The sequence below is a fragment of the Paenibacillus nanchangensis genome, from assembly GCF_046543445.1.
GTDB lineage: Bacteria > Bacillota > Bacilli > Paenibacillales > Paenibacillaceae > Paenibacillus_AQ > Paenibacillus_AQ nanchangensis.
On the sequence record NZ_JBHOFD010000004.1, the window covers coordinates 115,344 to 230,686 of the forward strand.

Sequence of the window (115,343 nt, forward strand, 5' to 3'; positions counted from 1 at the left end):
CCCGCCGGGCCGCGTACGCCTTGATGGTCTCTCCATCCGGATTCAGATGCAGCTCCCCGCTGTCTCCGTCGAGAATCATAAAATCACCGGTCTGGATCGGCGCCGTCAGCTTGTTCTCCAGTCCCGCCACAAGTGGAATGCCCAGTGCCCGGGCCATAATCGAGGAATGGGACGTTTTGCCGCCCATCATCGTGGCGATGCCGAGCACATACGTAGGATTCAAATGCGCAAGCTGGGAAGGCGACAGTTCTTTCGCCACCAGGATATAAGGCTGGGTGTCTAGCGGCAGCGTGACTTCAGGCGCGCCCAGCAGATGCTTCAGCAGCCGGTTGCCGACATCCTTGATGTCCACTGCCCGCTCCTTCATATATTCATCGTCAAGCAGATCAAACATCGCTACAAAATGGTCGATCGCCTCTTTGACCGCGACCTCCGCCGCTTTATACTGGCGTTCGATAATGCCCCGGATTTCACTCATAAACACCGGATCGTCGAGGATAGCCAGATGCGCGTCAAAAATACTGGATTCCTCCGGGCCGACAACCTCACGGAACTCCTGCTTGATATATTCGATTTCGTTTTTGGAGGTACGGATCCCTTCATACAGCCGTTCAAATTCCTTGGCCAAATCCACCGGATTGATTTCATGGTCCGGCAGGCTCCACTCCCAGTTCGGCAAGACAAAGGCCTTCCCGATCGCTACTCCTGCTGCTGCGCCTATGCCTTGAATCATGATTCAACCCCTCCAACATTGCTTTCGTGTAAAACAACCGACATGACTGAAGTTTGCCCTTTTTTCACATGTTTGAACGGTGCATAACTCCAGGACCGCACGCGCTCCGGATTCGTTATGACCATCGGCGTTGCCAGCGACGAGGCATGCTCGCGCAGATAAGCAAGGTCGAATTTGACCAAAAGCGTACCCGGCTCAACGCTGTCCCCTTCTTTAACGACAGCTTCAAACGGCCCTTTAAGCTGTGAAGTGTCGATCCCGATATGCATCAGCACTTCGAGCCCTTCCGGCGTGGAAATCCCGATGGCGTGCATCGTCGGATAAATGTGCATCACCTTTCCGAATACCGGCGAGACCAGCTCGCCTTTTTCCGGAATAAAAGCGACCCCGTCGCCCACCAGCTTCGCTGCAAAAATCTGGTCAGGCACCTCGTCGATCGGCAGCATACGTCCCTGCATCGGCGCACTGAACAGCACCTGCGGCAGATCCCGCAGCAGCAGCTTGTTGATTTCTTCCCGGATGAGCTCGGAGTACGTCCCGAACACGACCTGTACGTTGCCGCCGCCCAGCTTGATAATGCCGGCGGAGCCCAGCCCTTTGAGCGCGGCCGTATCGACATACCGGTCATTGTGCACGGTCAGCCGCAGCCGCGTAATGCAGGCCTGAACCTGGACGATGTTCTCCTTGCCGCCAAGCGCCTCCAGGATAAGCGGAGCCTGATACGGGATATTTCCGGCCCAGTCGCCCAGCTCCGATCCTTCCTCGCGGCCCGGGGTCGGAATCCGGAACCGCCGGATCGCCCAGCGGAACAGATGGTAATAAACTATAAAGTAGCCGATCCCGATTGGAATCAGCAGCCACGCCCGCTGCGACAAATGCAGGTTCAGGAAAAAGTCGATCGCTCCCGCCGAATAAGAGAAGCCGTGATGAATCCCGAGCCAATAAGTGAGCGCCATGGCGAAACCCGACATAACCGTATGGATGATAAACAGATAAGGCGACGCAAACAGGAACGCGAATTCAATCTGCTCCGACACTCCGGTCAAAAAACAGACAAGCGCCGCGCGCACAAACGTCTTGCGCACCTTCGGCTTCAGGTCTTCTCTCGCTTCCTGGATAATCGCAAACGCAATGGCCGGCAGCGCAAACATCATAATCGGAAACAGACCGGCCATGAAACTGCCTGCGGTTGGATCACCCATAAAAAAGCGCGGCAGATCGCCGTTAATGATGGCGCCGTCCGGCGTCGTATAGCTGCCGAGCTGAAACCAGAATACATTATTCAGTATATGATGCAGCCCAAATGCGGTCAGCACCCGGTACAATACGCCGTATAAAAACAAACCATAACCTCCGGCGTGCCCGATCAGTATAAACAACTGTTCAAGCCCGTACTGCAGCCACGGCGCGACGGCAAGCATCGACCAGGCAAAGACGGCCGAAAACAGCCCCATAAACAGCAAAACAAAACGCGACCCTCCAAAAAACTGGATCGCTTCCGGCAGCTTGATATTTTTAAACCGGTTGTGGACCACACCCGCGACAATTCCGAGCAAAATACCGATCAGGGTCGCCGGGCGCACGTCGCCGTCGCCCATGTAAAAGGCAATCCGGTCGTAAGTGAACATGCCCGCCAAAGCGGCAAGTCCGGCAGGACCCGCCTGATTGGACAATCCCCAGGCCACGCCAACCGCGAACAGGTAAGGCATATAATAAAAAATACTTTGTCCCGCATATGTCGCCACTTCGGATACCGAAGGCAGCCCCCAGGCGTCCCACGGCAGACTGCCCAGGCTCAGCAAAATGGCCGCAGCCGGCAGCACCATAGTGGGAAGCATGATGGCTCTGCCGAGTTGCTGCAGCGATCCGAGCCAATTCAAAGCGACCCTCTCCTTTCTGTCTATATAGATGGTACGTGCTGCAACCGTTTTTGTCAAAGCAATCCGTGCGGTGCTTGCCTTAGAATTCCTTTGAAAAGAGGGGCCTGCCAGCAGCTCGCCGTCCGGCCTGACAACCCAAAAAGCCCCTTGCTCGCCATAGCGATAGCAAGAGGCTTATAGCTTGCGCAGTTTTCCTGTTCCCGGCATAAATCGGATCGGCCCGCCTGCCGCCTTCAGAGTAGTCAGGCATCAGCGAAGACTGCTTCCAACATGGGGCGGGGGTATGGGTCAGCTCCCGGCGAAGCTGTCACTTGGCCGGTAGGTCAAGCCCGTATTAGCGGGTTTTGCTCTCGTCAGCCCCGCTGCCGTCCGTGCATCGTGATCGCTTCCTCCACCTTGATGCAGCGGTCCATAATTACGGTCATTCCTGCCGCTTCGGCAATGTCGGCGGCTTCCTGGCTCACTACGCCCTGCTGCAGCCACAGCACTTTGGCGCCAATTTGCACCGCCTCCCGGGCCACCTCGGCGCAGTATTCGCTCCGGCGGAAGACGTTGACGATGTCCACCGGCTCCGGGATGCCGCTTAATGAAGCATAACAGCGCTCACCCAAAATTGTGCCTTCCACAGCCGGATTCACCGGAATGATCCGGTATCCCCGGGCCTGCATTGCTCCCGCGACCATATAAGAGGTTCGGTCCGTTTTGTCCGACAGTCCGACGACGGCGATATTGCCCGCGCCCGCCAAAATGTCCCCGATGTGCTCACGCGGCGGATTCTCAAAGGCCATCTCTTATTCCTTCTTTCTAAAGAGAGTAAGGCGGCGCTGCTGCCGCCGCCGTTTTCTGCTTTATTGTACCCACTCCACTTTGGCTCCAAGCGCGCGGAGATGGTCGAAATACTGCGGGTAAGACTTAGCGACATGATGCGCATCCGAGATGACAATCGGCTGCCTTGCCCGAAGTCCTACCACCGTCAGCGCCATAATTACCCGGTGATCGTAATGTGCATTGATGGTGACGCCGCCTTCGACGCCTTCCGGTTTGCCGTGAACGATAATTTCGTCCCTGCCCTCTTCGACATCCGCTCCGGCCTTGCGCAGCTCGGCGAGATAATCGGTGATCCGGTCGCATTCCTTGTATCTCAGATTCTCTACATTATAAAACCGGGACGTGCCCTCCGCAAAAACCGCGGCCGCTACCATCGCCAGCACGGCATCGGTCGCCGCGTCGCCATCGAACTCCACGGCTTTCAACCTGCCGTTGCCCTGCACGTGAACGACGCCATTTTCGTGGGTCAGCGGCACCTCCATCATCCGCAGCACATCGACGATTGCCCGTTCGCCCTGTTTGCTGTGCTCAGCCAGCCGGGCAATCTTCACGTCAGAGCGGGTAACCGCCGCAGCGGCAAGCACAGCCGCCGAGCCGGGATAATCGCCCTGTACCGTGTAGGTTTTGGCTTCGTATTTCTGGCGTCCCGGCACACGGAACGACATGTAATCGTCCGCCGCGTATACTTTGATTCCCGCCTGTTCCAGCACCTCCAGGGTCTGGCCGACAACGACTTTGGATTTCAGGTCGCCCGTCACCGTGATTTCGCTGTCCTCGTCAAGCAGCGGGGTCAGGAACAGCAGCGCACTCAAATATTGCGAGCTGACCGATCCGGAGACCGAAATCCGGCCGCCTTTGGGTTTGCCGCCGCGAACGGTTATCGGCAGCCGGCCTTCCCGGTGCTCCACTTCCACGCCCAGCTGTCCCAGCGCATCAATCAGATCGTCGTGCGGCCGTTTGCCCAGCGAATCGGGATAAGTATTAACAAAGGTGACTTCCGGACACAACGCGGCCACGGCCATCAGAAACCGGAGCACTGCACCGGCGTTCCCCACATTCAGTTCTTTTACGTCTCTCGGATGGCGGCCGAAGCCGCGAATCACGATTTTTTCGTCATCCTCTGTCAGTTCGGCGCCAAGATCCTGAATGCAGCGGCGGATAGCGTCGCTGTCTTCGCTGTGCGCGGGATAATAAACCGTGCTTGTTCCTTCGGATAATGCCGCGACAAGCAGGTAACGGGTCGTGTAATTTTTGGATGAGAGGGCTCCGATCTCGCCCCGCAGTTCCGGCGTAGGCCTAACGATTGCGTCCATAAGTTTATTCAGGCTCCTTTGGTCAGTATTTAGGCAGCGGACGGGTTTGACAGGCCTTTCCGCGCCTGTGTATCATAAAAGCATTCTTCGACAGGAAAAGGGGTTGTCCGATGTACAGCATTCCACAGATTACCGTCCACGAATTGAACCGCCGGCTGGAAGCGGGCGAACAGCCGCTGATGATTGATGTAAGAGAAGATGAAGAAGTCGCCTATGGCATGATCGCTGGCGCAAAACATCTTCCGATGGGCGATATTCCTTACCGGATTGATGAAATTCCGGCAGACCGGGAGGTCATCTTTATCTGCCGTTCCGGTTCCCGCAGCCAGCGGGTCTGCGAATTTTTGGCCGCTCAAGGTTTCGAATCCGTCGTGAATATGCAGGGCGGCATGATTGAATGGTATGAACAATCCGAATAACCGCGCAGGCGGCGGACAAGCAGCGCTTTAGACGCTCGTCCGCCGCTTTTTGTTATCTTCTCTTACCGCATGTACGAGCTGCTCCGCCACCTGCTCCGCCGTTAAGCCGGTTGTATCGACCGTCACATCGGCGAACCGGTAAGCGTCCTTGCGCGCCTCCATAATGGTCTTTACCCGTTCTTCCGCATTCCCCGCCAACAGCGGCCGGTTTGCGTCACCGGCCACCCGGGAGACGATTTCCGCAAGCGTCGCTGTCAGCGCTGCAACCAGACCGCCCTGACGCATCAGCCGGACGTTGGCCGGGTCCAGCACGGCGCCGCCGCCGGTGGCGACAACTTGTCTTTCCCCCTGCAGCACCGCTTCGAGTGCCCTGCTCTCCGCACGTCTGAAATAAGCTTCTCCCTGCTCGGCGAACAGCTCGGGAATGCTGCGGCCCTCCAGGCGGACGATTTCGGCGTCAAGATCTACCAGGGTGTACCCCAGCGCCTGTGCCGCCAGCGCCCCGGCGGTCGTCTTGCCCGTCCCCATCATCCCGATTAGGATCAGGTTGTTTTTCTGCTCGGAAGACGGTTCTTTCGCGTATGTATGATCGTTCATAAGTGCCCTCCCGCGACATTTGTCATATCATAACACAGGGTGAAAAGTTTAGACAATGCTTTGGAGCCACAACGCTTCGACGCATTGAAGTTAGAGCCTCCATACAGCAAAAAACCCGAAGGCCGCTTGCGCGGTCTCCGGGCGGATAAGCTGGTGACTATTCTTCAAGCCATTCGTTGTGGAAGACGCCTTCCTTGTCCACACGCTGGAAGGTATGCGCGCCGAAATAGTCGCGCTGAGCCTGCAGCAGGTTCGCTGGCAGACGCTCCGAACGGTAGCTGTCGTAATAAGCAAGCGCACTGGAGAAACCAGGTACCGGAATACCGCGGGTAACGGCTTCGGCTACAACTTTTCTCCAAGCGTCCTGGTAGGAGGTCATAACATCCTTGAAGAACGGATCAAGCAGCAGGTTCTTCAGTTCCGGATTGGTTTCGTACGCATCCGTAATATTCTGGAGGAAACGGGAACGGATGATGCAGCCGCCGCGCCAGATTTTGGCGAGGTTGCCGAACTGCAGGTTCCAGTTGTATTCCTCGGAAGCTACACGGAGCTGGGCGAAGCCCTGTGCGTAAGATACGATTTTACTTGCAAACAGCGCTCTGCGCACGTTCTCGATAAATTCCGCCTTGTCGCCTGCGAACGGCTGGGAGGCCGGTCCGCTCAGCACTTTGCTGGCAGCCACGCGCTCTTCCTTCATGGCCGACAGGAAGCGGGAGAATACGGATTCGGTAATCATGGACAGCGGCACGCCAAGATCCAGCGAGCTTTGGCTTGTCCATTTGCCGGTGCCTTTTTGGCCGGCTGCGTCGAGGATCACATCAACCATCGGCTTGCCGGTTTCTGCATCGTATTTGGAGAAAATATCCGTCGTGATCTCGATCAGATAGCTGTCGAGTTCGCCGCTGTTCCATTCTTTGAAGGTTGCGTGCAGTTCTTTTTCGTCCAGACCGACAACATCCTTGAGCAGCTGGTAAGCTTCGCAGATCAGCTGCATGTCGCCGTATTCGATACCGTTGTGGACCATCTTCACATAGTGTCCGGCCCCGTCCGGTCCGATATATGTACAGCAGGGTTCGCCGTTAACCTTGGCCGAAATCGCCGTCAGAATCGGCTCTACAAGCTTATAGGCGCTTTCTTGTCCGCCCGGCATGATCGAAGGCCCTTTAAGCGCGCCTTCTTCGCCGCCGGAAACACCGGTGCCGATGAAGCGGAAACCGCGTTCTTCCAGCTCTTTGCTGCGGCGGACCGTGTCCGGGAAGTAGGCGTTGCCGCCGTCGATAATGATGTCGCCCTGGTCAAGATACGGCAGCAGCGATTCGATCGTTGCGTCGGTAGCTTTGCCAGCTTGTACCATGATCAAAATTTTGCGGGGCGTTTCCAGCGAATTTACGAACTCTTCGATGGAAAAGGTGCCTGTCAGATTTTTGCCTGCAGCCTCGCTGAGAAGGTCATGCGTCTTCTCGGGAGAGCGGTTGAACACGGAGACGGTAAAACCTCTGCTCTCGATGTTCAGAGCCAAATTTTTGCCCATGACAGCCAGGCCGATGACGCCGATTTGTTGTTTTGCCATTTGGTCCTCCACCCTTTGCATCTATTTTTTTGAGGAGATCAATTTCATTGACAAACCCCTGATTGATCAGAAATTGATTCACAATGTAACCATTTTACCGTTTTTGTCGGCAGAAGTGAACCCCTTCCCGCCAAACTTGGACCAAAGCGCCGTGCGCAGCCGAAGACACTCCGGATTCGGAGTGCCTGAAGGTTGCTTTGCTGTTCTATCTTTACCATTCCAGTTTGGTTAATTCCTGCGCCAAAAATTCAAGTTTTTTTCGGCTCCGCTTCGCCTTCGCCGCATCGCCCGCGGTCAGGGCCGCATGCAGCCGCTCCAGCTCTTCATCGACTTCAAGCCTGCGCCGGCGGATCCGTTCTTCGCCTTCGTTGGAATAAAACAGCTTGGTGATTTCGTGGTCGGACAGCAAAGGCCCCTTTTGGTAGACCACCCGCTGCTGATAGCCGGAGATCTCCACCATCCGGATCACCTCGCCAAACAAAATGTTCTCGATCAGAATCTGGCGGTCCTTGAAACGCTTGACGACTGCATGCCCGCGCCGGTCGCCGATCAGCTTCTCAATCCACTCGCTCAGACGCGCATCGCGGATCATGTAGTCGCCCACCAGCTTGTATCCGTTTTTGATCCGCTGAAACCGCAGCTTGACCAGCTTGCGGCCCGTGCGGACCGAAATCACAAACAGGTTGTCGTTTTCGCTCCAGTACAGGGAATACCCCTCCTGGATTAAATCCCGGATCAGATTCTGGATTTCCTGACGGTCAAACCGGAGCTCCAGATTGCAGTACTCAACCTCTTCATTTTTGTTCACGGCACTCCCCCCTAAAGTTTGGCTTCGCCCTTGTGTTGACTCGCTATCCTGGTTCGGGTGGCGGCTTTAGGCGTTTGCCATCAGCCGGCGGGGTCTGCTGGAGCCGGCCGGGCGGCCGGGTCCTGAAGGTGTAGCTGACGTTTGCGGTATGATTTTGCGTTCGTCTTACTCTTATTTTATACTTCATTTTATGTAGCGGTAACTTGGTTTATTGACTATTTTTACCCGCATCGTCCAAGCTCCAAACGTTAGATGGCAGCCGGGACGCAACATTATTACGCCGTTAGATGAAGGAGACCTTATGAAGTTCAAAGGATTTGACGCAAACGATTTCGACGTATTCGGCATTCCCGGGCTGGAGCCCCGGATGGAAGCCCTGATTGCCCGCATCCGTCCCAAACTGGAGGCGTTGGGCGGAGAGCTGGCTCCATACCTGTCCGCGCTGTGCGGACAAGAGATGTACCCGCATGTCGCCAAACACGCCCGCCGGACGGTACATCCGCCTGGAGACACCTGGGTAGCATGGGGACCTAACCGCAGAGGCTACAAGGCGCTGCCCCATTTCCAGGTCGGCTTGTTCGGCACGCATCTGTTTGCGGTGTTCGCCATTATCTATGAAAGCCCGAACAAAACGGTTTTCGCCGAAAACCTGACCCGGCAAGGCAGCGGACTGACGGGATCGCTGCCCGCCAACTTTTTTTGGTCGACAGACCATCTGGACCCGAAAGGAACGGCACAGTCGGACATGTCGGATGCGGCGTTTGAGACGCTGGCCCGCCGGCTGAAGGAGGTCAAGAAGGCCGAAGTTACCTGCGGACTGCGGATCGATAGAGAGGATCCGCTGCTGAGTGACGGAGAAGCGCTGGAACAGACGGTCAAGCAGACGTTCGAAACGCTGCTGCCTCTGTACCGGAGTTCTTTTTAAAGCGGACGAAACTTAAATAACACCGCAGCAAAAGCCCAGGCTCTAATGAGCTTGGGCTTTTGCGTGCGTCCGGCGCACGATCAGCAGATGAAGCACAAACAGCAATACCATAACGCAGGCGCTGGCGACAAATGGCGCGGCATGGGCAACCTTGTCCCACAGTCTGCCCGAAATTATCGGGCCGGCAACCATTCCCGAGCCCTGCAGTGTAAGGAACAAGCCCCATACGGTTCCCCGCTCGCCTTTTGGGACCTGCTTCGCCAGAAAGGCGTTCCAGGCAGGCAGGATCAAAGCGTAGCTCACACCCACAAGCGCGCCCGCTGCGAAGGCCAGCGGCAGCCACCGTACAAGCGAAAACATCAGCAGCGCGCCGGCTGCAAGCAGAAATCCGGTGTTCAGAAACAGGCCCGTACCAATCCGGTCGACCAGCCGGCCGGCCGGAATAAGCGCCAGCACCGTAATCCCCCCGCCCGCGACCAGCAGCAGGCTGAACTGGTTGGGTGTCACATGAAGGTCCGACCGTGCATATAGCGTAACGACGGGCGTCATGAGGCCGATCGCAAACGCCTGAAGGAACAGCGCCGGATACAGCAGCCGGCTGACATGCAGCGTGGTGCGGATTTTGGTAAAGGTGCGGCGGAGGCTGCGCAGCAGACGGCCTGCAGCAAATGCACGGCCCGTCACAGGCTCCGGCGGCGGGGTTTCAGCCGCGGCCTCCACTCCAAGCTCGTCCGCATGATGAATGCGCTTGGGGAGCAGGAGTGCCGCGCAGACGATCGCTGCCGCGCACCCCAGCAGCACAAGAAACGCCAACCGGTAATTCTGATGCCCGTGGTCGATAATAAAGTTAACGACAATCGGACCGACGCCTGTGCCGGCAAGCGAAGCCATCTCGACCGCTCCCATCGCCGCCCCGCTGCCGCCGCTTTCGGTCCCGGCCGCGAGCTCCGAAATGCCGGTCATCACACACGGCCAAAGCGGCGAGGTACCGATGCCGAGTATGAGGCAGGCGGCCGACAGCAGCCAGGCATCCTTGGCGTAAATGATGAGTCCGACGGCAATCAGCACAAGCAGCAGCGCGCCGGTCATCGTCCATTTAAAGCCGACCCGCTCCGTCACCCAGCCTGACGGCCCACGGAACAAATTGTCGCCAAGATACTGCAGCGCAAAAGCGATGCCGACCACCGTCACGGAGAGCCCGAGGATATTTTCCATATATACCGGGAGCAGCGCCACCAATAGCGATCCCTTGACGAACTCCACCAGGAAGATGATAACCCACATCTCAAGGATGAACGGGGAAGTCAGCTTGATATGCTTCCGCCGCGGAGTATTTCCATGCACAAAATCACATCCTAGTATTATGGTGATGGTTCTGATATACTCATCCTGTTTGCATTTTAACTTGAGAAAGGTTGTGACAGCATAAAATGAATCAACACCGCACACCGCTATTTTCGGCGCTGAAGAAACATGCCGCCGCCAATCCGGTGCAGTTTCACATTCCGGGACACAAAAAAGGAATTGGAGCCGACACGGAATTCCGCGAATTCGTCGGAGACAATGTCCTATCCATAGATCTGATCAACATCGCGCCGCTCGATGATCTGCATCAGCCGAAAGGAGTCATTGAGGAAGCGCAGCAGCTGGCCGCCGAAGTATTCGGCGCGGACTATACGTTTTTTAGCGTACAGGGAACCAGCGGTGCCATCATGACCATGATCATGTCGATCTGCTCCCCCGGCGACAAAATCATCGTACCGCGCAATGTGCATAAATCCGTAATGTCCGCCATTATTTTTTCGGGCGCAAAGCCGGTGTTTGTCTCCCCGGCCCAGGATGAGAATCTGGGGATCGATCACGGCATTACGACAAGCTCGCTCAAGCGGGCGCTGAGCATCCACCCTGACGCCAAAGCCGTTCTTGTCATCAACCCGACCTACTTCGGCGTCTGCGCGGACCTGCGGTCGATCGTCGAGCTGTCCCATGAGCACGGCATCCCCGTATTGGTGGATGAAGCGCACGGCGTGCTGATCCATTTCCACAAGGATCTGCCGATGTCGGCGATGGAAGCCGGCGCGGATATGGCCGCTACCAGCGTCCATAAGCTGGGCGGTTCCATGACGCAGAGCTCGGTGCTGAACGTGAATGTGAAGAACGGTCTGGTGAATCCGAAGCGGGTGCAAACGATTCTGAGTATGCTGACAACGACTTCCACTTCTTACCCTCTTCTTGCCTCGCTTGACACGGCAAGAAGAAATCTTGCGCTGAACGGACATGCCATGGCGGAGCAGACGATCGCACTGGCCCGGTATGCCCGCGACGCCGTAAATGCCATCCCGGGACTGTACAGCTTCGGCCAGGACATCCTTGGGAGCGAAGCTGCCTACGACCATGATCCAACCAAATTAAACGTGCACGTCCGCCATCTCGGCGTTACCGGATACGAAACCGAGAACTGGCTGCGCGAGCATTACAATATTGAAGTTGAATTAAGCGACATGTATAACATTCTTTGCCTGATTACGCCTGGCGATACCCAGGATTCGGTCGATACGCTGATCCGGGCGCTGACCGAGCTGTCCGACCTGCACATCCGCACCGCCCAAGCGAACGAGCTGATCGTTCAGGTGCCGGAGATTCCGCAGCTGGCATTGCTTCCGCGCGACGCATTCTACGGGGACACCGAACTGATTCCCTTCCGGGAATCGGCGGACCGCATCATTGCGGAGTTTATTTACGTCTACCCGCCGGGCATCCCGATTCTGCTGCCGGGCGAGGTCATTTCGCAGGACAACATCGATTATATTATCGACCATTTAGAAGTTGGACTGCCGGTCAAAGGGCCGGAAGACCGCACGCTGGAATATATCAAAGTCATCGTGGAAGCCGATCCGATTTTCTAATCCGGCCTGCCGCACAAAAGCCCGATACCTTCCCAGGTACCGGGCTTTTGATTATGCCGGACAAGGTTGTCCGGCATAGCTGAGGGCGAAGGTTAGTCCTGCTGGGAGGCTACCAGTTCGTTGTAAGCCTCTTCAACCGCTTTCCACTCGTCTTCGTCTTCGATATTGTAAAGCACCATTTCTTCGTCTTCCTCTTCCATCCGAAGAATGATGCCGTCCGCTTCCGGATTTTCGCGTTCCAGCAGCAGAGCGTACAGCTTCTCGCCTACGTCAAACGTCTCCACCAGAACCATTTCCACGTCTTCGCCTTGCTCGTTCGTCAAGGTCAGCACAAACTCTTCATGCTCATGGTCGTGATCATGTCCGCAGCCGCATGCTTCTCCATGCTCATGGCCATGTTCATGTTTGTGATCGCTCATTGAAATACCTCGCTTTGAGTTGATTTATCCTTCATTTGGTATCGTACCACGTAAGCGGGGGCAGGTCAATTTGCGGGAATCCGGGCCGTTTTTAGTTCTGGGCGCTGATGATTTTTTCCGAAACCAGGGTATAATCCGCGTTTTTGGAAGGCTTGATGTAGTAGCCCACACGGTATTTGCCGGTGTCCTTGAATTCATAGGTAATTTCCTTCGTGGTCCACCAGAAATCTTCTTTCAGACTGCCGGACACATCCTGTTCGTCAATGTCCTTGACATTACCTGCCGGGTCCATAATCGTCACTTTGACCGAGGCGATCTCACTTGTAAGGTTATCTACCTGCGTAAATACTTTAAATTTCACTTTACCCGGCTTTACGTTCCCGAAGACCGTATCTCCCTTAAACATAAACATATGAACATTGGGTTTGATGATCGTAACTTTGCCCGAATCGTCCCAAAGCACGACGCCCCCGGCTTCCCTCGCCGGAATATAGGTTTTCCCGTCAATTAAATATCCGCCGTCCGCAATCTCTTTCCCGTTGCTCCACACGCGAATCTTCTGCGTAACCGAGTCGGCGAACATCATCGAACCGCCCATTAAAGAAAAGACAGCCACGCACACCGCCACTTTTCTCCACCTCATAGCCGCACCCTCCAAACTGTATCATGCTGTCCACATTTTGCATAAATCCCCGGGAGCGACTTGCAGCAAAAATCATATAGAACAAAACCGTTTAATTGGTCTATATGGTATACCCTGAACCGGTGACCCTATGGAATTATGCAAAACCATACTGATAATATATACTTCCGCTCAACCGGCAAGTTGCGGTAACTGCGGACAAAATTTCCGGCGGACGATAAGCCCCGCCGAATCGGGTACAATAACCAAAACGGGAGGTGGCGCCAGGTGAGCGTAAAACTGCGGATGCTCGGCACAGGAGATGCGTTCTCAACGTGTTACATGAATAATAACGCTTTATGGTCGGACGGCACGTTCAATCTGCTGGTCGATTGCGGCAGAACAGCCCCGGCCGCGCTGAAAAAGCTGGGTATACGCTTCGGGAAAATCGATGCCGTATTGATTACCCATCTCCATAAGGATCATACGGGCGGCCTGGCCGCTCTTGTCAAACAGCGCAAGGCGGACGGTCTGCCGCCCATGCCTTTATTGGTCCCGCCTATACTGTCCCGGCAGCTGTGGGACGAGGTGCTTGCTCCCGAGCTTACACCCGAAGACGGCACCGGTTTGGGTGAAGTGTTTGAAGTCAGGATCGTAGAGCCGGGGGCGGTGTACCGCCTTTCCGGCGGGCTGGCCATTGAGCTGCTGCGGACAAACCATGTCCCTGGCAAACCAAGTTTTTCGCTGCTGGTGAACGGGTTCATTTTTTACAGTGCCGATATGGTGTTCGATCCTGGACTCTTAACAAGGCTTGTCGGCGACCGGGGCGTCCGCGTCATTTTACACGAATGCCAGCTGAGCGGCAAAGGAGCAGTTCACACTGAACTAAGCCAGCTGCTTTCGCTTCCCGAAGCGATCAGGCGGCGGATTCTGCTGATGCATTACGGTGACGAGCAGCCGGAATTCGAAGGACGGACAGGGGAAATGCAGTTTTTGCGCCAGCACACGGAGTATGAATGGCAAGAGCCGCTATCTTAAGCAGGATTTTGCCTAGATCTCTCCCGCTCTGCCGTTTACCGCGCAGCCGGTTACGTTTCAGCTCGTTATGCGCCAACTGGCTACGGGCATCCGATTATCGGGCATCCGGTTACTGTTAGGCATGCAGGGCGGTTTGGGGGGAATCAAAAAACCGGCCTCCCATTGGAGACCGGCCTGTCTTTGCGCCGCATTCAGAACGCGGGCAGATTGTCCAGATTGTTGGCCGGATCGCCGTCCGCGTCGCCCCGGATATGGGGTGCGCCGTCTTTTCCTTTAAAAATGTTGACTCCGGCAATATGGCCCAGCTGGATTTCCTCCATCGCCTGATCGTAAGTCAGCACCCGTCCTCCCGACGTGCGGAAGGCGGTCAAGTTGCCTTCACCGTTTTTTCTAACCGCCGCAATGCTCTCACGGTTGATGTCGCCCGGCATACACGCTCCTCCTTTCACGGTTGCACCAAAAGTTCGCCTTTTATAGGCTTTCCTAGTGTAACCCCATAGCAGAACGGTAATGCGAGACGCAGCCGATCGGCAGAATTAAAGTGTCTTGCGCATCCGGACATGCTCAATACCGGCATCGAGGAACGGTTCCTCGGATATCACTTCATACCCCAGCTTGCTGTAAAATGCCTCCGCCTGGCACTGCGCGTCCAGGATTGAATAGGTAAGGCCCAGCTCCCGGGCAAGCTCCTCCATCGCCAGCAGCAGCACCCGTCCGTAACCTTTGGAACGGTGGGGCATACGGACCGCAATCCGCTGCATTTTGGCCGTGTCGGCCTTATAGTAAATCAGCCGTCCGGTCGCAGCCGGCTCGGTCCCCTCCATCAGCAGCAGATGATGCACGTTGGGGTTGATCCGGTCGAATTCGTCGATCTCGATGTCAGCGGGCACCTTTTGTTCCTCAACAAATACTTCCCTGCGGATATTCAGCGCTTGTTGCAGTTCTTCTTCCTTTGTCACGCGGACGATTTCTGCCGCCATCTAACAGCACTCCCCTTTTGCAAAAAATACCGTGTATATACGTTGTCCGCAAAAAATGCAGAGGACGCCGCAGGCTTATGCCGGATATCGGCCGCCGGGCTGCCAACCTATACAGCAATTTTAGTATTATACCTTGTTTTGCTCTTCCCGTGTACTTGGGGTTGTCCCGGAATCAGCACGTGAGGCTGTCGTCCGCATTGTTATCGCCCGCAGGCGAACCCAGGGGGCAAGAAACCGCACAACAGAAAAAGGCCTATCCGTCCTTAAGGGGACGAATACACCTCTTCTTGTACAGACCGGTCATAGACGTCCTGCAGCACCGGAGCAAGCGTCGGTTCGCCGCCCAGCCCGTCGTCAATCCCGTCGTCAAGCGGCGCTCCGGTTGTCACTTCAGCCTCCCGCGCTCCGGTTGTCACCTCGGCCTCCCGCAGCAGCGCGGAGACGAAACAGCCGGAGAGGACCGCCAGCAGAATGGCCGCCAGGACCGTTTGCAGCATACGTTTCATTGCCGGCTCCCTTCTGACATGCTGTCCTTTCTGGTACCAGCATGCCCTGGAAGGAGCGGTTTCAGACGCTTTTTTTTCGATTAGACACCGATATTACCTATAACATGTACCAGATACATCATCCCCGCCAAATAGGACGCCAGCCCGGCGTACCCGAGGCCAAACCGCCAGCGGGAAGCCCGGGGAACCTCATAATAATGGGCGTTTTCGAATTCGCTGTACTGAACCTGGCAGTAAAGCCGCAGATGCGGCCCGCTGTCCAGCTCCAGCCGCTCCGCACGCACCAGTCTGGCGTGATGCACCATTCCTTGGACCGGCAGGGCAACCTTGGTTTCAAAGCCGATGCTTTCCCACCGCATGACCACAATCTGCTGCCTCTCATTAAGGGTAGAATACGTAGTGAAAGACAACTCACGGGTATGCTCGGGGCCGGGGACCGGCTGGCCTGCGTCAATGAGAGGCTGCAGCGGCATCAGATGCGCGGTCTCTTCAACCAGATCGTTATCCCGTAGGTTCTTCTTGCGTTTCACAAATTTTTGGTAGAGATCATACGCAAACATTGCCCATATAATGAAAAAAAGGACAGAACGCAGATGGAACACGATCAGATACAGCCCGCCAACCAGTCCAACGAGCCACAGCCAGCGCGTCACCGCCGTGGCGATCCGCCCGCCGTCCAGCGGGTGAATCGGCAGCAGGTTGATCAGGTTCAGGAAAAAGCCGACATAGGCCAGTGAATACAGCAGCGGACTGTCCATCAGATAAGCGGCGGCAAATACCGCCGTCGCGCCAATCGTGCCGAGCAGCGGCCCGCCGAATGCCAGGTAAGCCTCTGTACGCGCATCCTGCGGATGCCGCTTTAGAGTGATCAGCGCGCCGACGAAGGGCAGGAACAGCGGAGCGCTGACAGGCAGTCCTTTGCGCCGGGCCGCAAGCACATGGCCCATTTCGTGCACCAGCAGCAGGGCGACAAACCCGACGGAAAACGCCCATGGATAAATGAGTGCATAGGCCCAGATGGATACCGCCATCGACAGAACGGGACCCAACATTTTGCCCAGCTTGAGCACCGAGATCAGCGACTTGCCCTTTGCCAGCAAAAAGGCGGCCGCCGCACCCCATTTCAGCCATCCGCTCTGCGGTTTACTCTCTTGTTTTTCCGGCAAAACCGTCGTCCTCCTTAAGGCTGAGGAGACCCAATCATTGAAACGACAAGGCTCCTTTTACTCCAGTTTACCATATGACGGCCGATCGTTCAGGTCCCCAGGTTATCAGCGCCGGTTGTCATGCAGCATTCTTAACGCGTTGGGCCAGCAGTTTGTTTCAAACCCGTAAAGAACGGCTATTAATCAGCAACACGCCCAATCTCCAATCCTTCCATTTCCTTTAACGAAAGGAGAAGTGAATGAAGATGCGAAAAAAACCGCTTATGCGCAATCCCTGGTTCTGGACCGTCATTGTGCTGCTGCTGGCGGCCTTGCTCTGGAACACGCTGGGAGGTGTGCAGCGTGAAGCTCAGGCCCCGGAGGCCGGCGACGCTTCACCGTCCCCGGCTGTCCCGTCCTCATCCGCTGCTGCCCCGCCAGCATCGGGACCGGCCGCTCCAACACCAGGCAGTACGGGGCAGACTGAAGCGTCCGCCGTTCCATCCGCCATGCCAGCCCCCTCGTCCGGGCTTCCCGGAACGGCAACGGATGGCTCCGGCGGTCCTGCAGCTTCACCCCCCGTGTCCGGAGCAGACCAGATTCCGCTTCCCAAGCAGGAAGTGGAGCAGTATATCCGCGGACTGGAAGGCGCCTCTTTTATCCAGGATATCGAAGTCGGAACGGATAACATTACGATCGCTTATTTTGCAAACTATGACGCCTACAAACAAGCCCTTCCGGACAGCCAAACGACGGCAGAAGCGTATACCTCGTATTTTGCCGGCGGAGATCAGATTTATCAAATCATGATGGAACTGCCCGTCCGGCTGTTCCGGCAGTTCCCGGGCACGGCGCTCGTCGACCTGCGGCTGCCGTTTGAGCAAAACACCTATTCCGTTAGCCTGACTCAAGGGGAAGCGGAGCAGTTTTTTGGTACGGATCTGAATGAAATCCGTTCGGACGAGGACTGGGACAGCCGGATCGCCAACCAGTTCACGGAGCAGCGGCGCAAGGAATATGCGGACCGTTTTGTAAAAGTGGAGATCAACCCCTGAACTGCCGCGCCCCAAAGATGCAAAGATCCTAGAGAGACTAATAGAGCCGGCAGCAGCGCATATTTCCGGTGGACTGGCAAGTCGGGCGGACAGATGGAATAGACATCACTATCAAACCTAATGAGGTGATGTTTTGTTTTTTCATATTAAGGAACTCCAATACCATGCCAAGCCGGAACGTCCCGATCCGGTCTACGCACGCAAGCTCCAGGAAGCGTTGGGCGGGCAATTTGGAGAAATTACCGTGGCGATGCAGTATCTGTTTCAGGGCTGGAATACACGGGGGGACGGAAAATACCGCGATTTGCTGATGGATACGGCGACGGAGGAGCTTGCGCATGTGGAAATGCTGGCGACGATGATTGCCCGCCTGCTTGATAACGCGCCGCTGGATACGCTGGAGGAGGCTGCCAAGGACCCGATGGTCGCGGCCATTCTCGGTGGCTCAAATCCGCAGCATATGATCGTATCGGGTCTGGGAGCCATGCCATCCGACAGCGAAGGGTATCCATGGAATGCGAAATATACGATTGCAAGCGGGAACCTGCTTGCCGACTTCCGGGCCAATCTGAATGCCGAGTCGCAGGGCAGACTTCAGGTTGCCCGGCTGTACGAAATGACAACCGATCGCGGGGTACGCGACATGCTGTCCTGGCTGCTTGCCCGGGATACGATGCACCAGAACCAGTGGATCGCGGCTATCCGGGAACTGGAATGCAAGGAAGGGGTAGTCGTGCCTTCGAACTTCCCGCCGGAATGTCAAAAGCAGGAGGTGTCCCATGTGCTCTTTAATTTCTCACGCGGTCAAGCCAGCGCAGAAGGCCCATGGGCGCACGGCATCGCCCCAGACGGATGCACCTTCGAATATGTGCCTGATCCGCAGCCCCTGGCGCCCGCGCCGCATCTGCCGCCCGCCCCGCTGTATGTGTATAACACGCTGCCGCAGTTGATGCGCGAACAAGGCCCCTCTGCGCCGCCTATGTAAATAACACAGCTTTCGCAGAGCGAAAATCAGCTGAGCTCCGGTCCTGGCGCGGATTTAACCGCAATCAAGGAATCGTCTTGAAAAAATAGAAAAATACCGCTTCGCCCGCGGCGAACGCACGCTCGGCGTGCTATTTTATTTTCTGTGCGATGAAGGTAACCCTAGACTGGGCAGTTGCCTTGGTGAAACTCATAGAACTGCAGAACGAAATTGCGACTCAGGTTGGGAAGAAATGCTCCACCCTAATTCAAAGTCAACTCCAGCCCTGGATCTCCGGTTTGCCCATTTATCTCGAGGCGTATCTGCGCCGATCTCAGGCTTTGGAACGAATCCTCTCCTGTGACATACCACGCCCGCAGCGGATTACCACAGCACGCGATACGCAGGTCTTTGCGGACCCAGCGGACGTTATTTCTGAAATTCTAGGGCTTTGGTATGCCTGACGGACTCCAGATCCGTTATTCGTGCCGAAAACATACAAACTATGGACTCTCCGCGTAAATAGGTGCATCTGAGTCCGCAACTTTGTCAAAACACGGAATAATTAGCAAATTAGGTCTCCTGTGTCCGGAAGAAAGTTATAGGGGAGGACAATGCGGAGCTGCTTCAAAATACCCAGTATTTTCGAGTATATTGACTTCTTCTACAACACCCGGCGCATCCATTCTTCCATTGATTACTATCCCCCTCGGAGTATGAATGACTTTGCTTTAACCGAGCTGCCTAAAAATCTGTGTCTACTATCTGGATAGAGGTCCAGAAGGGTCTAAGCCATTTTTCCAGCTGTGAAAGTTGAGTAAATAACACAACAAGCACCTACACAGGCGATTTCCCTGCGAGGTGCTTGTCATGGATTGGCTTTTGGTGAGACAGGTGGTTTTGTAGGTCAGGTGGTTTTGTAGGGAAGCAGCTCGTCCAGTTCCAGGGTTTCGTGTACGCCCAATTGTTGTCTGGTCATGGTTCTCCCTCCTTTCCTGCGTTGTTATCTCCGGGCGTTATTTGAAATTTTCGGGCTGGAACATCCGTTCTTATAGGCAAAAACTTCCTCCCTGCCGATAATAGAAATAGCGCCCCGCGGGAAAGGAGGATACAGCATGGAAAAAGCTCTTATACATAAGCTGATTGATGAAGTAACCCAGGACGTATTCGCTAAAAACAAAGAAGCTCTGGAGGCGGCGGGCAACTCGGCCGGCGACCTGCAGGCTGCCGTTCGTCTGTCGGCCATGACCACCGTCAAAATTTTGGAGAAGCTGGAATTGATCTAATTTTTGAATCAGAAGTGGAAGCGGCGGAAACACAAGAAAAAACCGTGTGTGCTCTTTGTTGAGCCGCACGGTTTTTCGTCTTCGATAACGGGTTATTCCTGTTGTCCGCCCTGGTACCGGGTTTCGTCCTGTTTTACGTTCGCGCCCCTAGCTTTGGCCAGCTCCAGCAGCTCCGCCGCGTCATCCAGCGGCTTATAGCCGATCAGGGATTCGAGATAGCCGATATCGTAATAATTGTCGGTATTGGCCGAGGTTCCATATACGTTCAGATACTTCATCTCATCCGGGGCTTCAATACAGCAAACGGCCAATTGCAGCATATCCCGCTCCGAAATCCAAATATGGGCGGCTCGCTCCGTATGCGGCCGGTCGTCTTCCGGAAAGTTGCCGATCCGGATATTAATTGAGGACAACTTCCCTTGGTCGGCATACAGGCGTCCCAGCAGCTCAATATAACATTTGCTTAATCCGTAAAAGCTGTCAGGCCGGTAGGGGTCGTCCACGTCAATGTCTTCTCCTACCTTATAATACCCTGTCGCATGATTGGAGCTGGCGAACACAACCCGGCGGACGCCATTGCGGGCAGCGGCTTCAAACAGATGATACGCCCCCGCCACGTTGCCCTGAAGCACCTTGCCCAAAAAATCGTCTTCATCCTTGATCCAGGCAAAATGGAGGACCGTATCCACACCCCGGGTCAGCTCCTCAAGCCGGGCGGCGTCCGTAATATCCAGCTCCTCGATCCCCGCCTGTTCATCCGCTTGCACATCGGCGCCGATTACCTCGTATCGTTCGTCCGCTTTCAATCCCTCGAACAGCGTGTTTCCAATTCTTCCGGCTGCACCGGTCACCAGCAGCTTGCGTTTCATCGGTCGGCTACCCCTTTCTGAAAAGGCTTTATTATGGTATTACCCGATTGGAGGGCTTTCTTGCAGGAAAGTCCGCTATAAGCAGGTAATTCAAACGGGAGCCTTACGGGAGTCAAAAGCAGCCTGGAAGCGGGTTAGCGTTCTTATTGGAGTCCAAACAGCCTGGGAAGCGGCTTAGCGACCCAAAGCAGGTGCGGGTGTATGCGCGCCGCAGACCGGACAATTAGCTATACAATGGTCCATCATTAATGGCACTGGCCTGGCACTTAGCCTAACAGCCGTTTATTGGCGGGCGTTGGCTCCACGGCGGATAGTTAGCCGTAAGACAGTTCTCCTCAGCCTTGTCCCGGCGGTTAGCCGTACAGCGGTCCATACGCTGCGCAGGCCCGGTAATCCGCACCCTCCGGATCTTTGGTTCCAAAAGCAGCCCAGGCGCTGGGACGGAAAATCCGCTGCAGTTCCACATTATGCATATTAACCGGAATACGCAGTATGCTGGCCAGCGTAATCAAATCGGCGCCGATATGCCCGTAGCTGACCGCGCAGTGATTCGAGCCCCAGGCCTCCATCACCGTATACGCCTCGCCGAAAACCGGGTCTCCCGGAATCCGGTTCGGAACGAACCAGGTAGTCGGCCAGGCAGGCGTTGTCCGCTGGTCCAGTGCATCATGGACCGTCTCGGGCAGCTCGATGGTATACCCTTCGGCCAGCTGAAGCACCGGGCCTACACCCTCCACCAGATTGAGCCTGGACATCGTGACAGGCATGCTGCCGCGGGTCTGGAAATCCGTGGAGTATCCGCCTCCCGCGAACTGGTCCATATAGGTAGGCCGCCACTTTGTCGCTGCCAAACACGCCGCAGCCTCGTTTTCTTCGATTTCCCAATGGGGCTTCATGACGGGTTTGCCGTCCCGCTGCTGCTCCCCGGTGCCGTCCAGAGCGGCCGGACCCGAATTGATCAGATGAATGAATCCGTCTTCCGCCGCGCCATCGGCCTGCCAGCCGGTAACCCGCTCTACTGCCTCAGGACTCCAGAAAGCGCGGACATCGGCAAAAATCTGGGCTGTGTGGGACAAATAGTGATTAAACAGCATGGTAACGGCGTTCAGATTGTCGTTTTCCGTGGCTACCGTATACGGCTCCCGGATTCCGTTCCAGTCAAACGAGCTGCACAAAACAGCTTCCAGAAAATCCGCACTCGGATAATGGTCCGTCCACTCCCTTTGGCCTTGGAAACCTGAAGCGATCGCATCGTACCCATACGCTTCCTCTTCGTACCCCATTTTCCGGAGCTGCAGGTTGCCGGTCATCAGATCGCGGACGATCATCGCCATTTTGACTGATGCCGCCCAGTTCTCCTGTTTACGCGCAGGATCGATTCGTTCACGCTCCGGGTTCGGGTCCTCCCCTTCTATACAGTAACGCTCAACCCACTGCATGGCCCGGCCGAATTCCTCACGGTCGTAGATGCCTTTATCGATTCTCCGTGCTACTTCGGTCATATCCACATAAGCGTTTTTCATCCCGAGATACCGGCGGTAAAAGGCTTCATCGACCAGGCAGCCCGCAATTCCCATCGAAACGGAACCGATGGAGAGATAGGTGCGTCCGCGCAGCAGCGCCGCTGCCAGGCCGGCCCGCGCAAACCGCACCAGTTTATCACGGACATCCTCCGGCACTTCGCGGTCATCCTGGTCCTGGATATGCCGGCCGTAAATTTTGAAGACCGGCAGCCCTTTCTGGTTATGCGCGGCGTGCAGGGCTGCCAGGTAAACGGCGCCGGGACGCTCCGTACCGTTAAATCCCCATACGGCGTGCGGCAGCGCCGGGTCCGTCTCCATCGTCTCCAGCGGATAACACCAGCCGCTGGCCACAGTGACGATGACGCCTACTCCTTTTCGGCGGAATTCCTCCGCACAGCGGGCCGCTTCGGGATGTCCCGAAATGCAGGTGTCATAGACAACCACCTGCGCCGGGGAACCGTCGGGATTGCGGACGGAGGCGGTCAAAATCTCCGCCGCCTTGCCGGCAAGCTCCATCGTTATTTCCTGAAGCGCCGCTTTGACCTGCTTGCGGCGGTCAACAATCGGGCGGATGCCGATCACTGGAAATCCGCCCGGATATCGCTGGCTGCTATCACTCATCGGATGCTCCTCCTTGTTCTTTTGTTGTTCCGGCATGATACTGGGGTTAACCGCTTAACTTACGCTTGGTTATTAACTGACGGCCCCGCATGGCGAGCCCGGATCGGCCCATCCTACCCCGGATAATGGCGATGCCCTCCTTCACCAAAGGCGTCTCCGCTTGGCGCCAGCTTCCGCCATAACCAGGTATTCATGTTGTCTGTCATATCGGCGAACGACTCCAGCGCGGCGTATCCGTCATTGTTCTGTTCACCCAGCGCCTGGAAAATACCGTCCGGCCCCGTGACCGCGCTCAGTCAACAAGCCTGCTTTTCGCTCCTTCAAATCGAAAATATAGCCAACCCGGCTGCTCCGCTAGACAACAAATTGGTGATCCCCCGGTCCAACTGAGATGACGCCGGCGTCCTCCTTCTCCTTCTGCCGCGGGTTCCCGGGAAGGATGATTTCGGCTCCGGTACACGGCGGGACAGTAACGTTCAGCTCCAGCCGCCCGCCATCCTTGCGCCAAGCGGACCTTATCCGCCCGCTGATGGTATCCATCGACACTTCGGCCCACTCCAGTTCCCGCGGGATGCAGGGCTGAATCCGAAAGCGGCGGTAACCGGGTTCAAGCGGCCGGATTCCTCCAATTCGTGTATAAAAAGAGGCTCCGATCCCCCCGAACATGGCATGATTATGTGAATGCATGGCCCCTTTCTCGCTCCACTGCTCCCAGAGTGTCGTAGCTCCCTTCGCAATCTGATCGCCAAAACCCGGGTACTCCTTGCGGGTTATCATTGCATAGGCAAGATCGATCTGCCCGTGATCCGCCAGTACATCCATCAGGTATCTCGTACCGTATATTCCGGTATCCAGCCGGTTGCCCAGCGCCCCGATAGCGGCCAGCAGCCTGTCAAAAACGGCCTGCTCCTCATGGGGTTCCGCCATGCCAAAAGCAAGCGGCAGCAGCTGAGCCGTCTGCGATCCGCTTCCAAACAAACCGCCGCCCCGGCCGAACCGCCTGTGAAAAGCAGACCGGACCGAATCGGCAAGCTCCGCATAATACGTGCGGTCCGTTTCCCGTCCAAGTACGCCGGCCGCCTGCGAGAGGATTGCTGCCTGGCGGTAATAAAGCGAGGTGTTTACGATCTCCACTTCGCGGAAGTAATGCTCCCACCCGTCGCTGTTCGGCGCGCACCAGTCTCCAAAGCCTTCCGTCACAATACCGTCCGGCCATTTGCCGGTTATAAAATCCACATAATCCTTCATCGCGCCGTAGTGTCTCAGCAGCACTTCCCCGTCCCCGTAATACCAGTACAGATGCCAGGGGAGAGTGACGAGATCCCCGCTCCAGTCAGGATTGGTCCGGCTGTCTTCGATGTCCCCCAGCCATTTGCGGTAGTACTGGCGCATGCCGAAATTGTGAATGGCCGCTTCTTCAACCACGGCCGAATCCATCAGACACGGGGTCCGTTCATCGCGCTGGCAGCAGTCCGTCGGAATGCTGACCAGATTATTCAGAATCGACCAGCGAAGGTTGCTCTGAATCCGGCCAAGCAGGTCATCGGAGCTGCGGAATATTCCTGTCTCCGGAACGTCCGCATGCACCGGCACCGCCCGTATGGCCTCAATCACCGCCGTGCCAGTGACTTCGGCTTCGACATAGCGAAAGCCGTGATACGTAAAACGCGGTTCATAGGTTTCCGTTTGTCCTCCGCGCAAAATATAGAGGTCCGCCGCCCGGGCATTCCGGTTCGTCCAGGAGTCCAACCGTCCTTCCGCATCGGTCAGCTCGCTATAGCGGAGCCTTATCCGGCTGCCGGGTTCGCCTTTCACCTGGAGGCGCACCCAGCCGGCTAGGTTTTGTCCGAAATCGTAGACCTCGGTGCGGGTGTCCACCCGGATCGTCTGAACCGGTTCCAGCGGCGTCCATGTCCGCACAGGCGGCTGCCCGTTTGCTTCCAGACTACCGGCCGGCGGCTCCGCCAAGACGGCAGGCTGCCAGTTCTTTTCTTGCGAAAATCCGGCCTGATCCCAGCCATCCGGAACAAGCCGGCCATCGTAAACTTCGCCGTCGTAAATATCGTTTGCCAGCAGCGGCCCCGGCCCGGTCTTCCATGATTCGTCAGAGACGACGCGGATTTGTTCGCCGCTTGTCAGTTCGATATCCAGCTGGAGGATAAACGCTTTATCCCGGTTCCATTTCCAGCCCCAGCGCGAGTAGTTAGGGCCGTATCCGTTGCCGAGCCAAACTGCCAGGGTATTCGTTCCCTTATCGAGCAAGCCGCTTATTTCGTAGCTATCATACAGCAGCCTGCGCCCGTACGGTGTATTGGCGGGTGCCAGTACCCGGTCGTCGGCTTTGCTCCCGTTCACCCGGAGCTCGTACCAGCCTATCGCATATACGCTTAGGTGCGCGCTGACGGCGCCTTCCGGGAGCTCAAAAGTCCTGCGGAACAGCGGGCTGTCGGCGGGCACAGGCGATCCGCACAGAGATACGGTGTGTCCGGTAAGCCGGAGACCGCTGCCGGAGCCGTCGATTTCGCCGGCTGAAAAAGGATGCGCCGCAGGATCGTAAAACCGGCTGGATGCAAGCATTCTTCCCGCGTCCGGGCCGGACAGGCGAAAATCACGGTATACGGCGGTCCCGTCCGCCTCTGTCAGGAACCCGATCCTGCCAGTCCCGGCCTTCATGCTGTTGCGGATCACTTCCCGGCCGTTCACCTGAAGCTCTACGTCATCCGGACAGATGACAAGCCTGAGGTGCAGCTCCGCGGGAAGACGCTCCAGTTCCGTAAGATAAACCCGGGCGGCAACCTGCCGCTCCCCCTGCTCCACCCGGAACAATATGACACTCCGTTCCTCCGCATCCAGCATGCAGCCGCAGTGCCGGTCCGCCCCCGTATAGGCAAACAACAGTCCGGCGGCACCCTGCTCAAGTGTGAGCTGGACCTCGGCGGTCAGCTCCGGCCGGTCCCAAATCCCTGGCGGTTCCCGGGTGATCCAGCATGCGTTCCATTCTTCGGGATGAATTGCCAAGTCCATCGACACGATATTTTCCCTCCTTTGTCTGCGGTTCCCCGCGTTCCGGCTCCATGCCTCAATTTACACAGTCCGGTCCGATGCTGCGGTTGCCGCCGCTTACGGCAGGCTGTACGGATGCGGCATTCCACGCACTGACTTCAAGACAGCTAAGCCAGCCGGTCTTGTTGGCGGATTCCCAGCTGATTTCCTTTTCATCTCCCGGGCGGAGTCCAAAGCCGTTATCGTCCAGATAACTGCCCCAATCTTCGGGAAACCCTTTAATGGTGACAAAAAGTGCCGGCACCTCGCCCGTGTTCCGGACAAGCAGCGTCCCTGTTTGCCCCCGGACTTCCAGCGTGCATTCCAGTTCAGCCTGCGGCAGGGCGCGCAGCGGGGCCCCCGGGAGACCGGCATACAGCTGAAACGCCTTGGCCGCTTCGTCTCCGGTGTACTCGTTGGCTTCCTGCCTATGGCTGCGCTCGAACTCCAACAGCTCCGGCGTCTTGGCACGGGCGTTAAACGCATACCATTGTTCGGATAACAGCCGGCCGTCCCTCGCACGGAGAGCTGTCGCCAGCACAAAAGGCCGGTCCGACGTTCCCGGCGGAAGCTGCTGTGTAACACGGTCCACCAGTAGGGCCTGCCCTCCCGGCAGTTCCAGGCCTTCGTATGTTTTGGACCACAGTTTTTTTAAGTCAGCGCCGTACAATGCGGCATCCAGCGATCCCCCGGACAGTCCCTCCCGGGTATCGCTGACGGCCATCAAATCGGCGGAAAAGTGCTCCCCCGTTTTCCAGCTGTCCGCGCGTTCAAACAAGGCAAACGCATAATCCGACTTACAAGCCTGCGCCGCCAAATAATAAGACAGCTTCGGCGTCCCGTAAAAATCGACTACCGCCCAAGAGTGGCCGGGGAACAGGTCCGTAAACTTGTAGTACCAGAACCCTGTCCTCTCGCTTCCCGTCCCGGCCCGCTGCCGGTCGGCGACAAGCCGGATCGCCTCTCCTTGCGCAATCTGGGAATACAGAATGTAATCCTCCCAGGAACGGATCGGCCCATAAGCGCCGTAACGCATCACTTTGATAATGTCCTTTAGCCCGAACTGGTGGAAATGCGACAGCCATCCCCGGCTCGTCTCGGACGGCGGATAGTCGGACAACGCCTTTTCAGGCAAGAAACGCCTGATGCTGGACGTTCCGGGCATGCTTGGAATCCCGTATTCTCCGTAAAACACGGACGGCATGGCGAGCACCGCCGCGTCCAGCGGCTCGCCTCCGTGGTAGACATTCCAGTTATGAACGCTCCCGCCCCACGGATCGGTCCGGTGGAACGGCCGGGAAGGATCCAGGCCGCGGCAGCGGCGGCCAACCAGAAACAAGCCTTCATCGGCCCCCCCGTGCTCTCCGTTTTCGTTACCGCCGCCCCACATGACAAGCGAGGGGTGGTTGCGGAGCTGTTTAACCGTACGGCTCACCTGCCGGTCCAGTACGCCAAGATCCGTGTAAGGGGCATCGGGTGGCCCCCAGCAGAGCGGGAATTCCTGATAGACCATAATTCCTTTGGCATCACACAGCCGATAAAATTCCTGGCCTTCGATCAGGCCGCCGCCCCAGGCGCGCAGCATCTGCACATTTCCCCGGCGGGCGAGTTCCAGCATCCGTTCATACAGCGCAGGGTCCTGCTGCAGCATCGGATCGGGCCAGCACCAGTTGGCCCCTTTGATGAACAGGGGGACACCGTTGACGACAAACTGCCAGCGGTAATCCGTCTCCGGCCGCGCTTCGGCTGCAGGCCGCATCTCCAGCGTGCGGATACCGAATACCGTACTAACCCCGCCTTCCTGTTCGGACTGCCCAGACAAAAGGGTCAAAACCAGCTCATACAGCGGCTGTCCGCCATAACCGGCGGGCCACCAGAGCGCGGGGTTCGGTACAGTTACTTCAGTCCGAAACCGGTTGGCCCCGTAAGAGGCCTCGGCGCTGCACCTGAATCGGAGCGGATGGCTGTCCTCAGCGAATTCCCCATTCCCTGGAGATGCCGATACCGATGCCGATGCCGGTGGAGCCATTAAGCGGATTTCACCTTCCACGCTGACCCGCACGGGGTCCGGCAGCAGACTGACCACCGAATATTCAATCTGAAGCAGCGCTTCGTCCGGCGAAATAGACCGGGTAACTACATAAGGATCGGCTGCCTTTAGATCAGGCTCGGCTTCAATCCATACCTCTCTCCAGATACCCAGCGAAATGAGATGCCCGTAATGCCAGCCGAAGCCTGGACTGCCTTTCAGTATCCCGTTCCAGGACTGCGGAGCCGGGTCCAGCCGTACTACCAGTTCATTGGGCTGGCCGTATTTCGCAAGTCCGCTGATGTCGAGATCGGGTCCGCCGAACATCCCGGCATGGTGACCGAGTGAGCAGCCGTTTACAAATACGGTAGCGGCATAATCGATTCCGCCGAAGCGCAGCGTCAGCTTCCGGCCCTGCCAGCGGCCGGGCAGCGTAAATGCCGTGGCGAACCACCATTCCTGACACTCTGCCCGGGTTCTGCGAAACCAGACGGGTGTCTCCTGAGGTGCGCCGAAAAGCTCCAGTTCATCCAGTGTATTGGTATCCCAATAGGGATCGGGAAGCCGCCCAAGCTGGACAAGCGCATGCTGCACCGTGGTCGGCACCCGGACTTCATCCCATCCGCTGCGGTCGGTTCCCTCGGCATACCATCGGCCTTCCATCCCCGGACTTGCGGAGGCCTTGCGGCCGAACCACCCGGTAGCCGGCGGCGGATCGCCGGGATCCGAAGGGGGGCAGCCTTTCATTTTCCAGACACCCGATAAGAAAAGAGTATCGCTTTGATCTAAGCAAATATATTCGTTGTTATATGAAATAACCTGTTCAGCAGAGACCTCCCTGACAGGCCTCTGTGCTTCCGTCTCTACCCATGCGTCCCCATGCAGCGAGGAACGTTCATAGGCTTCATCCTGAATCTCATCTAGATAGTTGACGCCTTCCGCGTTAGAGCTCCAGCCGATTTTTGCCATAGAAACCCTCCTTGTTCTGTATGCTGCGGATATTTGGCATCTGATGAATAAATCTCCTGTGCACCGCTACTCCCACGGCAAAAGAATAAGTTCAGCACGATAGCCTTCCGGGGCCGCCAGCTCAATCTGGACGGTCTCTGGCGCACGGACCTCCAACCGAAACACAGGGTCGGACGAATCACCGGTAATTTCCCAAGCCGCATCAATGTTCCCCCCGGACGGCAGAGGCACCGAACCTCTCGCCCAGCGCAGGTCCCCGGGCTGGGGAGCGACGCGCACAGCTGTCCACCCGTCACTGAGCGGGCGGATGCCCAGCACCCATGCGCCAAGCGAATAACCGGGAGCAGCGGACCAGGCGTGACAGTGGCTGCGGGTAAGAAGTTTCGGGTTCGGCCGGTTTTCACCGTACATGGGATACATTTCCCAGCAGGCAGTTGCCCCATGGCGCAGCATGGCTCCATAATTCCGCCGCATATCCTCCAGCATAAGCCTGTATTCTCCCATTCCGGCCAGCGCTTCATAATAAAAGAAAGACATAAACGGGCTCCCAATTCCGACAAATTCCGCCAGTGGATTCGTCAAGTATCCCCGGATGGCGGCTTTTCGTCCGCCCTCGGCCACCCCGCAAAGCAGGGCCATCACCTGCGTCTGCATACTGATCGTTTCCGACCGGCGGCCGTCCGCATGAATACAGTCGATATAAGCATGGTGTTGTTCACTCCAAAGATGGAGGTTGATGTTCTCCGCCAGCCGTTTCGACTGGCTGCGGTAAATCCCGGCCTCCTCCTGCTTTCCGGCCCGTTCCGCCAGCTCTGCGGCGTCGGATAACGATCGGACCAACACGGCATTCTGATGCGTGACGACACCGTCATTCGGCTGGTCGAGCGGCGCCCAGTCGAGCAGATTCCAGCTGTGGATATGCAGCAGCCCGCGCTCGTCGATATGACGCAGGTAATGATCAAGCGTCAGCTTCACCTGGGGCCATAGGTCTTTTGCAAACTCCCAATTTCCGGTCCGGCGCACATATTCGAGACAGGCAGTGACCCAGAAAAACGTCCAGTTCGGGATGACGCTGTTCCACCCGCTTGGCACCTGATCCGCATACAGCGGCGTTAACGCCGCGGAGCCCGGGACCAGTCTCAGGCAGCGTTCCACCAATTCCTCCGCGCCGAACAAATAATAACAAACAAGCGCTTCGTTGCGGCTGTCGCCGACCCAGAACACCTGCTCATAAGCGGGACAATCGACAAATGTATCCTCCATGCACAGACGAGTCGTATGCCTGCTGATTTCCCAGATTTCATTCAGCAGCGAATCCGATGACCGGAACGAACCGGTCTCCGCCACCGGATAGTGGCTTTGCAGCACCTGTACTCCGTACAGTCTAAGCGGGCGCGAGGCCCCCCGAACCGTCAGCATCAAATAACGAAAACCGCGGCGGACCAGGGAGACGTAGGTTTGTCTGCCCTCCCGGCAAATGTAGCGGAGCGTATTGTCCAGCCCAAACGTATCCTGCCGGATCCCGTTTTCCAGATGCTCAAATCCGTAGGCGTCAATCACCGCGCCTTCCGGCGCATGGACTTCAAAGCGCAGGTAACCCGACCGTTCTTTGCCAAAATCTATAATCAGCTCAGTATCTCCGTCAGCAAACACGGGCACGATTCCCGGCACCGCGTTTGCGGCTACTGCTTGCTGCAGCTTCGGCGGTACCGGCAGCCTGGAGCCGGGGGCTGCGCTCACGCATGCCGCAAATACGGATACAGGCGCATAACAGTCGGTGAGAAAAGGTTGAACCGGCGTGCCGGCGGACAGCAGCCCGGAAATTGAAGCAGCGCTCAGGCACCGCACATAGCCCGCGTAATCCGGAAAAGCGCCTGCGTCCAACGCTTTGGAACCGCCAAACCCCTCGTAGGCGGAAAACGAACCGCCATCCGGCTGATGGTCAATCCGCTCCCGGACAAAAAACGGGCCGATCAGCGCATAAGGGCAGCGCTGCTCCTCTCCCTCTCCGGGCAGCGGCGAAACAAAAACCAGCGGCTCGGCACAATCCAAAGCGTAATGCAGGCCTCCGCCATGATCGGTTCCCGCCAGCTCCAGCAGCAGGAAGTTATCCCCTTGCTTAAGCTGGAGCCGCTGCTCTTTGACCGGAGCTTCTCCCGCCATTTCTTTGGCGGGGTACCGGATCCCGTTCAGAACGATTCCCCGCAAGGCGGGAAAAGGACTGACGAAGCGGAGCACCGCCGTTGTTTCGGCGGGCGCTTGAATAAGGGTTGCCGCCGCCGCGGCAAACGAAACGGGGTTCGCATGCTCCCGGATAGCCGGGTCCATCGCCCCCCTTACGTCCAGGAAGCCGGTAATCGCCGGCGGGATAACGGTGCGCAGCGACTCGACACGCGAAGGCCAAACCGTTTCCTCCGTCAGTTGGGGGATGCCGCTTCGTCTAAGCGTCGTCCACGGCGCAACTCCTGGGCGGCCGATCATGCGTGCAGGCTGCCATTCTGCTCCGCCGCGGCCCGCAGTCCGGACCTGCTGCCCCAGCATCCAGCCGGTGTCCCATCGCCGTCCGTCCACCTGTTCGGCGTAGCCGAGCTGGCACGACATACGTGGAGCCTGCCTGGCGTAACCCGCATGAACCGCGGTCAGCCAGCTTCCATCCGTCGCAGCCAGCAGCTTTCGGTCCGTGACCGCCGGCTGCATTTCATCCGGAGCCGCCTGTGAACCCGCTGGGTCACTGACAGCGGGGACACTTGGGGCATCCGGGGACTTGAGGGTATCCAGGGTATCCAGGGTATCCGGAGACTCCGATACATCCAGGGACTCCGGAGACTCCAGGGACTCCGAGCACTCTGAGACATCCGGGGACTCCGGGGCATCCAGCGACTCCGCGTACTCCGCGGTGCACTGCGTATGCCGGCTCTCCGGAATACCGGCACCGGCGTTAGGCTGTACTGCTTCCAGCTGCGCGAGCAGCCCGCCTCTGCCCGGGATATAGGCGAAGGTAGCGACGCCGAAGCTGATGACCAGGACGGCGATCGTATTGACGCCCTGCTGAAGCAGATGGCCAACCTCATACACCTCGTAACACTGCTCGAACGGCCAGCTGCGGCCGGGTCCCCTGCCCACCAGGACGCCGTTCAGATACAACACATATCTGGCGTCTGCTGTAATGGAAAGTTCGGCTTCGCCGCCCGGCCAGTCGGGCAGCTCCATCTTTTTCAAAAAACAGCGCCATTCATTCCGGGGCAAAGCTTCGCCGTCTCCCCATATCCAGTGTGCTTTCCATATCCCCTGTCCCGTTTGCTCCTGCGGTTCCTCTGTACGGATTGCGTTGTCCGCTTTTTCCGTCATGCTCTCCCTCCTTTGCCGCGCTCGGCTGGAGCACACCATCTGCTTTTTCGTCAGATAATTACATTCCCCGCTACCGTTGCCGCGCCCTTTCCTCCAAACCGCCAGGCAAAACAGCCCGGATCTCCTGCTCCTCTGGCCGGTACACGGCCGTTATGCGGCCGGTGCGGTCCGCAGCGAACAACACAGCCGTCTCGGCGGAAATCCGGAAACTGTATTCCGCGCCGCTATCCGGGTCGGCCGCTTCGATCTCCGCGTCCTCCGACATTTCGGACACAAAGATACAGAGAGAACCCGCAGCGTAGGACAAGCGCCGCCCGTATATACCGGGCAGCTCTCCGCCGCGCTTCCACTTCAATCCGCTTTCGCAGCCCGCCCGCTCCGCCGCATAGGCATACAGCTTCGCCACCGTGTCCGGCCGGTCGCTCAGCTCCACGGGAAGCGGACACCAAAGCAGCCGCCCGGCTCCGAGCGCAAACTCCATCAGGCGGTCCGGTCCGCCTCCCGCAGCCCCCTGCTTCAGAACCTGGGCGATCCTGGACCCGCCGAATGAAACCGGGAGCTGCTCCCCGCCAATCCACAGCGTTTCTTCCCGCCGGACATTCGCCGGCTCAGCCGTCTGCACAACTCCCTTAAGCCGGGAGGAGGGCTGCCAGTAGGCATTCAGCGTCAGCGGCCCGGTAACGAGCAGCGTTGTTCCATAGGTCTGCACAAACCTAAGCAGTTCATCAAACGCCTCGTCATCAAAGTTATGGGCGCTCGGCAAAATCAGCAGCTTGGGAGGTGCGGATTCCAGCGCCCCGACGTTGTACTCCCCGGCCGCCCGGAACGGCAGCTTCAGGCCGTAAGACAGCACCCGCGAGGCCCTTGTTGTTGCATCAAAAGCCATACTGCGGTTGGAAAAATCATTCGAGTACGGGTAGACGACGGCTATATCCTCCAGCTTCCGCCCTTCAAACAGATCGCGGATTTTTTCCATAAACGATCCGAAGGCATAAGACACTTCCGCTTCCGGCTTTTCCGTCCCGTCCGCACGGAGTGCGCCGATATGCGACTCATTGGCATTGTTCATATAAAAATTGGTATTCCAGATCCAATGAATCGCTCCCGCCCCGCCGGTCGCAAAGGCATACGCATATTTCCGCTCCAGCAGCGCCCGAAGCTCGTTTTCCGACCTTTTAGCTCGCCCGTCTGCATTCTCCAGGTACATGATGCCGGTTTCCTGGATCAAATTCGGTTTGGCAGGAGTTTTCGCAAAAACACCATCCCAAATTAAATGATCGTTCAGCCACCAGGTATGTACCGTGGTGTAATCGACCGCTTGTTCATAAAACAGCGGCGAAGGCCGTTTGGCGCCCAGCCCCTCATCCTGGCCTACGGTCACTAAATGACCGGGACACAGGTCCTTGATCGTTTCGCGCAGTTCCGCGGCCCACCGGTTATGCATTTCCATAGAAAACAGCACATAATCCAGCCAGTGCGTGCCCTGCTTTCCTTTTTTCATGTCATGGATATCAAAATTAATGTCATCCGGACTCGGCAGACCGGCTTCGCTGAAACCGGGCAGCTGTTCCGGCGTCATTCCCCAGCGCTCCTGCCAGCATTCAGCTGTCCCATGACGCTCTTCAAGCCATATCCGGAACGCTTCCCGCTCATACCGGTCTCCAGCCGAACGCGGCCCGTCAGAGAAAATCCGCTCCGGATCAAACATAGACGGCTCATTTATCAGGTCCCAGTCCACATGGGTGGAATCCCGATGGCGGGAGACGATGGACCGGATAAACCGTTTTTGCGCTTCCCGGCTGCGCGGATCGAGGTAAGGATTGACGCCTTCCCACAACTCTGGTGTAAAAGAAAAAAACGTAAAAGTCACCTGCAGACCATGGCGCTTCGCTGTCAGCATGAACGCATCGACTGCCCGCAGCACTTCCTCGGATGCGTGGCCGTCCACCTGCATGATGCCGCGGTAAGCAGTCCAGATCCCGGTCCGGATCCAGTTAATACCCGCGCGGCGCATGCGGGCCATATCCCGGTCCCACAGCGACGCGTTCGGGAGAAACAGAAATTTGCGCGCCACATCGGAGGTCATATAGGTCATGCCCACTACAGGCAGCGGACGTCCGTCTTTTACAAAATAATCACGGCCCGCCGCGACAGGACTTCCTTCGCACAGCAGCGGACGGTCCATCCCCCAGAAGCCCTGCACAAGTAGTCTTGCCTCCCCGCTTCGGGATTCGGCCTGACAGGTTAACGTGTACAGTCCCGGCTCAATCGGCACCGGAATAATCAGACGATGCAGCTGGAGTTCCGGGGACTCCGCAAGCTCTGCTTCTCCAGCCCAGACGGCACGTTCCTGCGCATCCCGAAGTGTAAGGGTGAACGTCCATTTTTCCTGCGGCTGCGGAGCGGGGTATGCGGCCAGCCGCTGCGCCTGCAGCGTCAGCATCGCCTGTTCACCCGGCTCGTAGGCGGCATAGTTTGGCTTCACCCACAGCCGGGTGACACCCTGCGCGCAGAATCCGGCAAGGTGTTGGAACAGCTCCAGTCCCCGGGCAGAGCGGAGGAGTTCCCCCGGCGGCCGGCTGACAAAGATCCACCGGCCTCCTTGGTAATCACCGCCGTCATGCTCCCACAGCACCGCAGGCGCGGCTGTCTCCCTTCCGTCTGGCGATACGCCCTTTAACAGCGCGTAAATTCGTGTGTCCATCGGCCCGGCCGACCCGTTTTCCCCTGGGTGATCGCTTGCACGGGTAACGTGGGGAACAAGGTTCCAGGTATCCGCTGGAGCGAACAGATCCTCGTATCCCTCGAACAGCGTCACTTCTTCACTGGCACGGTGTCCGGTGACCGGGCTGCCGTCGACGGGGAGCGCCTCATGGATATGAATCGTCCGATGGTAAGCAACTTGGGGCAGCTCGGCGCGCCAGCAGCCATTTTCCGCCCGGACAGCCGGACGCTTGAACGGGGCACCGCCGACGGATACCAGCCCTTTGCCGCCGCGCAAATGTTCCAACAGCGGCAGCCAAGCCACTTTGGGAAAATACGGCATGTGCAGCGCCGCCAGCACATCGTATACACCGGAGCGTAGAGCTTCCGCCAGGCCATCCGCATCCACAACGTCGCCAATCCGCCCGAGCGTTCCTACATCCGCATCCATGTCCGCCGACGTCGGAAACTTTTTATCATAAAAAATCAGCACCCGGGGCTTCCTGCAGTTTTGTTGGGAGCGGTTCATATTCATGTGCTGTGTACTTTTGCAGTCCGAAGGACCATGTTCCGGATAGTTCTGTTTCCGTTCTGAGTTATGTTCCTGTTCCGGAGGGTACTGTCCGCCTTCTGAGTTCTGTTCCGGAAAGTTCTGTCCGTGTTCAGCGTTCTGTTCCCATTCTAGGTTCTTAAGGTTCTTCTGTTCCGCGGCGTCCTGCTCCCGACTATGTGCCGGCCGAGTCATCATCTATCCGTCCTCTCTGCACTTACTGGTGCCTGCATAAACTTCATTGATTATTCAGGCGGTCAATCGGCAACCGCCAAACTAGGTACGTTAAACCCGGGCACCCTGCCAATGCAACCCTGAAAAAAAAGGGGTGGTCCACAAGTCATTTGCATGCCTTTTGGGCCAGCCCCTGTCATACTCCTTACAGCCGCCTTCCTGACTGTCCGCTCTACCTGCAATACTCCTTACAGCCCATGCTCCTGTCTAATCCGCGTGACTTCCTGGTTGTAGAACTCGGTGAATTCCTCCGCACCGGCTTTTTTGAAGGCTTCCAGCGCAATTTGTTTGTTTTTGGCAAAAGCCGCTTCGTCCTTGGAAAGGATAATCTTGGCCGCTTCGCGGGCCGCCAGCTCCTTCAACTCGGCCTCCTGCTTCTTGCGGTCTTCCGGCAGCGTTACGCCAGGCACGGTGTTGCGCTTGATGATCTCCTCGTCGGACATGCCGTTCATCCAGGTGGTGAAGGTGTCCAGTTTGCCTGCTTCAATCTGCTTCTGGAACACCTGACCCGAATACGACGCGCCGTAGAATTCCGCAAAATCTTTTTCAAGCGGCGTAGCTGCCTTCGCCAGCGCTTCTTCCGACGTAAACAGATCCACCGGCTGCTTGTCGTTCGGGTTGATCATGTCACCGCCCAAACCAATGATATTCCGGTCGAGCGACATGCCTGTCGCTTCAAACGGCGCCCCGCCCGCAGCTTTCAGCGCCAGCGTCTCTTCCGTCAATACCGGTTTGCCGTCCACCATGTTCCAGTGCTTGCCTTCCACACCGTTGTACATCGTTCTTGCACCTTCATAAGAGAAAATATAGTTCAGGAACTGCATCGCTTTTTCGGGATGCTTGGAGCTCTTGGAAATCGCGTAAGCCTTATCCTGCCAGCCGATCGGATTCACGGCTCCCGTCCACGCCAGCTTGCCGGCGGGCACTACAAGATACCCTTTGCCGTCGCCCGCGTGCTGCGAATTGAAATCGCCCATCGCCCAGGTTGCGGGACCGACCACAATTTGGCCCGCTGTGGCCTTGGCCATGTAGTCATTATTTTTCATCGTCAGCGAATCGGGGTCCAGCAGTCCTCTGCGGTGCGCTTTGTTGTAGTAATCCATGGCTACCCAGAAATTGGAGCTTTCGTCCGTCAGCGTGCTGATGAATTCATGTCCGCCGACCGCAGCAGCCGTTAAATCGCTGGATGCTGCGCTAAGCTTGGTGAACGTCAGCGGCGGAATCACATACGGCCACAGCCCCCAATCCTGCCACATGGAGACGCCATACACTTTTTTGCCGTCATCCGTCGTCGGATGCTTTTCGACAATTTGAGCGACTACGTCAAGCAGATCGTCCATGGTGTTGATTTCCGGCGCGCCGATCTCTTTATACCAGTCCCAGCGGATCGTCGGCCCGATCGTAATCGGTGAAATGCTGGTGCCCGGCTTCGACTGAACCTGCGGCGGAAGGAAATACAGCTTGCCGGTGCCGTTGCTCCAGTTCTTCCGGCTGTAATCGACAACCGTATTGATGTTGGCGGAGATGTCTTTTCCGTATTCGGTCAGCAAATCGTCCATCGGAATGATCAGGTTACCCTCGATCAGCTGCTTCTGGAATTTATTGACGTCCGTCCGGACAATGTCCGGGAGATCGCCGCCGGCCAGCAGCACGTTAAATTTGTTTTCGTCCGCCTCCACATATTCGATGTTAACCCCGACTTTTTCGGCAATCGCTTTGACGACTTCGCTGTCCTTGTGCGTATTCCACTTCGAACCCGTCTCCATAATCAGCAGGCGAAGGGTTATAGGTTCCCCGCTGTCCGCTCCCGTTCCGGCTGTCGCTTCCCCGGCCTTGGGACTGCCTGTACCCGCCGGCGTACCCGCTGCCGAGTTGCCCGAACCGTTGCCGCCGGAGCAAGCCGTGAGTGCCAGGGTGACGACCATCAGCATTACGATCAAAAAGTGGAACGATTTTCTTGTCTGCCTCATTCCTTAACCCCTCCCTGATAATGGATCTATCAATTATCGGCGCCTGGGCCGGATAATCCGAAATTGAGCTCTGGCAAGCCGCCTCAAGCCGCGCAATGCGGCTCGTCTGGCTAGCCTTTGACCGCACCCATCATGATGCCTTTGACAAAATACCGCTGCAGCATCGGATACACCAGCACAATCGGCAGCGTCACGATCATGGTGATCGTCATGCGGATGGATTGCGGCGTTAGCGACCGCACCATATCGCCCCGGGACAGCTGCTCTGTCGTCATATTCGACAGGTTGCTTGACTGGTTCAGGAAGTTATAGAGCACCAGCTGCAGCGTCTGCAGCTTCGGATTCTCCACCAGAAAAAAATTATCGAACCAGGTGTTCCACTGCCCAACCGCCGAAAACACGGCAATGGTCGCGATGATCGGCATGGACAGCGGGAAAATGATGCGGGTGTAAATTTTGAAGTAACCGGCCCCGTCGATTTTGGCGGATTCCTCAAGCGATGCCGGCAGCTGCTCGATAAACGTCTTGATCAGGATAATATTAAAACCCGAAATAGCCGTGGGAATAATATAGAGCAGAAAATTGTTTTGCAGGCCGTACGTTTTCATCGTCAAATACCAAGGGATAAAACCTGCGTTAAAATACATGGTGATCAGAACAAAGCGGTAAATGAATTTACGGAACGGCATTTCCTCTTTGGTGATCAGATAGGCGAAAAACGAACAGCTGAACACCGTGATCAGCGTTCCCAAAACGGTACGCGAGACCGTAACAATCGCGGAATCGGCGATGCCCGGAAGCTGTATGGTCGCCTGGTAGGCTTCCAGCGAAAAACCTGCGGGCCACAGATACACGCCTTTTTGCACCTCGATCGGGTCGCTGATGGAATAGATGAAAATGTAGTAAAACGGGTAAATCGTTACGATCACCAGCACGGTCAGCAGCAGATAGTTGACGGCGCTGAACGCCAGGTCTTTCCAGTCGATTCGTTTGGAGCGGCGGTGATCCCGCGCCCCGGCATATGTGCTCATAGTCCAGTCTCCTTTCCCGGTTTATACAATGCCCTGGCCCCGGAACTTCCTGGACAGGAAGTTGACGCTGAAGAGCAGGAACACGCTGATCACGGTTTTGAAAATACCAACGGCCGTCGAGTAGGAATAATCCCCGGTAACCAGACCCAGCCGGTATACGTACAGGTCCAGCACCTCAATCCGGTCGGCGATCATCACGTTGCTGAAGACCAGGTACTGCTCGAACCCTGCCGACATCAGGTTGCTGACCGACAGCAGCAGCAGCACAATAAACGTAGGCATAATGCTCGGTATGGTAATGTGCCAAATGGAACGGAGGCGGCCGGCTCCATCCACCTTAGCCGCGTCATACTGCTCGCTGTCGATGCTGACGATTGCCGCCAGATAGATAATGGCGCTCCAGCCGACCGATTTCCACAGCAGCAGCAGCGTCTGCACGGTCCACACCCGGTCATAGTTGCCCAGCACATCAACCGGCGGACTGCCAATCCCGGTTTTGATCATAATCGAGTTGACTGCTCCTTCGGTGCTGAACATGCTGAACGCCAGCGAAAAAACGATTATCCAGCTGATGTAGTTGGGCAGCGTCGACACGGTCTGAACCAGCCGTTTAAACCAGCCGGAGCGGACCTCCGAGATCATGACGGCCAGCAGCATTGGAATCGGCGCGGTCGCGATGGACAAGAGACTAAGCGCCAGCGTATTGACGAGCACCGGTCCCATCCGGGGATCATCGAACATGCCGCGGAAATTCTCAAGCCCCAGGAAGGCTGATTGCGACAGCGGAATGCCCGGCTTGTAATCGAAAAAGGCGTAAATCCAGCCGAACAGCGGCACATAGCTGAAAGCGAACGTAAATACGACAAACGGCAGCGCCAGCAGGAGCAGATGAACGCCGTCTTTCCGGTACAGCTTGGTTTTTTTCACCGTCTTCAGACGTTTGGCGGTATACGTGTACTCCATAACGGTTCTCCTTTTCGCGGTTTCTGGTCTCTGTCTTCCTGTATTTATGATAGCGCTTACGAATCGGCCGCTGAATGAAGGATCTTCGGATTCACTTGAAAAAAACGGCGGACCGGCATCCGGCGGACTTGAATGATTTTGCGGTAAGATTGAAGAAAATTTTCTTCCGGACTTCTTTCCGGACGAAAAAAGCCTTCAAGCAACGTGCCGGTTCGGCTGTAGGCTTGAAGGCTGTGATTACTCGCGGACCGCAGGCAGCGTGACCTCCACCTCGGCCCCTGTCTCTTTTGGCGCAAACCGGATGCCGTAGCCCGGCCCGAAATACAAATGAATCCGCTTGTTCACGTTGTTCAGCCCAACGCCGCTGCCGCCCGTTGATTCCGGCGCTTCGCCGAGCTGGAGCTTCCGGTTCAGCTCCTCCAGCCTTTCCGGCTGCAGTCCTTGGCCCGTGTCGGTTACGCTTAACCGCAGCTGTCCTTCATGTACAGCAGCATGAATTCCGATGTGGATATCAAACGCTTCCTTGCGGCGTCCGGAGGCGATGGAATTTTCCACAAGCGGCTGGAGAATGAATCTCGGAACCCGGCAGTCCAGCGCATCCTCCCCGACGTCAATCTCGAACCGGATGCCGTTGTTGAACCGCATGTTGATGATTTTGATGTAATTTTCCAGATAGGACAGCTCGTCCCGCAGCGAACACATCGGGTCTTTACTGGAGAAGACCGGACGCAAAATGTTGCCCAGCGCCACGATCGTCTGAACGATGTTGTCCGCTTTGACGATCACGGCCATCCAGCGCACCATATTCAGCGTGTTGTACAGAAAATGGGGGTTGATCTGATACTGCAGCGCCTCGATCTCCAGCTCTCTCTTTTTTTCCTGAATCTCGTTGTTCTTGTCCACCAAGTCGACCATGCTGAGCGACATTTCGTTAAAGCGGCGGATGACCGTGCCCAGCTCATTGTTAGGGATATGCTCCACCGTTACGCCGAGCTCGCCCCGGCTCATGTCCTTCAGCTTCAGCGACAGCAGATGCAGCGGCTTGATGATTTTGCGCAGCCAGAAATAAGAAACGATAAAGATAACGAGCACGCTCAGCAAAAACACCGCAACAAGCATCCGCTGCACCGCATAAATCTGGTCCGAGTACTGGCTGAGCGGAATTTCCTTCAGCAGATACCATCCGGCTTCATGCAGCCTGTAATATACGATTTGCACATTCCGGTCTGCCGAACGGTCGTAATAACTCCCATAGACGGCTTCCTCTTCCTGCGGCGGAACAAACGAGCTGCGCGAGCCGACACGCTCCGGGCCGCTTGCCGAGACGACCCGCCCGGTTTCATCGACGATGTACATGTCCCCTTCTTCTTTGTTCAGCGCAGTGGCGTAAACGGAAGCGAGATAACGTTCGTCGATATTAAAAATGAGCGTGGCGCTGGTATTTGGATCATAGATGGCTTTGGTGCCGCGCATCAGACTGACCAGATGGCCGTCGTAGTTTCCGGTCAGATAAGGGTTAAAAAACGATTTTTTAAATCCGGAATAAATGATCAGCTCGGGATACCGCTCCAGCGTCCTCCGAAACGGCTCCGAGGTGAAAAAGCTCTGCTCCCACTCCTCTTTGGAATACACGAGCGTCCGGTCGGTGCTGCCGCCTACGGCCCCAAGGTTGTCCGCGGTGATATAGATGGAATCCACATAGCTGTAATTGACGATAAAGTCGTCGATCACTTTCTGGACATCGTTTTTGGACTCCAGAAATTCCACTTCGGTCTTCTCGGAGATCCGGTAGAGCAGCCGCTGAATATGATCGTCCCGCAAAAACATCAGCGACAGCCGGCCGATTTCGCTGAACAAGCTGCTGATGTTATGGTCCAGCTGCTGAAACTGCTGAAAGAGCAGCCGTTCGTTCTGATCCTTGATCATGTTCTGCATAAAGGAAAATATAAAATAAGAAGCCCCGGCCAGAACGGCGAGGCTGATGATCATAATGTAAACGATCAGTTGGGTCCGGAGCTGATGGAATCCGAAGCGCCGCCTCATGCTTTCCTCTTCAGCTCGTTCCATTTCTGCCTGCGGTATTCGTTCGGGTTGCGTCCCGTGATTTTTTTGAATACTTTGCTGAAATAGGTATATTCCGGGGAAAATCCGACCCGCACAGCGATATCGGCCGATTTCAGCTGCGTTTCGGTCAGCAGCTCCTTGGCCCTTTCGATCCGGTAACGGTTCAAGTAATCAATATAGGAGATATTCAGTTCCTTGCGGAACAGGTTGCTGAGATAACTGAAGCTCAGTCCCACATAATCCGCGACCATCTGCAGGCTGATATTTTCCGTGTAGTGCAATTTAATATATTGAATCGCCCGGGTAATTTCATCGCTCCGGTGTAAGCGGTTGCTAATTTCGCCCGCGGACTGCTCGGCATGTCCGATCAGCTGGTCCAGCATATCGGGAAGCGTATCGCAGCGCTCCAGCTGTTCGGCTGCTCCCAGCAGCCGTTCGTTTTCGCCCCCATGGTACAGCTGGGCATTAATCCACTGCATGCAGTGAAAAATCCGGACTTCCAGCGTTTTGCGGTCTCCTGTAATCACGCGTTCCAGTCCGTCCAACAGGGCATCCAGCTCGGCCTGCTTGCCCGGCGAAAGCAGCTTCCGCAGTAATTCGCATTCCCGCAGCGCCGCAATCCGCGACTGGACGCCAGCGTTATCGGCCGGCTGGTCGCCGCGGTGCTGCTGGCCGGGGCCGGTCAGGAATTTACGCTCCAGCGCCCGCTGTGCTTCGGCGTACAGCTTCGGCAGTGCATCGTACCCGCCGCGGATGCCGCTGACCCCGAATGAAACCGAGCTGTTGAAATACAGGTGGATCGCATCCTGGATGCCGCCGAGAATGCGCCCGGTCTCCTGGACGATACTCTGTTCGGACAGAAAATCGCCGAAATGAAGGATGAGCGCATACTGCCGCTCGTTGATCTGGATCACTTCACCGCGCTTGTGGACGGACATGATTTCGTCCAGGATGTTGAGCAGCGACATTTTGACCAGATGGCCGTAGTCGTCCCTGAACCGTTCCTTCAGCTGCGTGTACCGGTCCACCTCCATTACGCAGGCAACCAGACGGACCGGCGTCAGCCGCAAACCGCTTTGGGCGGCGAACCGGCTGAATTCCTCAGCGGAAAAAATGTTGTAAAACAGAAAATCCTTAAACATCTTCTCTTTCACCAGGTCCAGACTTGAAGCGGACATTCCCGAATCCGTCCGGGCCGCCGCGCTGCGCTCCTGGCTCTCCAGCTCGTCCCGGATGCCGTACAGCACTTCCTCAATCTCCTGTTCCGTCATTGTCAGCTTCAAAATATAGCTGGACACGTCCAGAGCCAGCGCTTTGCGGGCAAGCTCAAATTCTTCCAGGCAGGACAGCACTACAATCCGGGTATGCTTCTCGGCCTTGCGGATATTTGCGATCAGCTCCATCCCGTCCATTTTGGGCATGCAGATGTCGGTAATGACCACGTCGGGCTTCTCCCGTTCATAGTACTCCCATGCCGCAAGTCCGTCCGAAAAATCGGCTGCTACTTCCATCCCGAATTTGCCCCATTCCACCGAGTTCTTCAATCCAATGCGAACCAGCATTTCGTCCTCGACGATCATGACCTTGTACATGCTTCAGCCCCCTCCATAATCAGCACCCAATCACAGCCTCTGCCGCTCGTCGGGGCGGTGAAACGTTGGATTCCGGCATTCCCGGCCCGTTCCTTCCGGACGACCCGGCCTTCCCGGGGACAATACCAGGCAACAATGGCTTCCTCGCCCTCAATATAACCCATCGCAGCATCCACATACAAGCCGTTTGGGCAATAAATGAAAGCGGTTGTATCTGTCTGGGCGGCCGCCATGTAATTGGCCCCTGGCCGATTCCGGGCGATAATCTGCTGAGCGGGACGAAGACCTGAACCCCAATAAGGCTCGAACAGCGTGCGGAGATGCCGCATCTGGCGGGCGCCCGGCCGCTGCAGCGCCTCGAGCCAGGACATGATGATGAAGTCGCCGGGTTCTTTAAGCGCGGCGGAGGCGTACATCCCGTCCGCCATCGGCCAGACGGAGTGATGCCCGTACGTATGCCCGAAGGCTCCTGATAGGACGGCATAATAAGCAGCCCGCCTGACATCGGCTTCGTCAAAATACCCATTTTCCGCGCGAAAAGCGATTGGAATATCCTCATAGCAGGGTTCGGCGTCAAGCGTCGGTTTTACCGGCAGCCGCTCATAATCCGCCCGCACCCGTTCGTAATTTGTGATCTCCCGCTCCCCATGGCCCGACTGGATCATATTGAAATCGAGCCACGGCGCATCGTGCAGGTGATACGAGGAAGACTCTGCGCCTTTCGGGTGATACGTCATTAGCTGCCGTGCCCCTCCGGCCTTCAGTCCTTCCGCCATCCCTTCGATGATCTGAAAATGCCGGGCCGTGCTCAATGGCCGGTCGCCCCCAAGCACCCAGACCAGGTGGCTGTGGCCTGCGTACCGTCTGCCCAGCCATTCCCCGTACGCCCGCGCCCGCTCCGGCGTGAATATCTCCGGTCCTTCTCCCCACATCCGGTTGAATTTGTCACCCCAGGTAGGAAGCAGCGCCACATACAGTCCCTTTTGTCCGGCAAGCGCCAGGACAGCATCGACATGGTCCCAATAGGAATAAGGTCCCGTCAGGTCTGGACACAGCGGATCCGGCATGCCGTCATCGCCGGGCAGCAGCGGCAGCCGGCCGTAAGCATTCCCGGACGTAACTCCCTCCATTTCGGCCAGCAGCACCGCCTGAATGACATTGAACCGCTGTTCCGCCCGGATATGGAGATAGTCGTCCGCCTCCTCCAGGGTCAAACGGTGAAACAGCTCCCAGGCGGTATCGCCCAGCCAGAAAAACGGTTTTCCGTCCTCCGTAACGAGTATGCGGCGGTTCTCCGAGACCTGAAGCCGCGGGAGCTGCCGGGGCACTGGGCGCTCGGTGGGGATGCGCGGCGGATTGACGGATGCTTGGGACGGCTGGCTGGCAGCCGGTGCTTGCGGCGGATCACCGGGCTGCACGGTTTGGGGACTCGCGGGTGGTACTTGCGGCATATCATTAGACTCCCCGGTCGGCGCATTTGCGAGTAGTGCGTGCATCGGATCATTAGTTTCCCCGGTTAGCGCACTCGCGGGCGGTGCCTTCGTCGGGCCACCGGGCCGGCCGATGGGGGGAATCGCGGTCAATAGTTGCTGAGGATCGGGTTGTGTCATGGGACAACCTCCTTCAGATACGGGATATAGAAAATGCCTGGGCGGGATTACGAATTATCAGCGCCCTTTTCAAAGGCGAATAAATACTCATGGTTGAAGCAAAAACCCCGGTTCTCCGGGGTCCAGCAGGTCAAGTCCGGTCCGAGCCATCGGCCGCTCCCCTCCCTACAGGGTGGAATACACCCAGTAATAGAACTCGTTCCAGACCCGGGTTTCACCGTCCTGCACATATTCCAGCCTGATCTGCAGCTCGCGTTTGCCGGCGGTGTAAGCGGCCGGGATGTCGAATTCGTTTTCCAGCCACCGCTTATACGGATTACGGTCAGGGTAATACCAGCTCCGTTCGGTAACCAGCGCGCCGTCAACATACACGTTGGCCCGCTGCCTGCCGGTGATCTGGTCCGAACGCCTGCGGAGCCTGACCCCGCGGTTGCCGGGACGTACCGATACGATGAATTCGCTTATCCCCTCGGTCTCATGTCCGGTGTCCCGGATCAGCAGGTGGTCGCCGTCGCCTTCATAGGCGGATTCAAGCGTATAATATCCCCGGCCCCCTTCCGTCCGGTAGCTGTGAATGCCTTCCGAGGCGGGATTACCGATATCAAGTTCATCGGTCAGCTCCAGCCCCGGTTCATCAATCCCGTAATAAAACACGATCCCGGAATGTTCGAGGTACTGATTGTTGAACTCCCCGGATTCGATGCCAAAAACCAGTTCCTGCCGGAACGGATAAACATCGCCGCTGCACAGCCGGACCATGGACCAGGGATTATCGGGAAGCCCGTCATAAGCGCTTGACGGATTCACTTCGGGCGGTGTCGGGAAACCCCAGCCGTAGCCGACCCAGCTCTCCGAACCGTCGCTTTCGACCTGCGGCGTGGCGCAGCCGTCAATATAGACCCGCACATCGCCTTCGCAGCTGATCACGCCCGGCGTCCGGGCATGGGCCGTTACGTGCCCCGCTACCATATGCCCCCGTCCGTACACCCTTCCGATAAGGCTGTCGGAACCGGCGGTCGCCCGGCGGTGATAGTAGTCTGAGGAGCGGAAGTACCCCGCCGCCCCCTCACAATACAGCGGATTCCGCTCCGCCGTATGCCGGATTTCCCACTCGCGGAATACGGCTTCCGATTCGCCGCGGTTCTCCAGCGTAATGACAGCGCTTTTCCAGTAGGGCATGGGAAAATAGTTGTAAAACTTTCCGTCCGGCCGGATGCCATGTGACAGTACGCCTACGGGATGGAGACCCAGCTCGTTGCCAAAAAAAACGCCGATCGGGCAGTATACATCCGGCTGTTCATGACCGTCCCATACCGCCCGGATCCAGACATTGGCCAGATCGCCAGGCGTAAATGCTTCAGGCTCCGCGGTAATGGCAGCGATGCTGCCCTGCCCGCTTCCGCGGAACAATTCGACCGTCTCCCCCGGACGGGCGACAAGCGTGCTGTGTTTTGCCGCCAGCTCCGAAGCCGCCGGCTTCGGATCGGTGCCGGCGGAAGACCACATGGCCTTAAGCCGGGTGTAGTCTTCACCGCCCGTATACGTTTCGAGCTCCCCCGGCTCGCTGTAGGTATGATAGACTACATGCCCCCAGCCTCCGTCCCCTTTTGCCGCCCCTTTCAGCCGGATGTCGGAAGTAATCCGGCACGATTTCGTAAACGGCATGGGCACATAGCTGCGAATAACCCGGATCGGCCCCCGCCCGTGATCATCCGGGCCCAGGTAGGTATCGGCGAGCGGCCGGACCAGCGGCGGTTTGACGCCGAAATCCGACGGTTTGACCGTCAGGCGCGGGTCCTTTTCCCCGTCGAAATAGAACCGGAACGTCGGTTCCGGGCTGTCCGGATAACGGTGCTGTACGAAATGGTACAGACAGCCCGGCCCCTCACAATCGAAGATCACCCATTCATCCCGTTCACGGTACAGCCACCAGTCCCAATCGGCATTTTTTCCCTGCTTGTCGATACTTCCTTCGTAGCGGACCTGAACCCCGTCCCGAAGCAGCGGCAGCAGATCAAACCGCTCCATCCCTTGCAGCCCTTTTGGCGGATTAACGAATTTATCCATACTGAACCTCCGTCTCTGCATTTGATAGCGCTTAACTTAGGCGGTGCGGGATTGTCTTTAACGAGCTGGTAGGCGGGCACCGCTGTTTTGTGTGTATTAATTTACATCAAGGCAATAACAAATGACAACAGAAAATAATAAACCGCAGCAAAAAGAGGACCTGAGATCGAGTCCCCTAAGTTGAAGCTCACGATTTACAGTAAACAACAGCAAATGGACGGCCAAAGAGCTGGCCGACTCCGGAACCGAGCTGCGGATCGCCGGAAATCTGAACGTCCTTATCCGCATGATAAGTCTGCACAGAATCGCATCCGCTTCCGCATTTCCTCTACGGTTTCTCCCGGTGCTCTCCGGCGGGAAACTTTTTTTATACGCGAAACAGAACCTCGTATGCCGTAGCCCCCTCTCAAAATTGTTCAAGTCAGCTGCCGATTCGTTCAACTCCACACTTGGAATCTTTCAAGCCTTTCGCAATAAAGTTCAGTTCAAGATTCATCTGTAAGCGCTATCATATTGTCGAGTGAAAAAGAGTTGCCAGCCCTTTCCCGTCTTCTCCCCTCCCGGCTGGAACCGGAAGCCGATATTCCAAACAAAGGAGAGCTGATATGAAAAGATTCCCCCGACGCTTGACTGCACGCTGGAAAACAGCCGCCATGGCTGCCGTGATGCTGCTGTCCGCCTGGAGCCTCCCTCTGCCCGCCGGGGCGGAGACCGGGACACAGAACGGGACGGAGTATGCGACACAGAACGGGGCAGAGACCAGAACAGAGACCGAAGCGGAGACCGGAGCGGAGACCGGGACGGAAACTGCGACACAAGCCGAGACGGAGATCGAAACAACGACCGTGATGGAAATCGAAGCAGAAGCCCTGGCAGGCCGCACGAAGCATACGATTACCGTCGACCCCGGCACGGTCATCCAGCAGGATTTTTTAGGCGTAGGCGTCAACGTCATTCCCGCGGCGCTGATGCAGGGACAGACCTCGCTCGGTTATACGGAAGCCCACTGGGAAATGGACAGCAAGCGCATCCGGACCGTTCAGCCGAAGGTCGCCCGAGTATGGTTCCAGATCGACTGGATGGAGCCGGCAAAAGGCGTTTACACGTGGGACAGCCCGAAAATGAAGGCTTTTTACAAATATCTGGATGCCTTTAAAGCCGCCGGAACGGAAATCGAACTGAATTTCGGCTGGAAGGTCGGCTCCGCCGTGCATGACTGGTTCCCCTTTCCCGGGATCGATCCGGTAGAAAGCGCTCCTCTTGATCTTGACGCTTACGCCGCCTCCGCCTCCGCCCTGCTGCGCGAGCTGATTGACCGGCGGGGCTATGACAACGTGAAATATATGACTTTTTACAATGAACCCAACGGTTCCTGGGACTTCGATGTGCCCGGGGACGGAAGCGTTGATGAACAGGCCTACTACGCGGAAATGGTGCGAAAAACAAGCGAGCGGCTTAAACGCGACGGGCTGCGTGACCGGATTGAAATCTGGGGGCCGGAAGAAACGGGCGCTCCCGGCTGGACCCGCTACATGAAAGAGCACGCCGACGATGTTATTGACGGCTACAGCTTCCATGTCTACGGCGAAACCTACACTGGACTCGGCGAAGCGTTTGCGGCCCGGCAGCAATTTGTCGGCGGCAAGCCGCTTCATCTGACTGAATTCGGCTGGGCCGACGACAATGCAAGCAACTGGAACGCAGGCTACGCGAACTCCGTCATCCAGGCGGCCAACATGGGCGTCAAATCGGCGCTGATGTGGCAGTTAAATGGCGTATGGACGCATGATCCCAACGGCGGAACAAACGGCACCTACACGATGTGGGATTCGCTTCTGCTAGGGCTGACGCCGCGCAAAACCTTTTACAGCGCAGGGATGCTGAACCGGTATGTCCCCGGGCACAGCCAGGTCCTCAAAGTAGACACTGGCGGTTCGGAGGAGCTGCGGGCCGCGGCGTTCCGGTCCCGGGACGGCCATTACACCGTTCTTGTCGAGGCAAAAGCGGGCTCGCCCAAAGAGCTGAAGCTGAACTTTGCCGGGAAGCCCATCAACAAGACGTTCCGCAAAGTCGCCTACCGGGATGATGCCGTGCGCGAAGACAATGCGATTTTGCCCCCGGTATCGGGTACGTTCCGCGCCGGTTCTTCTTTTACCGACCAAGGCATCAACGGGGATTACAATGTCATGATTTATACAACGGCTCCTGTCCAGACCCAGGTCAAAATCAACCCGATTGATCCGGTTGTTAACGGCGGAGATAAAATCCGGCTGAACGCCGAAGTTATCGACGGCAGAAGCGGAGTGATCTGGAGTGTGATCGGCAAAAACAGCGGGACGATTAATAAATTCACCGGCGTGTATCATGCCCCGCGGGTAACAGACGAAACCTTGATTGCCGTTAAGGCAACCAGCGTTTCCGATCCTGCCGCTTCCGGCATTGCACTGGTGACCGTCCTTCCGGAACCGCAACGCAAAACGGCGCAAGCACCGGCTTTCAGTCTGGATCAAAGCGCTTATCCGTCGGCTGAAATCCTTTATTTGAAGAGTGGAACGCAGGACGCGGATATCCGTTACACAACGGACGGAAGCGAGCCGACAGCCGACTCGCCGCGTTATGTCCGGCCGATCGTTCTGCATGAGGGTACACTCGCCTTATACAAAGCGAAGGCGTTCAAATCCGGGCTGAACCCCTCCGGCACCGTCTCTTCGCTTTACCAGATCGGGCAGGTCAGCAGCGCGCCGGACGGCTTCCAGCTGTGCATGTATGAAAACGGCGGAGCGTGTTATTTTGAAGGCCAGGCAGTTGTCGCATACGGGGCGGACGGCTTGTTTAATTACTCTCTCCAGACGGACGGCGTATTGTGCAGCAGCGAGGTGCTGGGCGACCCGGTTCCGGGTGCAAGCAAGCGCTGCTTCTACAGCACGGAAATTCCGGATGAACTTCCTGCGGCTACGCTGTTCAACGGCGGATTTGAGAAGCCGGCGACCACCTCCGCCCGGCCCGGACCGATGACCAACGGCTGGGTGTTCGACAGCCGTTCCGGCGTACAGCATAACGACGGCCCGTTTGAAGCTGCTCCGGCGCCGCAGGGTGTACAGACCGGTTACCTGAAAACGGACGGCGGCGTTGCCGGGACGCTTCGCCAGGCGGTAAACTTGGCTGCCGGCACATATCAGCTAGCGTTCAAGGCAGCCAAACGTACGAGCTTTGGCGGCACCCAGTCCTTCGACGTCTATCTTGACGATACCGTTATTGGCTCTTACCGGCCGGAGACGGGAGAGTACACCCTGTACCGGACCGAGCCGTTTACGGTAGAGAGCGGTAAACACACGATCCTGTTCCAGGCGACGACGCTGAAAGGCGACAATACGGCGTTTATTGACGATGTACGCATTGTGCTTCCCGCACCTTCCGAATCGCTTACGCTCCAGAACGCCGGTTTTGAATCGCCGGCCGCTGTAAATGAAAACCGGCTGCTGCGCGGGCTGGTCTCCGGCTGGACTTTTAATGAATCCTCCGGCATCGTCCGTAACGGCAGCAGTCTCGGTTCGCCCGCCAGTCCTGCGGGTGTTCAGGCGGCGTTTTTGGAGCCGGGCGGCAGGTTTGAACAAAAGCTGGAACTGCCCGCCGGCGTGTATGCGGTGAATTTTAGCGCCGTCTCCGGCGGAGCAGAAGCCCCCGCACTCGAGCTGCGGGTTGATGATACGGCAGCCGATGCCTTTTCCCCTGCTGCGGGGGAATACCGGACGTACCGCTCAGCGTTTTTCACTGTGGAGGCGGGAGAGCATACGGTTCAATTCAGCGCGGACGGCACGGCAGGCATCTTATTCCTTGATCAGATTTCGATTGAACAAATCGAGATTCCGGAGACCGCCCGGCTGGACAACGGAAATTTTGAGTCTCCGCGCGTCGAAAACAAGACCGGTGTATTGGTAGGCGGAACCGCAGGCTGGAGCTTCAGCAATTCTGCGGGAATTGTCCGCAACGGCAGCGTCTTTGATGCCGTTTATGCGCCGGAAGGCACCCAAGCCGCCTACCTGCAGACACTTAATGGCCAACAGGGATCGTTTAGCCAGCAGGTTATTTTGCCTCCGGGGAAATATATGCTGGAATTCCAAACCGCCAAACGGACGAATTTCGGCGGACCGCAGACGTTTGCCGTCTACTTCGATGAGCAAATGCTGGGCACTTACACTCCGGCGGCCGGCAGCTATGCCCCCTATTCCACGGACGGCTTTGAAGTAACGAAGCCCGGCAAGCATCTGATCCGGTTCGCTGCGGTAACCGATTCGGGCGACAATACCGCCTTTATCGACGACATTCAAATTTTGCCTTATGAAGCACCTGCCGGTGATTTGCGCAACGCCGGGTTTGAAGACCCAAGGATCGAGTCTCCGCAGGGCACAAAATGGAATTTTGAAGCAGGCTGGCGTTTCAACACCTATGCCGGCATCGCCAGAAACGGCAGCGTATTCGAGCAGGCGGATGCGCCCGGGGGGACCCAAGCCGCCTATCTGCTGACCAAAGAAGGTCGGGGCGAAATCAGCCAGACGGCCGAATTGGAGGCAGGCACCTATACGCTGAGCTTCTATGCCGCCCGGCGGGCGTACGGCGGACAGCAGCGCATTGACTTGTCGGTAAATGACAAGCTTGTCGCCTCCGTTACGCCCGAGAGCCGTAACTATACGCTGTACCGCAGCGAACCGTTTACGGTACAGGCTGGCGAACAGGTTATCCGGTTCGCCGCCGGTACAACCGACGGGGATAACACGGCTTTCATTGATTCAGTCCGGCTGGACGCCTATACCCCGCCGAAAGCGGCTGCTGCGGAAAATGCCGGATTTGAGGCTCCGCAGGTTACCGCAAGCTATGGAACAGTGTGGAACCTGAAATCGGGCTGGACCTTTAACACCCATGCCGGGATCGCCAGAAACGGCAGTGTGCTGGGGCATCCCGATGCGCCGGAAGGCACCCAGGCCGCATACCTGCAGACCAAAAACGGCCAGGGTTCGATTACGCAGCATATCGAGTTTCCTGCCGGAACATACAAGATCACTTTCCAGGCGGCAAGACGGTCTTTCGGGGGCCAGCAGTCTTTCACTGTGAGCGTGGACGGCAAGGAAATTGGCTCGTTCACCCCTGCCTCCAAGGAGGCCTATGAGCCTTTTGAATCCGAGCCGTTTACCGTCCAACCGGGCTTTCATGAAGTCGTCTTTGCTGCGGTAACAACCGAAGGCGATAATACAGCATTTATCGATGACGTCCGGATTGTTGCGGACACCGGGATCGATCCGGATGCTGCCGCAGAGCCGGAGACGAAGAAAAACGTAGAGTCCGAGACAGACGCCGGGCAGAAGACCAGTACAGATTCAGAGAACGGCATGGATTCGGAAACCGGCGCCGATTCGGAAACCGGCACGGATTTGGGGACCGGCACAGTTTCGGGGACCGGTTACAGATTCGGGGACCGGTACAGATTCGGGGACCGGTACAGATTCGGGGATCGGCACGGATTTAAGGAGTGGTACGGAGCTGGACACTGATGGAACGCCTAATGCTGATGGACCTCCGGATACGGCGCCTCAGCATTCCGGACAGGACAGCATAGAATAAACCCCATGGTGTAATAGAACAACTTCAGTTAAAAAGTGACCTGCTGGGACCCGGCTGCCAACCGCCGGGTCCTTGTCGTGCATCTTCCCGGGCAGAATAGACATCTGTCCCACTTTCATTTATACTTTCGTTAAGTATTATCAAAAGTAAAAGGAGGTGATCTCAATCGAGCCCCTCTCAAACAATGCCCTACGAGTGAAAGCCATCAATTTGGAGCTGATCCGCCAGACGATGCGGAGGCTGAAGCAGGCAACCAAATCTGATTTGGCTCAGGTGACGGGCTTAAGTGTAGCCACCTGCGGCAACATGCTGAAGGAGCTGCTGGCGGCAGGCGAAATCATCGAAGCCGAACCGGAAGCTTCCTCCGGCGGACGTCCGGCGCGCAAATTTATTTATAATGCAGACTACGCGCTTATTGCCTGCCTGTTTATCCGGCTGACTGGCGGTGTCCGAACGCTGGACTATATTGTAGTTAACGCACACGGCGAACCTGTCGACAGCGGGTGCGAGGAATCCGTTATGCTGGATGCCGCTGTAGTCGACCGCAGGATCGGGACGCTGATTGAAGCGTATCCTCAAATCCGGGCCGCCGGTATCGGTCTTCCCGGCTTTACTCACCAAGGCACAGTAAATGTATGCGATATTCCGGAGCTGATCGGCGCTCCGCTCGAACATGCGCTGCGGGAGAAATACGGTATCCCCATCGTTGTGGAAAATGATATGAACATGACCGTTTATGGCTTCTCCCGGGACCGCGGGATTGAAGATGACAGGACGGTTGCCGTGGCGACTTTTATTCAGGGCAGCTATCCGGGGGCGGGGATTTTTACCGGGGGGCGTGTGCTGGAAGGCAAGTCGCGGTTTGCGGGCGAGCTGTCCTTCCTGCCTCTCGGCCTGACGCGGGAAGAACAAATGCGGCAGCTCGGCCGGAAAAAGACTTTTCCTCCCTTGGCGGCCCGGATGTTATCGTCGCTGATCGCCGTAATTAACCCGGATTTGATTGCACTCACCGGGGACCAGGCCGGAGGCGAAGATTTGGACCTTATCCGTACGCATTGCCTGAACTCCATCCCGGCTGAGCACATGCCTGAACTGGAGCTGCTGAAGGACCCGGACTCGTTTTACCGGAGCGGCCTGACCGCCGCGACGATGGAACAACTGAACTTAAGCCTGCAGCTGGTGCAGGTGCGGCGTTAAAGGCTGACCACTACTTCCTAAATAAGAGACAGGAGATTCATATGACAACAAAAACCGAAAAAGAAAAAATGCTGAGCGGCGAGCTTTATGAAGCCTGGGATCCCCAACTGAGCGAGGAGCGGCTGCGTGCCCGGCGGCTGGTGAGACTGTTTAACCAGACGGATGAAACGGAAAATGAACGGCGGACTGAGCTGCTAAAAACGTTATTCGGCAGCGCGGCCGGCACGGTAAGCGTTGAGCCGAACTTCCGCTGCGACTACGGTTACAACATTCATGTCGGCGATAATTTTTATGCGAACTACGACTGTGTCCTCCTTGACGTTTGCGAAATCCGGATCGGGGACAACTGCATGCTTGCACCCGGCGTGCATATCTACACGGCCGCCCATCCGATTGACCCGGTGCTGCGCAGCGCGGGGCCGGAATACGGCAAACCCGTCCGGATCGGCAGCAACGTCTGGATCGGCGGGCGTGCGGTGATTAATCCCGGTGTTACCATCGGTGACAATGTAATTGTAGCTTCGGGAGCGGTCGTCACCCGCGATGTTCCGGACAATGTTATCGTTGGCGGCAATCCCGCCCGCATTCTCCGGACGATTACAGAGGAGAAAGCCCAGTAACCTGGATTCCGGTCCGGACCCATCCTTCTGGAACCGGACGTATGTCGTACTGGCAAGGCAGCAACGCGGCTAACCAATTAAGCCGGACAGCTATAGAACAGGCCGTCCGGCTTTACTTGTACCGCCCTCGTTTCTTGCATCCCTTGAAAGATGGGAGGACAATGCCCTTTTGCCCCTTGGCAGATGGACGGACAGCGCCCATTTGCTCTTTGGAAGTTGGGCAGCATACTTTTGCCCCTAGGCAAATGAACAGGTGGTACACTTTTTCCCCACAGCAGATAAACCGGCAGCATATTTCTACTGGCCGCCTACTGAGTCCGAAAGCAGCGGAAAACTCATCGTCACGGTTAGTCCCTTGCCTTCCCCGTTATTTTTTACAACCAGTGTACCGCCGTGCGCCTCTGTAATCCGTGCCACCATAGGAAGCCCAAGACCATGACCTTGACCCTGATGGACGGGCCGGGTCCGCTTGGCCGAATAAGGAAGTTCGGTAATCTCCGCTAAGCGCTCCGGCGGAATCCCTTGTCCGTCGTCTTTTACCGTTAGGCAATAACGGTCCTCTGCCAGTGTAGTTTCAAGTGTAATCCTGCAGCCCTCCGGATTATGGCGCACACTGTTGTTCACAAGATTCCCGATCGCCCGGAGCAGCAGCTTTTCGTCGCCCCTGATCTTGACCGGTTCGTTATCTAAGTGAAGTTCGATGGCATACCGTTCATCCAATCCGTTATTTAGTGTATCCGCAGCAGCCTGCCTGGCCAAAACCGATAATCTCAGTTCCTTTTTATGCAGCGGCTGCATTTCATACTCCAGCATGGATACCAGGTTCAGGTCGCTTACCAGCGACCGCAGCTTCTCGCCCTGCCGCCGGATAATCCCAGCCTGTTGCCTCTGCTCTGCGGGGATCTCGGGATGCTCCTCCATATCACTGGCATAACCAAGAATCATGGAAAGGGGCGTGCGGATGTCATGCGAGATGCCGGCGATCCAGTTGGAGCGCGCTTCGTCCCTCGCCTTAAGTGCTGCGTTTTTTTGAGCCAGCTTCGCCGATGCTTCGTTAATGCTCGCCGCCAGGCTCCCGAACAGTCCTTTTGCATCCAGCTGTACGGTTTGCTCCCTGGCCAGATTGTGAACCCCCTGCAGCAGAGGCCTAATGCTCCTGATAAGACGCGCGCCAATCACTGCTGAAATAACCAGAGCTAACACCCCATTAAAAATCAGCAGTATGACTAGCCGCGTGGGTAACTCCTTCACCCACTCCGAAAGGAAGCTAAACTGATATTTCCAGTGGCTCTGCTTCGGATAACCGACGACGAGCAAGCGGTGATCCAGCTCCCAGATGTAGACCGGATATTCTTTTATGTAATACCGAGAAAACTTGGCTACTTCGGTTAAAGTATACGACTGCGGAACTTCCGCCGGCCGCTCATCATCCCACACGACCCGGCCGCTCTCATCAAGCAGCATGGCCCAAGCCTGGCTCTGCCGGAGCTGTCCCGCAGCCTGTACGTCCAGAACGTAACCCCCTCCCGGCTGCGGCTTCAATCCTTCCGCTACCTGCCGCACCACACCTTCCGGCGACGCGTTCCCTTCCGCCTCCTTGAACACCAAGGTTCCCAGCAGCACAAAATTAACCATCAATAAAAAAACGGAGATGAACATCGTCGCCGCGGCAAACCGGCTCAGGATGCGATAAACCCCCTCCATCTCAGCCGTCCTCCTTCACCAGCAGTTTATAACCCAACCCTCTGACGGTAAGGAGGTAAGCGGGCTTCGATGGATCCGGCTCGACTTTTTCACGGACCCGTCTGATATGCACCATTAGCGTATTTTCGTAACCGAAGCTGTCGTCGCCCCAAACGGCCTGGCATAGACTATCGCTAGTTACAATCCGGTTCCTGTTCTCATACAGCTTGTCCAGAATAGCATGCTCCTTGGCGGTTAACTGCAGTTCAACCCCGTTTTTCCGCACGGCCGCGCTGCCCAGGTCAATCGTGTAGTTGCCTAACTGGAAGACCGCCGCATTAGCCGGCATGGACGAAGAATAAACTCTTTTTAAAATTGCCATCAGCCGCAGGACCAGCTCACGCGGCAGAAAAGGTTTCACAAGGTAATCGTCAGCTCCAAGCCCAAGTCCTAGCAGCCGGTCTTCATCTTCGCCGCGTGCGGAGAGAATCAGGGCGGGCACATCCGAAAACTGCCGGATCGACGTCAGCAGCGAAAACCCGTCTCCGTCCGGGAGCATAATATCGAGAATGACAATATCCGGGCCGCCGCTGCGGCAGAACGATAAAGCCGAAGCGCAGTCAGCCGCGGTATACACCCTATGGAACCCCTCTTTCCTCAAAAACCGTTCAATCATACTCCGGATTTCCGGCTCGTCGTCTACGATCAGTATCTTTTTATCTTTTACATTGTCCATTTAGACATCACCCATTGTTATTATACATGTCTATCGAAGGGGATTGAGGATTGCTTTTTAGAAGGCAATGTCCTTGTGTTTAAGCCGGCGGATCGTCATCCCGGAAAAAACAAGGATAAACAAGAGATTCAGGACAAAAAACAGCACATTTTGCATGCCGGTCAACCCGGTTTGGCTCAGCACGCCCATTCCAATCGTAAGCAGCGAAAACGGGAAAAACATACCCAAATTGGTAACATACAGCCCCAGCCCGACAAACACCGCGCAAAGACAAATTCCGATCGGTGTGGCAAAGCTGCGCATCCGGATCGACAATCCAAGCTGCAGTGCAATAATGGATAAAGAAGCAATCCACCCCCGCACCGCCCATTCGATAGTCTCACCCGGAAGAGGTCCGGGAATGGAGAATTGAAGACCTGTCAGCCAGTACATGACCATAAACAGCGTTTGCGCAAACAAGATGAGCAGACTCACCATACACCACTTGGCAAAATAAACGCTTGATGCCGAAACGGGAGTGGTCATAACCATGTTCCAATTCCGGTTTACATGCTCCAGCCTGCACACATAGGAACAGCAGATGGCAATTAAAATTGGTAGAAAAAACTCGCCGTAAAACAAACTGGCCTGGGTCCACAGGCTGTACCATCCGTCCTGCAAGGCTTGCCGGTTAAAATAATAATTGGAGCCGCCGATCACCAGACTGACGACCGGCAAAACGGCAAGCAGCAGCAAAATACGGGAACGCCGCAGCTTCAGCCATTCCGCAGAAATACTTTGTAACATCAAGCTCGCCTCCTCAAATTTCCTGCCGGGACGCATGAACACTGCCTGCGATATAAAACAGGACCGTCATGACAAGAGCGGCAGCGGTCAACCCGGCGTTTTGCGTCTGGATACTGTAGGCGCCCGAAGAAGCACCAAACTGGTAAAGAACCGGACTGAGATCCAAAAAATACGACCAGAGCAGCGCATGTCTGACTGCAGCGGGGAATAATCCCGCCGTCATGCCGGCGAGTCCGCCCAGCATGCCTAAACAGAGCGCAAAAGCCTGGTTTTTGACGGCCAGCGAAAGCCACTGCTGCAGGGCAGTAACCGCAAGAACCGGCAGGATCGATCCACCCAAAAACCGAATCAGCAGGCCGGCAGGCAGCGGTTCCGGAAAGTCTTTCAGCATCCCGAAACCGGCCATGAGTGTCATTTGCACAAGTAATCCCGCCAAAAGCAAACTAACCGCGCAGACATACTTGGCCGCGTAAAGACGATTCCGGCTCACATTGGTGGCGGCAAGCATCTTCCACGTGGCCCCTTTATGCTCCATGTCGCAGATCCGCGAGACGATGATGGCGGACAGAATCGGCAGAAACAGTCCGTTCATGGATGAAATATTGAAGATGAGCGCTTCCCAGACCGCATGATCCGGATTTTTGGCAATGGAACGGCTGATGGACAAAAAAGCCCACAGCATTTCAACAGACAGGAAGGCAAGCAGCATCACCCCGATTTTTTTGCGCCGGAGTTTGTAGTATTCGAGGCCCCATATCCGGATCACAAGCTTCGCCCCTTTCCCGTCAGCTCCAGGAAAATATCCTCCAGGCTGCGTTTATGCTCCTCAATCCGGCTGACCGGAATCCGGTGCCGGACGAGCAGGCTGTTGATCTCCGCCACCTCGGTGTCATTCATCATCCCGAGGGCCAGCCGGCCGCCGGTTGGAACCGGGCGGTACCCCTGATCCCGCAGCAGTTGCCCCGCCAGGTCATTATCCCCTGTCCGCAGATGGATCGCGGAACGTCCTTGCTGCCGCAAGGTGGCCATACTGCCCTGAAAAACGAGTTTCCCTTCGGAAATGATCCCGACCGAGGTGGCGATTTGATCGATTTCCGACAACAGGTGGCTGGAAAGCAGCACGGTCATCCCGTAACGTTCAGGCAGCGACTTGATCAGCTCCCGGATTTCACCAATGCCCGCCGGGTCCAGGCCGTTGGTGGGTTCATCCAGAACCAGCAGCTCGGGAAACGAAAGCAGCGCCATGGCAATGCCCAGCCGCTGTTTCATTCCAAGCGAATACTGGTCAGCCTTTTTGTTTTTTTGATTTTCAAGCCGGACGATCCGGAGCGCTTCGTCCACATTTTTATCCGGCGCGTTCCGCAGACGCTGCATGATCCTCATATTTTCCAGCCCGGTCAGATGTCCGTAATAAGAAGGTGATTCTATCAGCGATCCGGTCCGCCTTAAAATGGAAGAACGGTGTTTGCTGAGGCTGTCGCCAAATAATTGAATGCTTCCCCCGGTAGGCTTCACAAGTCCAAGCAGCATTTTGAGCGTCGTGGTTTTGCCCGCCCCGTTGGGTCCAAGGAATCCATAAATCTCTCCTTGCTGGACGTTCAGGTCCACCTGGTCCACACGTTTGAGCCCGCCGTAGTCCTTGGTCAGGTTGTGCGTTTGTACAATCGAAGGCGCGGTCATAAATCATGCCATCTCCATTCCTGTATGCTTTGAAAAATGATTCTGCTTAAACTATACTGACCGCGCCTTACCTCCAGCTGAAGCAAACCTTACATGAGCCTTAAATCCCATCCCATGCAAAAAAACCTTGATGTCTCAAGGCTTGGCTTTCTCTTTTTAAGCTTTCTCTTTTTAAGCTTTCTCTTTTTAAGCTTTCTTTTTCTAAGCTTTCTCTGTGAAAGCTATCCCACAATGAACGGCCGCTTGCTTCACTCCATGTTTATCGTTTACTCTGAAACTATAAGTGAAAGGGACGTTGGAATACTAAGGAGGAGGAAAATAGAATGGATTGGATGACGGTATTTGAAGCCTGTTACTGGAGACAACTCGGCCTGCGGGAAGAGGAGCTGCGGCTGTTTGCAGAGAGCTGGCATAAAAAACTTACTGTAGAGGAAATAGCTGAAATCAGGGCAAAACAACACAATCCGTTTCCTGTTTCCTCTCCGCTGCATGCGCAGTACCGGCCTTTTGACCCGGCGGGCTGGTCCATTCCAGCCAAACCGCTCCCCGCTATGTACTTGGATCTGCTTCGTTACTCCAATGGAGGGGAGTTTTCTAACGGAAAGCGGGATTTCCAGTTTTTCGAGATTGCAGAGTTTAGACCGATGCTGCTGGCCTATGAATTCCCCGAGTATATGCCGGGAGCGGTTTCGTTTGCGATGGACGGGAGCGGCAATCATTATGTATGGGATATGCGGGAAGATCGGTCCGATCAAGAGTACCCCATTTTGGTAGTCAACTCGGGCAATCTGGGTTTTGACGAGGCTGTAAAAATTGCCGATACGTTTATTGAATTGTGTCTGGGGACCACGGCCGCGGAGGATATATTGTATGGGTAGCAGGATTAGACTCCCATAAAAAAGAGCCCTCTTCATTTTTCATTTAAAGGGCTCTTTTCCAGGCCTTGATTAACAGAATGCAAGAACAAAATAAGTTTGTATATGGCCAAGGTTTCTCAACCCTCTTAGACTTGTTCGTTTCAAGTCGTTGCGCGTTCAATTAACTCCACGGGCAAAATATTCTCTGAGGCCACCTGCTTATCCTCCATTTGCATGCGGAGGAGCTGAATGGCCATTTTGCCCAGGGCATCAATCGGCTGGCGTATCGTCGTCAGCTCGGGACTTACCCATCGTGATGCTCCTACGTCGTCATAGCCGACAATCCGGATATCCTCCGGGATTCTCTTCCCTGCGTTCAAGCTTTCCTTTATTGCATAGGCAGCTAAAATGTCGCTCGTTGTAAAAATCCCATCAATGTCAGGATGCTCCTGAAGCAATTGTTGTAGCAGTTTCTGATACTTGTCCTCATCAAAAACGTTTAACCCCGTCTCGACAACCAAATGCTCAACTCCATGCTTCGTGGTCACGTCCAGAAAAGCATTCGTTCTCTGATTGGACAGCATCTGAAGCTCCAAGTTACCACAAATATGCGCGATCTTCTGGCATCCCTTTGCCACAAGAAGTTCTGCAGCAAGCTGGCCTCCACGATAATTGTCAGAGCTTAAGTAAGGAATAGTGTTATGGATTTTCCGGTCGATGGTGACGATTGGCGAATTTAAACTGTGATATTCCTCAACTTCCAGCGTGTGACTGCCCATGATTATGCCGTCTACCCGGTTCCGTTTAAGCATATCAATGTAATCTCTCTCTTTAACTGGATCCATCTGAGAATTACATAATAGAACCTTGTATCCCTCGAGATATGCGTAATATTCGACCCGATCCGCCAATTGGCTGAAAAAGGGATGGGATACATTAGGGATAATAAGACCAACTAGATTTGATTGTTTGCGGAGCAGAGAGCGGGCGATCTCGTTTGGTTGGTAACCCAATGCCTCCATCGCGCCGAATACTTTAGTTCGGGTTGTTTCACTGATATATCCACGGTTGTTTAAAACTCTCGAAACAGTTGTGACCGATACACCTGCCTTGAGGGCCACATCATGAATAGTTGCCATTTTCCCACCGCTTTTTCGTATCTTATTTAATCTCACTATAACGAAACATACTTCTTTTCACAAGTTAGTATAAACAACCTTCGAGAGTACACTCCATTCTCTAAGATCCCACATTGAAACCATGCTTTAAAAGCTACTGGATCGTATAAGCTTGCAGGTTGCATTATAAGGCTATACAAAGAGCTGGCGCTTCTAGGCGTCCAGCTCTTTTGCTCTTACTCCGCTTCTAGTAAATATACTCTAGCTTTATACGGTTGAAGATTGGATTTTGACTAAAGGATCATGCTCCATAATGTCCCGATAATCACTCATATCATAACCGTTGTCATCATTTGGTGACCGATATACCGGTGATAACCAAATTACATCAATCCCCAGTCTAGACTATAAAATCGAATGCAGAGGGAATAATTGAAGGGAAATGAGTTGAGCCTTCCCGCCTCTCACAAATAGCTCCAACCCCCGGCTGGCGGGGTTTGGATAGATCAAATCAGTGAGCACAACTTCGCCATCACCGGCAAATACCTCAACAGAACACTGATCGACAAAAATACGCAAGTGCAGCCTTCCGTTGGTAATCTTATGTGTTGCAGCGTGTTTACACGGAAAAGAATCATGAAAAACGGTTTCGCCGGAGCGTGTACGATCGAGATAAAGCTGTTGTTCAATTGTACGATATCCCACGATAGTCTCTTCGTTTTCTCCCTTTCGCAGTTTAAAACCAATCTCGGCAGCGGTTCCCACCTCAATGTCACAAACCAGCTCATAGACATCTTCCTGCAAAGACGCAAGCAGATTATCTCCCGATTGGAGGAGGACGTTAAACTTCTCCCAAGGTTGTTTGCGGAGCTTTTCCAGATATGGCACAGGTTCTTGAACAAGCCGTATACCGTCATCACCATGCTTAAGATTAAGCAGGCGGGGAAGTGTCATTGCGCTTCTCCATTCACCAGTCGGTGTAACATTAGCGTAACGCCAGTTGCTCATCCATCCGATAAAATATTTTTTAGGGGGATCCGGTGTATCGGACCAGGTTACACCTGCATAATTGTCCCTTCCGTAATCCAACCACAGTATCGTGTTAGATGGATACTCATTCGTGAACACACTGCCGTCGAAATGTCCGATAAAATACTGGGTTCTAGTTCCCTCTGGATATCCGGGCTTGTCTCCTATACTGACAATGAGCATCCATCGCGACTCACCGTTCGGACTCCCTTCAATAGGCAGCTCAATGAGATCCGGACACTCCCACACCCCGTCATGGGAACCGTCGAACGCCCCGAAGTCACTTGCAAAAGACCATTGTTTCAAATTTTTTGAGGTGTAAAGATGTACACGGTCGCCTGCGGCAAGCACCATCACCCACCGTTTGGACTCGCCATGCCAAAAAACTTTCGGATCCCTAAAATCGGTCAGTTGTTCATTGCAAAGGACCGGATTTTCCTCGTACATTTTCCAGGTTCGTCCCCGGTCTATGCTATACGCCAAGCTTTGCCTTTGCCGGGGGCGATTTGATTCCGGATACTCGTCAGCATGAGTGAAGATGGCCACGAGTCCCGGCACTCCTCCAAAAAAACCACTGGAATCCTCCCAATCCACCACGGCGCTGCCGGAAAAAATCATTCCATTCCGATCCGGCGCAAGCGCAATCGGGAGATGCTGCCAGTGAACCAGATCGGTACTTACAGCATGCCCCCAGTGCATGGGCCCCCAGGTTGACCCGCCTGGATGATACTGATAAAACAAATGATATTCTCCCTCAAAATACACCATCCCATTTGGGTCATTCATCCAATTAGCAGGCGGGGTAAAGTGGAATTGCGGCCGGTAATTATTGTTATTCGATACTTTTGTCATGCTTTTGCCCCCTCTAATGTAGTGCCGTACGGCCGGTAACAAAGAAAGAGAACTCCAACGAACCGTTGATGTTCTCTTCCCGCAAAGGAATTACCTGGTACCCTTTAAATCGTGTAGATTTCCTGATTTCCATTATCATCCAAATACTCAATAATCGTACGGTTGTTAACCAAATCTACGTGTAGCGTACACTTCTTGTCCGCTTTGACCCATTCGAGCCGAACCTCCTGCGCCGATGAATCCAGCACGCGGAAGTCACCCTGAAAAGCTTCGTATTCATTACGAAAACGTATCAGTCGGAGCAGCCTCTGTACGGCATCCTGTTGAAGAGCCCCATCGATTTCCTCCAGGCTGTAATTGTGACGGTTAATCTCGCGGCCTTCGCCTGTCTGTTTGACCCGCTCCTCGTCATTTTTGCCAGCCAGCAGCCCTACATAATAAACTTGAGGAATCCCGGGAGTAAAGAACTGGATGGCTCGTGCCGCCAGATATGCGTCATCGTCCGCATTAAGCACCGAGTAATAGGAACACCGAATCTGATGGACGTCAAAACCATCTTCGTCTTTATGTTCATCTGACAAAATTAAGCTAAGATTAGATCCCCGTTCTGTGCAGATGCCGACTAACTCTCTTGCCTTTTTTGTATCGATGAGTCCGTCGAGATCCGGTTTAACCGGAATCCCATCATGGCAATCCAGCATGGTGAATTGTTTTGCCGGCCTATTCTTCAAATAGTCGAGCAGATCTTCGCTGGACTTGTTAACAAGAGTATCCAGAATACGGTAGGGCAGGATAAAATCATAGATCCAGAAACCATGTTCCGCCAGCTTGTTCTGCACACTATGGTGGGCGTGAACTTCTGGCAACAGCTCAATGTCGAGCGAATCGGCCAGTCCCTTAATCCAGTCGAGGAACTCATAAATATCCGGCTCTACAAAAAAGCAACTCGTTCCAAGCTTTTTAATGACATAACCGACCGCGTCAAGCCGGACGATTTTCACATTGTTTTTCTTGAAATTAATAAAGAAATCGGTTAACAGCTGCTTGACCTGATCGGATTGAACATCCAGATCAATTTGTTCGGATGGGTCTGACTTACCAAATGTGGTCCAGACTCGTTCAACCTCTCCAGTATCCTTAATGGTAAACGCCGAGTAAGGAAGCGGACGGCGGAGAAACATTTTGTCAATATCCGCTTGGACTGGCTCTCCTTTCTCCCAAAGCTTATCAAGGGTTATAAAATAATCGGCGTATGCAGATTGGCGGCCTTTTTCCAGAAAATCCTGAAAGTACGCCGACTGCCTGGAAATATGATTTACCATTAGGTCCACGAGCACGTCAAATGTTCCGCCAATCTCCCTAATGTCCTCCCAACTGCCAAATTGAGGCTCAATTTCAAGGTAGGTAAGCGGAGCGAACCCTCTGTCTCCAGAGGATGGGAACGGGGGAAGGATATGCACCCCGCCTTTAAAAATATCGGTAAAATGTTTGTTCAGCACGTGGTTCAGTGCCTTCAAATCACCACCCATCGAATCCGGATACGTAATAAGCTGTACTTGATTTTTTACTGTCATATTCTTGCCTCCTGAATATCGTACAAGCGTTTGATTTCTTCGAGTGTCTGAAGGGGAACAACGGCCCCGGTGAATCTCAATTTGTAGGCACTGACTGCAAAGCCGAGCTGGAGTGATTGACGTATCGTATAACCCTTAATGAGTGCTGTGTAAAAGCCCGACCAGAATGCATCGCCGGCTCCGGTCGTGTCTGTAACTTCCGTGGCGAGTGTGTCAAACCTAACGGTTTGGCTTCCATTTGATACGAGAGCGCCATCCGCTCCCAGCGTCATAATGACCAACTTCGCCCCCAACTCCATGAACTTTTCAATTTGGTTCTCTGGCGAATCCTTGCCGAACAGCCGCTCTGCATCATCCTCGGACGGCTTGATGATGTCTACTTGGCCGACAATCGATTTGACGATTTCAATACCGTCTTCTCCCCTTTGCCAAATCATTGGATGGTAGTTGGGGTCAAAACCGATGATAACGCCGTTATTTCTGGCTTCGTCTATAACCCGCTCAATGGTGGACCGGGCGGAGGGAATCGAGATGGGCCAGCATGAGAAATGTACGATCTTTGTGCGCTGCAGCGCAGCTTTCAGTGACGGTGAGAAAGCAAGTTCTTGATCGGCTCCCCTGTAGAAAATGGGAATCGGTGTGGACTTGCTTTTCGTGACAACGACCATACTGGTAGACGCATCCGTTTGCTGCAGGAGATTGGTTTCAATCCCCGCCTTTTTCAACTGATTCATCAAAAATGTCCCAAATCCGTCCTTGCCCACTGCCGCTGCGACTAACGGACGAATGCCCAACTGCTTGACATTCATCGCAATATTGGATGGAGAACCGCCAAAAAACTTCTGATAGGTTCGGCTTTCGAAGGTGTCATCATACTCTTCGGAAATCATATCGACAAGCATTTCCCCTACCGTCAGGATGTCGCTCTCCCGCTCTTCGAACGCCAAGCGTTTTTCATAATAAAACACAGTATTCCTCCAATGCGCCTATCTCCAGTGCTGCTGTTATTTTTATTCAGTAGTTGTGCCTTACTTGATAGAGCCTTGCATAACTCCTTGAATGATATACTTCTGGGCAAATAAATAAACTACCATAATCGGCAGGATGGTCAGCACAAGCCCAGCCATAAGCGGGCCGTAATCTACCGAATAGGTTCCGTAGAAACTAAAGGTGGACAGAGGCAACGTCCGGTTTTCCGGACTGATCAGCACCAAGGATGGAAGCAAAAAGTCGTTCCAAATCCAGAGTACGTTAAGGATTGAAATGGTGGCCGTTGTGGGCATGAGCACAGGGAAAACAACTCGGAAGAATGTTTGTGTACGCGTACATCCGTCAATCATTGCAGCTTCCTCAAGCTCAACCGGTACACCTTTAACAAAACCATGGTAGATGAAGACTGCAAGAGAGCAACCAAAACCAACATACATATAGATCAGCGACCAGACATTGTCCAGCATGTCAAGCGAACCGTAAATTTTCACCAGCGGGATCATAATTGCTTGGAACGGTATGATCATAGAAGCGACCATTAGCAGGAATGTATATTGATTGAACTTCGTTTGGTTACGAACGAAATAATGTGCCGTCATCGCCGACACCAGGGAGATCAACAGGACAGCCAACACGGTAATTAGCAGAGAATTAGTAAATGAACTGAGATAGCTCATCTTCTCGAACGCCGTGGTATAATTTTCCCAATTAAATTGATGTGCAAATGCTAACGGGTTTGATGTGATTTCTGTATTTTCTTTAAAAGAGTTGATGAGCAAAAAGACAAAAGGGAAAATGAACAGAAACAGAGGAACAGTAAGCATAAGCCCTTTTAGCAGAGAGGAAGATGATCTTGTTCCGGCCACTATGCCTCCACCTCCAATTTTTTGCTAAAGTAGACTTGCAGCAGCGTAATAGCGGCAACAAGCAGAAACAGAACCAGCGCCTCGGCTTGACCTAGACCAAAATCACGGGACAAAAATGCTTTTTCGTACACATGCATTGATACCATCTCCGTGCTTTTAAAGGGGCCGCCCTTCGTGAGGGACAGGTTGACATCATACACCATAAACCCGCGCTGAAGCGTAAGAAAGATACATACGATAAAGGATGGTACCATCAGCGGCAGGATCATTCGGCTCATACGCGTCCACCCGCTCGCCCCGTCGATGCTGGCTGCCTCGAGAATATCGTTTGGTACACTCATAAGGCCAGCAATATAAATTACCATCATGTAGCCGGCATATTGCCAAACTGTGACGATCACCAGACTCCAGAATGCTTTATCCGGGTCGGCAAGCCAAGAAGTAGAGAGGAATGGAATCCCTGCCTTTTGACCGATATACACTAACACATTGGAAAAAATGAACTGCCAAATCAAGCCAAGGACGATCCCTCCGACTAAGTTCGGAATAAAGAATCCGGCGCGGAAGACGTTCTGTCCCTTAACGCCTCTCGTGAGGCCGTAGGCTAATAGAAAAGCAACTGCATTTACGAGAATAACAGTGACCGCGACATACTGGAGTGTCAGAGCAAAGGTCTTCCAAAACACGACATCCTGAAAAACCGCGAAGTAGTTCTGGAACCCTACCAGCGAATGGGTTGTTGCGATGCCGTCCCAGTTTGTAAACGTTAAATAGATACCATATAAGAAAGGAACGATCATTACTGTCAGAAAAGCAAACAGAGCTGGACCCGTAAAAAGTATTCTGGTTCGTAACCTGTTCCATTTCCCCTTCTCCTTAATCATTTAAACCCCTCGCCATCTTGATAGGTTAAGTTATCTACGTGCCGGAAAGAAACAATGGATAAGGCCGCCTAAGACCTTACCCACTGAATACTGAGGTTGGGCCTCTATTTTTACTTCACACTCTTCCAGTACTCCATAATTTCATTAGTCAACATGGTCCGATCACCCGATTTGCTCAGGTATTTTTGCATCGAGGCACCGACTTTTGCCCAATGGTCGGCTGGCAGTGTACTCATCGACTGTTCGGATTTGCCTTTCATAATGTAGTCCTGGATCGATTGGCCGAGCGGATCGGCAGCCGGCAGCGTAATGTTTTTAAAAGCTGGAATGATGCTGGCCTTGTTGACGAGGAAATCCTGTCCCTTCTGATCGTAAACAAGCCAGTTCAGGAACTTTTTGGCTGCCTCCTGCTGTTCCGGTGTGCTCTTTTCCTTGTCGATAATGATTCGTTTTGATACTGCGGACGAAATTTCCTGGTTGCCGTAATCCGACGCATTGTTGCTGATCGGTACGGGAAGGAAGCCGTAAGTGCCATTTGTGGTATCAAAGCTTTTGATTTGCGGCCATGCCCAGTTGCCCTGGAACCAGATACCTACTTCACCTTTCCCAAGCATCTCTGCACCGCGCTCATACACACCGGACAGCGGAGAGTTTTGGTCGATGTTGTATTTCATCATGACATCAAATGTATCCATCAGTCCGTTAAAAACGTTGTTCGTAGAAAGGTCTGCCGTTCCGGCTTTCAGTCCTTCGATAAATTTGTCCACTTCCGCCATGTCTTTGTTTTGTCCGGCATAGGCAAGCGGGAGATAATGTGCGCCGAGCGACCAATCCATCGGGGAAATAATCAGAGCCTTTTTACCGGAGGCTTCAATTTGCTTAAACAGATTTTCCAGGTCGGTTCTCGTTTTAATTGTAGAGGGATCAAAAGTTCCGCCTACCGCTTTATCCAATACCGCTTTGTTATAAATAAAGCCGTATCCTTCTATCGCAAGAGGGAAACCGTAATTCTTTCCATCAAAGGTGGTAAGCACTGTAGCGTTTTCAACAGCATCGGCGTTCCACTTTTCACCGCTCAGGTCCAAGATGCGGTCTTTAAACTTCTCAACATCACCGGTATCCATGATCAGCATGGTCGGCGGGTTTCCAGACGCATATAAGGTGGATGCCCGCTCAAAAGGAGATGTTCCCGCTGGTGCCGCTGTAACCTCGACTGTTATGTCAGGATTATCTGTATGGAATTCCTTGACAGCCTCTTCAAGCTGCTGTTGAATTTCACCTTTTGAGTTCAAAAGTGTGATTTTCACTTCTTTACCTGACGAACCATCAACTGGCGTATTCGCTTCTTTACTATTGCCGCATGCGGAAATCACGAGCGAAACTGCCATTACGGAAACCAAACCTTTAAACCATTTCATCTTCATGCATTTACTCCCCCATAATGTGATGTTTTATGATGAAACCGCTTGCAAGTCCTTGCACATCGATTATATGTCAAACCTTTAACATATGTCAATCGTTTGACATATGTTAATTTTTTTATTGGAATGACAAGGCAAGAGCACCTAAAATGTAATTTGTGGATATTGTATTCAATAAGGGGTGGAACTGTTGGACACACAGTATTATTTAGATAGAGCTGTAGAGTTGTTTAAAGAAGAAATGGGCAGCAATCTGGTAGGTGTGTATCTGCACGGCTCTTTAGCAATGGGCTGTTTTAACCCGAACAAAAGTGATATTGACCTGTTGATTGTTGCCCAAGAAAAACTCTCCTTTGAAAATAGTAAGCGTATTGTAAAGAAACTTTTAAAACTCCATGACAGCATGCCCAATGAACGTGGGATAGAGTTAAGCGTTATCCTGGAATCATACTTAAAGGACTTTGTCTATCCAACACCTTTTGAGTTTCACTACTCCGAAGCTCATCGAGAGGAATATCAGACAAATGAAAACTACATTTGTGGCGGATTTGAAGATCCTGACTTAGCGGCTCATATTGTTGTTACCTATCATCGGGGTATTAAATTATATGGCAAAGCGATTCGGGAGGTTTTTTATCCAATTGATCAGCAATTTTATATCAAGTCTATTCTCTCTGATGTAGAAAGTGCATTAGAGGATATTATCGAATCACCTGTATACTTCACACTCAATCTTTGTAGGGTTCTTTACTTTTTAAAAGAAGGTGTGGTGTCTTCCAAAAAAGAAGGTGGAGAGTGGGGCTTAAGTATACTCCCCTCTGAGTATCATCAGAATGTCCAACACTGTCTTAATGAATATATTGGGATTGCGGATAACGATGATTTAAATGTTGAACAATTAACCGGCTTTGCTAACTACATGATAAGTGAAATTAACAACCTATCAAATATATAGACTGAACTTAAGAGGGACAGGTGGGGCGGAGCTGTCGTTTAATAGTTCAGTCTATTTAAAAGGTAGTCCTTCCCCGTCTGTTCCACTAACCTTCATCCCCCGCAAAATAAACCGGGTTCGACGCGGCAGCCAGCAGCTGCCCCGTCTCCGGGAAGTCACGCCAGACTTCCGCGCGCCAGAACCGGCGGCCGCCCGCCTGCCACTCCAGGCTGAGGCTCCCGTTCTGTTCCGCCGTATACCGCCGTTCCTCGCCCCGCTCCGACCAGATCCTGATTTCATCCCCGGCCTGCACACGCCGGATCGTTAGCGCAACCGGCTCCGGGCTACTGTTCCGGCTTGCCGCCGCTGGAATCGTGCAGATTCCGCCCATGAACACGCCGTCGCAGCTCAGTTCAATCCTTGGCCCGTCCGGAGCAAAAGACAGGGTTACTCTCCCCTCACGGATCGCGTTCAGAATGCCGTCCTGCGACAGCGAATCCGCCAGCACCCAGACCGTCGGCCAGCCGTGCTTGACCAGCGGATGGGGCCGATGGGTATCGCTGCCCGCGACCGCGGTCAGCCTTCTGCCCGACGCCAGCTCCCGCTGCCACCAGTCAAGCGTCAAAGCATTGGCTTCTCTCCACGGACCGTTCCAGATCTCCACCCAATCATAGTCGGCATCAAATCCCCAATGCCAGCCGCAGTCGGGACAATGCGGATGGTTAATTGAAATGTACGCCCCGTTTGCTTTCGCTTCCACCAGCCGGCGCCGCAGCGCGTCAGGTTGATCCGCCCGGAAGTCAGGCAGCGGATCGGCCGCGCCGTACAGATTGCAGTGCCCTTTCCCGGTCGTCAGCTCCATTCCCGGCAGGACAAGCACTCCGCGGTGATAACCGGCATGGACGTTTTGGCTGCTGGTATTGTGATCAGTCAACACAATAAAATCCAGCCCCGCTTCCCGCGCCGCAGCCATGGTGTCCTCCACCGAGTACGTCCCGTCGCTATGCTCGGTGTGCAGATGCAGATCGCCGCTGAGCCAGCGCAGCTTGGACGGAAATAGTGTTATCTCCACGTTTGCCGTGCAGCCGGCCTCTGCTACCCGGTGGGCGCCCAGCACAACCGCCCACTCGCCGCGGGCAAGCGGTCCCGGTAAATAACCTGGCGTCGCCTCAGCCGGGCCAATCCGGAAACAGTCGCGCGCACCGCCGCTCCAACCCCTCATCCGGTGCGCATCTCGAACGCCGAGGTCGATTACCGACTGTTCCGCGCCGTGATGCTCGACCTTCAGCACCACCTTCAGCACCTCCATCCCTTCCGGCATGTGGAACACCATCTCGGGATAAGTCCCTGCTGCCTCCGGCCCGAGCTGGGCTTCCAGCCTGAGCTGTATCTCCGCTCCATGCGGAGTCTCCGATCCAGGCTGAAGCTCCCCTCCATGCGGAATCTCCGGTCCGGGCTGTACCCCGGCTTTCGTAACCGGCTGAGTCACCTGTCTGTTCACGCGTCGTCACTCCTTAACCGCACCGGCCGTAAGGCCCTGCACAAAGTATTTTTGCATAAAAGGATAAATCACGAGCAGCGGGAGGATCGCGATCATCACACCGGCCATCCGCACATTGGGGGTGGTGATTTCACTGCCAGACGTCGCGTCTGACAAAATAATCAGCGACTGCAGCGCAACCTGTAGCGTATGTTTTGTGCTGCTGCTGATGTACAGTAGCGCAGGCGTAAACTGATTCCACCGGCTGACGAATTCAAACAGCGTAACCGTCGCCAGTCCCGACACCGCAAGCGGCAGATACAAGGTAAACAGAATGCGGAAATCCCCCGCCCCATCCACACGCGCCGACTCCTGCATCTCGTAAGGCACGCTCAGAAAAAAGCCGCGCATCAGTAAAATACTGAACCCCGACACAATTCCCGACAGAACAAGCGAAGTCAGCGTATCGAGCAGTCCCAGCTCTTTGTTAACCACGTAGAGCGGGATCAAAATGGCCTCCCCGGGAACCGTCATCGTCAGGAACAAAAAGCTGATCAGCAGCCGTTTGCCCGGAAATCCCCGCACGACAAGCGTATAACCGGCCATGGCGCACAGCAGGACGTGCAGCAGCGTACCGGTCACCGTTACGATGACATTATTCAGGAAGGGACGCCACAAATTCATTTTGTTCCAGACGGTCGCATAACCTTCCAGGCTCCAATCGGCAGGCAGCAGACGCAGACCCGGACGCATGGAGGCTACATTTCCCGACAGCGAAATCATCAGCGAATTCCAGATCGGAATGATCATCGTGAGGCAAAGGAGAACCAGACAGCACAAATTAATCCCTTGCAGGACCGGATGTAGACGGGTATCGTACATTCTGCGGCTCCTGCGGTCCGTTTGACCGGACAGGCCTGAACGGAACAGCGGTTTGCCTGCCGCCGGCTGTTTGACTGTACCCACAGCGGATCTCCCTCCTTTATATTTTGTCGAACGAAACCACACGCCGGAACAAAAGCGTCAGCAGCAGTGTTGCGAAGATCACCAAAAAACTGGCCGCCGAAGCCAGATCCATATGAAACTGCTGGATCCCGAGTTCATAGACATAGGTCATCAGCACGTCAACTTCGCGATAAATCGCGGGATTACGCATAACCATGATCTGGTCGAACATTCGCAGCACGGCCAGCACCTGCAAAATCACCACCATTTTCATCGTTGGCACCAGCTGGGGGAGCGTAATATGCAAAATCTGCTTCCATCTGCCCGCTCCGTCAATCCTCGCCGCCTCGTAAAGGGAGGGGTTGATCAGCGTCATGGCCGCCAGATAGATGATGCACGTATAGCCCATCTCTTTCCACACCGAGGTAAAAATCATAATCCATTTCGCATACTTTTCACTTGCCAAAAAGTGCACATTGCCTTCGCCGCCAAGCCGCGCCAGCAGCTCATTGACCATTCCCCCGTCCGGAGACAGCAAAAAGATCCAGATGCCGCCGACGATCACCCACGAAAACAAATGCGGCATATACAGAACCAGCTGGCTGAATTTTTTGAACAGGGGGTTCATCACTTCGCCAAGCGACAGAGCCGCCAGCAGGGACAGCACGAAGCCAAACGCCAGTTGTCCGGCTCCAATCGCAAGCGTATTGCCCAGAACGCGCCAAAACACCGGATCGCTCAGGACCTGACGGTACTGCTCCAAGCCGACAAACGGCCGGTCGCCGATCATGCGGAATTCCTGCAAACTGATCATGAACCCCCGGACCAGCGGGAAATACAAAAAGACAAGAAAAAACAGAATAACCGGCGCAAACATGAGGTACAATCCGCTGTGCAGCCGCATTTTCCGTAATATGGGCAGCCCCTCCCTTCTTAATAAAAAGCGAAATCATAAACCAAGCTCCGCAGTCCGCCCGGTCAATTAGGGCGCAGCATCTGCGGAGCCTGGCGCCGGCGGTCAGTCGACCAGTCCCGCCGCTTTCAGCTCGCCGTTCATTTTCTCCACGGCTTCCGCCGCCGGCAACTCGCCCATCATCGCTTTAAATGCGTAATTCTGAACAATTTTTTCCGCGTTTGGCCAGTCTGCGGTGGAGAGCTCAATGGTGGAGTTATTCGCAAAAATCAGCTCACGCGCTTCTTCCACCCCGGGCAGCGTACCCACCGGATTGGTAAACCTCGTATTGCTCGGGAAAGGCGCGCCATGATCCATTCCGTGCTCTTTTCCGGTTTCGGTCAGCTCATAGCCGCCGCTTGCAGTCTTCTTCCAGTCTTCGCCTTCTATGCCGAGGGTGGACAGAAGGTTGCCCGGCTCGCTGTGCCAAAACTCCAGAAACTCGATCGCCGTCTCCGGATGCTCGGCGTTCACCGGGATTCCCCATACGCTGGGATCCCCGCGCCGCAGCATATAGCTGCCGTCCGGCGCCTGCGCTCCTTTCATGCCTTTGGCGAGGAACTTCGTATTCGGGTCTTCCGTCAGACGGGTGTTGTTAAACAGCCCGACCCAAGCATCCCAGTAAGTCACTACTCCTACGCGGTCTGTCAGGAACAATTCACGCATTTTGGCCGTGTCGTTGGTGGCGAAGTTGGGGTCCAGAATCCCTTCCTGGTACAACTTCGCAAACCATTCGTATACCGGCACCGCCGCTTCGGTCGCATACGGGATGCTCCGCTTGCCTTGATCGTCAATCACATATTTGTACTTCACGCCCGCGGCGCTCATAAATCCTTGGATGTCATACAAGCCGGCGGTGCTCAGTCCATACGTATCCGCCTGGCCGTTGCCATCGGGATCCTGCTCTTTGAAAGCCTTCAGCACCGCGTAATAATCGTCTAGCGTCGCCGGCTCCGCCAGCTTCAGCTTCTCCATCCAGTCCTGACGTACGATGGGCAGCGTGCCGCCTTCTTTTTTGTTGAATACGGCATAACGTTTGCCGCCGTCGTATTCGATCTGCATCCATTCCTCTGGTTCAATTACGGCGGGATCGGACAGTACGGACGACCCTGCGATTTTGTCACTCAGCTCCATCAGCACGCCCTGCTCCACCAGCTGGTCCATTTCGGTTTTGCCCATGTATACCAGATCGTATTTCTCGCCGCCCGCGAGCGCCGCCATCAGTTTCTTGGAATAATCAGCCGCCGGCTTCTCAATCTTGACCTGAATTCCTGTCAGCCGTTCTACCTCCTGCTCAAACAATACATGTTCTTCCGGCGTCTTGCCGCCGGCTACACCGGACAGGATGCGCAACGTCTTGGGCTCCGCCGCTTCGGCTTTACCGGCATTGGCCGCCGGCCCCGTATTTCCCGCGCCGCCTGTTGCCGTGTCCCCATTCCCGCCACCGGTTCCTCCGCACCCGGATAAAGCCATCGCTCCGGCCAGCAGCAACGTCATCATGCCCTTTTGACGAATCTTCATCTTGCAGTCCCCCTAGATAAAAGATTAAATTATGTTTTTTTTGTGCATGAGCCTTTCCTTTTCAGCTCCGTCCCGATATTGACCTGTTTCACCTGCTTGGACCGTCCTTCACAGCGTTCAATCAACAGCTTTGCGGCTTCAAATCCCAGATCCTCGGCTCTCAGCTCGACGGTGGACAGCTCGGGCCTAAGTTCGGCGGAAGCCTCTCCCGTGTCAAGAATCGCAAACACGGATAAATCCCCCGGTATGTTAATTCCCAGCTCTTTTGCAATCCTGTACACCGCCGCAGCCTCCAGATCGGAATCCGTAATAATCGCTGATGGCCGCGAACCGCTATTCAGCAGCTTCATCAGGAGCAGGTCGTCCGTTTCGGCAGCCTCGCCGCCGTTTTTGTACAGCAGAAGCCGGTCCTTGACCTTCAATCCCCTGGCCAGATAAGCGGAACGGTAGCCCGCTTCCCGGACCATCGCGACGGTTGTATCCTGCTGGGCGTTAAAAAAAGCAATGTCCGTATGCCCCAGCTCCAGCAAATAATCCGTGACCTGCTGCGCCGCTCCGATATTGTCGTTATCCACGCTGCTTAAGTGGGCGGCGTAAGCCAGCGGCGGCCGGCCGATGACGACCATCGGCATTCCTTGTTTGATTCGTTCGTCAATTCTGGTGTCACGCTGCTTCGGGTCCAAGACGATTTCCCCGTCAACCGGACTGTCCGCCACGTAAGACGGTTCGACGGTCCAGGCCTGCGGCACGGTATTGAACAACAGCCGGTAGCCGTATTCCCGGCATGCTTCGACAATTCCGCTTATCAGCAAAAAATGAAAGCCGGTCAGCGGCGTCTGATGCTGCAGCAGCAATCCGATAATGCGGTGCTTCGGCTGTCCCTGGCTTTTCGCCCAGTAGGTCGGACGGTAACCCAACTCTTTGGCCGCTTCCAGGACCCGGCGCGTCACGGCTTGTCCGATGGGACGTTTTTTGCTGAAAACATTGGAGACCGTGCTTTTGGAGACGCCCGCTTTTTTGGCAACATCTATTATGGTGGCCACGCCTGACGCTTCCCTCCCTTCTGCCGTTCTTTGCCTCCATCATAAAAAACGAGTATTAAACCCCGGGCAGACTTGTTTCATCCGGATGTAAAAGAAATGAAACCGGTTCGACGATGGTCCCGCCGGTTCCCGCTTTTGACTCCCGCGAATCTACTCCCGGCTTCCGTCTGCCGGCAGCAAAAAAGCCCGGATCCAAAGTGATCCAGGCTTTGCAAGTGAATAACTATAATGATTTGATAAACGATGCTGCCGCTGCTTTTAATTCTTGGTCACCGAGCTGATCTGCAGAAGTTAAATAAAATACCCGGTATCCCCCGTCCGCCGCCCGTTCCGACCATACAATCTCGGATCTGCCGGTTTCCTTATACAGATAAGCGCCCACCCCTTCAATATTGAGCACGGAGTCCTCCGAAGGATTGGCATCGTAAAAGACGGGCTTATCCCCCTTGGAGATCGAAACACTCAAGCGGATGACGTCCTGCCCTTTTTTATAGTGCAGCATAAGAAAGTCGGGTTCGCTTGAGCCTTGAAACGTAAAATATTTATACTTTAAGCCGGTTGTTTCGTCCGTACCATAAATCCATTCGCTGTTGTCCGGTTTCTGCTGGAGAAATACATGTTTATTGGAAACTTGGGCCGAAGTGAACATCCAATCGTCTATGTGCTCTTGCGGCAAGGTAATGTCGACTCCTTTGGAAGCCAAATAAGAAGCTGCCGCAGCAAGCGAATCAAACGGCCGGGTACCCATAACAGAAGTTGTGGAGCGCCGCGGATCCTTCTCGGCTTCAGGCTGAAGCACTTGTTCGCCAAAATAGATGTTCGCTTGTTCACCCAAGGACAACGTCTGCTTAATTTTCTCCGAGATATCGTTTTCGGCCTGCGGCGGGGCGGGAATATTGGTGTAGGCTACGGCCATGGATTCCTGTCCGGACTTATCCTTCAGCGGCGCCAGGAACCCGGACGCCACATAGGCATAAGCTCCCCCTGCCACAACAATGGTGGACAATCCCGTCAGCAAAGCGACCCGCCACACCGGCTTCAACGACCCCCTTACAAGTTTGGCCCGTCCTCCCGCCGCAGCCGGCTCAGCGGCAAGTTTCCGCATGACCTGATCCGTCAAATTGGCCGCCGGTTCGGGGATATTCCGGTAAGCAAACGCAACCTGCCCGAGTTTATTTTCCGTTTCCATTGTATACTTGCCAGGGTCTCGCATCGTTTATTTCCTCCTCAAATGAATGAAGTTTGGCTATTTTTTTGCGCGCCCGCTCGAATTTCTTCCGGACGGTCGCCGCCCGGCAGCCCAAGACCACAGCAATATCCTCATAGCTCATTTCTTCCGCCGCCCGCAGCAAAATAATTTGTTTTTCTTCCAGGGATAGCTCGCGCAGCAGTTCTTCTGTCCGGATTTTTAAATCGTAATCCGGCGCGGCCACCGCCGATCTCCGCCCCAAAAAGGCCAGCCGTTCTCTCCTCTTCCTGCTGCGGATTACGTTCAGACAATGGTTGTAGGCGATTTTATATAGCCAGGCAGTAAACGAAATGTCTTCGGTATACCGGCCAATGCTGCGGTAAGCACGGATAAAAATATCCTGAACAGCATCTTCCGCTTCTTCTTTGCTGTGCAGCATGGAATAAGCATACTGGTACAGCGGTCTTCCGTACTGTTCGACAATTGCGGCATACGCTTTCGTGTGCCCTTGTTTTACTTGTTCAACAAGATGCGAAAGGTTCAGCTCTGCCGCGCCTTCTCCTGCAGGTGCATTCATAATATCCTCCTTTTTCTTTTCTGTTGAGGCCTCATATTGTTGTAACACCGGATGGCGGGGTTTTGTGACGGGGGCCAGCAACTTTCGTTGTTCCTAAACGTCTAATGGATGGAAGTATTATGTGTTGTATACTGCCCCGCAAGCTCCCTATCTCTCCAACCACCGGCTGTATCTTCCGCTCCGGGCAGTGAGTCAGCTGCTGGGGGGAAACGCTGCTTATGATCCGGCAACAAAGGCTGCCAAAATCCAGTTAAACAACCACACGGTAGAAATTAACGCAGCCACTAAAGAAACTTATTATGACGGTTTAAAAGCCGAGGGAGCCGCAGTACCGCAAATGGTACAGCAAACCCTATATGTGCCGATCCAGGTTTTGATTGACGGACTTAAGGTCGATGGAACCTGGGACCCGAACCGCCAGCTGTTCACAGTAACGGACCCAAGTCTGAGCAAGACTCCACTCTATATCAATATAAGGGATTTTGATGCGACTGAGGTCTATAACCAGGACGCGTTTTATCCACTGTCTTTTACCTATGAGAGAAAAAAAGATAAAAAGGATGTGTATCACCTGACATTAACAGTTACCGCACGCAACGTTACCGGAGCTGACATCCCGGAGAATGATGAATACCTGCATCCCCTCTATTTATTTTCTTCCGGAGCCTTCTCCTATGACCGAAAAGAGGATACGGCTGCGGTAAAAAAAGATGAGGTCATCACGCGCACTTGGACACGGAGGGGGCTGGAAAGCTATCAATATATCCTTTTTGTGGGAATCACGGGTGCGGACCGCACGATTGACCTTCCTTAAACAAGTTGCTGTACGAAAAAACGGCCGTTTGATTTTTCCGATCTTACGGCCTATCATATAACCATTCACTTATATAATTTTCCCAAGGAGGGATTTGCTTGGAACAGATTCATGAAATGGCCGACAAATTGAAGCTGCTCAGCGACTACACCCGCCTTACCCTCTTATCGCTGCTGAAGGAACGGGAGTTTTGCGTATGTGAGCTCGTTGAAATTCTGGAAATCTCTCAGCCTGGCGTAAGCCAGCATTTACGCAAGCTGAAATCCCATGGCCTGGTCAAAGAAAGCAAACGCGGTCAGTGGGTGTATTACTCTTTGAATGTGGATAGTCTGCCCTATATCAAGTTTGTACTGGACTGCACACCAGACACCCGAACCATTCTAGCCGCTTTAAATAAAACGGAATTGGCATCGCAGTGCAAATAGCTGTCAGCCGTTGATTATATAAGTACATGGTTATATAATGATTCACGAATGTGTGAATGTAAAACCAAACCACTGAATAACAGGAAAGGAACAAAATCGAATCATCGTATACCAACTTAATCGGAGGATGCAATGGGAAGTGTTGTAGCGGCTTGCGTCATATTTGTGATCACGCTCACGCTGGTCATCTGGCAGCCGAAAAAGCTTTCGATCGGGTGGTCTGCCTGCGGCGGAGCGGTCTTGGCTCTTTTGACCGGCGTGGTGAATCTTCAAGACGTTTGGGATGTGACCCAAATCGTTTGGAACGCGACTTTGGCTTTTGTGGCCATCATTATCATTTCTTTGGTTTTGGATCGGATCGGATTTTTTGAATGGGCTGCGCTGAATATGGCCCGGGCCGCTCATGGCAGCGGGCTGCGGATGTTTATTTATATTGCTGTGCTGGGCGCGGTTGTGGCTGCTTTTTTTGCCAACGACGGTGCGGCGCTGATTTTAACGCCAATTGTGCTTGCAATGGTGCGTGCGCTCCGGTTTGATGAAAAAAAAGTGTTCCCTTTCATTATCGCAAGCGGCTTTATCGCGGATACTACCTCGCTGCCGCTGGTCGTCAGCAATCTGGTGAATATCGTGTCGGCTGATTTTTTCCACATCACCTTTATGGAGTATGCCGGCCACATGATCGTGCCGAATTTGTTTGCGCTTGGGGCGAGTATCCTGGTGCTGTACTTATTTTTCCGAAAAAGCATTCCGCGCAGGTTTGAAGTGGACACGCTGGCACCGCCGCGGGAAGCCATCAAGGACCCGCAGATGTTCAAGCTGTCATGGGCGGTGCTGGCCCTCCTGCTTGCCGGTTATTTCAGCAGCGAATTTTTTGGCATCCCGGTCTCCTTCGTCATCGGCTTTGTGGCCTTGTTTTTTCTTTTTATGGCACGAAAAACGCCCGTTGTTCCAATAGGAGAGGTAGTAAAAGGCGCGCCTTGGGCGATTGTTTTTTTCTCCATCGGGATGTATGTCGTGGTGTATGGCTTGCGGAACGCCGGGTTGACCGGTCTGCTGTCGGGAGTGATTCAGACGGCTGCGGATCAAGGGTTGTTTGCGGCAACTGTAGCGATGGGATTTATCGCAGCTATTTTATCTTCCGTCATGAATAATTTGCCTACCGTGCTGATCGATGCGCTGGCCATTCAATCCACCCACACCACGGAAGCCATCAAAGAGGCTTTGATTTATGCCAATGTGATCGGTTCCGATCTGGGACCCAAAATCACTCCAATCGGCTCGCTCGCAACCCTGTTGTGGCTGCACGTGCTGTCTTCGAAAGGCGTCAAAATTTCCTGGGGTACGTATTTTAAGACAGGCATTCTGCTGACGGTCCCCACCCTGCTGATTACGCTGCTTGGACTTTATCTCTGGTTGTTGATCGTTTAACTATTCAAATAGAAACGGGGATGATCTCTCATGCAAAAAAAGACGCTTTACTTCCTGTGCACCGGCAACTCCTGCCGCAGCCAGATGGCGGAAGGTTGGGCGAAACACTACCTGGACGATAGATGGACCGTGCTCAGCGCGGGCATCGAAGCTCACGGGCTGAATCCCAATGCTGTAAAAGCAATGAATGAAATTGGCATTGACATCTCGGGCCACACTTCGGATAGGATCGATCCGGATATTTTGAATACGGCCGATCTGGTTGTCACCCTATGCGGCCATGCTGCGGACAACTGTCCCGTCACCCCGTCAGGAGTAAAGCGCGAGCATTGGGGGTTCGACGATCCTGCCAAAGCTCAAGGCACAGAAGCGGAAAAATGGCGGGTCTTCCAGCGTGTCCGCGACGAGATTGGCGAGCGGATCCGGCGCTTTTCGGAGACGGAATAACGGAATAAGAGCTTTTTTTAGCGAATCCCTTGAGAGTTAAATGCCTTAAGGGATTTTTTGCGCTGTTTTCTCTGTTTTTCAGACTTTTTATGACAGCATTCGAATACTCTTTATATACAAAATATGTAACTATTTTACTATTTACACCAAATTCAGTTAGCGTTATTGTATGGGCAGGAATTATTTTACTTTCAGAAATTCGACATCCATTTTCAGTCCTACAAGGAGGGATCAATTAGCACCATTGGGCAAACGGAAACATGTCTCCTCGTCGTCTCAGGCTCAGCATTAAAAAATTTAAATTTGAGGTGAGCGAACTGTGAAAGCCATGAAAAAGTTATTTGCCGGACTGATGATGTTTACCCTGATTTTCAGTATATCTTTTGTTGGATCCGCATTTGCCAGCGGGAATGAAGTCAAGCTTATCGATTCGAATGTCAGCGTAATTTATAAACCCGGGTATGTCGGATTCAGCGGAAATATTGAAGTTGCTAATCTCGGCCCTGTAAAAAAAGTGTCGGTTCATTACACAACAGACGACAGCAAGTGGTACGATACAAACGCTGTTTATGTAGGACCAACGGATGCTCAGCATGAGAAATGGCATTTTAACATCTCCACAAACGGATCTACAACCGAGCATTCCGAACTGAAAAACCTGAAGTTCATTAAATATGCCGTCAAATACGAAGTGAACGGCCAGACCTACTGGGATAACAACGGGTCAGAGAATTATTACAACGAAGTGAATGGCATCCTACCGCTCACATCCGTGGTCTTGGGTCAATCAACCAATGTGCTTAACGCCAGCAGCACCCTGAATGACGGCACGTTTAGCGGCAGTGTTTATGTAAAAAATCTTAATCCGAATAAAACCGTAAAAATCGAGTACACAACGGACAACTGGGCAACCAAACATGAAGGCACTGCCACTTATGCCGGCCCTTTAAATAACTTCCATTCGGTTGAAAGCTGGAACTTCAGTATTCCTGTTCCGGACGCGACTGAAGTGCAGTACGCAATTTCGCTTACAACCGGCGGACAAACGTATTGGGATAACAACTATGGAGCTAATTACGTGGTACACTAACTCATTTTAACTATGTAAGTGATGTGATCGTTCAGCTGCAAGAGCATCTCTCTTTCAAGGGGGATGCTCTTTTTTCTATTCGTAGATAAACCTATTAGTCCAGGAGAACGCTCTAGAGAACAATAATAATAAATTCTAAATCAATACTTTTTTATTGTAATTCAATAAATATTATGTTAAATTCAATGCGAATCGAATTAGCGAGGTGCTTTGCGTATGAATCATAAAGTACATGAATCCGCCCCCTCTCCCTGCCGCTCCCAAAGGGGCAAAAAAATGAGGATGCTCAGGCAGCTGTTTCGTTTCGGGATAGAGCAGGCGTTATCTTGTGTGTTCCCTGTCGTTATTTTTGCTTCCCTTGCGCTTACGAAGCTGATTCCTCTTCCCCTGCTGCCGCGGTATGACTGGATGCTTGTGATCTGCCTTCTCATGCAGTGGTGGATGGTGCGTTCGGGGCTGGAGACGCGGGATGAGCTTAAAGTGATAACCGTCTTCCACCTGATCGGGCTGGCACTGGAGCTGTTTAAAGTACATATGGGCTCATGGTCTTATCCGGAGGACGGCTATTTCAAACTATACGGAGTGCCTTTGTACAGCGGATTCATGTATGCCAGTGTGGCAAGTTATCTGTGCCAGGCTTGGCGGCGGTTTGACGTCGGGCTTGTAAACTGGCCGCCGTTTTATGTTGTTGTGCCTCTTGCTGCCGCGATTTACCTAAACTTTTTTACCCATCATTATTGGATCGACATTCGTTGGTGGTTATCCGTGCTGGTGCTGATTGTCTTCTGGCGGTCCCGGGCCACTTATGTTGTGAATGGAACCCGCTACCGGATGCCGCTTGCCCTTTCGTTTGTGCTGATTGGATTTTTTATCTGGGTTGCCGAAAATATCGCCACCTTCTTTGGCGCGTGGAAGTACCCAAACCAGACCGAAGCCTGGAGCCTCGTTCATCTCGGCAAAGTGAGTTCATGGCTGCTGCTCGTGATCGTCAGTTTCCTGATTGTGGCGACGTTAAAGCGGGTGAAGGGAAACGCAGGTGTGTCACATTTTAAATAAAAAAGAGCCGCGCGGGCTCTTTTTTCGCTTCCTGTTCAGCCGGCAAACATCCGGCTCATAGCGCCCGCAGGCAGCTGGCGGGAATAACTTCTTTCTGCTGGCTTGGGCTCATCCAGTTCAAGCTGATCCATGCTGCGCCGGTGGCCTCATAATACTCCACCGTGATCGGGTAACGTTTGCCTGCCTCCAACCGGATTTTGCCGGAAGCGCAGCTGCCGCCGTTACGCCACCGGTCGACCACAAGCTGGTCTCCGATCCGAATCCGCATCCCGTCATCTGAACAGCCTTCGATCGTATATTCCTCGGTGAACCTGGGAATCAGCAGTCCGGTCCAGCGGATGGAAAAGTTGTCGGCCGGCAGTTCCGGAACCGGCTTGCCTCCAGCCCAATCAAACGCAACACGTTCATCCACCCGCTCCGTTTTCAACTGGTCAAACTGCGTTCCGGAGAAATACTGCGCACGCAATCCCTGCTGGATTTCAGGTGCAGGCTCATCCGGGGACGGCGGCGCCGGAAGGAATGGCGGAGTCAGGTGGACATTGCTTTGGTAATCGCCAAGCGTAAACGTTGTACCTGCCCGCATAAACCGCCGGATTTGATCCGCGCTGTTTTTTTCCTGCAGCAGATTTCCCCAAGTCATTTGATAGGACCAGTTGGGTTGGCTCATCAAAATACGCTCCGGGTCGGGCAGTTGTCCGTTTTCGCCAATAGCGATAATCTTGCCGCAGCCCAAGTCCCGCAACATGTCATAATGCGATTGCTTGTAATCGCCTTCGTATATATCCAGCGCCAAAACATCCGCACGGTGGCTTCCCGGATAATAGGCTGCCGGTTCGTCACACCACTCATTTTTGGCGTTGGGGCACCATACCCACAACAGGTTATTCAGCCCATGGCGGTGAACAAACCGGTCATACATCAATTCCCACAGCGCGGTGAAGTTATTTTTTCTTCCCCACCAAAACCAGCCGCCATTCATCTCGTGATAAGGCCGCCACAATACCGGTACTTCCGCATCACGCAGCACTCCAAGCCATTCCGCCACATCATCCAGATTCGTCAAAAGCGCTTGGTGAAGCGGGTTGCCGGGGGTAAGAATCCGGTTGAATTCCTCCTGCGTGGTAGGCCGCTGAACCAGATTCCAGGTAAACCGTTCACCGGGGTAGGCTGCATGGTATGTCGCTGTAACGATCCCTCCCCGTTTATGCCATTCGATACAAGAATTTATCGTATTCCTCCGCTGAGCGTACTGAAGATCGCCGCTCTGTCCGGAAATGGCGCCTAGCTCTACTCCTTTAATTGCAGGATAAGCACCGGATAGTTGGCTTAGAGTATTAGTGAGTGCATCCGGAGCTTCAAGATAGTTATGCTGCCCGGTCAATAAAGCCCTGCCCTGCAGTTCATATAATTCCGTAAGCAGTTCCCTGGCTGCCGGAGAGGCATCCGGATTTACCGGAGTGGCCAACAGCTGACGGTAGCCGTTTTGCCAGGCACGGTCGGTAACGATTCTGGCTGCAGACTCAATCATTTCTCGAAGTCTCTTTACTTCCACAGCGCTCACCTCCATTTTTGATAGACTATGAAGGTGACAGGCATTTGGTTACCAATGTGGCAGAAAAGTGAATCGTTCGGGCGGGATAGATGGTTAACAATAAAAAAAGCCAGGGGTTCCCGGCCATATTTAAACATATAAATTTTGTTGTTTATCTGGTCCCATACAGCATGAGCAGCCTGCCGTTTTCTTTCGCGAGCGCAATATAAACGACACCGCCAAAGCATCCCGGAGGCAGTGTTCCTTCGATCATCCAGGCTTCCGCTACCGGATTGTAGCTGACGGCAAAAGGAGAATCCTCCAAAAACAAAGGATACCGCTCCGCCAGATAAGGAAAAATCGCCTGTGCCGCCGCATGTTCATCCGGAAGCTCGCCAAAAACGATATTATCCCCCGACCTGTCGCTCTCAATGAGCGTGTCCCGGCCGGCAAAATAAAGCTCATTTCTCCCAATGAGCTGCTCATCATCCACATCGCGTTCCACTAGCCCGTATTCAATGATCGTTGCCTGGCGATATTCCTTTGTTTTGCTTTTTTTCTTCCGTTTGACGTTTACCGTGATCCGATTGACTCTTAGCCGGTCCCGTTCCCGCTCCTGCTCTGCGGTTATTGCTTCCCAGGCCTTCATAAAATCCATTTCAAACCGCCTCCAAGGCGCACTTTAGTTAGTCAGCAATGCGACTATTTATAATGACTGAGTTTATTTTCATGGAAAAGGGACTTCAGAAGAATAACAGTACAGCTCTGATTCAAACAACAGGCCCTTCGCAGTTCTATGAATCCATGACGGTAGGGGAGTTCAGGAGCTTTGTCGGCTAAAAACAAGGTGATCGCGGGGGATTATAAAGGAAAGCTGGTCATGGCCAGCTTCGGATAAAGATAACATTGCAGATTATGAAGTGATGGTCGAAAGCCTAGAAAAAGCGCAACTGGCGCAGTTGGCCGCGGACTGGTTGGGGGATTTCTATTAGGCCCTGTCTGATCCAGAACTGCTTTTAAATTCATATCGTAACCCTAACTGAATGTACCCCTTCTAGTGGCAGAGGCAACACCTTGGTGTTCATTAATGTTCCTATTGGAGTACTTTTAGTAAAAAAGCAGTCTATACTTCCTGCTCAGAGTTACCAAATAATACAACCAATACTCCAATCTTCATCATAATAACAGCTAAGATTAGGATTGCTGTTGTTCCACTCATTTCCGTTTCACTTCCTTACAATCTTAATCTTATGTATGTATTATCTTGGCCGCAGCCAAACCGTTGAGTGCTAAGTTGTATATGTTGCACTTATTTTACTGAATCTTCTATGGTTTGTAAACGCAATATAAACCCATCATGATCCAAAATCAAAGGCGGTGTTAATGATGAACCTTATACAATTCACGTTGCTCGGAGTATTCGGAATTACTAGTCTCTTATTAGTAATCATAATTGCCAAGGTACTACTTACAAGAAAATTACCAAGCAATAATTACACTCCATTTGACTATGTCACGGCCCATTCTCTTGTTGAGTTTCATGATGAAAAAAAAGAGATAGAGGAAAAGGCGGACCATGGTGATGATAAGGATAAAAACATCATTTAGTTATCAAGCTGATCTTTTTTCTCAGATCCGTAATATGCTCCTTCCGTTGCCCGTCTCTTCTCATTTGTTATAAAAAACCAAATCGTTTATAATTTTAAATAAAAATTGAGGGTGAATTTATGGGTAAATATAGCCGCTACGACCGTTTAATGATCTACGCACTATTAGGCATAGCTGCTTTATTTGTAATCGGCGGCCTCTTGTTTTGGTATGTTATGCGTTTTGCTTCCTTAGCTCCATAAAATTACCTCAGCCCGGATCCCCTATATTACCTTGTTAATCTGCATTGTTATCATGGTTATACCCTCGAAATCAAACAACAGCAGATACTTTGCTCACATCACTAAAAGGCTTGATCGAGAAACTGAAAGAAAAGTTATTCAAATCTTCTCCCACAAAAAATCACGTTCCCAATCCGTCCCCAAAACCAAATAATCGAGGCCATTGACGGCTAAAATTTCTTTAGACAAAAAGAAAAAAGCCTTGATACACAAGGCTTTTCGCGTATAGGACGGATGGGGATCGAACCCATGACCCCTACCCTGTCAAGATAGTGCTCTCCCGCTGAGCTACCGTCCTGCAACGAAATTTATAATACCATAACATAGAGTGAACATGCAACACTTTTTCACAAAACTCCTTCAGTAAAGAGCAAACTAAATTTCATAGGAATTGGTTGGAAATTCGGATAATTTCAGCCGATAATAGGTATTGTAAGTAAATGACGGATAAGGAGCATTTAGACGGTATGAGTAAAGTGGCAAATCCCGCAAGATTACGCTGGATGATTGTTGTACTGGCGGCTGTATGGCTGCTGCATAATGTAGGCGTCCCCCCCGCTTCGGCATCGCCAGCAGCGGACAAGACATACGATGTCGTCGTCATCGGCAGCGAGATTCAAGGCATGCTGTTGGCAAAGGAAGCCAGAGCCGGAGGATTGGACGTTCTGGTGCTTGATCCCAGGCCCCATCCGGGCGGCGAATTGATTCAAGGCAAAATGTTCTTTCTGGACGATGTGAACGACAACTCCAAACGCAGTCTCGTACAAGGTGAAATCAGAACACTGATGAAAGGCTTCAAGAAAGGAAGCATTCGCAAAGATGCCGATTTCCAGAACTATTATAACAAAATCGCCAAAAACCTTCCTGTAAAAAGCGGAATTACAATTCAGTCGGTGCAGCAGAAGAAGCAAACTGACGGGTATACAGTCGGCTCTCTAACCTATCGGGATCGCAGCGGGGCTGTTTATACGGTCAGATCCAGGTACTGGGTTGAAAACACGGATTTTGCGGCGCTGTCATCCAAATTGAAGGTTAAACGGATTCCTGGCATGGAAAGTTTGAATCAAGGCAAGAAACCGGACTATATGGCCGCAACCTATATGGTTAAGGTGAAAAATGTGAACTGGAAGTTGCTGCATCAAGCTATTCTGGACGACTATCCCCTTACGCATGTAAGGAAAAAATATGGCCCGAATACGTATGTGGACTGGCATTTCGCCACCGGATTCAGCAATCTGACGAACAAGTATCAGCCGAGCAGTTCAAGGCTTAAGCTCCGCGGATTAAACGCGGTCGACCAAAAAGACGGTGAGGTAATCATTAACGGTCTGCTTGTATACGATGTCGATCCCTCGAACCCGGCTTCGGTAGCCTCAGCCATGAAAACGGCACAAGCAGAAGCCCCGGCCATCGTCCAGTTCCTGCGAAAGAACATTCCAGGGTTCTCCAAAGCTGCGCTGAACGGATACCCCGAGTATTTGTACATCCGGGATTACAACCGCTATGAGACCGAGCATGTGCTGAACTACTCGGATGTGAAGGGAGAGCGGATGTTTTGGGACAACGTAAGCATCGGCGGTTATTCCGTCGATCTGCAAGGAACCCGTACAATTCCTACAGGCATCGGCTACGGCAAACCGGATCGTTACGGCATTCCGCTCCGCTCATTCCGGCTTCGTTCTTACAATAACGTGCTCCTTGCAGGCAAAAACATCGGAGCCGACATCAAAGCTTACGGCAGTGCACGCATCATGCCGACGACGGCGCTTGCGGCGCAGACGATGGGGATTATTTTGGCGCGTGAGCAAACGCCGCTGGACCGGCTCACCCGTGCTGATTTCGTTCGCATCCACCGGTATTTGAAGGCCGAGTACGGAATTGACGTAAGGTAAATGACGGTGGAGCACGGATGGCGTAAGGTAAAAGAATGACACACAAAAACGCGGCGCAGAACTATTCTGCACCGCGTTTTAAATTGCCGTCACTGCTTAATGTGCCGCCGGTTCCCCCAGCACAGACACATCGTTTTCCATGCTTGGAGATTGGAACAGCACCCACATAAAATACAGCGCTTTGGCTGCCTTGGCCCGGGTCACGATCCCTTTGGGTTCAAGTTCGGTACCGCCGCGGATTTTGCCCCGGACGATGCCTTTTTCCGAACGGATCAACCCCAAATCGTAAGCGCCTTTCACCTTATCAAACAGCTTTTGGTCAATGGCCTGCGTATCCGTCAGCTGCTGAAAAGAAACAATCGGGTAATACATCACGCCTCTAGCGGCCGGATCCAGATCAGGATCATACTCCGGACTGCCGGGAACCGCAGTGGTTTTGTTATAATCCGTCATGTATTTTGGCAGCGCTGTAAACTTGGCATGATACGCGTCGTACAGGATGGCTCCCATCGTCTCCCGGTTCAGTTTATCCCCCGTGTAACCTGTAAATACCGTAGGATCAAGTTCCATCAGCCCGCTCAACGCTCCGGTGAACCCGCCTACCGTCATCGGTTGCTCCGGATTAAAATTACCAGCCTCATCCGTCTCCATTACCCCGAGCTGAATCAGCTTTTCGATCTGGTTCCGGTAATAGGCGCCTTTGCCCGCCGTGGTGTCTTTCGCTATTTCCGGGAAAACAACTGTCCAATCTTGTCCGGCTAGTGCCGCTTTGACCTCCGGCTTAAAAAGATCCGCCAGCGCGGCACCAACAGCATCGCCCTCCGCCGCACGGTCAGCCAATTCGCTGACAACCATTCGCGCCAGCTGCTTGGCAAGCGCCTCCTTGAAATGGGTTCCATCCACTTTTTGCGAAGGATGTCCGTTGGCGTAGCTGCCATCGTTTGTTTTTCCCGGCGTCTCGCCAGCTTCGATCGACATAAAAAGTGCAGTAGTCGCTTCTACGCCAATTTCGTTATAATACTTTACACTCTGCGCGTTGAGATCCAGCACCGTCACGCCCAGCTCCGCGCCCGCCTGCCGCATCAACGAAGGAAACTTCCGGTTTGTAAAAGAATCCTTGTATTCGTACCCGGGCGCAGCATCACCTTTGACCCGGGACACCGGCGTAACAAGCACCGGAATCATGCCGCGCGAGCGGACGGCAGGAATGTAAAGGTCGCGGATGTAGGCTGCATACATTTCTTCCGTCGCCCCTCTGGCGAACCGCCGGTTTTCGTCGGCGCTTTCGTCGTTGTGGCCAAATTGGATCAGCACATAGTCCCCCGCGCTTCCGGTCAAGAGCACGTCGTTCAGCCGCCCTTCCGTATACGCATTTTTAAAAGAACGGCCGCCCATCGAGTAATTCACCACATCCACCTTACCCGGATCAAAAAAACGGTCGAACACCTGGCCCCATCCGCTCATCGGCGCTTCCTCAAACAGATAGGACTTCACTGTGGAGTCTCCTAACACAAACAGTTTGGGAAGGGCGTTGTCAGCCCGCTCTTTAACCGGGACCGGGGTCAGCACAATCTCCGATACACCAACCGGGGTGTTGATCCGGTTCGGTTCAATTTCAATATCGATAAAATCCCGGCCGTTCACATACCGGTAGCTCCATTCGCGCCCCTGTGCCTGCATGACGTTCCGGACCGGCACCAGCTGCGCGGCATCCCAGTAACCGCCCTTCAGCAGCCTGCTGGTCTGCATGCCGGAGATGGAAACCGTCGTCTCCCCTGCGCCGGAAGTGGTTTTGACATAGACGTCATAGGCGCCCGGCGGCGCCTTTACCCGGAAGGCCATCCCGTAATGGTTGTAGTTATCCTTTTCATACCCCGGCTCGGCAGCAAACGCCGACTCCTGAATCACAAAACCTTCGCTTTCTGCAGTTATCCCGGACGTATGCACCTGCCTTGGCGGCATTGCCGAGGTTTCAGCCACAAATCCGTATTCCGACGACGCCTGAAACAGCGGAACGCCAGACGCAGAATCAAATTTTACATGGATGAAGCCTTCTTTATGCGTTTTGGCAAAATTGAATTTGTACGTCCCGTCCGTCTCGCCGCCCGGCTGTCCGGTACCGAGAAGATAAGCAGAGACCAGCATCAGGTCCTGTTTATCGATCGTCCCGTCCCTATTGACATCGCCCCGCTTGGCGGTGTCCCAGGCTACCGATCCTTCAGACTTTCCATAATAAAAAGCGGTAATCCCCAAGTCCCCGACTCCGACTATGCCGTCCTGATTAACGTCTTCTCGTAAGTCTTCCAGACTGACGGACCTGTCGGCTAAATCGGCCTGGTTCTGTTCCGAATTCTTGGCTGGCGTTGACTCCAACTCGGCCGTTATCCCATCTGGCTCACCGCTTGGCCCGTAAACCGCCGCACTAACCGCGGCCCGCGTCTCACTGGGGTGGCTGGCTGTTTTGTCGTGCAGGTAATTCGCCGTCACTTGCGAAACTTCCGCCGGTTTCATCACTTCTCCTGTTCCCGCGGCATACATCGCCTTCACCGATCCGCCTAGAGGGGACAGCAGCGTCCCCATCATCAGCAGAATCAAGGCCAAAGATCCTTTTGTTCGAACCGTCAAGCAGCTTCCTCCTGTCCGGTTGGCTTTACAGCAGGTTCAAGTTACTCCAAATTGAACAACCGGTTAATAATCACCGCAGCCTGGGCGCGGGTAGCCAGACCTTTGGGGCTGAACCGGCCTTTGCCGACGCCCTCGATGATGCCGCCAGCCTGCATGGCCGCAACTGCTTCCGCCGCATAAGCGGAAATTTGCGATTGGTCCGCAAACCGTGTGCCCGAACCGGTTGACGGCAGCTCAAGCTTCAGATATGCCGCAGCCCGGTAGGCCATAACCGCCATTTCTTCTCTCGTAATTTCATCGTTTACGCCAAACCTGCCGTCCGGTTTGCCTTGAATCAGCCCAAGCTGCTGGGCGGCGGCGGCCGAAGAGAAATACCAGGCGCCCGGTTTTACGTCGGTAAAGGTGCTGACCGCCGTTTCATCCGACAGTTCCAGCGCCTGCATCAGCATTTTGAGGAACTGGGCGCGGGTGACCTTGGTATCGGGTGCAAAGCTGCCGCCGCCTGTCCCGTCAATCACCGACCGGGCAGCCAACGCTTCAATGCTGTCCTTCGCCCAGCCAACCCGGCTGATGTCATTGAAGCTTACCGAAGCCAAGCCCGCGGCGTACAAGCTGAACTGCACCGGCCGGAACCTTACGCTACTGGATGCAGCATCATATCTGCCGTTTGGCACAACCTGTGCGTTTCCTTGATTGTCAATACGGTACACAACAACTTGATGTGCACGTGCCCCAAGATTGCCGGGATAAGCAAATTCCACGCGGACTCCACGTCCAAACCGGTCAACCGCTGTTCCATCCACATTGAATTCAAAATCATAAACAGTGCTCGTGCCGATCTTCTCCCGTGTAGATGCGGGCAGCTTCCCGCCGTCGACAGTTTCGGCCGATAACGTCACTGTTCTGCTTTCAGAGCCAATCGCACGCTCCAGCAGATCCATATCAACGGTGATCTTGGCCAGACCCAGATGGAGTTCGAGCGTTTGCAGACCGTCAGCCGCCTCTTTCAGCTGCCGGGCCGGCAGATTCACGGCAACCCGCTTGGCACCGGATGCGGGAACGATGCTGATTTGAAGTTTGTTCCCTGCCGCAGCCTTGATGGCCTGCTGGAGTTGATCGGCGCTTAAATTCACTACCGCCGCTCCCTGGCTGTTCACCTCAGCCTTGATCGTACCCGCTGGATCAGCGGCCGGTGCCTTTGGTCCGGACGTTCCAGGGCTGCTGCCGGGCACGGATGGACTGCCGCTTCCCGATCCCGGCGGCTTCGCCTCCGCTGTATAAATCGTCACCTGCAAACTTCCGCTTATCCCTGAACCGTCGTTTGCCGTTGCTGTTACCGTCACGCTGCCCGGTGACTTGGCGGTAAGAAGGCCGGTTGGGCTGATCACAGCCCGCTCGGAAGCCAAGCCGTCCGCACTGCCGACGGACCAGCTAACCGTTGGATCGGCTGCGCCTGCGGGATCGACCGCCGCTTTCAACTGCAGCGTCTGGCCTGCTGCAACCTCCGCCTTGCCATCCGCAGCGCTGACCGTAATGTGGCGGACTTTAACCGCTGTTAGGATTGCATCCCGGAACGCCTGCACCGCCTTGTTCAAGGCTGTAATGGCCGCCGAGATGGACTCCGGCGTCGCTGCCGGCGAATGCAGCTCGGCTGCAGCCGCCCGGATGCTCTCTTCCAGCTGCTGCTTCGCGCTTGCGGATACCTGGCCCGGCTCACTTCCGGCGGCCGTTCCTGCAAGCAGTGCCTGCGCCTGCTTAATCAGGGCCGCAAGCTCGGCGGTTTGCGCCGGCTGAACCCGGATCACCGCTTCATTGGCGGCCAGGATGGTGAATTCCTCCCCCTGCCCGTTGGAAGCCATAAACGAGTTGATTGTGATCGGTGAAGCTGCCGTCCCTGCTTGAGATTTTGCCCGGAAGACGATTTCTAGCAGGCCTCCATCCGCAGCAACCGCCCCATCCGCGCCGAGCGCTGCCGCGGTAATCGCGATCTGTCCAGGCACGTCAGTTTTCTGGCCAAGGACTTCAAAGCTGTCCTTTAAAGAACGCGCAGCAACCGCTTCGATGACTTCCGGATCGAAGCTGACGGTGAGATCCACAGCATAAATCGGCCCGTACACGGAGGATGTTACATTTTGCAGATCGACTTTATAAGAAAATTCCTCGCCTTGTTTAACAACCGAAGGCCCGTTAAGCAACGCGTTCGGAAGATCAGCAGGAAGGTCTTCTTGTCCGCTGATTGTCACATCCATGCCGCCCTGGACACCGCTTGTATCGGTTGCTGCTGCCACCGCCCGGACCGTTCCGTTTTGCCGTGCCGTCAGCAGTCCGTTTTCAGAGATGACAGCTTTGTTCGTTGGCGTTACACCGTCCGGTTCATATACCGCCCAGGTAACGGTACGGTTTGTAGCGTCAAGAGGAGCTACTGCCGCACTCAGCTGCAGGCTGCCCTTTTTGCCGGTGATCGAGCTCCGTCCGCCCTCTCCGGTAACGGAGATCGAACTGACGGGAATCTCGGCTGCCGGAGCCTGTTCAATCAGCCCCAGGTACGGTTTCGGGTTCCAGCCGTCATTGCCGCCCAGCGTTGCTTCAAGCGTGAATCCGGCTGCCTCGCTGGCTGTCAGCTGTTTGGTCCAGTTATGGCGCGCACCAGGATTGGCCCCCGGTCCTTCGCTTCCGTACTCGGAAAAACGCGCCGTTTTGCCTCTGCCTTCCTCCCATTCATGCCAGCCCGTAGGACGGATATGCGCACCAAGCTTGTTGCCGACATACGTGCTGCTGCCGTAATCCCTCCAGGGTCTGCCCAAATCCACCGTCCCCGGCTGAACCTCCGGATCGGCGGTGATTGTATTGTTCAGGAAGACGTAACCCGGCGTGTCTTTTTCGGTGGAAGGCGCCGTAATATAACCGGGCCCTTTGCTGTTAATGATGTTATTTTCGAACACAACAGCAGAGTTGCCGAAGATAAAATCGACCGTACCTTCAATAAAACTATCCGCAAAATACTGCCGGCCCCGGTTCGTCAGCAGCGTATCCTGATAACCCATCAGCTTCACGTTCCGGTAGACGCCTTTGTCGCCTTCCGCATATAAGGCAACCGCTTGGCCGGCGGTCCGTCCGGCGCTGTTCTGCACCGTCATGTTTTCCATCGAAAAATCGGTGCCCTGCACCTTCAGCGTGTAGCTGTTGCTGGTGCCCAGCTCGCTGCCGTCCGGACCTGGCGTTTTAGCCGAGTCGCCATACACTAACACGGTGTTGTCCCGGCTTTCGCCGATCATGGTGATGTTGTTTTTGCCCGGAGGAATCAGCACCTTTTCCTTATAAATGCCGTTATTCACCTTGATTAATGTCACTTGATCACTGTTGTCCGGCACGGCGGCAACCGCTTCTTGAATGGTGGCAAAATCGCCCGCGCCGCTGCCGTCAACCACGATCACCTGTCCGGGTACCGCCTGCTGCGGAGCAGACAGCAAACTCGCGCCGTGTGCATTGCGTGCGGCAACCGCGTAGTAATAAGTCTGGCCGTTTTCGAGCCCCCGGTCCAGATAGGACGGTTCGCTCACGCGGTCCACGATAACCGTATACGGTCCCTCCGCCGCAGAGGAACGGACCAGCTGGTATTCCGCCGCGCCGCCTGCCGGCTTCCAGGACAACTGAACTTCTCCGTCTCCCGGTTCAGCCCGCAGGGCTTCCGGTATAGCCGGCTGCCCGGCGTCCTTATACGGACGCGCTCCGGCGGCGGCTGATTCCAGCCCGGAGACCTGCGCGTTGGCCGCGGTGACCTTATAATAATAAGGTTTGCCGTTGGTCAAATCCGCATCGGTATATTCCGTGTCCGCAAGCTCCGCCTTGACGGTGACATAAGGCCCTTCGGGGGAAGCGGAGCGTTTGACCACATAATGCTCTGCGCCGTCTACCGCGGGCCAGCTGAGCGTGAGCTGCCGGTCTCCCTCCCGGATGCTGACTGCGGGCGTGCCGAGCTGCTTGTGGGCAGTGGCTTCCGCAGGCTCCGAGTTTGCGCTTTCGCCCGCCACATTGGTGGCGGTCACGGTGTAATACAGCGTTGTCCCGTTCGGTACCCCGGTCAGCCGGTAGCCGGTCTCCCGGATCCCCTCTGCCACGGTTTCAAACGGTCCGGCGGCAGTTTCCGCTTTTTTGAGCGTATACGAGTTGACATCCTCCACCGCCTTCCAGCTGAAATCCAGCTGGGAGTCCCGGCTTACTGCCCGAAGCTCGGCCGGGGCGGCGGGCCGAACCGCTGATTCGGACGGAGACGCCTTCACTTCATTCGAAGGACCCGATTCTTCGCCGGAACCGTTTGCGGTGACGACATAATAATAAGTTTTGCCATTCGTTACGGAGTCGTCGATAAAAGACAATCCCTGCACGGCGGACGCTACCGGCGTGTACGGACCGCCGCTTTTTTCGCTGCGCTGCACATTATACGATTCCGCGCTGTCCACCGCGCTCCACTTCAGCTCAACCGCGCCATTGCCTTCAATCACCCGCAAATCGTGCGGCGCCTCAGCCGCTTCCACGTAAACCTTGATGTTATCCCAGTAAGGACTGCCGCCCCCTGTTCCAGGCGTGGAAAAATGAATCCGGCCAATTCCTTTTTGCTGCGTATCGGACAACGCTCCGGAATTAAAATCCACTACAGGCGTGACCGCCGGCTGTCCGTCCACAAAAATTTTGGACTGCCCGGTCAGCACATTCGCCTCGATCCGGAAATGAATCCACCGGTTTGTCGCCGGCAGGCCATCCACCAGCTTGTGATAGGTGCTGTTGTTATTAATGACGAACACATTGGTGTTCTCCGTAGACGGTTTGCGGATTTCCAGCGAAACCGGAGTTTTGCCGCCATCCGGCGTCTGCAGCTGCAGCAGACCCGCCGATCCGATGACCGCCTCCTGCATGTAATCCGCTTCAACGATCAGCGTCCCTTTTTGCGGCGCAAAATTCCGGACCGCCTTCGTGCTGACCGTACCCGTGTCATACAACTGCATCGCCTTGGCGGACGGATTGCCCGTACTGGACGACGGCACCGCGGCTGCAATCACTTTGTTGGTTTCGGTTGCGGGTACCGGTCCTGACTGCGTATAGCCGGACGGCAGCTGGCCAAGCTCCGCCTGTTCAAAATCATCGTCTGCCAGCCAGATCATTTCCGACGGACCGGCGGGGACCACGCTGGTCTCGGCGGAATTAAAGCTTTCGCCGCTTGGGTTCACCGCGCTGACGACATAGTAATAGGTTTTGCCGGCCACCAAACCGGTGTCCGTGAAGGACGTGCCGGTCACTCCGGTCCGGACGGTTGTGTACGGGCCGCCCGATACCTCACTCCGTTTGATGCTGTAGCTCTTGGCGGTGCTGACGGCCTCCCAGCTTAACACCGCTTGTTTATCGCCGGGAACCGCCTGCAGGGATTCTGGCGCAAGCGGAAAATCCTCAGGCAAATCGCCGATTTCCGCTCCGCTGAAATGCGAGGTATTGTATTTTTGAATTTCATCCGGCGCATCCGACGCGTCGGCCGCAAGGCCGGCGTAGACGGTTTCCTTCATCGGCAGCTCGACCGAGCCGATCAGCTTCCAGTCTTTTTTGTCCTCCGACACCAGACCTTTCAGCTGGTCGCCGATCCGGATCAGCCTCACCCAATACGGGGTGGCGATAAAAGACTCCGTTTCGGTCCGGGAAGCGGCTCCCCCGGTTTGGGAACGGCTGATCAGCATCCCTTTTTTGCCGTTTTTGACATAAGGGATCGACACAAACGCCATTTTGGACGATTCATCCAGCGATTCGCGGATCATCACTCCCGCTTCGGCCTGGTCATCCGTTGGCGTCACATGCTCAACCCGGGCAATAATTTCTCCGTTGCCCTCCAGCGTCTGATAAGCAAACTGGAACGCATCTTTGGTACCGGGATCGTTGTCTATCCCGCCGCCGATGTCGCCCGCCGACTTGACGGTCACTTCACCCGGCGTGTTCCCTAGCTGGGTATGCCCCGGGATGCCGGGCGAACCGATATCCACAGCCTGCCATGGAGCGGTCGGCCCCTCCGTATTCACATGGACAGCCACATTGTTCGATTGAGTGGACAGGCCGTCCTTGTCAATTGCCCTCACCACAAGATAGTGAGTGCCGTCTGCCAGATCATTCAGCTGGAAGCTGTACGGCGCGGTAGAATCTTCGGCAACTTTGGTTCCGTCCACGATCAGTTCGGTTTTGGCAATCCCATCGGCATCGTCCGCGGCGGCTTCCACAGTCAAGCTGCCGCCAGCCTTGGCGATCGTGTTATTTACTGGCGCGGTAATGGATACCGACGGGTTGCCGATATGTTTGCCGTTTTCCTTCCCCGCTTCGATCAGCTCCTGTAGGTATACTTCCAAATTGGTGTACCCTTCAGGAGACAAGCCGGTTCCGTTCCGGTCTTCGGGGTCCGCGGAAGACAAACCTTTTTGGGCTTCCCAGGCGTCATCCATGCCGTCATGGTCTTGGTCCACCACGGCCGAGACGGTCTTCGGGTAATCCGGATAACCGCCGATCTCGATCGGGGAGTTGATGTGCTGTCCGGTACGGTTTTTCACATCGTTTATGACGCGGGCGTCGTATTCGTCTCTTTTCGGCAGGGTTGCGCCGGAATCGGCGAGCACCTTATCGTATGCCGTTTCGGCCGGATCAGGCGTAAAGCCGTCCCCAATAACAATTGGAGCAGTCAGGAGCGAGCTTGGGGATTTGATCAGCTTCACGCCTTTCCGGTTATCCGCCGTAACCGAATCGCTGCCGTCCATAATATTGCCGTTTAAGTACATCTCGCTTTCCGGCGCAATTTCGTCAAACAGCCGGTCTCTGACGTTGAAATACGTGCTGGGTCCGTACTTGTAATAATTATTGTTCAGATTGTATTGGCCGTCTCCGCCCCCATAGGTCGAGAAAAAACCCCAGTTGTAGATGACGTTGTTCGATGCCTCCATCCGGTCGGGATACATGGAAATCACGGTTGGAAACCGGGGATTGCGGCTGACGCTGTGGGCAATCAGGTTATACAGATAACTGGACTCATTGCCGCCCCAAATGCCGCCGTAACCGTGCCGGCCTTTTTGATGGGTTGTCATCAGCATGCTTTCTTCGGAAATGGACCACTGAACGGTCGTGTTCTGATTGTCGTAAAGACTGACCACCTCATCGACAGACCAGCTGAAGGAGCAATGGTCGATGATCAGATTTTTGTGGTACCGTACGCCAAAGGCATCATCTTCGCTTGGGACCCGGTCACCCAGCCGGAACCGCATGTAGCGGACGATAATGTTATCGGCTTCAATATTCGTCGTGTAATCGCTTACGGTTATACCGTCGCCTGGCGCCGTCTGCCCGGCCAAGGTCAAGTTCGAACCTTGAATTTTCAGCGGTTCTTTAAGCCGGATCGTACCGCCTACCCGGAACACCACCGTCCGGTTGCCTTCGCTGACGGCATCCCGGAGCGAACCTGAAATCGGCGTTTCTCCCGATTTGTAGTCTTCCAGCGTCGTTACCTCGTACACGGCTTGGCCGCGTCCGCCGGTGACGTATTTGCCTCCACCCTCGGCCCCCGGAAAGGCCGGGAGTTTGGCCGGAGCCGCGGCGTTTGCGCCGCCGGCCGGCCACAGTGAGACGAGCAGGCTGAGGATCATGGTGTGCAGCAGCCATTTTTTCTTGTTCATAACTACCTCCTAGTCAGTAAGTGAAGCCCGGGCGGTGAAACATCACCCATGCTATAGATCGGGGTAAATAATGGTAGACCACGGTAGATCACGGTAATCATGGTAGATCATGCTGTATCCACGCTGTAGATCATGCTGTATCCATGCTGAATCCATGCTGAATCCATGCTGTAGATCATGATGCAGATCATGCTATATATCCATGCTTCCGCTACTGCGTAATCTTTTTATTCCTGCTTGGTTGTTCTGTGCGGCGTCCTCATTACTCTGTGCGCTTCGTTCTGCTGTTCACGCTCCCCTCCTGCCTCGTCTGCATTTCAACATCCAGAGTATGCTGCAAGGGACAGGCTGCAGGCTATAGCTGCGGGTTAACTTCTTGGTCCGGATTCCGAAGAACACAGCGGATAACCTTGAACCAACCCGATCTGCAGCAGCCAAACCCAGCAGTCACGGCCAAATGAACAGCTCAACACCGCCAACCTGAGCTAATGACACAAAAAACGCCCTGCGGGTAATTCCCGCGGGACGCTCTTTATCGCTATTCTTTTTGCTTGCGCAGCGCTTCCTCGTATTCCAAAATCATCTGCGAGCCGCCCTGCTGCTTCCACTGCTCCACTTTGGCTTTCCAGCCCGCTTCATCCAGCTTGCCCAAAATAAAAGAGGTCTGCGCATCCGCTATCAGCTGCTCCAGTTCTTTTCCTTTCCGGATATAGGTATCCGACTCCAGCGTAAGCGCCGGATTCGGCACAATATACTGCTCGTTGCCCTGCACGATCCGCTGATTATCCCGGTACAGCGCCGGCTGGCTCACCGGTTTCAGCGCCGGATTCAGCGCGCCCAAAAAAGGCAGAGCATCCCGGTAAGGCTTCACTTCCTGCCGGTCCAGCAGCCGGTCCGTGATCATCACTTGCCCGTCTTGTTCCGTCCAGTGCCTGCCTTCTATGCCATAAGCCAGCAGCGTCTGCATGGGAACCTCCAGCAGCTTATCAAGAAACCCAAGGATTTGGCGGACTTCCGCTTCCGTCCGGACCGACTGGGTGGGAATCGCCAGAAACCCGGCATTCCCGGGTTCGCCAGGCACCCGGATGCCCCCGGGCCCGCTTAGCGGCGTGACGCCCACCAAAGCATCCGGCATCCGCTCCCGCAGCTTATCCTGCCAGGTCTGTCCGTTGCCCCCTGCAATCTGTATCCCCGCCCTGCCGCTGTCATACCGCTCTGTAACCTCCGTATAATCAACCACCGCAAAATCGGGATTAATCAGCTGCTGCGCATACAGCTTGCGGAACAGCTGCAAGGTTTGGTAATAAGGCTCCGTCATAAATTCGGGGGTAAACCGCCCGTTTTTTTCCTGCCATTTGTTTGGTCCCCCCTGCGACACCGAAATCCGGGTCAGCACCGAGCTGGCTTCCAAATTGTACCGTTTCTCCAGGACCATTCCATATGTATCGTCACGGCCGTTGCCGTCAGGATCATCCTGCGCCATCGCCCGGATGACCTCATACCAGTCGTCAAAGGTAACCGGCGGCTGCAGGCCAAGGCGGTCCAGCCAGTCCTTGCGGTACAGCACAATAGCGCGTCCCATGTCGCGAAACAAAGGTACACCGTATATCCTGCCGCCGACAGAAATGTTATCGTAATACGCCCGCTTAACCGCGGACAGATTTTTAAACTCCGCCAGATATGGGCTTATATCCCAAAAATGACCGGATTTCAAGGTTGCGGCGATCGTTGGAGTATAGGTGAGCTCGATCAGCTGCGGCAGCTCGCCGGAGGCAATCATGACATTGCTTTGTTCTTCGTATGCCGAATAAGGAATCCAGTGAATCTGCAGCCGGGCGCCGGTGTAGGATTCCATTGCCTGTTCAAGCGGGTTATCCGGCGCGGGAATCTCCCCGGAATGGCTGACCGCAATCGACAGATCAAAACCTCCGGCGGCGCTCCCCTCATCAACCTTTGCGTTCTGGCCGCAAGCGGTGAGCGTGCCTGCAAGCAGAACCAGGCTGAGCAGCATTGCGGAACAAGATTTCATTCGAAGCTCCCCCTTGTCAGATTCTCGCGGTATTGTCCCGGCGTCATATCATACATTTTGCGGAAGCTGCGGATAAATGCGCTGATATTTTTATATTGGAGATGTTCTCCGATCTCGGATATTTTTTTGTCGGTGGTTTCCAGCAGAACCTTGGCCATCTTCATCCGGTAGTCGGACAAATATTCGCTGAATGTCATGCCAATCTCGCGCTTGAAAATGCGGCTGACGTACACAGGATGGTAATTTAGTGTCTGGGCGCAGGATTCCAGCGTGATTTTCCGGTCATATTGTTCCTGGATCATCTGGACAAGCCTGTTCGCGATCGTCACATACTGCACCTGGGCTTTCTCCGACAGGACCTGAATCAGCGGCGCAAACCATTTGGACGAAAACCAATGGATGATTTCTTCGCGCGTCTGCAGCTGGAACAGCTTCTGCACCGCTCCTTCATCCTTCAACACCCGGGCCGGCGCGATCCCCTGCTCCTGCAGCAGCTCCAGCAATCTTGAAATAAGCTGAATCAGCAGCATTTGATGTTTATGCAGGCTGCCCTCCTTGTAGAGCAGCGCGTCCAAATATTGCGCAAAGGCTTCATCCGCACCGGACAGCTGCATTTCCCGCAGGGCGTGAATCAGCCGTTCCTCCAGTACCTTCAGATGGGAGGTTTCGGTGAAGAGGGCGCCGGAATCGTCCTGGGTATCGCCAAAATGAACAACAATATCCGGACCCAAGCTGATTCTTGACTTCAAGGCGGAAAGACACTCGCCGTAGGCTTTCACCGTGTCGGGCAGCCGGGTGTACGGCCTGCTGATTCCGATGCTGACCTGCAGCTGCAAATACTGCTCCACCTTGGTCTTAAGCCGTCTCGCCCATTCATCCAGCACCTGTTTGGCCTGCTCGGGTTCCTCCGCTTCCATAACAATCAGCGTTAGCTGGGTTTGGTTCAGCAAAATCGGCGTAAACCGGTGCTGCGCCGGAATCAGCTCCTGCGCCATATTGGTGACGGCGTACATGAGCAGCTCCCTGTCTTCCTCCTCATACCGGGTTTCCTGCAGGTTGTCGATTTGCAGCGCCAGCACGCCCAGACTGCGCCAGCCTGCGGGAAATCCGTACCGGCCCAGCTGGTGATACCCGTCCGTACTTTCCGTCATCTGGCCGGTAAACAGCTTCAAGACATAAAACTCCCTCAGATGCACCATCTGCTCCCGCATCTGCCGGTCCATCCGGTCCTTGACGGTGGCCAGCGACTGCATGCTCGTTCGGATGTATTCCAGTTCATCTTTCGGGAGCGAAGCGGCGGCGGGTTCCTTGCCTGCCGGCCCCAGTCCCATCGCGGTATCGAGCAGATGCCGGATCGGACGGTACATCCGCCGGCTGCCGTACAGCGCGGCGGCCAGGACGGCGGCCAAGATCACCGCACAAAGGATGGCCGTGATCCCTGCAATTTTCCGGGCTTCCCCGGTAATCTCCGCCAGGGCGATCACCGATACATACGTCCAGTCGTTATAGGATGACGGACGGTACAGCACAGCGGCTTCTTTTCCGTCTATACGGGTATGCAGCAGCCCCTGCTCTTTGCCCGGTTCGGCCTGCAGCTCCTGCATAACCGCCCGGTTGATCTCCCGGTACGACAGCTCGGTGTCCGGCGATCCCAGGATATCCGTCCCGCTCCCGTTCAAAATGTAATTACGGTTAGCCGGTTCCGGCGAGGCGATCGCCGCGCGGATGTCCGCTGCCGCAAGCTTGACGATCACCAGCCCCTGCGGCTGATCCGTCATGGGCAGGATCGGGATTTTATGAACCAGGGTCAACGTCTGTGCGGCACTGTCTGCAGCATCGTCCGCGTCCCTGCCATCTGTTCCGGATCCCGAGTACCACCGGATGCTTTTTGGCTCTTTAGAATAAGCCAGAATTTCCACGTAGTTTTGAAGCGCTTCCAAAGGTTTGATGCTGTTCAGGCTGACCGCCCATTTTTTCTCTAAGTTCACCAGGTAGGCCTGCGTAATGACCACATCGCTCGACTGCAGATTGTACAGCCCGGCGGACAAATCACGGACCGCCTCAAAATCATCGGGCCCATAAGCCGTATTCATCGCCCGGCTCACCATAGCCGAATTCGCGAACTGCGTTGCCGATTTATCGATTGATTTCATCAATTGCTCGACCCGCTGCTGGGTTTGGGCCAGCCACTGCATTTTGCCTTCCTTGACCTTTTGTTCAATGTCCCCAGCCGCAATGGTGTAGGATAAAACGCCAAGCAGTACGACAGGAATTACCCCGAGCACGAGACTGAAGGTCAGCAGACGAAGCAGGTATCTATTCAATGCATTGTTCCTCCCGAACACTGTCCACCCCGGGACCTATGTAAAAAAAATGCTCCGGCATACAGCCGAAAGCTGGGCTGAAGGTTAAGCCACAGCCGCCTTTGAGCTGGAGCTTAACTTTCATTATATACGATCCCCTCGGTTTGTCTTATGCGCCATCCTACTTCCCGCCAAAAATGATTCTTCCAGTACAGAAAGCGGACCGGTCCAAGAAGGACATTGGTCCCCTTTCCGTTGCGTGCACAGCTTCAATAGTTCCAGAACGGGCACAATTTGGCAAATTGGAGTTACGTCAGCCGGTATTCGAACTCGATTTCGTGCCGGATCGGAATTCCGTCATTGCCGGTCAGCGGAATCGACGGTTTCAGCTTGCGGGCTTCCGTGATGGCGTCACGATGAACGGCGGTCAGATCGAACCCTCTTTTTTGATAAAAACGGATCGCCTTCGTGTTGTCATTGGACGTAATCAGCCACACTGTGCGGCATCCCGCCGCCTGCGCCGTTTCGATGACGCTGCGGATCAGCGCCGTCCCTGCCCCCGCGTTCTCCATCCGGCTGTCCAGCGATACAATTTCACACCGCTCCCCGCCGATCCGGTAAAAAATACAGCCCTGCACCCGGCCATTCGCCAATGCCGCATAACCCGGCAGCTCTCCCAAATGATGCAAAGTCCCCCGGGACACCATCACCGTCCCGCTGATCTCCAGCGCCTCCTGCAAAAAGGCGTCATTCAGCGGATGAATTTCAACAGGCAAAGTCACAGCTCTCCCTCCCATTCGCGGTAAAACCGGTCCAGAAACGACTCCATCATCGCATGCCGCCCTTCGGCAAGCCTTTTTCCCGTGGCCGTGTTCATCCGGTCTTTAAGCTTCAGCAGCTTCTCATAAAAATGATTGACCGCCGTATTCGGCTCCTTCCGGTACTGCTCTTCGGTCATCTGCTCGCGCGGAGGCCGTCCCGGCTCGTGCATCTTGTGCCCTTTGCTCCCATTATACGTGAACGTCCGGGCAATCCCGATGGCGCCGATGGCGTCAAGCCGGTCCGCATCCTGAACGACCCGTCCTTCAATGGTCCGCATCGGACGGCCGTGCCCGCCGCCAAACGACATTTCCGCGATAATTTCCGTGATATGCCGGATGTCCGCCTCAAGCACACCATGCGCGTTCAGCCACTCCGCAATTTGGGCGAGGCCTTCCGCTTTGGACGGCACGATTTTTTCGTCCGCCAGATCGTGGAACAGCGCGGCCAGCCGGCACACGAGCACATCCGCTCCTTCTTCGCCCGCGATCCGCACGGCAAGCGCCGTCACCCGGGCAATATGCCACCAATCGTGGCCTGTCGTTTCGTGCTCCAGCCTTGTTTTCACATAACTTTCTGCCTGCCGGATCAGTTCCTGCTCGTTCATTTGCTCGTTCATTTGCTCATTTCCCCTGTCCCTTCTGCGTTCTCTGTTTTGGCGGACGCCGGCGCGAAGCGTTTTTCCATCCGGTAATTGTTCAGCTTCACGCCGCTTCGCTCCACGGTCTGTTCCCGAACCACCGTATACCCCCTGGCTTCAAAAAAAGCCCGCGCCGTAATGCTCGCATCCGTCTCAATTACTGGCAGGTTCCGCGCTGTCGCTTCCAGTTCAAGCCGACGGAGCAATGCCGAAGCAATGCCGCGTCCCTGATGGTCCTTATGTACAAACATCCGGTCCAGATAACCTTTGGAACTCAAATCCGAGAACCCGACAATCACTCCGTTTTCCTCGGCTACAAAAGAAAAGTTCCGGCGCAAAGACGCCTGCCAAGCCGCTTTTCGCTCGTCCGCTTGTTGATACGGCGCCCAGGCTTCCACCTGTTCTTTGGAATAATCCCGGGTGTTGACCGAATGCACCGTTTCGTAAAATAAAGTGACGATTCTATCGATATCCGACTCCTGGTACGGCCTGATAATCACTGAACATCCTCTCCTTTATAACTTCACAAAAATACTTTTGTTAATTCTTCGGCGGCATCCCCGGATTCCAGCCTGTTAGGCGCTTTTGCAGTCACTGCTTTTTCCTGGCTTCTCTGACTTCTCTGGCTTCCCTGGCTTCCCTGGCTTCCTAATTGTACCTGAAAGCTGCGGCAAATCAATTGCTGTCCGTAATCGGGACAAGCTTCTGTGCACGTTTGAAAAAGTGCGTTAGAAAAGTGCGCTTGAAAAAGTACGTTTGAAAAAGTGCTTTCTAAAAGCGCGTTTGAAAAAGTCCGCTTGCGCTTCGTCCGGTTTTCGCCTACAATGGGGTCATAAACGCGCGTTTACGAAAGGGGAGAACCCGATGCGCAGCGAAGACATTGCCAAATTGGCCGGGGTTTCCCGCAGTACGGTGTCCAGAGTCATCAACAATTACCCGAACGTGCCCGAGGAGACCCGGGCCAAGGTGCTGAAGGTGATTGAGCAGCACCGCTACGAGCCCAACAGCTTCGCCCGCGCGCTTGCGGGCAAAAACACCGACACCATCGGCCTGTTCGCGATCAGCATGAACGAAAAGGAGAATGCAAACCGGATTTATCAGAACAATTATTTTGCTCCGTTTGTGGATGCCGTTGTCGATACGGCCAACGCCCGCGGCTGCTACGTTCTGATTCATACGGTGTATTCGCCGGACGATTTTTTGAAGGTAAAACAGGCCTTTCTGCAAAAGCGGATCGACGGCGGCATCATCGTCGGCACGCAGAAGGACATCGACATCGTCCGCGAAATGGTTGGTCTGGACGCGCCCTTGGTGCTGATTGACTACGACATCGCCGAAATCATGTCCGAACACCTGGACAAAAACCATCTGGCGGTTGTGAACTCCAAAGACTACGAAGGTGCGGCCGAAGCGGTCGAATATTTGATCGGGCTCGGCCACCGCGAAATCGGCATGATCCGCGGCCGGATGAACACCTATTCCGGACGCGAGCGGTACGCCGCATTCGTGGACACGCTAAACAAGCACGGCCTGCCGGTGCGGGAGCCGTACCTGCTGGAAGGCGAGTTCCTGAAGGACCGGGCGTACGAAGAGGTTGCCCGCCTGCTGGATTCGGGGGAAACACTCCCGACCGCCCTGTTCTCCGCCAACGACGACATGGCCATTTCGGCGCTGGAAGCGCTGTCCAACCATGGAATCGCCGTTCCGGAACAGATGTCGATCGCGGGGTTTGACGACATCCAGCTAGCTTCCCGCATCACGCCGAAGCTGACTTCGGTCCGGCTGCCGATCTACGACATGTCGCGGACGGCCGTCGAGAAGGTGATCGAGCTGTGCGGATCCGGACAGCCGACCTTCAGCACGGTCAGCTTTCCGGCCCGGCTTGTCGTCCGCGACTCCTGCCTGCCTCCGGCGGCCCGCTAAGGCTGCCGGGATGCTCTTAAGCACCGGCGCGCTGCTACCGATAGCCGGAGTGCGGGGACGGCAGCGTTGAGCAGAGGCGGGAGCTGCTACCACCCTGCCCTTTCAACCCGGCAGCCAACGCCAGGATAGCCATTTTTTTTAGCTCGGCTGACAGCAGCAAGCTACCCTTAGCGGGCTGCCGTCTCGTCCGCCTTCAACTACGGCGGACGAGACGGCAGATTCATTCGCGGCAGGGTCTGCGGCACCGCCTGACTTATGCCCCTTTTTCCGTCGATGTATTTTTTTTGACACCTGTAAACGCGCGTTCACAAACGAAAGGAGACCTTTTCTCATGAAATTCGGAACCTTTGACGATTCCCGTAAAGAATATGTAATCAATACACCCAAAACACCTTACCCGTGGATCAACTATCTCGGCAGCGAGCAGTTTTTTGGCCTCATTTCCAATACCGGCGGCGGCTACACCTTCTACCGGGACGCGCGTCTGAGAAGATTAACCCGTTACCGTTACAACAACATTCCGCTTGATTCCAACGGACGTTACTACTACCTGTATGATGACGGCGATTTCTGGACCCCCGGCTGGATGCCGGTAAAACGCGATCTCGACTTCTACGAGTGCCGCCATGGTCTGGGCTATACGTCCATCACCGGCGAACGGAACGGCATCTCCGTGAATCAGCTGGCGTTTGTTCCGCTGGGCGTTAACGCCGAAATCCACCGCCTTGTCGTCAAAAACACAGGCAGCGCGCCGAAGACCGTCAAGCTGTTTTCGTTCGCTGAATTCTGTCTCTGGAACGCCCAGGATGACATGACCAACTTCCAGCGGAACCTGAGCACCGGTGAAGTGGAAGTTCAGGACTCCGTGATTTATCACAAAACGGAATACCGCGAGCGCCGTAACCATTATGCCTTCTATTCCGTTAACCGTCCGATCGACGGCTTCGACACCGACCGCGAATCGTTTGTCGGCCTGTACAACGGACTGGAGCATCCGCAGGCGGTAGCCGCAGGCGAAGCAACCAATTCCATGGCCAGCGGCTGGTCTCCGATCGGCTCCCACGCCCTGAACCTGACGCTTGCGCCGGGTGAAGAGCAAAGCCTGATCTTTATTTTGGGCTATATCGAGAACCCTGAGGAAGAAAAGTGGGAAGCGCTGAACGTCATCAACAAAAAACCGGCGCTTGAACTGATCGAGCGTTTCGCAACCGATGCCCAGGTCGACGCAGCACTTGCCGATCTGGCTGCTTATTGGGATAACCTGCTGTCGAAATACCAGATCAACAGCGGCGACGACAAACTGAACCGCATGGTGAACATCTGGAACCCGTACCAATGCATGGTTACCTTTAACATGTCCCGTTCCGCTTCGTATTTTGAATCCGGCATTGGCCGCGGCATGGGCTTCCGCGACTCCAACCAGGATTTGCTTGGCTTCGTGCATCAGATTCCGGAGCGTGCAAGAGAACGTATCCTCGATATCGCTGCGACCCAGTTCGAGGACGGCAGCGCGTATCACCAGTACCAGCCGCTGACCAAAAAAGGCAACAACGAAGTTGGCACCGGCTTCAACGACGATCCGCTGTGGCTGATCCTTGGCACCGCCGCTTACATCAAAGAGACCGGCGACACCAGTATTCTGGATGAGCAGGTGCCGTTCGACAGCAACCCGGACAACACGGCTACCCTGTTTGAGCATCTGAAGGTTTCTTTTGAGCATGTCACGAACAACCTCGGGCCACACGGCCTGCCGCTGATCGGACGCGCCGACTGGAACGACTGTCTGAACCTGAACTGCTTCTCCAAAGAACCGGGCGAATCGTTCCAGACAACCGCCAATATCGAAGGCCGTGTAGCCGAATCCGTCTTTATTGCCGGCTTGTTTGTTTTTGTTGGTCCTGACTATGCCGAACTCTGCCGCAGACGCGGACTTACCGAGCTGGCGGCAGACGCCGAAGCGAAAATCGAACAAATGCGCCAGACCACATTGTCCCACGGTTTTGACGGCGACTGGTTCCTGCGCGCATACGACCACTATGGCGATAAAATCGGCAGCAAGGAAAACGAAGAAGGCCAGATCTTTATCGAGCCGCAGGGTATCTGCGTAATGGCCGGTATCGGTGTCGAAGGCGGAGAAGCCGCCAAGGCGCTGAACTCCGTGCAGGAACGTCTGGATACAAAATACGGTATCGTGCTGCAGCAGCCGCCGTATTCCAAATACTATTTGAACCTTGGCGAGATCTCGACTTATCCGCCGGGCTACAAAGAAAATGCGGGAATTTTCTGCCACAACAATCCTTGGATCATGATTGCGGAAACTGTACTGGGTCGAGGGGACCGGGCGTTTGAAGTGTATGCCAAAATCGCGCCGGCTTACCTGGAGGACATCAGCGAAATTCACCGCACCGAGCCGTACGTCTATTCGCAGATGATCGCCGGCCGTGACGCGGTTCGCCACGGGGAAGCGAAAAACTCCTGGCTGACCGGCACCGCCGCCTGGAACTATGTGGCGATTACCCAGGCGATTCTCGGCATCCAGGCTGATTTTGACGGCCTGAAGGTCGATCCGTGCATTCCGTCCGAGTGGGATGGCTTTGAAATCACCCGTGTCTTCCGCGGCGACACCTATGTGATCGAAGTGAAAAATCCGCAGCACGTCTCCAAAGGCGTAGCCCGTCTGACGCTGGACGGCCAGCCGGTGGAAGGCAACGTCATTACCCCTGCGAGCGACGGCGGCGTACACCGTGTCGTAGTGGAGCTGGGTTAATCGAACAATAAATGATGAATCCGAACGCAGCCTAGATACTTGGTATGCACGCTGCACGGTTCCTGAACTGAAACAGACCGGATTGTCCTGTTGGGCAATCCGGTCTGTTTGTTGTGTATCCACGGGGTCTATTCTTCTTCCACCCACACCCGCATTTCTCCGTCTCCCCGGTTCCCCCACATATAATAAGGAACCGCTTGGACGGGAACTTCCTTGACGGCCGGCCGCGACCGGGTATACAGACCCTGCTCCGCTTCGGACTCCTCCAGCCGGCTGCCCCGGCTTCCGATGGTTACCGCCCCGCCCAGCAGCGATGCGTCGTAAGCATCCGTCAGCGGCGAATCCTGCTTCAGTGCAAGTGCGCCAAGGTTAACGCCGTTATCGGCGCTCTCGAAGCAGTAGACAAGCGGTCCGCGCTGAACGGCGACCTTGCGCGCATCGGCCCGCACCTGAGGATGCGCATATACCCGGAACGGCTCCATCGGCAGCTGTACCTCCACGCGGTCACCCTGCCGCCAGCTGCGCCGGATCACCATGTATCCCTGGCGTACCTGCGCCGATTCTTCCCCGGCGGTCAGTTCTTCCCCGTTGACGTTTACCTTGATCCCGCTTCCGCTCCAGCCGGGAATCCGCAATGCAAGCCCAAACGTTTTTTCCTGATCCGGCTCGATTTCCATGACAATTTTGCCGTCCCAAGGATATTCCGTGACCTGGGTTACCCGGACCGTTCCCTGCGGCAGATCGGCAGTCAGTTCACTGCCGATATAGAGGTCGGTGTAGATCGTGTCGCCTTGAACGGTATAGATATACCGGTTCAGCGAAGTAAGCAGCCGGGCGACATTCGGCGGACAGCAGGCACAGCCGAACCAGCCCTGGCGTTGTGCTTTGACATGATGTTTACCTGGATTGCAGGTGCAGGCTTGCGGCCATACCTCCAGCGGATTGACGTAGAAATAATGCTTGCCGTCCTGGGCCATCGACCCCAAAACATTGTTGTACAGCGCCCGTTCCATGACATCCGCAAACCGCGCATCCGGCGAAAGGTTGAGCATCCGTTTTGCGAAAAAAATCAGTCCGATCGAAGCGCAGGTCTCCGCATATACCGTATCGTTGGGAAGGTCGTAATCGAAGGTAAACGCTTCTCCGTGATGGGTCGATCCAATTCCGCCCGTAATGTACAGCTGTTTGTTCTGGATATTATCCCACAGTCTCCTGCAGGCCTGCTCCAGCTCCGAATCGCCGGTCAGCCGGGCCAGGTCAGCCATTGCGGTATACATATAGACCGCGCGCACGGAATGCCCTACCGCTTCCTTCTGCTCCCGTACGGGAAGATGGGATTGGTTGTACTCCAGATTGATTTTATTCGTAGGCCCGCCATAAAACGTCATTCTTCCGCGCCGTTCCCACTCCTCGACAAAAAAGTGAGGCTGCGTCCCCCGCTGGTCGATAAAAAATTGGCTCAGCTTTAAATACCTTTCTTCCCCTGTAAGCCCATACAATTTCACAAGCGCAAGCTCAATTTCCTGGTGTCCGTCGTATCCCTTCAGCTTGCCTTCTTCCGGTCCAAACACCGAATCGATGTGGTCCGCCATACGGCACATGATATCAAGCAGCTCCCGTTTGCCGGTTGCTTCGTAATAGGCGACGGCGGCTTCAATAAAATGTCCGGCCACATACATCTCATGGCAGTCGTTAAGATTCGTCCAGCGCTGGCCCGGCTCCTTGATCGTAAAATACGTATTCAGGTAGCCGTCCTCCTGCTGCGCTTCCCCGACCAGGGCAATCAATTCGTCCGCCCGGCGCTCCAGCTCCGGGTCGCGTTCCAGCTGCAGGGAATATCCGACTGCTTCCAGCCATTTGGCTACATCGCTGTCCTGAAACACAAAACCGCCGAATTCGCCCTGCTTGCGTCCTGCGGCAATTTCGAAATTCGACACTGCACGGCTTGGCTCCGCGCCCGGAATCCGGTCATGCAGCGCCTCGTATTGATACGGGATAACAACCTCCTGTACCAGTTTGATATAATGGGTCCAGAACTCATCCCGGATCCGGACGTTTATCCCTGTTCCCGGTTTGTCATGTGTATTGGCGTTTGGCGTTATGCCTGCCGCGGTGTTCTCCATTGCGCATCTTTCCTTTCTGCGTGATTTGAACCTCGATAGATCCCATTATAAGGTGTAAAATAAATACGAAACAGCCAAATGTTCAACTCGTTTTTTGTCTAATTTCACACTGTTCAGAGCCCGTTAATCGGACCTGGTTTTTACTCTAAGGAGGCTCTTGTTATGTACGTTGATTCCCCTCTGATCCATTTGGCCGCTCCGCCCTTTCCTTACTTCATCGAATGCGGACGGACGGTATATGCGCCCGGAGAACAGCATCCAAACCGTGCGGGCATCGGATTGTTCGACCTGCTGCTGGTCGAGCGAGGCGCACTTTATATGGGAGAAGAAAAGAAACGGTGGGCGGTTCCCGCAGGACACATGCTTCTGCTCCTGCCGGACCGCTATCATTATGCGGCCGAGCCGTGCCGGGAAGAGACGTCATTTACCTGGATTCATTTCCGCACGATTGGCGATTGGCGGCAGACAGAAGATGATGTCGTACCGCTGAACCGTGTGGACCATACGGACCGCTTTGGCGTCTCTCCTTATTTCATCCGCCTGCCCCAATTTGGGCCTGGACCCGGTCCCGATACGCCCGGACGGACGGGACTCGCCGAGCTGCTGCTGCAGCTGGCCGGACAACGCCGCTCCAGCGCCGTCTGGGAGCAGCAGCGGATCTTTGAAGAACTATTGCGTTCCCTTGACCTGTCCCGCCACGATTCAGGACGGACGCACGCGCTCGAACTGGCTGAACGGACGGAAGCCTATCTGCGCAGCCATTACACCGAACCGCTGACTAACGCTTCGCTGTCGGAAGCGCTGCATTTTCATTACAATTACTTATCCCGCTGTATGAAACGCGTCTACGGGGTGACTCCGATGGAATACCTGACCGATTACCGGCTGGAGCAGGCCAAGCTGCTGCTGTTGAAAACGGAGCTGCCGGTAGCCCTGATCGCCGAACGCACGGGCTTTGGCAGCACGCCTTATTTCTCCCGCCGGTTTGCCGAGCGGATGGGCAATTCCCCGCTGCGGTTCCGCAGGCGGCACTCCCGGTAATTCCAATTTCTCTCCACCGCTTATTCTCCATAACGTGCTTTATGGCGAGAACACAAGCAGGCCTTTGCCGATATTCCGGCGAAGGCCTGCTTGGCTTGGAGTTCACCTGTAAAATGTGTTATTCCCTGGCTTGTGATGCAAAAAAACTTGCCCGGTTGAACCCGGTTAAAAAACGGCCAGGCCCGTTCTGCAACCCATCCATGCCGCTCTGCCAAGTACGGATGATGCGGACAGTCTGGTCCCGTTTCCGCTCATTCCCTGCTAACGGTGTTCATTAAGTAAGCCTCCTCTGGAAAAGCTATTGTACGGTGGCCTAATAACTTTGCAAAGGAGCATAACAACAATGGGAATTCTGGATGGCAATCCGAAAGACGAACCGCTTCATTACGGCGAAATTAACGGCATCTGGCAGTACTCGACCAAAGCAAAGGGCGCGGTCTCCTCGCTTCAGGCGTTTCATTATCACGCCGGAGACAAGGAATTAAAGAAAGTCATCAGCGAAATGCTGGATCAGGCACGCAAGGAAATCAAAGAGTGCGATAAAATTCTGCACGATAACGGAATTCCTACCTCCCCGGCGCTGCCGGAGCGTCCGATCGCCAAGCTGGAGGATATCCCGATGGGCGCCCGCTTCTCCGATCCTGAAATCGCCGCAGCCCTGTCGGCCAGCGTAGCAGTGAGTTTGGTGGAATGCAGCCAAATTATGGGCATGTCGATCCGCGAGGATATCGGCGCTCTGTTCATGAAGTACCACGGGGTAAAAGCTGCAACGGGATTGTCGCTGCTGCGTCTGAACAAAGAGAAGGGCTGGCTGATTCCTCCTCCGCTTCAACTGAAACGCGACGAGTTAGTTCACGCGTAAGTTAAACTACCACTCGGACTACGGAGCAGGCGACACGGCTTAGGGCCGATGCCTCTACGCTTCTGCCTTTCGCTGAAGACCGCTTGCGGCAGCTATTAGGGCAGCGCCTTTCGCTGAAGACCGCTTGCGGCAGCCATTAGAGCAGCGCCTTTCGCTGAAGACTGCTTGCGGCAGCCATTAGGGGCAGCGCCCGGATCAACACCCGGACGCTGCCCTTCTCCCTTAAGTCAAGAAGCGTTCCGCAGAGGAACCGGCTTCCAGGCAAGAATACTGGACAGCTTAAACGTCCTCGGACCATTTGTCTCCAGGCAGGTTGCCCGCAGCAGTCCGCCGTCCACCCGATTGACGCGAACGCGGCGCTGGGTAAGCTTCCCTTCCCTGTCCATATATACAATCTCCATTACGCAGCCTATATATTTCAACGGCATATTGATCCCTCCACCCTTCATTTATACTGTTCGAGCCTTTATATTGCAGTTCAAGCTCTATATCTGAATCACTGCGTCGAAACCGGACTCGCTTCGCAAGTTCAATCACCAAGACAGCGAACGTTTGTTTGTATTATTATTAAACCAAACATTTGTTCTTAAATCAATGCCGATTGGGAATAAATATACATAGACAGATCATATGTTCCCATTATAATAAAAACCAAGCATCAGCCGCTATAGACACATTCGGCTAGGGGAGAGTGACTCCAATGAAAACGGAACGTGTTATTATGTTATCCGACTGCCAGAGCTTTTACGCTTCGGTCGAAAAGGCCTCCAATCCGCGGTACAACGGCCGCCCGCTGGTTGTGGCGGGCGATCCCGCAAGACGCAGCGGCATCGTGCTTGCCGCCTGCCCCCTGGCGAAGCAGGCCGGGGTGACGACGGCCGAAACGCTGCAGGAAGCGCTAGCCAAATGTCCGGACCTGGTTATCGCCAAACCGCGCATGCAGCATTACATCGATGTTTCGGCTCAAATCACGGATATCCTGCGCACATTCAGCGACCTGGTTGAGCCCTACTCCATCGATGAACAGTTCATCGATGTGACCGGGAGCCGGACGCTGTTCGGCAGCCCCAAAGCAATCGCGGCGGCTATTCAGGACCGGATCCGCAGGGATACCGGGGTGTATACCCGGGTGGGCATCGGCTACTCCAAGGTAACGGCCAAGATGGCATGCGACCTGTGGGCCAAAAAAAACGGCGAAGGTATCTTTACCCTTCCGAAAGAACAGCTGCCCGACCTGCTCTGGCCTCTGCCGATCCGCAGCCTGTTTATGGTGGGCGGGCGGATGGCCGCCCACTTCACAGCAATGGGACTGCCGACGATTGGCAGCCTGGCGCAGCTTCCGCTCGGCGAGCTGAAACGGCGTATGCGCGCCCGCTTTGGCCGCAAAGCCGACATTGACGCCGAACTGTACTGGCGCATCGCCAACGGCATGGACGACAGTCCGGTCAATCCCCACACGCACGAGGAGCCGCCCAAAAGCGTCGGCCACCAGATGACGCTGCCGCGCGATTACCGCACAATGGAGGAAATTTCAATTGTCCTTCTGGAGCTGTGCGAGCTTGTCTGCCGGCGCTGCCGCACCCTCGGGGTAAACGGCTCCGTGGTATCGGTCGGCTGCCGGGGCGCGGATTTCGACCGGCCGGCAGGCTTCTCCCGCCAGGAGACGATGCCGGACCCCGCAAACGCCACCAATCTTGTGTACGAAGCGGCCATGCGGCTGTTCCGCCGCCACTGGGACGGCCAGCCGGTGCGCCGGGTCGGTATCAGTTTGTCCGGATTGTCGGACGAAAATCAGTACCAGCTGACCCTGTTTGAGCCCCGTCCCCGCATCCGCGAGCTGGAGCGGGCTACGGACAGCCTCAAGCGGAAATACGGCGATACGATCATCGGGCGGGCCGCCTCCTTCACCGGCGCGGGGCAAATGAAGGACCGCGCCGCCAAAATCGGCGGGCACTACAAATAGGCGCCCCAGGCGCCGGGACGGTTCGTTTCGGGAGGCGGTTTTCCCCCTCCCCTTCCATGCCGGGGTATCGTTTGGTGGCCCATAGGCAGCGGATTTAAACGGCAGAGACAAGCGGAACTAACAGCAGGCAAAAGAAGGACTTGAATTTTTTCCGGTTCGGGGCGACAATCGGAGATATAACATTCAAGGGGAGGATTTGGGACCAGTGGAACGTCCAGCAACGCAAGCAGAGCCGGATCGGGATATCGTTGATCTG

General features: G+C 54.8%; 83 protein-coding genes, 1 tRNA gene and 2 pseudogenes (2 of these 86 cut by a window edge). 27 read left to right on the top strand and 59 right to left on the bottom strand.

All coding sequences use genetic code 11. From position 1 onward, the window contains the following. The 4 genes from ptsP to aroA form a co-directional block, all read right to left on the bottom strand. On the bottom strand, positions 1-733 hold the beginning of the coding sequence (gene ptsP / locus ACE6ED_RS04195; protein WP_410825711.1) for a phosphoenolpyruvate--protein phosphotransferase. 1,022 nt of this gene lie to the left of the window's left edge; the window shows 733 of its 1,755 coding nt (coding positions 1-733); its start codon is at positions 731-733; its stop codon lies off the left edge, out of view. Next, positions 730-2,613 carry a glucose PTS transporter subunit IIA gene (locus tag ACE6ED_RS04200; RefSeq protein ID WP_410825712.1) on the bottom strand — a complete coding sequence of 628 codons (1,884 nt, stop codon included), beginning with the start codon at positions 2,611-2,613 and terminating at the stop codon, positions 730-732. Before ACE6ED_RS04200 ends, ptsP begins: the two co-directional genes overlap by 4 nt. Positions 2,614-2,966: 353 nt before the next feature. Further along, entirely contained in the window at positions 2,967-3,401 is a 435-nt protein-coding gene (locus ACE6ED_RS04205; RefSeq protein ID WP_410825713.1) for a CoA-binding protein, read from the bottom strand. 60 nt (positions 3,402-3,461) lie between these two features. Beyond that, positions 3,462-4,754 (bottom strand): 3-phosphoshikimate 1-carboxyvinyltransferase, encoded by a 1,293-nt coding sequence (gene aroA, locus ACE6ED_RS04210; protein WP_410825714.1) that lies wholly within the window; start codon positions 4,752-4,754, stop codon positions 3,462-3,464. Positions 4,755-4,864: 110 nt separating this feature from the next. Here aroA and ACE6ED_RS04215 point away from each other — a divergent pair, with 110 nt between their 5' ends. Then, entirely contained in the window at positions 4,865-5,173 is a 309-nt protein-coding gene (locus ACE6ED_RS04215; protein WP_410825715.1) for a rhodanese-like domain-containing protein, read from the top strand. Positions 5,174-5,200: 27 nt separating this feature from the next. Here the strand turns inward: ACE6ED_RS04215 and ACE6ED_RS04220 are convergent, their stop codons facing one another. The 3 genes from ACE6ED_RS04220 to ACE6ED_RS04230 form a co-directional block, all read right to left on the bottom strand. Further along, positions 5,201-5,770, bottom strand: coding sequence for a shikimate kinase (locus tag ACE6ED_RS04220; RefSeq protein ID WP_410825716.1), 570 nt, complete (start codon positions 5,768-5,770; stop codon positions 5,201-5,203). A gap of 157 nt (positions 5,771-5,927) precedes the next feature. Next, positions 5,928-7,340 carry an NADP-dependent phosphogluconate dehydrogenase gene (gndA, locus tag ACE6ED_RS04225; RefSeq protein ID WP_410825717.1) on the bottom strand — a complete coding sequence of 471 codons (1,413 nt, stop codon included), beginning with the start codon at positions 7,338-7,340 and terminating at the stop codon, positions 5,928-5,930. 211 nt (positions 7,341-7,551) lie between these two features. Continuing rightward, positions 7,552-8,148 (bottom strand): hypothetical protein, encoded by a 597-nt coding sequence (locus ACE6ED_RS04230; RefSeq protein ID WP_410825718.1) that lies wholly within the window; start codon positions 8,146-8,148, stop codon positions 7,552-7,554. Positions 8,149-8,449: 301 nt separating this feature from the next. On the opposite strand from ACE6ED_RS04230, the gene ACE6ED_RS04235 reads away from it, so the two are divergent. Continuing rightward, positions 8,450-9,073, top strand: coding sequence for a DUF1054 domain-containing protein (locus ACE6ED_RS04235; protein ID WP_410825719.1), 624 nt, complete (start codon positions 8,450-8,452; stop codon positions 9,071-9,073). Between the two features lie 42 nt (positions 9,074-9,115). On the opposite strand, the gene ACE6ED_RS04240 is transcribed toward ACE6ED_RS04235, so the two are convergent. Then, positions 9,116-10,357 (bottom strand): MFS transporter, encoded by a 1,242-nt coding sequence (locus ACE6ED_RS04240; RefSeq protein ID WP_410825853.1) that lies wholly within the window; start codon positions 10,355-10,357, stop codon positions 9,116-9,118. 146 nt (positions 10,358-10,503) lie between these two features. Between ACE6ED_RS04240 and ACE6ED_RS04245 the strand changes: the two genes are divergently transcribed. Then, the gene (locus ACE6ED_RS04245; protein WP_410825720.1) at positions 10,504-11,979 is read left to right on the top strand and encodes an aminotransferase class I/II-fold pyridoxal phosphate-dependent enzyme; all 1,476 of its coding nucleotides are present in this window, start codon (positions 10,504-10,506) and stop codon (positions 11,977-11,979) included. Between the two features lie 92 nt (positions 11,980-12,071). On the opposite strand, the gene ACE6ED_RS04250 is transcribed toward ACE6ED_RS04245, so the two are convergent. Beyond that, positions 12,072-12,398 carry a DUF1292 domain-containing protein gene (locus ACE6ED_RS04250; RefSeq protein ID WP_410825721.1) on the bottom strand — a complete coding sequence of 109 codons (327 nt, stop codon included), beginning with the start codon at positions 12,396-12,398 and terminating at the stop codon, positions 12,072-12,074. Positions 12,399-12,489: 91 nt separating this feature from the next. Next, the gene (locus tag ACE6ED_RS04255) at positions 12,490-13,041 is read right to left on the bottom strand and encodes a copper amine oxidase (protein WP_410825722.1); all 552 of its coding nucleotides are present in this window, start codon (positions 13,039-13,041) and stop codon (positions 12,490-12,492) included. A 267-nt stretch (positions 13,042-13,308) separates the two neighbouring features. On the opposite strand from ACE6ED_RS04255, the gene ACE6ED_RS04260 reads away from it, so the two are divergent. Further along, positions 13,309-14,058: an MBL fold metallo-hydrolase gene (locus ACE6ED_RS04260; protein WP_410825723.1), complete on the top strand. Its 750-nt coding sequence runs from the start codon at positions 13,309-13,311 to the stop codon at positions 14,056-14,058. A gap of 191 nt (positions 14,059-14,249) precedes the next feature. On the opposite strand, the gene ACE6ED_RS04265 is transcribed toward ACE6ED_RS04260, so the two are convergent. The 4 genes from ACE6ED_RS04265 to ACE6ED_RS04280 form a co-directional block, all read right to left on the bottom strand. After that, positions 14,250-14,489, bottom strand: coding sequence for a DUF3892 domain-containing protein (locus ACE6ED_RS04265; protein ID WP_410825724.1), 240 nt, complete (start codon positions 14,487-14,489; stop codon positions 14,250-14,252). Positions 14,490-14,594: 105 nt separating this feature from the next. Beyond that, on the bottom strand, positions 14,595-15,038 hold the full coding sequence (locus ACE6ED_RS04270; RefSeq protein ID WP_410825725.1) for a GNAT family N-acetyltransferase: 444 nt from the start codon (positions 15,036-15,038) through the stop codon (positions 14,595-14,597). A 263-nt stretch (positions 15,039-15,301) separates the two neighbouring features. Further along, positions 15,302-15,544: a hypothetical protein gene (locus ACE6ED_RS04275; RefSeq protein WP_410825727.1), complete on the bottom strand. Its 243-nt coding sequence runs from the start codon at positions 15,542-15,544 to the stop codon at positions 15,302-15,304. 80 nt (positions 15,545-15,624) lie between these two features. Then, positions 15,625-16,710, bottom strand: coding sequence for a site-2 protease family protein (locus ACE6ED_RS04280; protein ID WP_410825729.1), 1,086 nt, complete (start codon positions 16,708-16,710; stop codon positions 15,625-15,627). Between the two features lie 239 nt (positions 16,711-16,949). Between ACE6ED_RS04280 and ACE6ED_RS04285 the strand changes: the two genes are divergently transcribed. The 4 genes and pseudogenes from ACE6ED_RS04285 (at position 16,950) to ACE6ED_RS04295 (ending at position 19,994) form a co-directional block, all read left to right on the top strand. Continuing rightward, positions 16,950-17,744, top strand: coding sequence for a hypothetical protein (locus ACE6ED_RS04285; protein WP_410825731.1), 795 nt, complete (start codon positions 16,950-16,952; stop codon positions 17,742-17,744). A gap of 133 nt (positions 17,745-17,877) precedes the next feature. Further along, entirely contained in the window at positions 17,878-18,729 is an 852-nt protein-coding gene (locus ACE6ED_RS04290; RefSeq protein ID WP_410825732.1) for a manganese catalase, read from the top strand. A 112-nt stretch (positions 18,730-18,841) separates the two neighbouring features. Then, a pseudogene (locus ACE6ED_RS29245) lies at positions 18,842-19,034 on the top strand (IS4 family transposase); the annotation flags it as partial. Between the two features lie 789 nt (positions 19,035-19,823). Next, positions 19,824-19,994 carry a hypothetical protein gene (locus ACE6ED_RS04295; protein WP_410825734.1) on the top strand — a complete coding sequence of 57 codons (171 nt, stop codon included), beginning with the start codon at positions 19,824-19,826 and terminating at the stop codon, positions 19,992-19,994. 92 nt (positions 19,995-20,086) lie between these two features. Here ACE6ED_RS04295 and ACE6ED_RS04300 read toward each other — a convergent pair whose 3' ends face one another. The 13 genes from ACE6ED_RS04300 to ACE6ED_RS04360 form a co-directional block, all read right to left on the bottom strand. Then, positions 20,087-20,863 (bottom strand): NAD-dependent epimerase/dehydratase family protein, encoded by a 777-nt coding sequence (locus ACE6ED_RS04300; RefSeq protein WP_410825736.1) that lies wholly within the window; start codon positions 20,861-20,863, stop codon positions 20,087-20,089. Positions 20,864-21,216: 353 nt separating this feature from the next. Then, positions 21,217-23,007 (bottom strand): L-fucose isomerase, encoded by a 1,791-nt coding sequence (locus ACE6ED_RS04305; protein ID WP_410825738.1) that lies wholly within the window; start codon positions 23,005-23,007, stop codon positions 21,217-21,219. 354 nt (positions 23,008-23,361) lie between these two features. Continuing rightward, the gene (locus ACE6ED_RS04310) at positions 23,362-26,031 is read right to left on the bottom strand and encodes a family 78 glycoside hydrolase catalytic domain (protein WP_410825854.1); all 2,670 of its coding nucleotides are present in this window, start codon (positions 26,029-26,031) and stop codon (positions 23,362-23,364) included. A 55-nt stretch (positions 26,032-26,086) separates the two neighbouring features. Then, complete coding sequence (locus ACE6ED_RS04315) at positions 26,087-29,047, bottom strand: glycoside hydrolase family 2 protein (protein ID WP_410825740.1); 2,961 nt, start codon at positions 29,045-29,047, stop codon at positions 26,087-26,089. A 66-nt stretch (positions 29,048-29,113) separates the two neighbouring features. Continuing rightward, the gene (locus tag ACE6ED_RS04320; RefSeq protein WP_410825742.1) at positions 29,114-32,395 is read right to left on the bottom strand and encodes a family 78 glycoside hydrolase catalytic domain; all 3,282 of its coding nucleotides are present in this window, start codon (positions 32,393-32,395) and stop codon (positions 29,114-29,116) included. Between the two features lie 70 nt (positions 32,396-32,465). Then, positions 32,466-35,627 carry a beta-galactosidase gene (locus tag ACE6ED_RS04325; protein WP_410825856.1) on the bottom strand — a complete coding sequence of 1,054 codons (3,162 nt, stop codon included), beginning with the start codon at positions 35,625-35,627 and terminating at the stop codon, positions 32,466-32,468. Positions 35,628-36,070: 443 nt separating this feature from the next. Further along, entirely contained in the window at positions 36,071-37,852 is a 1,782-nt protein-coding gene (locus ACE6ED_RS04330) for an extracellular solute-binding protein (RefSeq protein ID WP_410825744.1), read from the bottom strand. Between the two features lie 110 nt (positions 37,853-37,962). Continuing rightward, positions 37,963-38,883 (bottom strand): carbohydrate ABC transporter permease, encoded by a 921-nt coding sequence (locus tag ACE6ED_RS04335; protein ID WP_410825745.1) that lies wholly within the window; start codon positions 38,881-38,883, stop codon positions 37,963-37,965. A 21-nt stretch (positions 38,884-38,904) separates the two neighbouring features. After that, the gene (locus ACE6ED_RS04340) at positions 38,905-39,846 is read right to left on the bottom strand and encodes an ABC transporter permease (protein WP_410825746.1); all 942 of its coding nucleotides are present in this window, start codon (positions 39,844-39,846) and stop codon (positions 38,905-38,907) included. Between the two features lie 237 nt (positions 39,847-40,083). After that, on the bottom strand, positions 40,084-41,913 hold the full coding sequence (locus ACE6ED_RS04345) for a sensor histidine kinase (protein ID WP_410825747.1): 1,830 nt from the start codon (positions 41,911-41,913) through the stop codon (positions 40,084-40,086). Beyond that, entirely contained in the window at positions 41,886-43,502 is a 1,617-nt protein-coding gene (locus ACE6ED_RS04350; RefSeq protein ID WP_410825749.1) for a response regulator, read from the bottom strand. Before ACE6ED_RS04350 ends, ACE6ED_RS04345 begins: the two co-directional genes overlap by 28 nt. Then, complete coding sequence (locus ACE6ED_RS04355; RefSeq protein WP_410825750.1) at positions 43,487-44,953, bottom strand: apiosidase-like domain-containing protein; 1,467 nt, start codon at positions 44,951-44,953, stop codon at positions 43,487-43,489. Before ACE6ED_RS04355 ends, ACE6ED_RS04350 begins: the two co-directional genes overlap by 16 nt. A gap of 324 nt (positions 44,954-45,277) precedes the next feature. Then, entirely contained in the window at positions 45,278-47,179 is a 1,902-nt protein-coding gene (locus ACE6ED_RS04360) for a DUF2961 domain-containing protein (protein ID WP_410825752.1), read from the bottom strand. Between the two features lie 605 nt (positions 47,180-47,784). Between ACE6ED_RS04360 and ACE6ED_RS04365 the strand changes: the two genes are divergently transcribed. From ACE6ED_RS04365 to ACE6ED_RS04375, 3 genes are all read left to right on the top strand, one after another. Then, positions 47,785-52,725 carry a chitobiase/beta-hexosaminidase C-terminal domain-containing protein gene (locus ACE6ED_RS04365; protein ID WP_410825754.1) on the top strand — a complete coding sequence of 1,647 codons (4,941 nt, stop codon included), beginning with the start codon at positions 47,785-47,787 and terminating at the stop codon, positions 52,723-52,725. 265 nt (positions 52,726-52,990) lie between these two features. Next, entirely contained in the window at positions 52,991-53,992 is a 1,002-nt protein-coding gene (locus tag ACE6ED_RS04370) for an ROK family transcriptional regulator (RefSeq protein WP_410825756.1), read from the top strand. A 41-nt stretch (positions 53,993-54,033) separates the two neighbouring features. Further along, positions 54,034-54,612 (top strand): sugar O-acetyltransferase, encoded by a 579-nt coding sequence (locus ACE6ED_RS04375; protein ID WP_410825758.1) that lies wholly within the window; start codon positions 54,034-54,036, stop codon positions 54,610-54,612. A 297-nt stretch (positions 54,613-54,909) separates the two neighbouring features. Here ACE6ED_RS04375 and ACE6ED_RS04380 read toward each other — a convergent pair whose 3' ends face one another. Genes ACE6ED_RS04380 through ACE6ED_RS04400 form a run of 5 tightly spaced genes read right to left on the bottom strand, consistent with a single transcriptional unit; the run spans position 54,910 to position 59,497 of the window. Beyond that, entirely contained in the window at positions 54,910-56,316 is a 1,407-nt protein-coding gene (locus ACE6ED_RS04380; protein WP_410825759.1) for a sensor histidine kinase, read from the bottom strand. 1 nt (position 56,317) lies between these two features. Continuing rightward, positions 56,318-57,031, bottom strand: a complete 714-nt coding sequence (locus ACE6ED_RS04385; protein ID WP_410825761.1) for a response regulator transcription factor — start codon at positions 57,029-57,031, stop codon at positions 56,318-56,320. Between the two features lie 57 nt (positions 57,032-57,088). Continuing rightward, positions 57,089-57,817: an ABC transporter permease gene (locus ACE6ED_RS04390; protein ID WP_410825762.1), complete on the bottom strand. Its 729-nt coding sequence runs from the start codon at positions 57,815-57,817 to the stop codon at positions 57,089-57,091. Between the two features lie 13 nt (positions 57,818-57,830). After that, the gene (locus tag ACE6ED_RS04395; RefSeq protein ID WP_410825764.1) at positions 57,831-58,583 is read right to left on the bottom strand and encodes an ABC transporter permease; all 753 of its coding nucleotides are present in this window, start codon (positions 58,581-58,583) and stop codon (positions 57,831-57,833) included. Beyond that, on the bottom strand, positions 58,580-59,497 hold the full coding sequence (locus ACE6ED_RS04400) for an ABC transporter ATP-binding protein (RefSeq protein WP_410825765.1): 918 nt from the start codon (positions 59,495-59,497) through the stop codon (positions 58,580-58,582). Before ACE6ED_RS04400 ends, ACE6ED_RS04395 begins: the two co-directional genes overlap by 4 nt. A 323-nt stretch (positions 59,498-59,820) precedes the next feature. On the opposite strand from ACE6ED_RS04400, the gene ACE6ED_RS04405 reads away from it, so the two are divergent. Continuing rightward, positions 59,821-60,375 carry an SMI1/KNR4 family protein gene (locus ACE6ED_RS04405; protein WP_410825767.1) on the top strand — a complete coding sequence of 185 codons (555 nt, stop codon included), beginning with the start codon at positions 59,821-59,823 and terminating at the stop codon, positions 60,373-60,375. A gap of 140 nt (positions 60,376-60,515) precedes the next feature. Here the strand turns inward: ACE6ED_RS04405 and ACE6ED_RS04410 are convergent, their stop codons facing one another. The 8 genes and pseudogenes from ACE6ED_RS04410 to ACE6ED_RS04445 form a co-directional block, all read right to left on the bottom strand. Beyond that, entirely contained in the window at positions 60,516-61,493 is a 978-nt protein-coding gene (locus ACE6ED_RS04410) for a LacI family DNA-binding transcriptional regulator (RefSeq protein WP_410825768.1), read from the bottom strand. A gap of 288 nt (positions 61,494-61,781) precedes the next feature. Continuing rightward, positions 61,782-61,871: pseudogene (locus tag ACE6ED_RS04415) on the bottom strand (alpha-amylase family glycosyl hydrolase); the annotation flags it as partial. Positions 61,872-61,877: 6 nt separating this feature from the next. After that, positions 61,878-63,353 carry a glycoside hydrolase family 32 protein gene (locus ACE6ED_RS04420; protein ID WP_410825770.1) on the bottom strand — a complete coding sequence of 492 codons (1,476 nt, stop codon included), beginning with the start codon at positions 63,351-63,353 and terminating at the stop codon, positions 61,878-61,880. 104 nt (positions 63,354-63,457) lie between these two features. After that, the gene (gtfA, locus tag ACE6ED_RS04425; RefSeq protein WP_410825772.1) at positions 63,458-64,927 is read right to left on the bottom strand and encodes a sucrose phosphorylase; all 1,470 of its coding nucleotides are present in this window, start codon (positions 64,925-64,927) and stop codon (positions 63,458-63,460) included. After that, positions 64,924-65,895 carry a carbohydrate kinase family protein gene (locus ACE6ED_RS04430; protein ID WP_410825774.1) on the bottom strand — a complete coding sequence of 324 codons (972 nt, stop codon included), beginning with the start codon at positions 65,893-65,895 and terminating at the stop codon, positions 64,924-64,926. The genes gtfA and ACE6ED_RS04430 overlap by 4 nt, the downstream gene beginning before the upstream one ends. 60 nt (positions 65,896-65,955) lie before the next feature. Then, positions 65,956-66,741: a carbohydrate ABC transporter permease gene (locus ACE6ED_RS04435; RefSeq protein WP_410825858.1), complete on the bottom strand. Its 786-nt coding sequence runs from the start codon at positions 66,739-66,741 to the stop codon at positions 65,956-65,958. Positions 66,742-66,782: 41 nt separating this feature from the next. After that, entirely contained in the window at positions 66,783-67,667 is an 885-nt protein-coding gene (locus ACE6ED_RS04440) for a carbohydrate ABC transporter permease (RefSeq protein ID WP_410825775.1), read from the bottom strand. A 110-nt stretch (positions 67,668-67,777) separates the two neighbouring features. Then, positions 67,778-69,085 carry an ABC transporter substrate-binding protein gene (locus ACE6ED_RS04445; protein ID WP_410825859.1) on the bottom strand — a complete coding sequence of 436 codons (1,308 nt, stop codon included), beginning with the start codon at positions 69,083-69,085 and terminating at the stop codon, positions 67,778-67,780. 193 nt (positions 69,086-69,278) lie between these two features. On the opposite strand from ACE6ED_RS04445, the gene ACE6ED_RS04450 reads away from it, so the two are divergent. Beyond that, positions 69,279-70,043 (top strand): aminoglycoside adenylyltransferase domain-containing protein, encoded by a 765-nt coding sequence (locus tag ACE6ED_RS04450; protein ID WP_410825777.1) that lies wholly within the window; start codon positions 69,279-69,281, stop codon positions 70,041-70,043. Positions 70,044-70,128: 85 nt separating this feature from the next. Here ACE6ED_RS04450 and ACE6ED_RS04455 read toward each other — a convergent pair whose 3' ends face one another. From ACE6ED_RS04455 to ACE6ED_RS04485, 7 genes are all read right to left on the bottom strand, one after another. Further along, the gene (locus ACE6ED_RS04455; RefSeq protein ID WP_410825778.1) at positions 70,129-71,523 is read right to left on the bottom strand and encodes a CehA/McbA family metallohydrolase; all 1,395 of its coding nucleotides are present in this window, start codon (positions 71,521-71,523) and stop codon (positions 70,129-70,131) included. Between the two features lie 6 nt (positions 71,524-71,529). Beyond that, complete coding sequence (locus ACE6ED_RS04460) at positions 71,530-72,468, bottom strand: carbohydrate ABC transporter permease (RefSeq protein ID WP_410825780.1); 939 nt, start codon at positions 72,466-72,468, stop codon at positions 71,530-71,532. Between the two features lie 16 nt (positions 72,469-72,484). Continuing rightward, entirely contained in the window at positions 72,485-73,324 is an 840-nt protein-coding gene (locus ACE6ED_RS04465) for an ABC transporter permease subunit (protein ID WP_410825782.1), read from the bottom strand. 141 nt (positions 73,325-73,465) lie between these two features. Continuing rightward, a complete protein-coding gene (locus tag ACE6ED_RS04470) occupies positions 73,466-74,920 on the bottom strand; it encodes an extracellular solute-binding protein (RefSeq protein ID WP_410825784.1) in 1,455 nt (484 codons plus the stop codon). A 29-nt stretch (positions 74,921-74,949) separates the two neighbouring features. Then, on the bottom strand, positions 74,950-75,963 hold the full coding sequence (locus tag ACE6ED_RS04475) for a LacI family DNA-binding transcriptional regulator (RefSeq protein WP_410825785.1): 1,014 nt from the start codon (positions 75,961-75,963) through the stop codon (positions 74,950-74,952). 223 nt (positions 75,964-76,186) lie between these two features. Continuing rightward, a complete protein-coding gene (locus ACE6ED_RS04480; RefSeq protein WP_410825787.1) occupies positions 76,187-77,176 on the bottom strand; it encodes a hypothetical protein in 990 nt (329 codons plus the stop codon). Then, entirely contained in the window at positions 77,136-77,729 is a 594-nt protein-coding gene (locus ACE6ED_RS04485; protein ID WP_410825789.1) for an RNA polymerase sigma factor, read from the bottom strand. The genes ACE6ED_RS04480 and ACE6ED_RS04485 overlap by 41 nt, the downstream gene beginning before the upstream one ends. A gap of 121 nt (positions 77,730-77,850) precedes the next feature. Between ACE6ED_RS04485 and ACE6ED_RS04490 the strand changes: the two genes are divergently transcribed. The 6 genes from ACE6ED_RS04490 to ACE6ED_RS04515 all read left to right on the top strand — a co-directional run bounded on the left by ACE6ED_RS04490 (position 77,851) and on the right by ACE6ED_RS04515 (position 82,989). Next, positions 77,851-78,543: a copper amine oxidase N-terminal domain-containing protein gene (locus tag ACE6ED_RS04490; RefSeq protein ID WP_410825790.1), complete on the top strand. Its 693-nt coding sequence runs from the start codon at positions 77,851-77,853 to the stop codon at positions 78,541-78,543. Positions 78,544-78,641: 98 nt separating this feature from the next. Beyond that, positions 78,642-78,968 (top strand): ArsR/SmtB family transcription factor, encoded by a 327-nt coding sequence (locus ACE6ED_RS04495; protein ID WP_410825792.1) that lies wholly within the window; start codon positions 78,642-78,644, stop codon positions 78,966-78,968. A 132-nt stretch (positions 78,969-79,100) separates the two neighbouring features. Further along, on the top strand, positions 79,101-80,396 hold the full coding sequence (locus tag ACE6ED_RS04500; protein ID WP_410825794.1) for an arsenic transporter: 1,296 nt from the start codon (positions 79,101-79,103) through the stop codon (positions 80,394-80,396). Between the two features lie 30 nt (positions 80,397-80,426). Further along, positions 80,427-80,843 (top strand): arsenate reductase (thioredoxin), encoded by a 417-nt coding sequence (arsC, locus tag ACE6ED_RS04505; protein WP_410825795.1) that lies wholly within the window; start codon positions 80,427-80,429, stop codon positions 80,841-80,843. Between the two features lie 328 nt (positions 80,844-81,171). Continuing rightward, positions 81,172-81,933, top strand: a complete 762-nt coding sequence (locus ACE6ED_RS04510; RefSeq protein ID WP_410825861.1) for a hypothetical protein — start codon at positions 81,172-81,174, stop codon at positions 81,931-81,933. A 276-nt stretch (positions 81,934-82,209) separates the two neighbouring features. Further along, the gene (locus ACE6ED_RS04515; protein ID WP_410825797.1) at positions 82,210-82,989 is read left to right on the top strand and encodes a DUF817 domain-containing protein; all 780 of its coding nucleotides are present in this window, start codon (positions 82,210-82,212) and stop codon (positions 82,987-82,989) included. Positions 82,990-83,044: 55 nt separating this feature from the next. On the opposite strand, the gene ACE6ED_RS04520 is transcribed toward ACE6ED_RS04515, so the two are convergent. After that, on the bottom strand, positions 83,045-84,541 hold the full coding sequence (locus ACE6ED_RS04520) for a glycosyl hydrolase (protein WP_410825799.1): 1,497 nt from the start codon (positions 84,539-84,541) through the stop codon (positions 83,045-83,047). Between the two features lie 151 nt (positions 84,542-84,692). Beyond that, a complete protein-coding gene (locus ACE6ED_RS04525) occupies positions 84,693-85,178 on the bottom strand; it encodes an NTF2 fold immunity protein (RefSeq protein WP_410825800.1) in 486 nt (161 codons plus the stop codon). A gap of 728 nt (positions 85,179-85,906) precedes the next feature. Here ACE6ED_RS04525 and ACE6ED_RS04530 point away from each other — a divergent pair. After that, on the top strand, positions 85,907-86,128 hold the full coding sequence (locus ACE6ED_RS04530; RefSeq protein ID WP_410825863.1) for a DUF3951 domain-containing protein: 222 nt from the start codon (positions 85,907-85,909) through the stop codon (positions 86,126-86,128). A gap of 507 nt (positions 86,129-86,635) precedes the next feature. Here the strand turns inward: ACE6ED_RS04530 and ACE6ED_RS04535 are convergent. After that, a tRNA-Val gene (locus tag ACE6ED_RS04535) sits at positions 86,636-86,707 on the bottom strand. 169 nt (positions 86,708-86,876) lie between these two features. Between ACE6ED_RS04535 and ACE6ED_RS04540 the strand changes: the two genes are divergently transcribed. Further along, a complete protein-coding gene (locus ACE6ED_RS04540; protein ID WP_410825801.1) occupies positions 86,877-88,301 on the top strand; it encodes an FAD-dependent oxidoreductase in 1,425 nt (474 codons plus the stop codon). Positions 88,302-88,397: 96 nt separating this feature from the next. Here the strand turns inward: ACE6ED_RS04540 and ACE6ED_RS04545 are convergent, their stop codons facing one another. The 7 genes from ACE6ED_RS04545 to ACE6ED_RS04575 all read right to left on the bottom strand — a co-directional run bounded on the left by ACE6ED_RS04545 (position 88,398) and on the right by ACE6ED_RS04575 (position 104,908). After that, complete coding sequence (locus ACE6ED_RS04545) at positions 88,398-90,926, bottom strand: GDSL-type esterase/lipase family protein (protein WP_410825803.1); 2,529 nt, start codon at positions 90,924-90,926, stop codon at positions 88,398-88,400. Between the two features lie 41 nt (positions 90,927-90,967). Beyond that, positions 90,968-98,617, bottom strand: coding sequence for a pectinesterase family protein (locus tag ACE6ED_RS04550; protein ID WP_410825804.1), 7,650 nt, complete (start codon positions 98,615-98,617; stop codon positions 90,968-90,970). Positions 98,618-99,155: 538 nt separating this feature from the next. Beyond that, positions 99,156-100,646 (bottom strand): extracellular solute-binding protein, encoded by a 1,491-nt coding sequence (locus ACE6ED_RS04555; protein WP_410825805.1) that lies wholly within the window; start codon positions 100,644-100,646, stop codon positions 99,156-99,158. After that, positions 100,643-102,970: a helix-turn-helix domain-containing protein gene (locus tag ACE6ED_RS04560; protein ID WP_410825807.1), complete on the bottom strand. Its 2,328-nt coding sequence runs from the start codon at positions 102,968-102,970 to the stop codon at positions 100,643-100,645. Before ACE6ED_RS04560 ends, ACE6ED_RS04555 begins: the two co-directional genes overlap by 4 nt. Before the next feature lie 287 nt (positions 102,971-103,257). Beyond that, complete coding sequence (locus ACE6ED_RS04565; RefSeq protein WP_410825808.1) at positions 103,258-103,731, bottom strand: GNAT family N-acetyltransferase; 474 nt, start codon at positions 103,729-103,731, stop codon at positions 103,258-103,260. Continuing rightward, entirely contained in the window at positions 103,728-104,387 is a 660-nt protein-coding gene (locus ACE6ED_RS04570) for an HD domain-containing protein (protein WP_410825810.1), read from the bottom strand. Before ACE6ED_RS04570 ends, ACE6ED_RS04565 begins: the two co-directional genes overlap by 4 nt. Continuing rightward, positions 104,384-104,908, bottom strand: coding sequence for a GNAT family N-acetyltransferase (locus tag ACE6ED_RS04575; protein WP_410825812.1), 525 nt, complete (start codon positions 104,906-104,908; stop codon positions 104,384-104,386). Before ACE6ED_RS04575 ends, ACE6ED_RS04570 begins: the two co-directional genes overlap by 4 nt. A gap of 364 nt (positions 104,909-105,272) precedes the next feature. On the opposite strand from ACE6ED_RS04575, the gene ACE6ED_RS04580 reads away from it, so the two are divergent. Next, positions 105,273-106,331: a LacI family DNA-binding transcriptional regulator gene (locus ACE6ED_RS04580; protein WP_410825813.1), complete on the top strand. Its 1,059-nt coding sequence runs from the start codon at positions 105,273-105,275 to the stop codon at positions 106,329-106,331. Positions 106,332-106,662: 331 nt separating this feature from the next. Then, positions 106,663-109,098, top strand: a complete 2,436-nt coding sequence (locus ACE6ED_RS04585) for a GH36-type glycosyl hydrolase domain-containing protein (RefSeq protein ID WP_410825814.1) — start codon at positions 106,663-106,665, stop codon at positions 109,096-109,098. 128 nt (positions 109,099-109,226) lie between these two features. Here ACE6ED_RS04585 and ACE6ED_RS04590 read toward each other — a convergent pair whose 3' ends face one another. Beyond that, on the bottom strand, positions 109,227-111,221 hold the full coding sequence (locus ACE6ED_RS04590) for a glycoside hydrolase family 127 protein (RefSeq protein ID WP_410825816.1): 1,995 nt from the start codon (positions 111,219-111,221) through the stop codon (positions 109,227-109,229). 162 nt (positions 111,222-111,383) lie between these two features. Between ACE6ED_RS04590 and ACE6ED_RS04595 the strand changes: the two genes are divergently transcribed. Together ACE6ED_RS04595 and ACE6ED_RS04600 are read left to right on the top strand one after the other, a co-directional pair. Then, positions 111,384-112,262, top strand: coding sequence for a helix-turn-helix transcriptional regulator (locus ACE6ED_RS04595; RefSeq protein WP_410825817.1), 879 nt, complete (start codon positions 111,384-111,386; stop codon positions 112,260-112,262). A gap of 343 nt (positions 112,263-112,605) precedes the next feature. After that, positions 112,606-113,124 carry a DUF3231 family protein gene (locus tag ACE6ED_RS04600; RefSeq protein ID WP_410825819.1) on the top strand — a complete coding sequence of 173 codons (519 nt, stop codon included), beginning with the start codon at positions 112,606-112,608 and terminating at the stop codon, positions 113,122-113,124. 227 nt (positions 113,125-113,351) lie between these two features. Here ACE6ED_RS04600 and ACE6ED_RS04605 read toward each other — a convergent pair whose 3' ends face one another. Beyond that, entirely contained in the window at positions 113,352-113,552 is a 201-nt protein-coding gene (locus tag ACE6ED_RS04605) for a hypothetical protein (protein ID WP_410825821.1), read from the bottom strand. 272 nt (positions 113,553-113,824) lie between these two features. On the opposite strand from ACE6ED_RS04605, the gene ACE6ED_RS04610 reads away from it, so the two are divergent. Then, complete coding sequence (locus tag ACE6ED_RS04610) at positions 113,825-115,087, top strand: DNA polymerase IV (RefSeq protein WP_410825822.1); 1,263 nt, start codon at positions 113,825-113,827, stop codon at positions 115,085-115,087. Positions 115,088-115,292: 205 nt separating this feature from the next. Next, positions 115,293-115,343, top strand: the 5' end (the start) of a protein-coding gene (locus ACE6ED_RS04615; protein ID WP_410825824.1) for a threonine/serine exporter family protein. 714 nt of this gene lie beyond the right edge of the window; 51 of the gene's 765 nt are visible here — the first part of the coding sequence; it begins with the start codon at positions 115,293-115,295; the stop codon falls past the right edge of the window.

Excerpts from the sequence above, each read along its gene's own strand:
- ACE6ED_RS04205 (WP_410825713.1), bottom strand. The coding sequence starts at position 3,401 with ATGGCCTTTGAGAATCCGCCGCGTGAGCACATCGGGGACATTTTGGCG.
- aroA (WP_410825714.1), bottom strand. The coding sequence starts at position 4,754 with ATGGACGCAATCGTTAGGCCTACGCCGGAACTGCGGGGCGAGATCGGA.
- ACE6ED_RS04215 (WP_410825715.1), top strand. The coding sequence starts at position 4,865 with ATGTACAGCATTCCACAGATTACCGTCCACGAATTGAACCGCCGGCTG.
- ACE6ED_RS04220 (WP_410825716.1), bottom strand. The coding sequence starts at position 5,770 with ATGAACGATCATACATACGCGAAAGAACCGTCTTCCGAGCAGAAAAAC.
- gndA (WP_410825717.1), bottom strand. The coding sequence starts at position 7,340 with ATGGCAAAACAACAAATCGGCGTCATCGGCCTGGCTGTCATGGGCAAA.
- ACE6ED_RS04235 (WP_410825719.1), top strand. The coding sequence starts at position 8,450 with ATGAAGTTCAAAGGATTTGACGCAAACGATTTCGACGTATTCGGCATT.
- ACE6ED_RS04240 (WP_410825853.1), bottom strand. The coding sequence starts at position 10,357 with ATGTGGGTTATCATCTTCCTGGTGGAGTTCGTCAAGGGATCGCTATTG.
- ACE6ED_RS04245 (WP_410825720.1), top strand. The coding sequence starts at position 10,504 with ATGAATCAACACCGCACACCGCTATTTTCGGCGCTGAAGAAACATGCC.
- ACE6ED_RS04250 (WP_410825721.1), bottom strand. The coding sequence starts at position 12,398 with ATGAGCGATCACAAACATGAACATGGCCATGAGCATGGAGAAGCATGC.
- ACE6ED_RS04255 (WP_410825722.1), bottom strand. The coding sequence starts at position 13,041 with ATGAGGTGGAGAAAAGTGGCGGTGTGCGTGGCTGTCTTTTCTTTAATG.
- ACE6ED_RS04265 (WP_410825724.1), bottom strand. The coding sequence starts at position 14,489 with ATGCCGGGCGACATCAACCGTGAGAGCATTGCGGCGGTTAGAAAAAAC.
- ACE6ED_RS04270 (WP_410825725.1), bottom strand. The coding sequence starts at position 15,038 with ATGGCGGCAGAAATCGTCCGCGTGACAAAGGAAGAAGAACTGCAACAA.
- ACE6ED_RS04275 (WP_410825727.1), bottom strand. The coding sequence starts at position 15,544 with ATGAAACGTATGCTGCAAACGGTCCTGGCGGCCATTCTGCTGGCGGTC.
- ACE6ED_RS04285 (WP_410825731.1), top strand. The coding sequence starts at position 16,950 with ATGAAGATGCGAAAAAAACCGCTTATGCGCAATCCCTGGTTCTGGACC.
- ACE6ED_RS04295 (WP_410825734.1), top strand. The coding sequence starts at position 19,824 with ATGGAAAAAGCTCTTATACATAAGCTGATTGATGAAGTAACCCAGGAC.
- ACE6ED_RS04300 (WP_410825736.1), bottom strand. The coding sequence starts at position 20,863 with ATGAAACGCAAGCTGCTGGTGACCGGTGCAGCCGGAAGAATTGGAAAC.
- ACE6ED_RS04305 (WP_410825738.1), bottom strand. The coding sequence starts at position 23,007 with ATGAGTGATAGCAGCCAGCGATATCCGGGCGGATTTCCAGTGATCGGC.
- ACE6ED_RS04310 (WP_410825854.1), bottom strand. The coding sequence starts at position 26,031 with ATGGACTTGGCAATTCATCCCGAAGAATGGAACGCATGCTGGATCACC.
- ACE6ED_RS04315 (WP_410825740.1), bottom strand. The coding sequence starts at position 29,047 with ATGGCAAAAATCGGCTGGAGCTCTAACGCGGAAGGCGTCAACTATCTA.
- ACE6ED_RS04320 (WP_410825742.1), bottom strand. The coding sequence starts at position 32,395 with ATGACGGAAAAAGCGGACAACGCAATCCGTACAGAGGAACCGCAGGAG.
- ACE6ED_RS04325 (WP_410825856.1), bottom strand. The coding sequence starts at position 35,627 with ATGAACCGCTCCCAACAAAACTGCAGGAAGCCCCGGGTGCTGATTTTT.
- ACE6ED_RS04330 (WP_410825744.1), bottom strand. The coding sequence starts at position 37,852 with ATGAGGCAGACAAGAAAATCGTTCCACTTTTTGATCGTAATGCTGATG.
- ACE6ED_RS04335 (WP_410825745.1), bottom strand. The coding sequence starts at position 38,883 with ATGAGCACATATGCCGGGGCGCGGGATCACCGCCGCTCCAAACGAATC.
- ACE6ED_RS04340 (WP_410825746.1), bottom strand. The coding sequence starts at position 39,846 with ATGGAGTACACGTATACCGCCAAACGTCTGAAGACGGTGAAAAAAACC.
- ACE6ED_RS04345 (WP_410825747.1), bottom strand. The coding sequence starts at position 41,913 with ATGGAACGAGCTGAAGAGGAAAGCATGAGGCGGCGCTTCGGATTCCAT.
- ACE6ED_RS04350 (WP_410825749.1), bottom strand. The coding sequence starts at position 43,502 with ATGTACAAGGTCATGATCGTCGAGGACGAAATGCTGGTTCGCATTGGA.
- ACE6ED_RS04355 (WP_410825750.1), bottom strand. The coding sequence starts at position 44,953 with ATGCCGCAAGTACCACCCGCGAGTCCCCAAACCGTGCAGCCCGGTGAT.
- ACE6ED_RS04360 (WP_410825752.1), bottom strand. The coding sequence starts at position 47,179 with ATGGATAAATTCGTTAATCCGCCAAAAGGGCTGCAAGGGATGGAGCGG.
- ACE6ED_RS04365 (WP_410825754.1), top strand. The coding sequence starts at position 47,785 with ATGAAAAGATTCCCCCGACGCTTGACTGCACGCTGGAAAACAGCCGCC.
- ACE6ED_RS04375 (WP_410825758.1), top strand. The coding sequence starts at position 54,034 with ATGACAACAAAAACCGAAAAAGAAAAAATGCTGAGCGGCGAGCTTTAT.
- ACE6ED_RS04380 (WP_410825759.1), bottom strand. The coding sequence starts at position 56,316 with ATGGAGGGGGTTTATCGCATCCTGAGCCGGTTTGCCGCGGCGACGATG.
- ACE6ED_RS04385 (WP_410825761.1), bottom strand. The coding sequence starts at position 57,031 with ATGGACAATGTAAAAGATAAAAAGATACTGATCGTAGACGACGAGCCG.
- ACE6ED_RS04390 (WP_410825762.1), bottom strand. The coding sequence starts at position 57,817 with ATGTTACAAAGTATTTCTGCGGAATGGCTGAAGCTGCGGCGTTCCCGT.
- ACE6ED_RS04400 (WP_410825765.1), bottom strand. The coding sequence starts at position 59,497 with ATGACCGCGCCTTCGATTGTACAAACGCACAACCTGACCAAGGACTAC.
- ACE6ED_RS04405 (WP_410825767.1), top strand. The coding sequence starts at position 59,821 with ATGGATTGGATGACGGTATTTGAAGCCTGTTACTGGAGACAACTCGGC.
- ACE6ED_RS04410 (WP_410825768.1), bottom strand. The coding sequence starts at position 61,493 with ATGGCAACTATTCATGATGTGGCCCTCAAGGCAGGTGTATCGGTCACA.
- ACE6ED_RS04420 (WP_410825770.1), bottom strand. The coding sequence starts at position 63,353 with ATGACAAAAGTATCGAATAACAATAATTACCGGCCGCAATTCCACTTT.
- gtfA (WP_410825772.1), bottom strand. The coding sequence starts at position 64,927 with ATGACAGTAAAAAATCAAGTACAGCTTATTACGTATCCGGATTCGATG.
- ACE6ED_RS04435 (WP_410825858.1), bottom strand. The coding sequence starts at position 66,741 with ATGCTTACTGTTCCTCTGTTTCTGTTCATTTTCCCTTTTGTCTTTTTG.
- ACE6ED_RS04440 (WP_410825775.1), bottom strand. The coding sequence starts at position 67,667 with ATGATTAAGGAGAAGGGGAAATGGAACAGGTTACGAACCAGAATACTT.
- ACE6ED_RS04445 (WP_410825859.1), bottom strand. The coding sequence starts at position 69,085 with ATGAAATGGTTTAAAGGTTTGGTTTCCGTAATGGCAGTTTCGCTCGTG.
- ACE6ED_RS04465 (WP_410825782.1), bottom strand. The coding sequence starts at position 73,324 with ATGTTTGCGCCGGTTATTCTGTTTTTTCTTGTCTTTTTGTATTTCCCG.
- ACE6ED_RS04470 (WP_410825784.1), bottom strand. The coding sequence starts at position 74,920 with ATGAAGATTCGTCAAAAGGGCATGATGACGTTGCTGCTGGCCGGAGCG.
- ACE6ED_RS04480 (WP_410825787.1), bottom strand. The coding sequence starts at position 77,176 with ATGCGAGACCCTGGCAAGTATACAATGGAAACGGAAAATAAACTCGGG.
- ACE6ED_RS04485 (WP_410825789.1), bottom strand. The coding sequence starts at position 77,729 with ATGAATGCACCTGCAGGAGAAGGCGCGGCAGAGCTGAACCTTTCGCAT.
- ACE6ED_RS04500 (WP_410825794.1), top strand. The coding sequence starts at position 79,101 with ATGGGAAGTGTTGTAGCGGCTTGCGTCATATTTGTGATCACGCTCACG.
- arsC (WP_410825795.1), top strand. The coding sequence starts at position 80,427 with ATGCAAAAAAAGACGCTTTACTTCCTGTGCACCGGCAACTCCTGCCGC.
- ACE6ED_RS04510 (WP_410825861.1), top strand. The coding sequence starts at position 81,172 with ATGAAAAAGTTATTTGCCGGACTGATGATGTTTACCCTGATTTTCAGT.
- ACE6ED_RS04515 (WP_410825797.1), top strand. The coding sequence starts at position 82,210 with ATGAGGATGCTCAGGCAGCTGTTTCGTTTCGGGATAGAGCAGGCGTTA.
- ACE6ED_RS04525 (WP_410825800.1), bottom strand. The coding sequence starts at position 85,178 with ATGGATTTTATGAAGGCCTGGGAAGCAATAACCGCAGAGCAGGAGCGG.
- ACE6ED_RS04530 (WP_410825863.1), top strand. The coding sequence starts at position 85,907 with ATGAACCTTATACAATTCACGTTGCTCGGAGTATTCGGAATTACTAGT.
- ACE6ED_RS04540 (WP_410825801.1), top strand. The coding sequence starts at position 86,877 with ATGAGTAAAGTGGCAAATCCCGCAAGATTACGCTGGATGATTGTTGTA.
- ACE6ED_RS04550 (WP_410825804.1), bottom strand. The coding sequence starts at position 98,617 with ATGAACAAGAAAAAATGGCTGCTGCACACCATGATCCTCAGCCTGCTC.
- ACE6ED_RS04555 (WP_410825805.1), bottom strand. The coding sequence starts at position 100,646 with ATGAAATCTTGTTCCGCAATGCTGCTCAGCCTGGTTCTGCTTGCAGGC.
- ACE6ED_RS04570 (WP_410825810.1), bottom strand. The coding sequence starts at position 104,387 with ATGAACGAGCAAATGAACGAGCAGGAACTGATCCGGCAGGCAGAAAGT.
- ACE6ED_RS04580 (WP_410825813.1), top strand. The coding sequence starts at position 105,273 with ATGCGCAGCGAAGACATTGCCAAATTGGCCGGGGTTTCCCGCAGTACG.
- ACE6ED_RS04585 (WP_410825814.1), top strand. The coding sequence starts at position 106,663 with ATGAAATTCGGAACCTTTGACGATTCCCGTAAAGAATATGTAATCAAT.
- ACE6ED_RS04590 (WP_410825816.1), bottom strand. The coding sequence starts at position 111,221 with ATGGAGAACACCGCGGCAGGCATAACGCCAAACGCCAATACACATGAC.
- ACE6ED_RS04595 (WP_410825817.1), top strand. The coding sequence starts at position 111,384 with ATGTACGTTGATTCCCCTCTGATCCATTTGGCCGCTCCGCCCTTTCCT.
- ACE6ED_RS04600 (WP_410825819.1), top strand. The coding sequence starts at position 112,606 with ATGGGAATTCTGGATGGCAATCCGAAAGACGAACCGCTTCATTACGGC.
- ACE6ED_RS04605 (WP_410825821.1), bottom strand. The coding sequence starts at position 113,552 with ATGCCGTTGAAATATATAGGCTGCGTAATGGAGATTGTATATATGGAC.
- ACE6ED_RS04610 (WP_410825822.1), top strand. The coding sequence starts at position 113,825 with ATGAAAACGGAACGTGTTATTATGTTATCCGACTGCCAGAGCTTTTAC.